101 protein-coding genes and 1 tRNA gene (2 of these 102 cut by a window edge) are annotated in these 115343 nt (G+C 61.7%); 56 read left to right on the forward strand and 46 right to left on the reverse strand.

All coding sequences use genetic code 11. The features are described from left to right. From K1X71_02425 to K1X71_02435, 3 genes are all read left to right on the forward strand, one after another. Nucleotides 1–1151: the 3' portion of a hypothetical protein gene (locus K1X71_02425; GenBank protein MBX7071977.1), read on the forward strand. 310 nt of this gene lie to the left of the window's left edge; 1151 of the gene's 1461 nt are visible here — the last part of the coding sequence; its start codon lies off the left edge, out of view; its stop codon occupies nt 1149–1151. Nucleotides 1152–1619: 468 nt separating this feature from the next. After that, entirely contained in the window at nt 1620–2060 is a 441-nt protein-coding gene (locus K1X71_02430; GenBank protein MBX7071978.1) for a TraR/DksA family transcriptional regulator, read from the forward strand. Between the two features lie 231 nt (nt 2061–2291). Beyond that, on the forward strand, nt 2292–3500 hold the full coding sequence (locus K1X71_02435) for a trypsin-like peptidase domain-containing protein (protein MBX7071979.1): 1209 nt from the start codon (nt 2292–2294) through the stop codon (nt 3498–3500). A 33-nt stretch (nt 3501–3533) separates the two neighbouring features. Here K1X71_02435 and K1X71_02440 read toward each other — a convergent pair whose 3' ends face one another. Then, a complete protein-coding gene (locus tag K1X71_02440) occupies nt 3534–4469 on the reverse strand; it encodes a nucleoside hydrolase (GenBank protein MBX7071980.1) in 936 nt (311 codons plus the stop codon). A 99-nt stretch (nt 4470–4568) separates the two neighbouring features. After that, nucleotides 4569–5474, reverse strand: coding sequence for a metallophosphoesterase (locus K1X71_02445; GenBank protein MBX7071981.1), 906 nt, complete (start codon nt 5472–5474; stop codon nt 4569–4571). Between the two features lie 150 nt (nt 5475–5624). Between K1X71_02445 and K1X71_02450 the strand changes: the two genes are divergently transcribed. Together K1X71_02450 and K1X71_02455 are read left to right on the forward strand one after the other, a co-directional pair. Then, nucleotides 5625–7034, forward strand: coding sequence for a HAMP domain-containing histidine kinase (locus K1X71_02450; protein MBX7071982.1), 1410 nt, complete (start codon nt 5625–5627; stop codon nt 7032–7034). A 5-nt stretch (nt 7035–7039) separates the two neighbouring features. Continuing rightward, nucleotides 7040–8368, forward strand: a complete 1329-nt coding sequence (locus tag K1X71_02455) for a sigma-54 dependent transcriptional regulator (protein MBX7071983.1) — start codon at nt 7040–7042, stop codon at nt 8366–8368. Between the two features lie 4 nt (nt 8369–8372). Here the strand turns inward: K1X71_02455 and K1X71_02460 are convergent, their stop codons facing one another. Further along, nucleotides 8373–9011: an HNH endonuclease gene (locus K1X71_02460; GenBank protein ID MBX7071984.1), complete on the reverse strand. Its 639-nt coding sequence runs from the start codon at nt 9009–9011 to the stop codon at nt 8373–8375. A 404-nt stretch (nt 9012–9415) separates the two neighbouring features. Between K1X71_02460 and K1X71_02465 the strand changes: the two genes are divergently transcribed. The 5 genes from K1X71_02465 to K1X71_02485 all read left to right on the forward strand — a co-directional run bounded on the left by K1X71_02465 (nt 9416) and on the right by K1X71_02485 (nt 14817). Further along, on the forward strand, nt 9416–9712 hold the full coding sequence (locus K1X71_02465; protein ID MBX7071985.1) for a hypothetical protein: 297 nt from the start codon (nt 9416–9418) through the stop codon (nt 9710–9712). Between the two features lie 53 nt (nt 9713–9765). After that, complete coding sequence (locus K1X71_02470; protein ID MBX7071986.1) at nt 9766–10341, forward strand: thermonuclease family protein; 576 nt, start codon at nt 9766–9768, stop codon at nt 10339–10341. Between the two features lie 91 nt (nt 10342–10432). Beyond that, nucleotides 10433–12790, forward strand: a complete 2358-nt coding sequence (locus K1X71_02475) for a DUF1592 domain-containing protein (protein MBX7071987.1) — start codon at nt 10433–10435, stop codon at nt 12788–12790. 2 nt (nt 12791–12792) lie between these two features. Next, complete coding sequence (locus K1X71_02480; protein ID MBX7071988.1) at nt 12793–14139, forward strand: DUF1552 domain-containing protein; 1347 nt, start codon at nt 12793–12795, stop codon at nt 14137–14139. Between the two features lie 480 nt (nt 14140–14619). Further along, on the forward strand, nt 14620–14817 hold the full coding sequence (locus tag K1X71_02485; GenBank protein ID MBX7071989.1) for a carbon storage regulator: 198 nt from the start codon (nt 14620–14622) through the stop codon (nt 14815–14817). A 204-nt stretch (nt 14818–15021) separates the two neighbouring features. On the opposite strand, the gene K1X71_02490 is transcribed toward K1X71_02485, so the two are convergent. Beyond that, nucleotides 15022–15183: a hypothetical protein gene (locus tag K1X71_02490; protein MBX7071990.1), complete on the reverse strand. Its 162-nt coding sequence runs from the start codon at nt 15181–15183 to the stop codon at nt 15022–15024. A 279-nt stretch (nt 15184–15462) separates the two neighbouring features. Between K1X71_02490 and K1X71_02495 the strand changes: the two genes are divergently transcribed. The 4 genes from K1X71_02495 (at nt 15463) to eno (ending at nt 21028) form a co-directional block, all read left to right on the forward strand. After that, nucleotides 15463–17085: a HEAT repeat domain-containing protein gene (locus K1X71_02495; protein ID MBX7071991.1), complete on the forward strand. Its 1623-nt coding sequence runs from the start codon at nt 15463–15465 to the stop codon at nt 17083–17085. Nucleotides 17086–17196: 111 nt separating this feature from the next. Beyond that, nucleotides 17197–18138, forward strand: coding sequence for an aminotransferase class IV (locus K1X71_02500; protein MBX7071992.1), 942 nt, complete (start codon nt 17197–17199; stop codon nt 18136–18138). Nucleotides 18139–18294: 156 nt separating this feature from the next. Continuing rightward, a complete protein-coding gene (locus K1X71_02505; protein MBX7071993.1) occupies nt 18295–19596 on the forward strand; it encodes a toxin-antitoxin system YwqK family antitoxin in 1302 nt (433 codons plus the stop codon). A 142-nt stretch (nt 19597–19738) separates the two neighbouring features. Beyond that, complete coding sequence (gene eno / locus K1X71_02510) at nt 19739–21028, forward strand: phosphopyruvate hydratase (protein ID MBX7071994.1); 1290 nt, start codon at nt 19739–19741, stop codon at nt 21026–21028. A 6-nt stretch (nt 21029–21034) separates the two neighbouring features. Here eno and K1X71_02515 read toward each other — a convergent pair whose 3' ends face one another. After that, nucleotides 21035–22393, reverse strand: coding sequence for a TlpA family protein disulfide reductase (locus K1X71_02515; GenBank protein ID MBX7071995.1), 1359 nt, complete (start codon nt 22391–22393; stop codon nt 21035–21037). A 186-nt stretch (nt 22394–22579) separates the two neighbouring features. Between K1X71_02515 and dprA the strand changes: the two genes are divergently transcribed. After that, nucleotides 22580–23707, forward strand: coding sequence for a DNA-processing protein DprA (gene dprA, locus K1X71_02520; protein MBX7071996.1), 1128 nt, complete (start codon nt 22580–22582; stop codon nt 23705–23707). 2 nt (nt 23708–23709) lie between these two features. Here dprA and K1X71_02525 read toward each other — a convergent pair whose 3' ends face one another. From K1X71_02525 to K1X71_02545, 5 genes are all read right to left on the reverse strand, one after another. Then, on the reverse strand, nt 23710–24975 hold the full coding sequence (locus K1X71_02525; protein ID MBX7071997.1) for a prolipoprotein diacylglyceryl transferase: 1266 nt from the start codon (nt 24973–24975) through the stop codon (nt 23710–23712). A gap of 15 nt (nt 24976–24990) precedes the next feature. Then, a complete protein-coding gene (gene panC / locus K1X71_02530) occupies nt 24991–25884 on the reverse strand; it encodes a pantoate--beta-alanine ligase (GenBank protein ID MBX7071998.1) in 894 nt (297 codons plus the stop codon). 3 nt (nt 25885–25887) lie between these two features. After that, on the reverse strand, nt 25888–26907 hold the full coding sequence (gene folK, locus K1X71_02535) for a 2-amino-4-hydroxy-6-hydroxymethyldihydropteridine diphosphokinase (GenBank protein ID MBX7071999.1): 1020 nt from the start codon (nt 26905–26907) through the stop codon (nt 25888–25890). Nucleotides 26908–27322: 415 nt separating this feature from the next. Next, nucleotides 27323–28132, reverse strand: a complete 810-nt coding sequence (locus K1X71_02540; GenBank protein MBX7072000.1) for a carbon-nitrogen hydrolase family protein — start codon at nt 28130–28132, stop codon at nt 27323–27325. Nucleotides 28133–28154: 22 nt separating this feature from the next. Beyond that, nucleotides 28155–28739 (reverse strand): hypothetical protein, encoded by a 585-nt coding sequence (locus K1X71_02545; protein ID MBX7072001.1) that lies wholly within the window; start codon nt 28737–28739, stop codon nt 28155–28157. Nucleotides 28740–28956: 217 nt separating this feature from the next. Here K1X71_02545 and K1X71_02550 point away from each other — a divergent pair, with 217 nt between their 5' ends. The 5 genes from K1X71_02550 (at nt 28957) to K1X71_02570 (ending at nt 36192) form a co-directional block, all read left to right on the forward strand. Further along, on the forward strand, nt 28957–30123 hold the full coding sequence (locus tag K1X71_02550; protein ID MBX7072002.1) for a hypothetical protein: 1167 nt from the start codon (nt 28957–28959) through the stop codon (nt 30121–30123). Nucleotides 30124–30867: 744 nt separating this feature from the next. After that, nucleotides 30868–31155, forward strand: coding sequence for a hypothetical protein (locus K1X71_02555; protein ID MBX7072003.1), 288 nt, complete (start codon nt 30868–30870; stop codon nt 31153–31155). A gap of 561 nt (nt 31156–31716) precedes the next feature. Next, nucleotides 31717–33936: a PQQ-binding-like beta-propeller repeat protein gene (locus K1X71_02560; protein ID MBX7072004.1), complete on the forward strand. Its 2220-nt coding sequence runs from the start codon at nt 31717–31719 to the stop codon at nt 33934–33936. Nucleotides 33937–33986: 50 nt separating this feature from the next. Next, nucleotides 33987–35711, forward strand: a complete 1725-nt coding sequence (locus K1X71_02565) for a PQQ-binding-like beta-propeller repeat protein (GenBank protein MBX7072005.1) — start codon at nt 33987–33989, stop codon at nt 35709–35711. 94 nt (nt 35712–35805) lie between these two features. Then, nucleotides 35806–36192 (forward strand): response regulator, encoded by a 387-nt coding sequence (locus K1X71_02570; GenBank protein ID MBX7072006.1) that lies wholly within the window; start codon nt 35806–35808, stop codon nt 36190–36192. Nucleotides 36193–36197: 5 nt separating this feature from the next. On the opposite strand, the gene K1X71_02575 is transcribed toward K1X71_02570, so the two are convergent. The 5 genes from K1X71_02575 to lhgO form a co-directional block, all read right to left on the reverse strand. After that, a complete protein-coding gene (locus tag K1X71_02575; GenBank protein MBX7072007.1) occupies nt 36198–36542 on the reverse strand; it encodes a HEAT repeat domain-containing protein in 345 nt (114 codons plus the stop codon). Between the two features lie 20 nt (nt 36543–36562). Beyond that, nucleotides 36563–37825 carry a DUF1559 domain-containing protein gene (locus K1X71_02580; protein MBX7072008.1) on the reverse strand — a complete coding sequence of 421 codons (1263 nt, stop codon included), beginning with the start codon at nt 37823–37825 and terminating at the stop codon, nt 36563–36565. A 225-nt stretch (nt 37826–38050) separates the two neighbouring features. After that, on the reverse strand, nt 38051–38956 hold the full coding sequence (locus tag K1X71_02585) for a PEP-CTERM sorting domain-containing protein (protein MBX7072009.1): 906 nt from the start codon (nt 38954–38956) through the stop codon (nt 38051–38053). 484 nt (nt 38957–39440) lie between these two features. After that, nucleotides 39441–40997 (reverse strand): BBP7 family outer membrane beta-barrel protein, encoded by a 1557-nt coding sequence (locus K1X71_02590; GenBank protein ID MBX7072010.1) that lies wholly within the window; start codon nt 40995–40997, stop codon nt 39441–39443. A 237-nt stretch (nt 40998–41234) separates the two neighbouring features. Next, a complete protein-coding gene (gene lhgO / locus K1X71_02595) occupies nt 41235–42446 on the reverse strand; it encodes an L-2-hydroxyglutarate oxidase (protein MBX7072011.1) in 1212 nt (403 codons plus the stop codon). A 124-nt stretch (nt 42447–42570) separates the two neighbouring features. Here lhgO and K1X71_02600 point away from each other — a divergent pair, with 124 nt between their 5' ends. The 5 genes from K1X71_02600 to K1X71_02620 all read left to right on the forward strand — a co-directional run bounded on the left by K1X71_02600 (nt 42571) and on the right by K1X71_02620 (nt 46709). After that, on the forward strand, nt 42571–43461 hold the full coding sequence (locus K1X71_02600) for an SDR family oxidoreductase (GenBank protein ID MBX7072012.1): 891 nt from the start codon (nt 42571–42573) through the stop codon (nt 43459–43461). 33 nt (nt 43462–43494) lie between these two features. Then, entirely contained in the window at nt 43495–43806 is a 312-nt protein-coding gene (locus tag K1X71_02605) for an antibiotic biosynthesis monooxygenase (GenBank protein MBX7072013.1), read from the forward strand. Between the two features lie 56 nt (nt 43807–43862). Continuing rightward, the gene (gene selA, locus K1X71_02610) at nt 43863–45275 is read left to right on the forward strand and encodes an L-seryl-tRNA(Sec) selenium transferase (GenBank protein MBX7072014.1); all 1413 of its coding nucleotides are present in this window, start codon (nt 43863–43865) and stop codon (nt 45273–45275) included. 10 nt (nt 45276–45285) lie between these two features. Next, a complete protein-coding gene (locus tag K1X71_02615) occupies nt 45286–45531 on the forward strand; it encodes a hypothetical protein (GenBank protein MBX7072015.1) in 246 nt (81 codons plus the stop codon). 77 nt (nt 45532–45608) lie between these two features. Continuing rightward, nucleotides 45609–46709, forward strand: coding sequence for a Gfo/Idh/MocA family oxidoreductase (locus K1X71_02620; GenBank protein MBX7072016.1), 1101 nt, complete (start codon nt 45609–45611; stop codon nt 46707–46709). Nucleotides 46710–46812: 103 nt separating this feature from the next. Here the strand turns inward: K1X71_02620 and K1X71_02625 are convergent, their stop codons facing one another. The 3 genes from K1X71_02625 to K1X71_02635 all read right to left on the reverse strand — a co-directional run bounded on the left by K1X71_02625 (nt 46813) and on the right by K1X71_02635 (nt 48905). After that, nucleotides 46813–47457, reverse strand: a complete 645-nt coding sequence (locus K1X71_02625) for a type VI secretion system tube protein Hcp (GenBank protein ID MBX7072017.1) — start codon at nt 47455–47457, stop codon at nt 46813–46815. Nucleotides 47458–47806: 349 nt separating this feature from the next. Next, nucleotides 47807–48568 (reverse strand): hypothetical protein, encoded by a 762-nt coding sequence (locus tag K1X71_02630; protein MBX7072018.1) that lies wholly within the window; start codon nt 48566–48568, stop codon nt 47807–47809. Next, nucleotides 48546–48905: a PadR family transcriptional regulator gene (locus K1X71_02635; protein ID MBX7072019.1), complete on the reverse strand. Its 360-nt coding sequence runs from the start codon at nt 48903–48905 to the stop codon at nt 48546–48548. The genes K1X71_02630 and K1X71_02635 overlap by 23 nt, the downstream gene beginning before the upstream one ends. Before the next feature lie 945 nt (nt 48906–49850). Between K1X71_02635 and K1X71_02640 the strand changes: the two genes are divergently transcribed. The 3 genes from K1X71_02640 (at nt 49851) to K1X71_02650 (ending at nt 52345) form a co-directional block, all read left to right on the forward strand. Beyond that, nucleotides 49851–50576, forward strand: coding sequence for a DUF1559 domain-containing protein (locus K1X71_02640; GenBank protein ID MBX7072020.1), 726 nt, complete (start codon nt 49851–49853; stop codon nt 50574–50576). A 154-nt stretch (nt 50577–50730) separates the two neighbouring features. Continuing rightward, nucleotides 50731–51441 (forward strand): hypothetical protein, encoded by a 711-nt coding sequence (locus K1X71_02645; protein MBX7072021.1) that lies wholly within the window; start codon nt 50731–50733, stop codon nt 51439–51441. 151 nt (nt 51442–51592) lie between these two features. Continuing rightward, nucleotides 51593–52345 carry a dockerin type I repeat-containing protein gene (locus K1X71_02650; GenBank protein MBX7072022.1) on the forward strand — a complete coding sequence of 251 codons (753 nt, stop codon included), beginning with the start codon at nt 51593–51595 and terminating at the stop codon, nt 52343–52345. Here K1X71_02650 and K1X71_02655 read toward each other — a convergent pair. The 16 genes from K1X71_02655 to K1X71_02730 form a co-directional block, all read right to left on the reverse strand. Further along, complete coding sequence (locus K1X71_02655; protein MBX7072023.1) at nt 52323–53711, reverse strand: amidohydrolase family protein; 1389 nt, start codon at nt 53709–53711, stop codon at nt 52323–52325. The genes K1X71_02650 and K1X71_02655 overlap by 23 nt on opposite strands. Then, complete coding sequence (locus K1X71_02660) at nt 53708–55045, reverse strand: amidohydrolase family protein (GenBank protein ID MBX7072024.1); 1338 nt, start codon at nt 55043–55045, stop codon at nt 53708–53710. Before K1X71_02660 ends, K1X71_02655 begins: the two co-directional genes overlap by 4 nt. Nucleotides 55046–55209: 164 nt before the next feature. After that, a complete protein-coding gene (locus K1X71_02665; GenBank protein MBX7072025.1) occupies nt 55210–56112 on the reverse strand; it encodes a hypothetical protein in 903 nt (300 codons plus the stop codon). 61 nt (nt 56113–56173) lie between these two features. After that, the gene (locus K1X71_02670; GenBank protein MBX7072026.1) at nt 56174–56986 is read right to left on the reverse strand and encodes an SDR family oxidoreductase; all 813 of its coding nucleotides are present in this window, start codon (nt 56984–56986) and stop codon (nt 56174–56176) included. Next, nucleotides 56986–57420, reverse strand: coding sequence for a beta-hydroxyacyl-ACP dehydratase (locus K1X71_02675; GenBank protein MBX7072027.1), 435 nt, complete (start codon nt 57418–57420; stop codon nt 56986–56988). The genes K1X71_02670 and K1X71_02675 overlap by 1 nt, the downstream gene beginning before the upstream one ends. A 4-nt stretch (nt 57421–57424) precedes the next feature. Then, on the reverse strand, nt 57425–58867 hold the full coding sequence (locus K1X71_02680; GenBank protein MBX7072028.1) for an FAD-dependent oxidoreductase: 1443 nt from the start codon (nt 58865–58867) through the stop codon (nt 57425–57427). A 7-nt stretch (nt 58868–58874) separates the two neighbouring features. Further along, the gene (locus K1X71_02685; protein MBX7072029.1) at nt 58875–60248 is read right to left on the reverse strand and encodes an NAD(P)/FAD-dependent oxidoreductase; all 1374 of its coding nucleotides are present in this window, start codon (nt 60246–60248) and stop codon (nt 58875–58877) included. Between the two features lie 91 nt (nt 60249–60339). Further along, a complete protein-coding gene (locus K1X71_02690; protein ID MBX7072030.1) occupies nt 60340–60600 on the reverse strand; it encodes an acyl carrier protein in 261 nt (86 codons plus the stop codon). A gap of 24 nt (nt 60601–60624) precedes the next feature. Then, nucleotides 60625–61866, reverse strand: a complete 1242-nt coding sequence (locus tag K1X71_02695) for a beta-ketoacyl-[acyl-carrier-protein] synthase family protein (protein ID MBX7072031.1) — start codon at nt 61864–61866, stop codon at nt 60625–60627. Between the two features lie 125 nt (nt 61867–61991). Continuing rightward, nucleotides 61992–62306: a metal-sulfur cluster assembly factor gene (locus tag K1X71_02700; GenBank protein MBX7072032.1), complete on the reverse strand. Its 315-nt coding sequence runs from the start codon at nt 62304–62306 to the stop codon at nt 61992–61994. A gap of 72 nt (nt 62307–62378) precedes the next feature. Next, the gene (locus tag K1X71_02705; GenBank protein MBX7072033.1) at nt 62379–62699 is read right to left on the reverse strand and encodes a non-heme iron oxygenase ferredoxin subunit; all 321 of its coding nucleotides are present in this window, start codon (nt 62697–62699) and stop codon (nt 62379–62381) included. Between the two features lie 5 nt (nt 62700–62704). Further along, entirely contained in the window at nt 62705–64012 is a 1308-nt protein-coding gene (gene sufD / locus K1X71_02710; GenBank protein ID MBX7072034.1) for a Fe-S cluster assembly protein SufD, read from the reverse strand. Nucleotides 64013–64125: 113 nt separating this feature from the next. Next, the gene (sufB, locus tag K1X71_02715; protein ID MBX7072035.1) at nt 64126–65541 is read right to left on the reverse strand and encodes a Fe-S cluster assembly protein SufB; all 1416 of its coding nucleotides are present in this window, start codon (nt 65539–65541) and stop codon (nt 64126–64128) included. A gap of 122 nt (nt 65542–65663) precedes the next feature. Further along, the gene (gene sufC, locus K1X71_02720) at nt 65664–66494 is read right to left on the reverse strand and encodes a Fe-S cluster assembly ATPase SufC (GenBank protein ID MBX7072036.1); all 831 of its coding nucleotides are present in this window, start codon (nt 66492–66494) and stop codon (nt 65664–65666) included. A gap of 16 nt (nt 66495–66510) precedes the next feature. Next, the gene (locus tag K1X71_02725; protein MBX7072037.1) at nt 66511–67149 is read right to left on the reverse strand and encodes an NADH-quinone oxidoreductase subunit B; all 639 of its coding nucleotides are present in this window, start codon (nt 67147–67149) and stop codon (nt 66511–66513) included. 60 nt (nt 67150–67209) lie between these two features. Beyond that, the gene (locus K1X71_02730; protein ID MBX7072038.1) at nt 67210–67833 is read right to left on the reverse strand and encodes a winged helix-turn-helix transcriptional regulator; all 624 of its coding nucleotides are present in this window, start codon (nt 67831–67833) and stop codon (nt 67210–67212) included. A gap of 155 nt (nt 67834–67988) precedes the next feature. On the opposite strand from K1X71_02730, the gene K1X71_02735 reads away from it, so the two are divergent. Together K1X71_02735 and K1X71_02740 are read left to right on the forward strand one after the other, a co-directional pair. After that, complete coding sequence (locus K1X71_02735; GenBank protein MBX7072039.1) at nt 67989–69575, forward strand: alanine:cation symporter family protein; 1587 nt, start codon at nt 67989–67991, stop codon at nt 69573–69575. Between the two features lie 80 nt (nt 69576–69655). Then, nucleotides 69656–69985: a hypothetical protein gene (locus K1X71_02740; GenBank protein MBX7072040.1), complete on the forward strand. Its 330-nt coding sequence runs from the start codon at nt 69656–69658 to the stop codon at nt 69983–69985. 19 nt (nt 69986–70004) lie between these two features. On the opposite strand, the gene K1X71_02745 is transcribed toward K1X71_02740, so the two are convergent. Beyond that, entirely contained in the window at nt 70005–70562 is a 558-nt protein-coding gene (locus tag K1X71_02745; GenBank protein MBX7072041.1) for a redoxin domain-containing protein, read from the reverse strand. A gap of 184 nt (nt 70563–70746) precedes the next feature. Between K1X71_02745 and K1X71_02750 the strand changes: the two genes are divergently transcribed. Then, nucleotides 70747–71166 carry a hypothetical protein gene (locus K1X71_02750; GenBank protein MBX7072042.1) on the forward strand — a complete coding sequence of 140 codons (420 nt, stop codon included), beginning with the start codon at nt 70747–70749 and terminating at the stop codon, nt 71164–71166. Between the two features lie 52 nt (nt 71167–71218). Here the strand turns inward: K1X71_02750 and K1X71_02755 are convergent, their stop codons facing one another. Further along, on the reverse strand, nt 71219–71707 hold the full coding sequence (locus K1X71_02755) for a hypothetical protein (GenBank protein MBX7072043.1): 489 nt from the start codon (nt 71705–71707) through the stop codon (nt 71219–71221). 645 nt (nt 71708–72352) lie between these two features. On the opposite strand from K1X71_02755, the gene asnB reads away from it, so the two are divergent. Beyond that, nucleotides 72353–74275 carry an asparagine synthase (glutamine-hydrolyzing) gene (gene asnB, locus K1X71_02760; GenBank protein MBX7072044.1) on the forward strand — a complete coding sequence of 641 codons (1923 nt, stop codon included), beginning with the start codon at nt 72353–72355 and terminating at the stop codon, nt 74273–74275. A gap of 9 nt (nt 74276–74284) precedes the next feature. Here the strand turns inward: asnB and lptB are convergent, their stop codons facing one another. Both lptB and K1X71_02770 read right to left on the reverse strand, forming a co-directional pair. Continuing rightward, on the reverse strand, nt 74285–75040 hold the full coding sequence (lptB, locus tag K1X71_02765; protein ID MBX7072045.1) for an LPS export ABC transporter ATP-binding protein: 756 nt from the start codon (nt 75038–75040) through the stop codon (nt 74285–74287). Between the two features lie 35 nt (nt 75041–75075). Continuing rightward, nucleotides 75076–75909 carry an AAA family ATPase gene (locus K1X71_02770; protein MBX7072046.1) on the reverse strand — a complete coding sequence of 278 codons (834 nt, stop codon included), beginning with the start codon at nt 75907–75909 and terminating at the stop codon, nt 75076–75078. Between the two features lie 199 nt (nt 75910–76108). Here K1X71_02770 and nagB point away from each other — a divergent pair, with 199 nt between their 5' ends. After that, nucleotides 76109–76918, forward strand: a complete 810-nt coding sequence (gene nagB / locus K1X71_02775) for a glucosamine-6-phosphate deaminase (GenBank protein MBX7072047.1) — start codon at nt 76109–76111, stop codon at nt 76916–76918. Nucleotides 76919–76929: 11 nt separating this feature from the next. On the opposite strand, the gene K1X71_02780 is transcribed toward nagB, so the two are convergent. Next, entirely contained in the window at nt 76930–77814 is an 885-nt protein-coding gene (locus K1X71_02780; GenBank protein ID MBX7072048.1) for a hypothetical protein, read from the reverse strand. A gap of 227 nt (nt 77815–78041) precedes the next feature. Between K1X71_02780 and lpxD the strand changes: the two genes are divergently transcribed. The 4 genes from lpxD to K1X71_02800 all read left to right on the forward strand — a co-directional run bounded on the left by lpxD (nt 78042) and on the right by K1X71_02800 (nt 81150). Further along, entirely contained in the window at nt 78042–79115 is a 1074-nt protein-coding gene (gene lpxD / locus K1X71_02785) for a UDP-3-O-(3-hydroxymyristoyl)glucosamine N-acyltransferase (protein ID MBX7072049.1), read from the forward strand. 15 nt (nt 79116–79130) lie between these two features. After that, nucleotides 79131–80054 (forward strand): UDP-2,3-diacylglucosamine diphosphatase LpxI, encoded by a 924-nt coding sequence (gene lpxI, locus K1X71_02790; GenBank protein ID MBX7072050.1) that lies wholly within the window; start codon nt 79131–79133, stop codon nt 80052–80054. A 103-nt stretch (nt 80055–80157) separates the two neighbouring features. After that, on the forward strand, nt 80158–80361 hold the full coding sequence (locus tag K1X71_02795; protein ID MBX7072051.1) for a hypothetical protein: 204 nt from the start codon (nt 80158–80160) through the stop codon (nt 80359–80361). Between the two features lie 6 nt (nt 80362–80367). After that, on the forward strand, nt 80368–81150 hold the full coding sequence (locus tag K1X71_02800) for a class I SAM-dependent methyltransferase (GenBank protein MBX7072052.1): 783 nt from the start codon (nt 80368–80370) through the stop codon (nt 81148–81150). A 26-nt stretch (nt 81151–81176) separates the two neighbouring features. Here the strand turns inward: K1X71_02800 and K1X71_02805 are convergent, their stop codons facing one another. Then, entirely contained in the window at nt 81177–82259 is a 1083-nt protein-coding gene (locus K1X71_02805; protein ID MBX7072053.1) for a flippase-like domain-containing protein, read from the reverse strand. Between the two features lie 508 nt (nt 82260–82767). Here K1X71_02805 and aroE point away from each other — a divergent pair. Together aroE and K1X71_02815 are read left to right on the forward strand one after the other, a co-directional pair. Next, entirely contained in the window at nt 82768–83622 is an 855-nt protein-coding gene (gene aroE / locus K1X71_02810) for a shikimate dehydrogenase (protein ID MBX7072054.1), read from the forward strand. A 63-nt stretch (nt 83623–83685) separates the two neighbouring features. Continuing rightward, complete coding sequence (locus K1X71_02815) at nt 83686–86112, forward strand: DUF1080 domain-containing protein (protein ID MBX7072055.1); 2427 nt, start codon at nt 83686–83688, stop codon at nt 86110–86112. A 27-nt stretch (nt 86113–86139) separates the two neighbouring features. On the opposite strand, the gene larA is transcribed toward K1X71_02815, so the two are convergent. From larA to K1X71_02830, 3 genes are all read right to left on the reverse strand, one after another. Beyond that, nucleotides 86140–87480 (reverse strand): nickel-dependent lactate racemase, encoded by a 1341-nt coding sequence (larA, locus tag K1X71_02820; GenBank protein ID MBX7072056.1) that lies wholly within the window; start codon nt 87478–87480, stop codon nt 86140–86142. Between the two features lie 96 nt (nt 87481–87576). Next, nucleotides 87577–88896, reverse strand: a complete 1320-nt coding sequence (locus tag K1X71_02825; protein ID MBX7072057.1) for a tetratricopeptide repeat protein — start codon at nt 88894–88896, stop codon at nt 87577–87579. Between the two features lie 98 nt (nt 88897–88994). After that, nucleotides 88995–89068, reverse strand: a tRNA-Thr gene (locus tag K1X71_02830). A gap of 171 nt (nt 89069–89239) precedes the next feature. Between K1X71_02830 and K1X71_02835 the strand changes: the two genes are divergently transcribed. The 5 genes from K1X71_02835 to arsM all read left to right on the forward strand — a co-directional run bounded on the left by K1X71_02835 (nt 89240) and on the right by arsM (nt 94813). Continuing rightward, nucleotides 89240–89587: a metalloregulator ArsR/SmtB family transcription factor gene (locus tag K1X71_02835; GenBank protein MBX7072058.1), complete on the forward strand. Its 348-nt coding sequence runs from the start codon at nt 89240–89242 to the stop codon at nt 89585–89587. A 74-nt stretch (nt 89588–89661) separates the two neighbouring features. Further along, nucleotides 89662–89949: a hypothetical protein gene (locus K1X71_02840; protein ID MBX7072059.1), complete on the forward strand. Its 288-nt coding sequence runs from the start codon at nt 89662–89664 to the stop codon at nt 89947–89949. 546 nt (nt 89950–90495) lie between these two features. Then, nucleotides 90496–93339 carry a CHAT domain-containing protein gene (locus K1X71_02845; GenBank protein ID MBX7072060.1) on the forward strand — a complete coding sequence of 948 codons (2844 nt, stop codon included), beginning with the start codon at nt 90496–90498 and terminating at the stop codon, nt 93337–93339. Nucleotides 93340–93548: 209 nt separating this feature from the next. Continuing rightward, nucleotides 93549–93896: a metalloregulator ArsR/SmtB family transcription factor gene (locus tag K1X71_02850; protein ID MBX7072061.1), complete on the forward strand. Its 348-nt coding sequence runs from the start codon at nt 93549–93551 to the stop codon at nt 93894–93896. A gap of 74 nt (nt 93897–93970) precedes the next feature. Then, the gene (gene arsM, locus K1X71_02855) at nt 93971–94813 is read left to right on the forward strand and encodes an arsenite methyltransferase (GenBank protein MBX7072062.1); all 843 of its coding nucleotides are present in this window, start codon (nt 93971–93973) and stop codon (nt 94811–94813) included. Between the two features lie 43 nt (nt 94814–94856). Here the strand turns inward: arsM and K1X71_02860 are convergent, their stop codons facing one another. Beyond that, nucleotides 94857–95426 carry a hypothetical protein gene (locus tag K1X71_02860; GenBank protein MBX7072063.1) on the reverse strand — a complete coding sequence of 190 codons (570 nt, stop codon included), beginning with the start codon at nt 95424–95426 and terminating at the stop codon, nt 94857–94859. Between the two features lie 514 nt (nt 95427–95940). Next, nucleotides 95941–96474, reverse strand: coding sequence for a hypothetical protein (locus K1X71_02865; protein MBX7072064.1), 534 nt, complete (start codon nt 96472–96474; stop codon nt 95941–95943). Between the two features lie 614 nt (nt 96475–97088). On the opposite strand from K1X71_02865, the gene kdsA reads away from it, so the two are divergent. From kdsA to K1X71_02915, 10 genes are all read left to right on the forward strand, one after another. Next, nucleotides 97089–97931, forward strand: a complete 843-nt coding sequence (gene kdsA, locus K1X71_02870; GenBank protein MBX7072065.1) for a 3-deoxy-8-phosphooctulonate synthase — start codon at nt 97089–97091, stop codon at nt 97929–97931. Next, on the forward strand, nt 97924–99633 hold the full coding sequence (locus K1X71_02875) for a transglutaminase-like domain-containing protein (GenBank protein MBX7072066.1): 1710 nt from the start codon (nt 97924–97926) through the stop codon (nt 99631–99633). Before kdsA ends, K1X71_02875 begins: the two co-directional genes overlap by 8 nt. A gap of 191 nt (nt 99634–99824) precedes the next feature. Continuing rightward, entirely contained in the window at nt 99825–100076 is a 252-nt protein-coding gene (rpmE, locus tag K1X71_02880) for a 50S ribosomal protein L31 (protein MBX7072067.1), read from the forward strand. A gap of 102 nt (nt 100077–100178) precedes the next feature. Then, nucleotides 100179–101261, forward strand: coding sequence for a peptide chain release factor 1 (gene prfA, locus K1X71_02885; protein ID MBX7072068.1), 1083 nt, complete (start codon nt 100179–100181; stop codon nt 101259–101261). A gap of 11 nt (nt 101262–101272) precedes the next feature. Continuing rightward, nucleotides 101273–102187, forward strand: coding sequence for a peptide chain release factor N(5)-glutamine methyltransferase (gene prmC / locus K1X71_02890; protein MBX7072069.1), 915 nt, complete (start codon nt 101273–101275; stop codon nt 102185–102187). Beyond that, nucleotides 102184–102846, forward strand: a complete 663-nt coding sequence (locus K1X71_02895) for a hypothetical protein (protein MBX7072070.1) — start codon at nt 102184–102186, stop codon at nt 102844–102846. The genes prmC and K1X71_02895 overlap by 4 nt, the downstream gene beginning before the upstream one ends. 22 nt (nt 102847–102868) lie before the next feature. Next, the gene (locus K1X71_02900) at nt 102869–103717 is read left to right on the forward strand and encodes a sugar phosphate isomerase/epimerase (protein MBX7072071.1); all 849 of its coding nucleotides are present in this window, start codon (nt 102869–102871) and stop codon (nt 103715–103717) included. A 34-nt stretch (nt 103718–103751) separates the two neighbouring features. Beyond that, the gene (locus K1X71_02905; GenBank protein MBX7072072.1) at nt 103752–107114 is read left to right on the forward strand and encodes an FtsX-like permease family protein; all 3363 of its coding nucleotides are present in this window, start codon (nt 103752–103754) and stop codon (nt 107112–107114) included. Nucleotides 107115–107202: 88 nt separating this feature from the next. Further along, on the forward strand, nt 107203–108297 hold the full coding sequence (locus K1X71_02910) for a glycosyltransferase family 4 protein (protein MBX7072073.1): 1095 nt from the start codon (nt 107203–107205) through the stop codon (nt 108295–108297). Next, nucleotides 108236–110398, forward strand: coding sequence for an amylo-alpha-1,6-glucosidase (locus K1X71_02915; protein ID MBX7072074.1), 2163 nt, complete (start codon nt 108236–108238; stop codon nt 110396–110398). The genes K1X71_02910 and K1X71_02915 overlap by 62 nt, the downstream gene beginning before the upstream one ends. A 26-nt stretch (nt 110399–110424) precedes the next feature. Here the strand turns inward: K1X71_02915 and K1X71_02920 are convergent, their stop codons facing one another. Beyond that, a complete protein-coding gene (locus tag K1X71_02920) occupies nt 110425–111480 on the reverse strand; it encodes a 3-isopropylmalate dehydrogenase (protein ID MBX7072075.1) in 1056 nt (351 codons plus the stop codon). 258 nt (nt 111481–111738) lie between these two features. On the opposite strand from K1X71_02920, the gene K1X71_02925 reads away from it, so the two are divergent. Further along, complete coding sequence (locus tag K1X71_02925) at nt 111739–114195, forward strand: phosphoketolase family protein (GenBank protein ID MBX7072076.1); 2457 nt, start codon at nt 111739–111741, stop codon at nt 114193–114195. Nucleotides 114196–114231: 36 nt separating this feature from the next. Then, nucleotides 114232–115343 carry the 5' portion of an acetate/propionate family kinase gene (locus K1X71_02930; protein MBX7072077.1) on the forward strand. The gene runs 100 nt beyond the window's last position, so the window shows 1112 of its 1212 coding nt (coding positions 1–1112); its start codon is at nt 114232–114234; the stop codon falls past the right edge of the window.

The raw sequence follows: 115343 nt of genomic DNA on the forward strand, positions 1-115343 counted from the left end.
CTGAACTGCGAAAGCTCGTGCAGCCCGGAGATTACACGCTGCTTTACGAACTTGGCCGCTGGGCGGGCGATCGTGGCCGCTGGTACCAAGACGCCGCCCTGCTGCAACTGGCTCGCCAAACCTATCGAGAAGCGTTCCTCTGGGAAGCCGATTCGCTGAGCAAGCCGCGGTCCGCCAATGAGCTGTTGGGCTTAATTGAGCGGGGAGCCGAAGCCGGTATCGATCCGGTCGAGCTATTGCGGCTCAAACATCGCGCGTTGTGGCTCAAGGTCGCTGCGACGCCTCCCAACAACTCGTCTGCGCTTCGCGCCTTGGCTGACGAAGTGCGCAAGACATTGCCGCAGCCTGTTGCCGAAAAGACAACTGTACCTACCGAAGAGGCGCTCACCCGCTATCGGCAATCGCCAGAAGAGGTCTATCTCGACACCCCACTGGCCGAGCGCGACCAATGGCACCGTGCGTTCTATGCGCAATTGCTTGCGCAGGCCATTGAATTGGAAGCGGCCCTGCCCCAGGCCGACCTGGTTGGCTTGGCTCGGGAGATCGAGGAACGTATCCCCGAACACCAAGCACAGGCCCGCGCCTTGGAATTGCGCGCCGCCGAGTCGCGTGCCGTGCAGGTGACGAAACTCAGTCGTGGCGAACTCCTTGGGTTGCGCGAAGCGTTTAATCGATTGGGCGAGCCGGCGCGAGCGCGGCGACTCGCCACCGATTGGTTGTCGGCCGCGCGACGCCGGCTCGAGCCGGCCGACGCGGAAGACCATATCGCGCTGGCCCGCGATTATCTGAGCTGGTTGGACGATCGGACGACGGCCATCGAACTCTATAAGGCCGCGTTCGAAATCGCCGATTCGGCCGAAGCGGTCCGCGGGCTGGAGTCGCTCGGACTGGTCCGGCTGGGGGGCGTGTGGCGGCAACGCGACGAAGCAGCGTCCGGCGATGGCGTGGGTGACTCCGCCGTAGTGCGGCCGGGGGACGCCGAACAGCGTGTGATCGAACTACTGCGCGCGCCGGACCACATTTCACGCACCGCCGGCGCTGGCTGGCTTTTTGAACAGTGGCGCTATGCCGGTCCGCCAGAATTGGTGGTTTATCTGCGGCGCAGCACGGCCACCGGCCGGGCGGTGGTGACACGCGTGGTCGCCCCCTGAAGCGGTCCGACGATGCGGCGTTTTGAACCCACGGCTTGAAAGAAAAGGTCGTGGATTTTTTCGCTGCATATCCATAACGGTTTTGACGATTATCCATACCGGCCGAGGGGGCGCAGTTTCTGCCGGTTTCGGGAGCGACTTTCGGCCGAAAAGTGTCCGACGAGTGTTTCTGCGATCGCTCGCCTGGGTTCATTCCACCAGGCGCCGGCACGCGGAAACGCTGTATGAGCAAGCACTTACCAGCCCTGTCGCGGCGTCGCCGGAATCTTGAATAAATCCGGCGCCATCGCGACCCATTTTGGACTGCCTACGTACTATATTTTGGTTACGCCTTTGCGGAACCAATCGGGCTGGATCAGGGAATAACGGAACCAACTAGAGGCGTTCGCAATCGTTCGAATTTGGCTTGTCTGAAGGGGGGAAATCGCCTTCGGCGCGGCCAGCATCGGACAGCGGAGGGGAAGCAACATGGCACGCAAAGATGCGATTCTGCAGATGCGCCAAAATCTCGTGACGCGGCGCGACGCGCTGCGGCGGGCTTTGGCCGGCGACTTGAGCTCGCTCCACAAGCTCGATGCACAAAGCTCGGGCGACATGCTCGACGCCGCGCTGGATCAGGCCCAGGACGAGATCAACTCTCAACTCGCCGAGGTGGAAAGCCGCGAATTGAGCCAGATCGAAAAAGCGCTGGAGCGCATGAAGGCCGGCCAGTACGGCGTCTGCGAGGTCTGCGCCTCCAAGATCAAGCTCGAACGACTCAAGGCCCTGCCGTATGCCACGATGTGCATCGAGTGCCAGCGCGAGTCGGAGCTCAACGGCGGTGGTTACACCAGCGATCGGTTCTCCTTTCCGGAGGTGGACTACAACGATCGCGACACCACCATCAACGACATCGAGATCGACGTCTAACACTCGCGTATCCCGGTAATTCACCTTGCCGAGATACGAATTCACGCCGATTGTTCGCACTACCAGGCACGCTCGGGTCGACTTGACTCGCCTTCGACCCGGGCGTGCTCTATTTTGTAGCCGCTGGATGACCGCGCGCAATCGCGCTCTAAACACCGCCTGCCGCACTGCATACAATGCCGTTTGTCGTTCGGCGGTTGCTTCAATTCTGGCCGCGCTGGGAGCAGCGGGATGGCTTGGCTACGGAAGATTGCCGTAATTCGAATATTCGCCATTTTGGCGGTCGCTGGCGGCTTGCTGGCCGGGCCGATTGCCAAGGCTCAGGACAGCGGCGAAACTGCCCCTGAATCGCGCGAGCAACTTTACGCCGCGCTGCGCCGCGAGGCGGAACAGTTTCAAAAATGGGGCAACATCGTCAAGCTCGTGGTGCGACTAGTTGGTCCCACGGTCGTTCATATCGAAACCGACAAGGTGGAAAGCCGCCGCGCGGGGGGGAGCCGCATGGTGGAGGAGGCCGGCTCTGGCGTCATCCTCGAAATCAATGGCAACTATTACGTTCTGACCAATTGGCATGTGGTCAAAGGCGCCGAATTGGCCAATATCACCATCGAACTGGCCGATGGTCGGCATCTGCATCCCACCTCCGCCCTCAAGGACGAAAAGACCGACATCGCGGTGCTGGCGGTAAGCGCCAAGAATTTGGTGGCCGCCACCGTTGGCGATAGCGCCAGCATTGAAATTGGCGATTTCGTCCTGGCCGTCGGCAGCCCCTTTGGCTTGAGTCACTCGGTCACCTACGGCATCGTCAGCGCCAAGGGGCGGCGCGATCTTGATCTCGGTTCCAAGGAGGTCGAGTTTCAGGACTTCATTCAGACCGACGCAGCCATCAACCCTGGCAACAGCGGCGGCCCACTGATCAATCTGCAAGGGCAAGTCGTTGGCATCAACACCGCCATCGCCAGCAACTCTGGCGGCAACGAGGGAATCGGCTTTAGCATTCCGATCAACATGGTAATGAAGATCGCGCGGCAATTGATTGACAACGGACGCGTTGTTCGCGCCTTCCTCGGGGTGCGGCTCGACTCCAACTATGGCGCCGAGGAAGCGGAGCGATTAGGGCTAATTCGGCCGCACGGCGCGCTCATCAATGGCATTACTCCCAACTCCCCCGCCCAACAGGCCGAGTTGCAAATTGGCGACGTGGTAATCCGGTTCAATGGCGTGGCCATCGAGGACGACATTCATCTGACCAATGTCGTCAGCCTCACCGAAGTCGGACGCGAGGTGCCCGTCGTCGTGCAGCGCGCCGGACAGCAATTCACGGTGCCGGTGCGGGTGGGGAACCGCGAACAACTCGAAGCGCGTGCGCAGACTGCTCCCCGGCAGGGACCGGCCGATCCACAGCAGCACAGCGTGGAACCATCCGGCGCATTGCAATAAGGTCGCGACGACGCGATTTTCCATCGTTTGCGCTTACATCGAAGCGCGCTTCAAGCGGCGAATGATCTCGGACCGCACCGCGTCCGGATCGAAATTCGTCACCACGTCGATATTCCGCCGCCAGACCGGTGGCATCCGCCGGTCGAACACCGTGGCGCCAGTCGTCAACTCGCCGCGGGTCTCCACGTCAACCGCCATCACGTCGGTGCTGAATAGTTGCGGCTCGATTACCGTCATCAGCGCCACGGCATCGTGGACATGAATCCCCTCGAATCCCAACAATTGATGGTGCGTGCGGTAGGCGTGTGGCAGCACACGACGCAAGAACTTGCCCACGCGCGTCACGTCGGGGGGCAACTGGTCGAGCAGATCATAGGTCATCACCACTTGTCCGGTGATGTCGAGCGGAACCAGCGTCTTGGTCAGGGGCGAGCGGAGCACCTCGCGCGCCGAGACCGGATCGCAATAAATATTGAACTCGGCCGCCGGAGTGGCGTTGCCCGGCGCTTCAACGCTCCCTCCCATGATGACGAGTTGATTCACCAAGTCGGGCAGATCGGGAGACCGCTTGAGCGCCCGCGCGATGTTGGTCAAAGGGCCCAAGGCGACAATCGTGACCTCGCCCGGCGACTGCCGCAGCACGTCGGCGATGACCTTTTCCGCCGGATGCACATTGTGCAGTTCGGCCACCTCAAAATGGGTGTTGCCCAGTCCATCGGCGCCATACAGGTGCGTGGTGTCGGTTGGCAACCCATGGTCCGGATCGCTGGCGGCGCCGATGCGTGGCAACCGTGGAGGGTCGAGTTGCTCGATGATCGCCTGCACGTTGCGCGTGGCCCGCACGGCATCGACGTTGCCCGCGACCGCCGTTACGGCCTCGACTTCCAGCGCTTCGTCAAACAGCGCAATCGACAGGGCCAATGCATCGTCGATGCCCGGATCGACGTCGAGGATTACCTTGCGAGCCACACTGCACTCCCTAGCGGGTGGGGTCCGGCGTTAATGAACGCGATTCTAATGCCGCCACCTGGGTTGTGTCATCCGCGAATCGCGCAACTGGGCCCTCATTCAACCGGCGGCCTTGGCCGGGGCCACGCGATAGGCGTCGCGTTCAAGCACGAATGGTTGCACTGGGCTGGTCACCACCTTCACCCGCACCGGGGGCGCCTTGCCTCCCTGGTCGACCTGGACTCGCAGGATATTTCGGGCCGTGCGAAAGGGATGGTCATACACCCAGGTGTGGCCGTCGCCATGGAGATACAACACCGGCTTCTTGAGCGTCACCGCGGCCTGCTCCAACCGGTCGAAAAAAGGGTTGGTCGCGCCATCTTTTCGCCCTGGCCCCGAGTGTCCGAACACCACGAGATGGGTGATTTCCGCGCGATGGGCCTCGACTTGCTGGTCTAGCCAATCGGCGTCTTGTGTCATGCGCTGCCGCCATTCGTCGCGATGGTGCACCAGTCCGCCCACAAGGTTAAGTCCGACGAACAGCGCGCCGCCGTTAAAAAACGCAAAGTTCTCCGGTCGCGCTTCTTGTCGAGCCACCGACAACTGATGGGGTTGGCGATCTTCAAATCGCAAGAAATGCTTGGACCACAAGGCCCATGCTTTCTTCGGGCCAATGCTCCAGCACTCGTTCCATTCGTTGTCGCCGGGAATAATAAAGAGTGGATGCGTGCTGGCGGCGAGCGTTTTGGCCACTTTGGCGTAGGCTTCTTCACGGCAGGGGTCACGGCCACGTTTGATGTCGCCCACATGGATAACGAACAACAGACTCGGGTCGGCATTGGTGGCGGCGATTTGCTCCACCAGCATCCGCTCTTCCTCGCGTGAGTACGGAATGTCTCCCAGGGCCGCGAAGGTCACCGTCACTTGCGGACGTGTGGCCGCGCCGTCCGCCCCTATGGAGGACGGCAAAGGCGTCATTAACACAAGCAGAAACGCCACGAGCACGAAGCGAAAACAATGCGACACGGTGTGATTCTCTCGATACGTAGTTCGACTGGCCAACGTTGTATCCGGCGCCATCGTATCAAATAGCTGCCGCTGGGTGGGCGACTTCGCCAGCGGGCTTGGGTATAAAATCAGAAAGCGATCGACAGCCCCCGAGACCGAACGTTGCGCATGCGCTATCCACTGCGCTATCAAGTGTTTGTACCGATGTCGCTGACCATGCTGGCGACGGTGATCGCCATTTGTGTGCTCACCGGCTGGTTGGCCACGCGCCGCGCCTACCGGCAGGTGCAATACGATCTTGACCGAATTGCCGATACGCTCCAAGCCAGCGCCTTTCCGCTCAACAACGCCACCCTGGAGAAAATGCGCGGACTCTCCGGCGCCGAGTTTGTTTTATTGCGCGCTGGCCGCACCGTCGCCAGCAGCCGCGATTGGCCCCAGCCGGTGGAACAAGTCTTGGGCGCCGCCAACTCGCCGGCGCCCGCCGGTCTGGGACGTTCGGTGATGCTCGGGGGCGAGGCCTATTTCGAGCGGCAAGTCGCCATCACTGCCAGCGCCTCCAATGAGGCCGGCATGAGCCTGTTTGCGCTATATCCGGAAACGGCTTGGCGAGCAGCGCGGCGCGAGGCCATATTCCCCTCCTTCGTGGCAGGCTTGGCCGGCATCCTGGCCACGGCTGTGGTGGCCGTGATGGTGTCGCGGCGAGTGACCCAACCCATTCGCGTGGTCGCCGAGCGCATGGAAAGACTGGCCAGCGGCGTCTTTGAGCAATCGCCGACGCCCGCACGCAACGACGAGGTGCGCGATCTGGTAGTGACAGCCAATTGGCTGGCGCATGAACTATCACAATTGCATCAGGCGATTCGCCGCGGCGAGCGGCTGACGCTGTTGGGGCGATTGAGCGGCGGCTTGGCGCATCAATTGCGCAACGGCGTCACCGGGGCACGGCTCGCAATGCAGTTGCACCGGCGCGCGTGTGATGTCGACGAAGAAAGCCTGCAAACAGCCCTCCGTCAGCTAGATTTGGTCGAGGAGCAGTTGTGCGGCTTCTTGTCGCTTGGCAAGCAACAGTTGTGTCGGACCAGCGATTGCGATCTGCGGCAATTGGCTAAGGACGTGCAAGCATTGATCCAACCGAACTGCGCCCATCGTCAAGTGATTCTGCAACTCGAACTGCCTAACGAGCCGCTCGTGGTGTGCGGCGACCTGGCTCAGATGAGGCAGCTTTTGTTGAATCTGACCATCAACGCCTTGGAAGCGGTCGAGGCCTGCGCGCATCGCATCGTGACAATTCGCCTCGAACGGCTCGCGCAGTCGGCGCGCGTCTTGGTATGCGACACTGGCCCGGGCGTCGCGACAGCAGTCGAAGCCGATCTCTTTGAACCCTTCGCTAGTTCCAAGCCCGAGGGAATAGGGCTTGGGCTTGCCGTCGCCAGTCAAATCGCCAGATCGCATGGCGGCTCGTTGACCTATCGGCGGCAAAACGGTGAAACGTGTTTTGAGTGGCATGTGCCGCTGGCCGCTCCCGCGGCGCGCTCGGCTCAGGAAGCTGAACTTACAGCGGCTGCGAAAGGATAACGTCCATGTCGACCGTCATGATCGTCGACGATGAACAAGCCATTGCCTGGGCGCTGACCAGATTGGCGCGAGAAGAAGGCCACCAGACGCTGGTCGCCGCCTCGGCGGAAGACGCCGTGCGCCAGGCCAAGGGCCAATCCCTCCAACTCGTGTTTCTCGATGTGCGCCTGCCGGGCGCCAGCGGGCTGGACGTCATGCGGCAATTGGCCGCTGGGAACGGCAAGCCGCGCATCGTAGTGATGACCGCCTTTGGCGACTTGGATGTGGCGGTCCGATCCTTTGGACAGGGCGCCTTTGAATATCTTGTCAAACCGTTCGACCTCGATGCGGCGCTCCAGGTGATGCGACGAGCGCTGGCCACATCTCAAAGCTCGACAAATCAGCCGCAGCATGTCTCATCGCCCGACCTGCTGCTGGGACGCTGCCCCGCCATGCAGGAGGTCTTTAAGCGCATCGCCATGGTCGCCCGCAGCGACGCGAATGTGATCGTCAGCGGGGAAAGCGGCGTCGGCAAGGAATTGGTGGCTCGCGCCATCCACGAACATTCCGCGCGCGTCGATGGACCCTGGGCGATGATGCATTTTCCCGCCATGAGTCCGCCGTGGCTTGATGATGCTCTCGAAGGGCCCAATGGGCTATCCGCCGCTGTGGGCGGAACGCTGTTGCTGAGCGATATTGGCGAGGCGTCGCTCGATGTCCAAGCTCAACTGCTCCACGCGCTGGAACAAACCTTCAGCGCCGCGGCATGGGGAGCTGGCGATTCGCCCTCGCGCATTCGCCTGATGGCGACGACCCGTCGCGATCTGAAAGAGGAAATTCGCGCGGGCCGATTTCGTGAGGATCTGTACTATCGCCTGGCCATGTTCGAAATCGACGTGCCCCCTTTGCGGTCTCGCGGAGACGACGTGCGATTGTTGGCCGAACGCTTTCTGGCCGAGGAGTCGGGCGCCGCGCGCGGATTGCGACTTTCGTCCTCCGCGTTGCAATTGCTGCTTGGTTACGATTGGCCCGGTAATGTGCGCGAACTGCGCAACGTGGTGCGCGCCGCGGCGCTGGTCGCGCGCGAGGGGGAGATCCACGCCGAGCATGTGGCCATTGGCGACAGCGATTCCACGCACGATGAACAACTACTAGGCGCGGTGCGCGATTGGACCCAGCGCCGCCTGGCGGAAGCCAACGAGCCGTTGAACCTCTATGAGAAATTCCTGCTCACGGCGGAAAAACCGCTCTTCGATGCGGTACTCGCGCGCACCGGCAACAACCGCGCGCTAGCGGCGGAGATGCTCGGCATGCACCGCGCCACTTTGCGAAAAAAATTGGGTACGACCGACTAGCTGGTTATTTCAAATCGACCGACCAGTAGGCGTTGTCCAAGAACGACTTCCAACTTTCGTACTTGGGATTGCCCAGCTTGATGGTCAACTGCGGGCTGCGTTTGGGTTTGAACGGCGGTCGCACCAGCTTCATGTTTGCCTCCAGCGGCGTGCGACCACCCTTCTTCACGTTGCAACGCACACAGGCGCAAACAATGTTCTCCCAGGTTGTGTCGCCTCCCCGGCTGCGCGGCACAACGTGATCGAGGCTCAACTCAGTCGTTGGAAATCGCTTGCCGCAGTATTGGCAGCGGTTGCTGTCGCGGGCAAAGATGTTCCGTCGATTGAAACGAATCGTCTGTTTCGGCAAGCGCTCATAGAACAGCAGCCGGATTACGCGCGGCACTTGCAACTCAAAGTTGACAGCGCGAATCCAATCGTCGTCCTTTTCCTTGAAGTTCGCGCGCAGTTCACTCACCTCGCGCCAGGAATCGAAGGTGTGGTTGGCGTACTGGCCGTCTTCCACATGGATGACCTCGGCCAGATCGCGAAACAACAATCCGAGCGCACGACGCACGTTCACAACATGAACGGCGAGATATGAGCGATTCAGTACGAGCACGCTTGCGCTCAGCGCCTCGCTGCCGACAGCCAGACTCGACATATGGCATGCCTCCGGGACCAGTGTAGAAAACGTCCGTGCCTTCCTGAGAAGCGCGTCTTCTGCGGAAGGAGTTCGCCTCGAATATTGGTCAGCGGTCGCAACTATTCTATCGGCCGTCCTTGCGCCAGGCCAGCGGACACCGGCCGGCGACCACGGCACAAAGTCATTGCCGGGCAACACCATAACGCCACGGCCTCACGGCGCCTGCAGGCCGGTTGGCACACGGAAATGCGCCACGCAGAAAGGGCGAGTCCGCGATTTTGATCCATCAAAATTCGCGAGAACCCGGGCTTGCCGATCTCTTTCGGATGCTATTAGGATGAAACTACGAGACGGGGATGAGCCCCGCCAACACACCAGCACGCCGGCCCGCCAGGCCGACCTAGCCACAGGACTCGCGCCGCATGATTCACTATTCGTGTGACCTGTGTAAACGAGAGATTGACACCGACAACGACCAGCGGTTCGTCATTCGGGTCGATATCTCGCAAGACATCGATCCGGCCGCGCTGGAAGCAGCGGATGACGACCGCGACTATCTGGATGAAATGCAAGACGCGCTCCAACGACTGGGAGACGACGAATACGCCGCGGATCTGGTGGACAAGCAATTGTGCTTTGATCTTTGCTCCGAGTGCGCCAGAAAATTCGCTAAGAACCCCTTGGGCGCGGGGCGGCAGATTGAGTTCAGCGAAAACTAGCCTTGCTGCGGCGCGACCGCCCCTCTTAATTTCTTCCGCGTGTTGCCTACGACATGGTGTGGCGCCGGCAATTCCGTCATGATCCATGGGCGCTGCTGGCCGTCATCATTTTGTCTGCGATCGTCGCTTGGCTGTCGCGCGACAATCCAGCGCCCTCCCACACTCAGCCCCCGCTCGCGACCAGCGCTTCGACAGTCGCCCGAGTGGTCGATGGCGACACACTGTTGATGGAAGATCACAGCCGGGTACGGCTCATTGGCGTCGACACACCAGAAACCAAGAAAGAAAACACGCCCGTCCAGCCGTGGGGGCCAGAAGCCTCGCGATTTACCCGCAATTTGATCGACGACCAAAATGGCCAAGTGCGACTGGAATTCGATCGCGAGCAGATCGACCAATACGGGCGAAAATTGGCCTATGTTTGGGTGGGCGATCGGCTACTGAACGAAGAATTGCTGCGCGCCGGTTTGGCGCGTGCGCTCTTCAATCATCCCTATTCGCCCGACATGAAAGACCGCTTTCGACGCGCGCAGGACTCCGCCAAGCGGGATCGCACCGGCATTTGGTCTGATGCGTCCTCCGCGCCAAGGCGTCAATCAGGTGGTTTGCAGGCGAATCGGCCCCTATAATTGGGCATAGTCCCACCGGCGCGTGGCCCGGCGCCTTTCTTCCCTGCCTGCCGAGCGGCCCCTGCAGCGATTCCCACCCAGGTACGATCGAATGCGGCTGTCATGCAAGCGAGCGACGTTGTCGCGGTGGTTGCCAACCACAATCGCCTGTTGGGCATTGGGTTGTCTTCAGGCTTTGGCTGGCGAATCGGCCGCGCCGCCGTTTTCGGTCGATCAACTGCAACCGTTTGTCGCCAAATATTGCGCCGATTGTCATAGCGGCGACGAAGCCGAAGCCCAACTGGCATTGGACCGATATGCCGATTTGGACGCGATACTCAAAGATCGCGATCGCTGGGAGAAAGTGCGCGACTATGTGCAGATGGGACTAATGCCGCCGGAAAATGTGCCGCGCCCCAACACGCCGGAAGTGACCGCTTTCTGCGACTGGCTCACCGGCGAGTTGGAAAAAGCCGACGCGGCCGAACCCAACAATCCGGGACGCGTCACCATGCGGCGGCTGAATCGTGCGGAGTACTACAACACGATTCGCGACCTGGTGGGCATCGATTTTGAGCCCACCAAGGACTTTCCCACCGATGAGGTGGGGTATGGCTTCGACAACATTGGCGACGTCTTGGCGCTGCCACCCACTTTGTTGGAAAAGTACCTCGCGGCCGCCGAACAGATCACTGAGCGGGCGATACTGACCGAACCGCCGAAACCGCCCCTCGCGAGTTTTGATCCCGGCGATTGCGAAGCTACAGGAGGCGCCGACAAATCGGGCTCGATCTCCTCGTCCGGAGAGCTTGCCGCGATGTTCCCATCAGCCCAGGAGGGCGAATACGCGATTCGAATCACCGCGTTTGGCGCTCAGGCGGGAGATGAGCCGGTCCGCATGGAAGTTCGTTTGGACGGTAAACCCGTGCGAGTGATCGACGTGTCGGCCGTCGAGGATCAGCCGGAGGTTTACGAGGCCCGCGCTCGGTTGCCCCTCGGAGATCGCCGAATCTCGACGGCGTTCGTCAACGATTACTACCAGCCAGACGATCCCGATCCCGGCAATCGCGACCGCAATCTGACCGTGCTGCGATTCGAAGTGGAAGGGCCGCTCGATCGGCCGCTCGAATTTCCAGAGACACATCGCCGAATCCTCTTCAAAACTCCGGCGCCACTGGCCGATGCGGCGGACTACGACGCCTGCGCCCGCGAGGTGCTCGCTCGCTTTGCCAGTCGCGCCTACCGGAGGCCGGCGACGCCAGAAGAAGTCGAGCGACTGGTCGCGTTGGTGCGGATCGCGCGGGAGTCGGGAGACTCGTTTGAACGTGGTGTGCAGGTGGCAGTGCAGGCGATCTTGGTTTCGCCGCACTTTCTTTATCGGGTTGAACTCAACGACAACGCGGCGCCCGGTCAGCCATACGAGATCAACGACTACGAGCTTGCTTCGCGGATGTCATACTTTCTTTGGAGCAGCCTCCCAGACGAAGAGCTGACGCAGCTTGCCGCCGCGGGCAAACTTCGAAATCCGGCGGTTCGAGAAGCGCAAACTCGCCGCATGTTGGCCGACGCTAAATCGGCGGCACTGGTCGACAATTTCGCGTCGCAATGGTTGCAAATTCGCAACCTCGACACGGTCTCGCCCGATCCCAAGCTGTTTCCAAGCTTCGATCCCAAGATGCGCGCCGCGATGCGCCAAGAAACGTTGCTGTTTTTCGATTCCATCGTGCGCGAGGATCGCAGCGTGCTCGATTTGATCGCCGCCGACTACACGTTTGTCAACGAGCAACTTGCCAAGCATTACGGTATTGAAGGGGTCAAGGGGGAAGAGTTCCGCAAAGTGCAATCTGCCCAGCAGCATCGCGGCGGTGTGCTCACACAGGGGAGCGTGCTGACGGTGACCTCCGACCCCACCCGTACATCGCCAGTAAAGCGCGGCAAATGGGTGCTCGGGCAAATTCTTGGCGCCCCTCCTCCGCCACCGCCACCAGGTGTGGGTGAATTGAAAATCGATCCCAAGGTCGACACATCAGCAAGCTTGCGCGCGCAGTTTGAGCAACATCGCGCCGATGCGAGTTGCGCCGCATGCCATCGACAAATGGACCCCCTCGGATTCGGATTGGAAAATTACAACGCCATTGGGGCCTGGCGCGAAAAAGAGGGCGATACTCCGGTCGATGCTTCCGGCGAAATGCCCGGCGGCGCCACCTTTAGCGGTCCCACCGGTTTGCAGCAGGTGCTGCTCGCCCGGGCCGACCAGTTTCGTCGTACGCTGGCGTCACAATTGCTCACTTACGCCCTCGGCCGCGGCGTGGAACGTTACGATCGCCGCGCCATCGAGCGGATTCGGGCGGCGTTGGTCGCCGATGCAGACAAGTTCTCGCGACTGGTTGTGGAGATTGTCGCGAGCGATCCATTCCGCATGCGTCGCGCGCCAGACGCCGCAAACGAGTCGCACGTCACAGGAGGTTAGAGATGTCGAAACACTGGCGGATTTCGCGCCGCATGTTGCTCAAAGGTCTCGGCGCCGGGTTGGCGCTGCCTTTGTTCGACGCGATGGCGCCGACGCGGCTGCGCGCGAGCGAAGCGCAGCAATCGCCCAATCGGATGGCGATCGTCTTTGTTCCCAACGGAGTGCAGATGCCCGATTGGACGCCCACAGGCGAGGGGCGCGACTATCAGCTTTCGCCGACGCTGCAAACCCTGGCAGCGCAGAAGAATGACTTCTGCGTGCTATCCGGCCTGACGCAAAACTGGGCCCGCGCACATGGCGACGGCGGCGGCGATCACGCCCGCAGCGCCGCCACGTTTCTCACCGGCGCGCATCCTTATAAGACCGATGGCGCCAATCTCCGCGCCGGCATCTCGGCCGATCAAGTCGCCGCGGAGAAGTTGGCCCATCACACGCGCCTCGCATCGCTCGAGTTGGGGTGCGAAAAAGGACTGCAGGCCGGCAACTGCGATTCCGGATATAGCTGCGCCTACTCCGCCAACATCGCTTGGCGCTCGCCAACCACGCCGATGGTCAAAGAGGTCAATCCGCGACTTGTCTTTGAACGCCTTTTTGGCGGCGACGGCGCCAGTGGGTCGGCCGAGGCGCGGGAGCGACGGCAACATTACCGCCAGAGCGTGATCGATTTTGTGCGCGAAGATGCCCAGCGCCTGCGCGGACACTTAGGGCAAACTGACCGCGGCAAGTTGGACGAGTACCTCACCGCGGTGCGCGACATCGAAACGCGGATCGAGCGCGCGGAACAGTTCGCGCTGCGGCAATTGCCAACTGTCGACAAACCGGAAGGCATCCCTAAGGACTACGTCGATCATATTCGCATCATGTGCGATCTGTTGGTGTTGGCCTTGCAAACCGATTCCACGCGTGTTGTCACCTTCATGCTCGGCAATGAGGGAAGCAACCGCCCGTATCGCTTCATCGATGTGCCAGAAGGGCATCACGCGCTCACCCACCACAGTGGCGACCAGGCCAAGCAGGCCAAGGTGGCCAAGATCAATCGCTTTCATCTGGAGCAATTCGCGTACCTGCTGGAGCGCATGAAATCGATCGCCGAGGGGGACGGCAACTTGCTCGATCATTCGATGGTCGTTTACGGATCCGGCATTGGCGACGGCAATCGCCATAACCACGACGACTTGCCGTTGCTCCTGGCCGGTCGTGGCTGTGGCACGCTGGAACCAGGTCGGCATGTGCGATATGCCAACGAAACCCCGCTCAATAATCTATGGCTGGCCCTGCTGGACCGTATGGATGCAGGCGTCGAATCGCTGGGTGATAGCACCGGCAGATTGGGTTCGCTGCTCGCGTGACGGGACGGCGGCGCCGCCACCGCGACGGGCCGTCAGGCGGCGCCATAGTCAAATCAAAAGCGACATACCCACAAACTCGTAAAAAACTGCTATTGACCGCCTCTCTCGCGGCGACATAGGCTACGCCAGTCGAGTGTGCTCATGAAGTGGCATACGGTGATTGCCCCGTAGTCACGCGGATCAGAGACACGGGCATCGCATCGAACCATCGCGTTTCAGGGTGAAGGCGCCCTCTTCGTTAGCGGTGGTGGCCCGACAACTGCCGGGCACAGTTTGCCTCCGAGCTGCCGTGAATGGTTGTGCGGTCTGGTTAGGCCATGCAAAGCACGCCGCAGCGCTGGAGTGCTAGCACGATCGAAGCTAGCCTCTCAAATCGTCATGAAGGCGACGGCCAAACACGCACGCGCTTCCCGCAAGGCGCGTCGCGGCCGATCGATCGAATACATAGCAAGAAGGATAAATCTTAGGAGGGAGTGAGACATGTTGGTGCTCAGCAGAAAGCAAGGAGAGCGGATCGTTGTGGGCGGGAATATCGAGATCATTGTCACCGAGCTGAGTGGCAATCGAGTGCGAATCGGCGTCTCGGCCCCGCTCGAAGTTTCGATTCGCCGCGGCGAACTCAAGGCCGAAACCGATCAAGAAGCCGACGTCGCAGACCCCTGGTCCGCATGCATCTGATTCTCGGAATGGAACGCTGGACACCTGCAAGGCTCGGTGAAACTTTGCATCCAGACCTTCGCAGGGCGGCGTTGCCTGTCGCCCATGTAGCTCGCGAGCGGATCAACAAGCCGTCCCCAAAAAATCAGGTCGATGCCGGAAATTGATTCCGACATCGACCTTTCTCGTTGTGTCATTGGGCTCAGGCGGAGGGCGCCAGCCCAGTTACTTCTTCGTGATCGACCGCTTGGCCGTCTTCTTGGCGCCGACTTTCGCCTTCGGCGACTGCTTGGCGGCCGGCTTGGCGGAAGTGCGCTTGGGGGCCGCCTTGGGCGAGCGCTTGGCGGACTTGGTGGCAGTGGTCTTCCCTGCGGTCTTTGTGGCCATTTCCATGGCTCCGTAGTGATGCAGGCGCCCTGCGTGTGGCCTCTCTTCCCCGGACGCCTCGAAAAAGGGAAGTAGCCGAAAATGATTTTGTGTGTCGCGTCGAATTTCTCGGCGCTGTGGGTTCAGGCGAAATTTATCGGTCGCGGTGAGCCGCGGCTTGAGCGCCGACTTGGTGAACAACGAAAAATGTGCGAAAAAATTGGCCGGCGCGCTTTGTGATGAAGCGCCTTGTCGCGCCGCATCTCCTTGGAACGCCGGGTTTTTAGTGGGTTTGGCAAAATGAGTCAACATGGATCACGTCGCCAAGGGGTTGAACCAGGCGAGATCGCCGCGCTCATTAGCGATTGGAATCGACTCGGCGCCGCGGAGCGGAGCGCGTTGGTCAGCGCGATGGAGTCGCATGCCGCAGCCACCACTGATGAAGTCGATGGCTGGCTCCAGGCCATTGCCAAAATTGATCCACCACTGGCCGAGCCCGACTCCCTGATTGCCGCGATGGCCGGGGCGCTGCGTTTGGCCGGCCCAACCGCACGGACTGGAAATCACAGGCGACTTACTGAGTTTGCTATCGACCAATTGGAGATCATCTATCGGCGGCTGGATTCCGAACGACTTTCTCGCGGCACGATACTACGGTTGCTGGCCACCGACGGCGGCACGGCCGCGTTGGCCCGCTTTGCCGAATTGGTGGCGACGGCGCCGCCAGCCACGGCGCCGGTGGCAGCGATTCCGTTTGCCGCCCTGCTGCAATTGAAGGAGTTCGATCCAAGCGCCTTGTTTCCGCGACTGCTCGAGGCGCTTGCCTATCCGCAAACGGCCGCGCTAGTGCTGGATGTCGCCAATCATTGGACCCGCCAGGGGTTGCTCGCTGCCCATCCAGCGGTCGATCGCGTGGCGACGCTTAGCGAGCTTTTGGGAGACGTCATTCAGCGTTTGACGCGGTTCGAGGAGGGTTCTCCGAAAACCGATCGCACTTTGGCGCACGCGCGGCAAACGGTCGAAGAAAGCGTGTCCTTGTGCGTCTCGCTTTGCGATGCGCTCGGCCTCATTGGCGACCCGCGCGCCGCCGGCAAATTGCATAGCACCCTCGAGATTGGACATCGGCGTTTGCGCGTGGAAGCCGCCGCGGCGCTGGCGCGCCTGGGCGACTCCACAGGAGTTGACGCCTTGGTGGAACTGGCGGCCGATCCGGCGTCGCGGACCCGCGCCCTCGCCTATCTCGAAGAGCTGTCCGCCATCGACCGCGCGGCAACCACCGATCGCGCGCCGGCCGCGCGGGCGGCGGCGCAACTATCGGATTGGCTCGCGGAACCGGCTCAATTTGGCGCGCCGCCGCATAACATTCGAGCGATCGATGCGCGGCGCCTGTATTGGCCCGGCTATGACGAGCCGGTGGATTGTCGCCTGTTTGTTTATGAGTATCGCGCACGCAACAGCGGCCTGAGCGGTGTTGGTATCGTCGGTCCGGTGACTTTCAGCCTGGCGGCCGACCTGGAAGACCTGCCGCCGGACGACATCTATGCCGCTTTCGCCGGTTGGCAGGCGGAGCATCAGGAGATTTTCGAGATCCCCATCAGGGAACTACCCCCCGCTGAACAAGCGATTTACCGAGGCAAAGCGGCGCAGTGCGCTGGCGATGAATATCAAGACCTAGATCTAGTCGCCGTAGGGCACTTCTTCGACGACCGCACCTTGATCGCCACGGCACGTCAGGGCGACCGCCGCGGCGTGCTGATGGTCGAAGCGGGCCAAGCCGAATGGTATCCGGTCGGCCACAGCCGGCGGCCCCTCGGCGCCACCGAGGCGTATTTCATCCACAAGGGGCGCAAGCTGCTCGGTTCGTTCAACCCCAGTGGCTCGTCGCCGCTCGATGAGGCAGACGAGGACCACGACGCTCTATAATCAGCATCGGCATGTCGTTGCGCCATCGCCAGACTATGAATGCTGTTGTCCGCTGGCGCCAAGCGCCTACGATGGTGTGGCGTTTTGACCGCGCCGTAAACAAGGGCCTTCATGAGCGAACGAATCGTCTATCTCAATGGCCAATTTGTGGCCGAGTCGCAGGCGCGCCTCTCCATCTATGACTCGGGCGTCACGATGGGCGACATGGCGTTTGAAGTCACTCGCACTTTCCACCATCGTCCATTTCGGCTCCGGCAGCACCTGGAACGATTGTTTCACAGCTTGGCGACCATTCGCGTCGAAGCCGGCGTCAGCCTCGATAAGATCGAGTCCCTGACGTTGGAGACGCTGGAGCGGAATTTGCCCACCGAGCCCACGGAAGTGGACTGGAACATCATTCACCATGTCTCACGTGGCCCCGCAGCGGCGTTTGCCGAGGCGTTTTCGGCGGCTGACACGCGCCCGACCGTGGCGATCAGTTGCTTTCCGCTCACCCGCAAACTGGCGGCGCTAGCGCCGAGATACGAATCGGGGCTCGATCTGGTGGTCCCGCCCCAGCGCGCGATCGGGCGAGAGTTGCTTGATCCCACCATCAAGACCCGCAGCCGAATTCACTATCACATCGCTAACTTTCAAGCGCAAGATGTTCTGCCCGGCGCCTGGGCGGTATTGGCCACGCCCGACGGCCGCGTGACCGAAGGCACCAGCGGCAACTTCTTCCTGGTCCGCGACGGCCAGTTGGTGACACCCCCTGCCGAAGATGTGCTGTCGGGCATCACGCGCGGCGTGATCTTGGAGTTGGCGAACGAATTGGAAATTGCCACCGCCGAGCGCAATGTGCGCCTGTCCGACGCCGCCGCGGCGGACGAAATGTTTCTGACTTCCACCAGCATTGGCATCCTGCATGGACGGTCATTCAACCAGAATTCTGTAAGCCATGGCCGGATTGGCCCGGTCACTCGCCGACTACGAGAAGCGCTGGGGCGCCATGTCGGCCTCGATTTTGGCGATCAGGCGCGGCAATACGCCCGCATGCTCGGAACTTCCGGCTGAATCGATTACCACCAACGAGCGCGGTTTTCACTCTGGCCGGTCGGCAGCGTATGCTAGTAAGAGGCGACTGGCCGAGTCCGCGGCCGCCGTTTTTGTGACGTATCGACCGCCAAGTTGATGCCTCGCACCTGGAAGCATTCGCGTTGGGCGTGTCTTATGACGAACTACCTGGCAATATGGCTCGTTTCTCTTGTTGGCCTGTCGGCCCTGGCTGCGGAGCCAGCAAGCGACTCACCGCCGACCACCGCATCGGCGCCGACAGACGACGCAGCACCCGCCGAACCAGAGGCCGCTGACACCGCGGCCGAAAGTCCTCCGACGGATTCAGCGAGCGCGCCCGCGCCGGTTGCCGAGCCGCCGCGCACGCCAGGAACAGAGTTGGAGGAAGAGAAGTCCGCCGACGGACACGTGAGCGTACGGCGCGAAGTAATTCTGCAGAATGGCCGCAAGATTCCGCACGGCGTCGAAACTCGCTACTACGCAGATGGCAAGCCGCGTTTGCGCCGCGTTTATCAAAAAGGCGCCAAGCACGGCCCTTGGACCGAATGGTACCCGGATGGCGTCAAGGCCGCCGAAGGCGCCTATGCCAACAGCATGAAAGAGGGACGCGAGACCCGCTGGTTCAAAAGCGGCAAGCTGTCGCGCGAGGTCGATTATCACCACGGAAACAAGTGCGGCGTCTACAACGAATGGTTTACGCCGGAAGTCAAAATGATCGAGGCCAACTACGACAGTAAGTCCCAGCAGCACGGCGTTTTGAAACGTTGGCATAAGAACGGCCATCCCCGACTGGAGCGCAACTTTTCTCACGGCGTCAAAGATGGTGTGGAAAAGCTCTGGTACATCTCCGGCAAGCCGCAGTCGGAGGCAAACTACAAGGATGGCGAGTTTCACGGCGCCGCCAGCGCGTGGTACCCCACGGGGCAGTTGCGCTACAAGCGAGAGTACAAAGCCGGCGAGCCCGCGGGCAAATGGGAAAGCTGGTTCGCCGACGGTCAAAAAGAGGATGAATCCGAATATCTCGACGCCAAGCCGCATGGTCATTGGCGGCGCTGGGTCGCAAAGCCTTACCACCTAGTCAAAGACCTGAATTTCAAGGAGGGAGAATTTTCGGGCGAGCAACGGGAGTGGTGGCCAACCGGGCAGTTGCGAGTTCACTCCTTCTACCGCGATGGCAAGTTGCACGGCAAAATCGAAGAGTGGTTCGAAGACGGCAAGCGCGCCACGCTCGGCGAATTCTTCGATGGCGAACAACATGGCGTGGTGCGCACCTGGCACGCCAGCGGCAAGCCGCGGACGGTCGAACAATTTTGGAAAGGGCGCCGACACGGCATCGCCGTGGAGTGGGACGAGACGGGCAATCAACTGGCCTATAAACACTACCGCAACAATGAGGAAGTGAAGGCGCCAACGGCCCAATCGGCGACAGCGACACCCGCCAGCGATAGCACGCGTTAGCCTTGAGATGTCGGTCTCGCGCGGCGCCCTGAGCGCGCCATCAGGCGGACAAGCGGCCCATAGGCAAATCGGCCGGTTTGCGGCACAATATCCCTCTTCGCGTCACTTGAAAGTTTCCCGCGCAAAGAGGCGTCGCACAGGCATGAGCTCGGTTATTGTCCATCTTCACGGCCGCCAGATTCTTGATAGTCGCGGCAACCCCACCGTGGAAGTCGAAGTGCATTTGGCCGACGGCTCCTCGGGGCGGGCTTCGGTCCCCAGCGGGGCCAGCACAGGAGTCCACGAGGCGTGGGAACTCCGCGACGGCAATAGCGCCGAGTACCTTGGCCTGGGCGTCTCGAAAGCTGTTGAGAACATCAACACCGTGCTCGCCGAAGAACTGCTCGGCATGGACGCGCTCGATCAGGTGGAACTCGACCAACGCATGCTGGAGTTGGACGGCACCCCCAATAAGAAGAAGCTGGGCGCCAACGCCTTGCTGGGCGTTTCTTTGGCCGCCGCGCATGCCGCCGCCGATTTTGCGGGGTTGCCGCTATACCGCTATCTCGGTGGTGTTGGCGCGCGGCTCTTGCCCGCCCCCATGATGAACATCGTCAACGGCGGGCGACATGCCGACAATGCCGTTGACGTGCAGGAATTCATGGTCATGCCGCTGGGCTTTGAAACTTTCCACGACGCGCTGCGCGCCGGCGTGGAGATCTTTCATAGCCTCAAAAAGGTGCTCAAGTCGCAGGGTCTGAACACCGCCGTCGGAGACGAGGGGGGCTTTGCTCCCGATCTCAAGAGCAATGGCGAGGCGCTCGACCTGATTATGCAGGCGATTGAGAAGGCTGGTTACCAACCGGGCACGCAAGTCGCCTTGGCGCTGGATGTCGCCGCGACGGAGTTCTATGACGGAAAAAGCCGCCGTTACACCATCGACAAAAAGCAGCTCGATTCGAGCCAGATGGTGCAGTTTCTCGTCGACTGGGTGAATAAGTACCCGATTGTTTCCATCGAAGACGGCTGCAGCGAGGACGACTGGGACGGTTGGCTGGCGCTCACCAAGGCGCTGGGCGACCGTGTGCAGCTTGTTGGCGACGACCTGTTTGTCACCAACACCAAACGCCTACAGCAAGGCATCGATCGGGGCGTGGGCAACAGCATCTTGATCAAAGTGAATCAAATCGGCACGCTCACCGAGACGATCGAGGCGATCCAGCTTGCTCAGCGCAATGGCTACACCAGCATCGCCAGCCATCGTAGTGGCGAAACAGAAGACGCCACCATCGCCGACCTGGCGGTGGGCCTCAATACCGGACAAATCAAGACCGGTTCGCTTAGCCGCACCGACCGAACCGCGAAATACAACCAGCTACTGCGGATCGAAGAAGATCTGGGTGCGGCGGCCAGCTACGGCGGACCGCTGTTTCGCTACCAGCGTAAAAAGTAGCTTTCGCTACGGTCGAACCTTGAGGGCCGCGCTGACGGCCTCGTCGAGTTGCTTCAGGCCGGCATCACGCTCGACCTCGTAGCAGCCCACAAAGTAGTGCGCTATGCGCCCGTCCGGACCAACGACAACGAACAGCGGCAGTTGCCCCCCGACCAGGCGCGGATCGCCAAGCTGCTCTAGTAACGCGCCATCGTCGAGCGCCACTGGATAGCTCAGGTTCATGAAGTCGATCAGCTTGCTGACGCCACGCTTCACCGCGCCTCGCTGATCGGCATCGCGCAATCGCCCATCGACCGCCACACCGTATATCTGGACCCCATCGCCGCGCCGCTTGTCAGAGAGGAAATCGAGATAGCCGATTTGTCCATACGGCTCGCGCAATGGTTCGGCCCGATAGGTCCAAAAGTGCAACACGGAGACCTTGCCCGCCAGGTCCGCCTTGGTGAGTCGCCGTCCCCCGATGACTTCTAGATCGAACTCGCCCAAGGGCTGTCCCACAAACCGGCGCGACAATTCACTCACCCGGCCAGCACGTGCGGACTGACTATCCAAATCCCGCCGAATCGATTGCACGATCATCGCCAGCGCAGGGCTGGTTACTTGGCGCTCTACTTCGGGTAGCGCTTCGATCAGTCGTGCGCGCTCGCGCTCCGTCAAGGCGGGTTCTTCGTGGCGTCCGACGCGGCCCATTTGATGGCGCAGCGCGACGATGGCGCCAATGTCCCTCATGCGCCGCTGGCGCTGCTCCTCGGTGAGTTGTTGTCGGCCAACCAAACGCAGTTGAAGTTGATGCTCCTCGCCTTGGCCCATGAACACTCGAGCGTCAATCGCCACGGCGAGCGGCGCCGACTTGTCGAGCCAAACCACTCGCTGGCGACCGGAGTTGTTGGTAACGGTCAGTCGCCAAACATCGCGCCCTTCCAGCTTCTGCTCCTCCTCCACGCGGTAGTTCTGTTCGTCAGTCGACCAGTTGGAGTCCTTCGCTAATGCCGCCGGCGGTTTTAGAAGCACGTTAGGCAATGGGATGACGCTGCTGGCATCGTCGCGATCGTAGAGCAAGGCAGGCCCCGTGTCATTGTCGAGTTCGCCATCAAAGGCCGCTTTCCAAGTTCCGCAGCGATCGCTCCAAGACCAGCCACCGCGTCCGGACTCGGTCAGCACCCAACTCAGATCGACACCATTGGCATCTTGCGCGTCGACGAGCAACTCCAGATCGAATGTCTTCTCCGGGTCGCCCGGATCCTTGTCGGCGTTGAGCTTTGCAATGCTGCCGCGATAAGTGAGCTGTTCACCAGTTTCCAGGCCATAACTGGTTGAAATCGCGACGCCAAGACACCAAACCAAGGACCACAATGGTATCCGCATGGATTGACCCTGCGCGAGGGGCAGTTGCCTCAAATTGCCACAGGCACAGCCTATCGACAACGCCCGCGCGTGATAAGTAGCGCAGTGTGGCAGCGGGCCGTGTGATGGGCTATTAGTTGCCAGATCGTCCCCCGCCACCGATACTGTGACGCCGATTGCGATTTGCCACCCCGCCAGGTCGACCACATGAGCCAAGAATCGCCAGTGGCGCCCGACGCCGACCTGCAAGATCGGCTGTGCCTGTCTTTGGTGGCTGGCGTAGGCCCCAAGCTGCAGCGGGCTCTCATAGGCCATTTCGGCGACGCTGGCGCCGTGCTGGCCGCCTCCGCTAGTCAGTTGCGCCGCGTGCCCGGCATTGGCGGAAAACTGAGTGAGACCATCGCCCGTGCGCGCGACGACAATGATGTCGCGGCCGAATTGGCGCTCTGCCGGGCAAACGGCATCCAGGTGCTCACCCCGGAGATGCCGGAGTATCCAAAGCGCCTGCTGGAGATTTATGATCCGCCGGGCATCCTTTATGCTCGAGGGGAACTGCGTGGCGAAGACGCGCTGACGATCGGCATCGTTGGCTCACGGCATGCCACGCACTATGGCGCCACGCAGGCCGAGCGTTTGGCATCGGCCTTGGTGCGCGCGGGATATACAGTCGCCAGCGGCCTGGCCCGCGGTATCGACGCCGCCGCTCATCGCGGCGCGCTGGTAGCGGGTGGCCGCACCGTGGCCGTGCTTGGCAGCGGGTTATTGAATATCTACCCGCCCGAACATGTCGATCTGGCGGACGAGGTTGCCAGTTCCGGGGTGCTGCTCAGCGAGGCGCCGCCGCGTGCCCGCCCGCTGGCTGGCGCCTTTCCTCAACGCAATCGGCTGATTTCGGGCCTGTCGCTCGGCATCATCGTGATCGAGGCGTCGCTACGATCGGGGGCGCTGATTACCGCCCGCCATGCCATGGAACAAGGGCGCGAGGTGTTTGCGGTCCCTGGGCGGATCGACAATCCACTTTCCAAAGGGTGCCACGCGCTGATTCGCGACGGCGCGAAGTTGATTGAATCGGTCGACGATGTGCTGGAGGAGTTGGGCCCGCTCGCGCGGCCCGCGCCGACCGGCGACGGGCGCACGATCCAGCATCCTGTGGAATTGCAATTGAACGAAATCGAACAACAGGTGCTGGCGGCCATTCCGGCCGGCGCCACCACCATCGACGAAGTCGTGCGCGCCAGTCGGCTGGCGACCCCTCAAGTGCTCGCCACCATCAGCGCGCTCGAAATGCGCCGAGTGGTGCGGCGTTTGGGCGGCAACACCATCGCCCGCGCCTGATATCAGGCGGCGACCGCCGCCAGCGTAGTGCCGCGTGGTTGCCGCAGAATGAACGTCCACAAAATGCCGGCCCCCGCCAATAACACCAGGCTGATGACCTGCGCGATGCTGAGCGGCGTTCCCCAAACCCCTGGTTCGTCGACGCGCACCACTTCCAACAAGAACCGCGAGATCGCATGCAGTGTCATGAGCCAAGCGAGCACCTCGCCGTCTCGATGGCGAAACGGAGTGATCGCCACGAGAAACAAGCAGAGCAAGACGCCGTCAACGGCGCTATATAGCTGGGTCGGGTGAATTGGCAGGGCGCGTTCCACCGCAACGGGCAATGTCCACTGGATTGGCGATTTGCCCCGTACGGTCAGCGTGATCGGCTCGCCTGCCTCTACCTTCATTAACAGGTCCAACGTGTGCGCGGCGTTGATCGTTTGCGTTTGGTTCACCACATCGATTTCATCACCAGCGCGCAGGCCGGCCGCCGCGGCGGGCGAGCCAGTCTCGACTTCGGCGACCACTGGCGGTCCGGTTAAGTCGCCGCCGAATTTGATTCCATGCAAAAAGATCTCGCCGCGCTCCACCTGCCTTTGAAAGGGTGGGCTTGGCTGCGGAAACCGCACCGCCCAGGGCAATTCGCAGGCGCCGCCAAAGCAACAGCCGTTCAGAAAGCAACCAAGTCGCCCCAGCCCCAGACCCAGCGCCAGCGAGGGCGCGATGATGTCGCCAATCGCCAGCGCCGGCAGATGGTGCTTGAATACAAAAGCGATCACCGCGAGCGCGCCGCCGATCAACGCGCCGTACACCACCAAACCCCCTTCGGTCAGATTGATCGCCGCAAACACGCGCTGCCCCAACGTTCCGTGGGAAAAATCTTCCCAATACTCGACGAGGTAAAAAATCCGCGCGCCAACAATGCCGCCTAAGAACGCCCAGAAGGCCAGCGATAATATCACCTCGGGATGGATGCCTGCCCGTGCGCCGCGATAGGCGGCCAGCGCGCAGGCCGACACGATCGCCACCACCAGCATGGTGCCATAACCGCGGATCGGCAGGCCGCGTTCGCCAATGATGGCGGGAATGACCCAGGCGATCGCAGCGCCGGCGACCAACAGAATTGGCAAATAGCCGCGCGTCTCGGCGTCGAAACCATGTTGCCGTATCAGCACAACCAGCAGCAGCACGCTGCCGACCGCCCATACGGCCAAGAGCACACCCATACCGAACAGCGGCAGACCAAACAATTCACGCGGAATATTGAACAGGGTTTGATACACGCGCGGGATGCTCCTCTAATCTCCGACTGGCCGAGGCAGCCATTCGCCAATCTGGTCGTTGTCGATCAAGCGAGTGGCGCCAAGCCGAGCCGCCACGGCGGCTACCGTGGGGTGTTCAATGACCTGCACATCGGCCAGCGTGTCGGGATCGGCCAGAACGAGATAATCAAGCTGCACCAGGGGCGCGCTGGCGATCAATGCTCGCATCTGGTCGAGAATCACGCGCGCGTCGCGCTGGCCACCATCGATCAATTCGGCCGCCAATCGCAAGCTGCGGAACAACACCGGCGCTTGCTCGCGCTCATCCGCCCGCAGGTAGCGATTGCGTGAGCTCAACGCCAAGCCGTCGGACTCGCGCACCGTGGGACACACTTCGACACGCACCGGCAGATCGAGATCGCGCGTCATCTGACGAACTACCAGCGTTTGCTGATAATCTTTGCGACCAAAGAACGCCACATCGGGGCGCGCCTGCTCGAACAGCTTGAGCACCACGGTCGCCACACCGCGAAAATGTCCCGGTCTTCGCGCCCCTTCCAGCGGCAGCGCGACGCCACCCGGTTCGACGAGCGTGGCGAACCCAGTGGGATACATCTCGCTGGCAGGCGGCGCGTAAATCAGATCGATATCGCAGGCCGACAGCGCCGCCAGATCGGCTTCGAGCGTGCGCGGATAGCGATCGAAATCCTCATGCGGGCCAAATTGCGTTGGATTGACGAAAATGCTCACCACGTTGAAATCGCACGACTGGCAAGCATGCTGGGCCAAGCTGACATGCCCTTCGTGCAGCGCGCCCATTGTTGGCACAAGGCCAATGCGACGCCCCGACTGTCGCGCGGCGTCAACGCGAGCGGCCAATTCGCGCTTGGTGTGAACCAGAATCGGTTTGCTGCTCATAGTTGATGGCATGGATCAGGTGGCGGCGGCCATCGCGGCCACAAGCTCCGTGATCGCGGCATCTTGCCGTCGCGCGTCGAGTCGCAATACGGGGCCCGTGATTCGCGCTGCGAACTCGGCATAGATTTCAGCCAGCCGCTGAAACTCCTTTTCATTCGCGGCGCGCAGCGCCGGGTTGGTCGCTCGCGCCCTCTTCCAAAGGTCATCGATCGGCGCGTCCAGCACGGCGGTCAACCGCGGCCGAGCTATCCGTCGCATGAGAGGAACCATGTGCCGGATCGCCAGGTCAAGCTCATTCAATCCCAGCAGCAAATTGGAGTAGATTGCCGTTTGCATCCACCAAAAATCGCTGACAAACCAGCTCTTGCCACTGTGCAAGCGATCACGATCTAGCGCAACAGCACGCCGCTCGGCTAATTCTATCTCTCGCTCCAGCGGCGGCCTAGGCGAAACGTCGGCCTCGATCAATGGCAGCGGATCGGCCAACACCACGGCGCCGGTGGCGGCGGCCACGCGATGCGCAATTTCGGTCTTGCCGACGCCGGGCATCCCGGCCAAAGTCAGATACCTTGGCGATCGGTCCAGATGCGCCCGCAGCCTGCCCACAGTCCACCTCGACGTTGGATGGATCATTGCGGCGGCGACCTCCGCCGCGGGTTCGAGCACAAATCGTCGAAAAGCCATCCGAGGATGCGGCAACTGAAAATCGGACTCGTCGATCACCATTTGATCGCAGAGCAGCAGATCAAGATCGATCGCCCGCGCGCCCCAACGTTCGCCGCGCTGGCGGCCAAGTTCGCCTTCGATGGCCATCAACTGCTTAAGCACACCGCGAGGCGGCAGCGAGCTGTGAACCAGCACTGCGCCGTTCAGGTACGGTGGCTGCTCTGCTGGGCCACCGATTGGCGGAGTCTCGCGCCAAGCGCTGCGCCGCGCGACTAGACCGATGCGCAGAGCGATCTGCCTGATGGCAGCGTTCAACTGGTGCGGGCGATCACCGAGATTCGAGCCGAGTGCGATAAGACAAGTGGCCATCAACGACGAGTTTAACGCCGCTTTGCCCTAGGGGCGATGCCGCGGCATCGAACCGCGACGAGCAAAAAACTTGGGGGGGACATCATGACCACGACACTAGGTCGCCGACACCGATCCCTCTTGCCGCCGGCCCCCAAGGAATGACCGCCGTTCAATGAGCGCGCAAAATCTGCGCCAACCTTACATGGAGAAACTGAGCTGACCCGATCTATGATGCGCCCGCATCCATCGAATTAAGGTCGCAACCCATTCGATTGACGCCCGACTAACAGCCCCTGTCGATCAAGCAGTGCGTGACGTTGCAATGCGGAAGGGTAAGTTTGAGCCGAATCCCAAACGACTCGCTAAATGTTGCCGAGCGCGGCTCGATTGTCAAGCAACTTTCCGGCGAAGTTTTTTTCAAAGTGCTGGCGCCTCACAGGCGTCGATGCGCCAGTGCCGGCATTCGCGCGCGCGTCGCGCGCAACTCGGCCAAATCGATCCGCGCCATGGCGACACCGACCCCTTCGGTCAGCGCCGTCAATACGCGTCCCCAGGGATCGACGATCATCGAATGGCCATAGGTCACCAGCGCGCGTGTGTGCGCGCCGCATTGATTCGCCGCCAACACGTACGATTGGTTTTCAATTGCGCGCGCGCGCAGCAAGACCTCCCAATGGTCGCGCCCCGTTGTCGCCGTAAACGCCGCTGGGACCGCGAGGAACTCGGCGTTGCGCTGCGAGGTAGCCCGGTAGAGTTCTGGAAAACGCAGGTCGTAACAAATCGATTGGCCGATGCGACCGCAGGGCGTGTCGATAACGCTCACCGCATCGCCAGGCGCGCTCCATGCCGATTCGCGATGCGAGGTTCCGTCGGCCAGATCGACATCGAACAGGTGCAGTTTGCGATAGTGGCCGAGCACGGCGCCATCGGGGCCGATCGCCACGCTCGTGTTGTAGACTCGTTGCTCGTCATCGATCGTCTCGGGCAGGCTGCCGGCGATCAGCGTGATGGATGCATCGCGAGCCACGTCCGAGAGTTCGCGTACGGTTGGCCCGTTAATTGACTCGCCTGCGGCCACCATGGCCACAGCGCTGCCCAGACAAAGGAACATCTCTGGCAAGACGACCAGTCTAGCGCCTTGAGCGGCGGCTTCGCGGATCAGTTCGACGGCGGTCGCCAGGTTCGCGCTTTTGTCCTCGCCGGAGTTCATTTGCACCACGGCGGCGAGGAAGGCTTCGTTCACGATCCAACTCGACTTGCCTGAACTAGCGGCGAGAAAGCGGCGCGGCCTGGCGCGCTGGCAGGCCACCCAACCGACCAGCCGCTGTTATCTTAGTCGACCGCGCGGCCGTCGTCTTTCGGCCACGGTTGCGCGTTGTGCCCTGGCGTGGCGCAGCGGCACGAGTCCCGGGCGCGCCGGTCGCCGAGCTGTCGAGTTCGTCCGGCGGCGGGGGGAGCGGTACGGCCTCGGCCGGATCGCTCGGCGCCGAGTCGGGCGTCTCCGCGCCAGGCGGCAGGTCGACGTCGCTCACCAGCGTGTCGTCGTCGCCGGGTTCGGTGTTGTATGCAAACAGCGAAGTTGGCTCGTGCATTTCCGCGTGCCACGGATACTCGAACAAGTGGCGATAGTTGTAAGGCCGGCGATAGTAATATCCATGAAACGCCGGGTAGCGGTGCATGTGTCGCTCGTTGCCAGGATAACACCCATAACGCGGCGCATAGCAGGTCTGCGGCATCGGCCCGCAAAACACCGAATCGCGAATCAGCCCCTCTTGGTTGCGCCAGAGATCCTCGACCTGGCCGGCGCTGCCGCCAACCAACAGCAACAAGCTAACTGCCAACGTCGACATGCGAGGCTCTCCGCGTGCGGCGGCTGCCTGTGGCGGCAGCCGCGAGAAGTAGGGGTCGCTACCTGTTGCATCGACCGGCACGATCGGACTATCGAGTTTCACCCCGTCGTTCGCGCGCCTTTGCGCAGTGTCGCCAGATTGAGCAGCCGATTTGAGCAACGTAGTCGGCATTGTGTACGATGGCGCGCTTCCACAGGCTGATCGGTGCTAGCGTCGTATGTCCTATTCCAACTCCTTTGACGGCTTCGTCGCCACGCTCCGATCATCAGGCGCCGATCGTGCGTTGGAAGGTTTGGCCAAACAACTACTTAGCGAGCGGCGCTTTCACCAACTGTTCGATTTGCGGCTGTTGCAGGCGCGCCGGCGGCTAGAACTACCGATTGCGCCCGCTCAGCCGATCGACGAATTGCCACGAGAGCAGCGAGCCAGCCTGGAGGCCGCCTATCTCGAAAGCTGCCAAGAGGTTGGCTCCCTGTTTCTGGCGGAGGAGCAACTGCGCGAGGCGTGGATGTATCTGCGCCCCACCGGTGAGACAGAATCGCTGGCTGCGGCGCTTGCCGCCTGCGACCCCAGGGACGAACAAGTCGAGTCACTCGTCGAAATCGCGTTACACGAAGGAGTGGCCCCGGCTTGGGGGTATCAACTGGCGCTCGATCGTTACGGCGCCTGTAGCGCCATCACCCTGTTCGATCAAGTGGCGCACGGCCGCACCAAGTCGCAGCGGCAAGCGATGGCCGCCGTCTTGGTGCGGCACATTCATCGGGAGTTGCTTTCGAACGTCCGCGCCGACATCGAACAGCGTGAAAGTGTGAGCCTGCCGGACCACGCGACCTTGGCCGAAATAGTCGCCACCCGGCCAGAGTTGTTTGAAAACCTCAACTATCATCTCGACTCGTCGCATCTGGCAGCAACTGTGCGGATTGCGCGTTTGCTGGAAGATGCGGAAACTTTGCGGCTGGCGGCTGATCTTTGCGAATATGGCCGTCGGCTCGATTCCGGCTATCAATATCCCGGCGAAGAACCGTTCCGCCAGCTCTATCCCGCTAGCCGGCTCTTTTTTGGCGCTCAGCTCGGCGAGCGCGTCGAAGAAGCGCTTGCGCACTTTGGCCAGCGGGCGAGAAATTTGCCGGTAAACGAACAAGGCACGGTCGCCGCGGAAATCTACATCGCGCTATTGGCCCGTGTGGGCCGACCTCAGGAAGCGATGGAAGCCGCTGCGGCCCTGCTGCCGCCTGGCAGCGTGCTCGCCCTGGCGCCATCGCTCTTGGAGCTGGTGGCGCTGGGAGCCGATTTGCCAGGCGCGCTCGACCTGTTGCGAAAACAGGGTGATCTGGTGAACTTTGCGGCCGTATCGCTGCTGGCCGCGCCATCCACCAGCCCATAACGCAAAAAGGGCGGCGACCTCGGTGAGAAGTCGCCGCCCGTAGGCGTAGCTATCTGGAGAGAAAGACCATTCCGAGTCCGGATAGTCGATCGCGTCTGTCAATCTACGCTATCACGATCCGCAGGAATCGACCCGTCCGACCGACAGTTCCTGGCTGGGTTTTCGACCCATTGCGTCCGCAGTTAACCGTCGAAACTAGAGCCCTAAAAAAACCGGGGTCTGTCCGGTTGGTCCCGGACAGACCCGCGGAGAACAGCAGCCCTCAGCCCTTACCGATAGTTGCGGCGAACCACGCTGCCCGTCGCGGCGGCCTTCACGACCTGACGGCCGCGTTGGATCGAAGCCGACGGGTCAGCCATGGGAGCCGGAGGCATGGGAGCGGCTTCTTCACCGCCCGCGGCCGGAGCCGGAGCGTCGCCACCCTCGCCACCGCAGCAGCCGCCGTTGCCGCAAGCGTTGCCGCAACCGTTGTCGCAGCAGGTGTTGCAAGCGCTATGGCAGCAAGACTTTTTGCAGCGGAAGATGCCAGCCAACAGTCCGCAATGACGCTTCTTGCAGCAGCTATTGCCACAGGTGTTGCAAGGATCGCAGCAAGCAGCGGCCTCGCAGCACGCCGGCTCGCAGGCCTGCTCGCAGCAAGCCGGTTCGCAGCAAGCGGGCTCGCAGCAGCTCGACTTGCAGCAACGGTTGCAATCAAACAGACCCTTCAACCCCTTGAACAGACCGCAGTGACGATGGCCACACGTGTTGCAAGAATCGCAGCACGAGGCCGCTTCGCAGCAGCTTGGCTCGCAGCAGGCGGCCGCTTCGCAGCAGCTCGGCTCGCAGCAGGCGGCCGCTTCGCAGCAGGTCGGCTCGCAGCACGCAGCCGCTTCGCAGCAGCTCGGCTCGCAGCAGCTCGGGGCGCAGCAATTGCCGCAGCCGCCGTGCCCGCCGCCCAACATCCGATCGAGCAGCTCAAAGCCGAAGCTCTGGCTACACATGCCGGCGCTGACGACGAGCGCTCCAATAAAGAGTTTCCATTTCATCTGAGCAACGTCTCCTTCGTTAGAACTGCGGTGCGCGCATCCCCAGCGTTCGCTCGGTATTGCGGAGCCACCGCACAGTTCGCGGCGCTCCATCCCTTGGTGGGGGTTCTCGCGGGAGAACCAGTCGAGTGGTTGCTGTCGGTCGGTGGGGAAGGTGGGTCGAGTCCCGCAGTTCAGCCCTGGTATCGCGCTAGGTCCGTCGAGCCATTCCATCGGCCCGATTCAACAATCCGGTTGCCTGGCGCTACTAAACGTGTCGTTCGACACGCGATCCTCAGGTGAGGACACTAAGCGTATCGGCGCTCTCTCACCGACCCCTTGAGAGCGCCCAAGTATTTTTCTCTTAATGGTTTAAGGCTCTTGTCGCGCAAACCTTGACGCGTCCGCAAAGTGGTCAAGCTTTGACGGTTCTAGCAGGCCGTTGCTGGCCACGATCTATTGCAAATCCGTCATCTGAGCCCCGAGACGTGCGACTTGCTCCCCCCTATCCCCCGCCGTATCCTACCAACAGGCAGCCTGCCTCCGGCCTACCTTTGCCCTTCCCACCTCCTTAGGCGAACTCATCATGCGCAGCGTGCTTGGCTTGGCTTGTTGTCTCCTCCTGTTCGCAAACACCAGCTCACTGGCCGCTGAGACGACCACGCCCGCCACCGAGTGGACCAACTGGCGGGGGCCGCTGCAAAATCGGGTCGCCTACGAGACGGGTCTAGTCGATTCGCTCGATGTCGCTGACGACCAGATTATTGCCTGGAAGAACCCTCAGGCTGCCGGTATCTCCAGCCCCATTCTGATGAATGGCAAGCTCTACACCATCGTCCGCGCCGAACCCTTTACACAGAACGAACAAGAAGAAGTCATTTGCCTCGACGCCGTGACCGGCAAGAAGCTGTGGGGCCGGCGCTCCAACGTGTTTCTCTCCGACGTCCCCGCGGAGCGCGTCGGTTGGTCGTGCTGCGTTGGAGACCCGGCGACTGGCCGTGTCTATGCCATGGGCGTCAACGGCTACTTCCAATGCCTCGATGGCGAGACGGGCAAGCCCATCTGGTCGCATTCGCTAAACGAGGAGTTCGGACTGCTCAGCACGTACGGTGGCCGGACCAATGTGCCTGTGGTGTTCGAAGACCTGGTGATTACCAGCGCAGTCATTATCGGCTGGGGCGAAATGGCGCAGCCGGCGCATCGCTTTGTGGCGTTCAATAAGTCCACGGGCGAAGTGGTTTGGTTTAACGGCACCCGCCTGCGTCCGGAAGACACCACCTATAGCACGCCTCAGATCGCAGTGATCGATGGGCAAGCGCTGCTCGTTTTCGGCTCCGGCGACGGCGCCGTATATGCCTTTCAACCGCGCACCGGCAAATCGGTCTGGAAATGCCAGCTCTCGCGCCGCGGCATCAACACACCGCCTTTGGTCGCGGGCGAGCGCGTGTACATCGGGCAAAGCGAAGAGAACTTCAACGACACCGCCATGGGCGCCATTGCCTGCATCAATGGCAAGCTAACGGGCGACATCTCCCAGACGGGACTCCTGTGGATCAACAAAGAAGTGATGGTTGGCCGCAGTTTGCCGCTGTTGGTCGACAACCGTATTTACGCGGCCGACGACTCCGGCGCGCTCTACGTGTTCAACGCCGATAGCGGCAAGCCGATCGGCCGCAAGCAAAAGTTCGGCACGATCATGATGGCCAGCATGCTCGCCGCGGACGGCAAGATTTATCTGCCCACCCGCACCACTTGGGCGGTGCTCCAGCCCAACGAGAAGGGTTTTAAGAAGATCGCGCAAGGTCGCTTCGCGCCGGAAGAAGAATGCCAAGGCTCCCCGCTCGCCTGGAAGGGACGACTCTATCTGCCCACCACCGCCAACCTGTATTGCTTTGTCGACAAGAACAAGCAACACCAGTCGACGCCACTCCCTGAGATCCCCAAAGAATCGCCAGTCGAGGCGGATCAAAAGCCGGCGCAATTGCAGATCAGCCCTTGCGAGCTCTTATTGCGGCCCGGCGACAACCAAAAATTCACCGCCCGCCTGTTCAATGAGCGCGGCCAGTTTCTCAAGGATGCCGACGCCCAGTTCGAAGTCAAAGGGGGCGGGCAAATCGACGCCGATGGCACGCTGCACACCAGCGGCGTCGCCGGCCACACGGCCCTGATCGTTACCGCCAAGTCGGGAGAGCTTTCGGCCACCGCACGCGTGCGCGTTGTGCCGCCGCTGCCCTGGAAGTTCGATTTCGCCGGCGGCGAGGTGCCCGTCACCTGGGTGGGAGCCCGCTATCGGCATGTGGTGCGGGAGGTCGACGGCAACCCCGTGATGGTCAAGGTCACCACCATCCCCAAAGGCACGCGCAGCCAGGCGTTGATGGGCCAGACCGACCTGTCTGACTACACCATTCAGGCCGATGTCTTGGGCAATGACAACGAAGGCAAGGTGCCCGACATCGGCCTCATTGCCCAGCGCTACACACTGGACATGATGGGCGCCAATCAAAAGTTGCAGATCCGCAGTTGGACATCGACCCTCACGCGCTCGAAAGACGCGCCGTTTTCTTGGAAGCCCGGCGTCTGGTACACGATGAAGTTCAGCGTCGCCAATCAGGATGGCAAGGCCTTGCTCCGCGGCAAGGTCTGGGAGCGCGGCAAACCGGAACCGCAGGAGTGGACCATCGAACACACCGATGACCTGCCAAACGTCGCCGGCAGTCCCGGCCTGTTTGGCAACGCCACCAACGCCGAAATCTTTATCGACAACATCAGCGTGACGCCCAACGACATCGCGCTTTCCAAGCGCTAGCCGCCCGGCGCGCCGTTTTCTCCAAACTCTCATCGCAAAGAAGTTTATCCATGATGGCTCGCAATATCGTCTGTGCTGTGCTATTCGCCTCGTTGGCCGTTTGGTCGCTGGCCGCCGCGCCCGCCAAGAAGTCAACCGCGAAAATCAATCTGGTCGCAGCCAGCGCCTCGGCATACAAACCCAATCCCTTGGCCGACGCGCAAGTTGGGCCAAACGATTGGAACCAGTGGGCCGGTTCACCCGTCCGCAACAACGTCGCCACTGCCAAGAACATCCCCGCCGAGTGGGAAGTCGGCGACTTCGACGACGATGACAAGTGGGTCGCCGGGTCGGGCAAGAACATCAAGTGGGCCGCGCGGCTTGGTTCGCAAAGCTACGGCAACCCGGTCGTCGCCAATGGCAAGATCTACGTCGGCACCAACAATGGCGCCGGCTACCTCAAGCGCTATCCGGCCGAGGTCGATCTGGGCTGCCTGCTCTGCTTCAACGAGGCGGACGGCAAGTTCCTCTGGCAACACTCCAGCGAAAAGCTGCCCACCGGACGCGTCCACGATTGGCCGCTGCAAGGCATTTGCTGCGCCCCGCTGGTCGAAGGGGACCGGCTGTGGTTTGTCACTAGCCGCGGCGAGGTGGCCTGCTGCGACACCGAAGGCTTCCACGACGAAGAGAACGACGGCCCCTTCAAGGAGGAGAAATCGACCGACAAGGACGAGGCCGACGTGCTGTGGTACTTCAACATGATGGAGAAGCTCGGCACCTCGCAGCACAACATGTGCAGTTGCTCCGTCACCGCCGTCGGCGACATCCTCTTTGTCAACACATCCAACGGCATGGACGAATCGCACATCAATCTGCCCTCGCCCGACGCGCCCAGCTTTTTCGCCATGGACAAGAACACCGGCGAGGTGCTGTGGACCGACGATTCCCCCGGCCGCAATATCTTGCACGGCCAGTGGTCGTCGCCCGCCTGGGCCGTGATTGGCGGCGTGCCGCAAGTCCTTTTTGGCGGCGGCGACGGTTGGCTGTATAGCTTCCTCGGCGACCGCACCGCAGACGGCAAGCCGCAATTGCTCTGGAAGTTTGACTGCAACCCCAAGGAATCGAAGTGGGCCCTCGGCGGCCGCGCCACCCGCAACAACATCATCGCCACTCCGGTAATCTACAACGACCTGGTCTATGTCGCCGTGGGCGAGGATCCCGAACATGGCGAGGGCATCGGCCACTTGTGGTGCATCGATCCCACCAAACGCGGCGACGTCAGCAGCGAGCTTGCGTTTAACGTCAAGGACTTGAAGACCCCAATCCCGCATCGACGCGAGCAGGCCGTCATCAAGGAGCAAGGCGAAGTCGCTCGCCCCAACCCCAACTCGGCCGCCGTCTGGCATTACAGCGAGACCGACGCCAACGGCGACGGCAAAGTCGCCTTCGAGGAGTCGATGCATCGGACTATCGGCACCGTCGCCATTGCCGACGATCTGGTCTACGTCGCCGATTTTTGCGGACTGGTCCACTGCCTCGACGCCAAGACCGGCAAGCCGCACTGGACGCACGACATGCTGGCGGCCTCCTGGGGTTCGCCGTTGATCGTCGATGGCAAGGTGTATATTGGCGACGAAGATGGCGATGTCACCATCTTCAAGCTGTCGCCCGAACTGGAAGTGATCGCCGAGATCAACATGCAGAACTCGGTCTACAGCACGCCGATCGTGGCCAACGGAGTGCTGTATATCTCCAACAAGGGTCACCTGTTCGCGATCCAGGCAGACGGAAAGTGATCCATTAACGCCTTTGAACTGACTCTGACTGTTGGCGCCGGCCAATCGCTCGCCGGTTCGTCGTCTCACTACTTCCAACCCCCACCAGGCTCTTATGCCGAAGCGCGTGCTCGACATCGGTAATTGTGTCCCCGACCACACGGCGCTGCGCGCCTTGATCGAGGGGCAATTCGGCGCCGTGCTCGATCGGGCGCATCAGTGGCAAGACGCGGAGGCGCAGCTTCGCAGCGCGACCTACGACCTGGTGTTGGTCAATCGCAAGCTCGACGTCGACTACACCGATGGCCTCGACATCATCCACAAGCTCCAGGCCGATGCGGCGCTACGGCAAGTGCCGGTCATGATGATCACCAACTACGCCGATCATCAGGCCACGGCCGTGGCGGCCGGCGCACTGGTGGGCTTTGGCAAGCTGGAACTTGGCGCCCCCGCCACGCGCGAGAAATTGTCTGCCGTGCTGGGGCAACCAGTCGGCAAGTAAACAGTTCAACTCGCCGGCGACTTGATCTTGGCCACCGCGTCGGACGCCGCTTTGCGAACCTTGGGGTCCTTGTCCTTGGCCGCTATCTTCTCCAGTTCCGCCAGCGCCGACTGAGATTCGGCGCCCATGCGGCCCAGGCGGATGCAGCCCAGAATGCGCATCCGCGCGTCCTTGGATCGCGCCAACTCCAGGTTCTTGTTGAGGTCGTGCGCGTCAAGATAAACCTGCGGATCAACCGGCGCCTCATCGCGGCCGCAGCCGACAACCGCGCCCAAGCCGATCAGGCAAGTCAACGCATAGAGCAAACCGGTCATCCAACGTGAGCGGGTCGATTCACTGCCAAGCTGCATCGTAGTCGGTTCCGTCGGTCCTACTGAGGAATGCTGGCGGTCTCGTTGCCAGCGACCACTGGCGAGGGCTCCGATCCCCCCTGAATGCTGGAGAGGCCGCGATAGATGTCCATCTGGATCGTCTCCGCGATGAAATGCACGGAGCCGTCGGCCATCATGAAATTGCCGCCTCCCTTGTGGTCGCTGCGGAAACTGCTGGTGCGATGGTTCCAAGGGATGCTCGACTGTGTTCCATTGCCAGCCCAGTCGATGCTGGGGCGGCAGAACATCATGCCCACCGGCTCATCCACCACCGTTTCCTTGATCGGATTTTGGTTGAGCGGCTCCAAGGTGCAGGCAAATATTCCGGTCAGCTTCAAATTTTGCTTAGACAGTCGATAGAGATTCGCGGGCATGGTCCAAAATTGGTATGCAGGCAGCTTCCGTCCCGGAGTGGTCGGATCATCTGTCGCGTCGACCGGCGCGCAAGTGCCGTAGAGACGGGTGGGATCGCTGGTCTTGCTGCACACTTGCCAGTTGGGGCCTTCGGCGCCCTCGCCCATGCAGAAGGTGTTCGAGAGTCCATCTCCCACCATGTTCTCGGTGCAGGTGAACTCGGCGCCGCCGAAGCCGGTCTCCACGGGGAGCGACGCGTCGAACATTCCGCGTTCTTGATACGTCAAGCCAGAGCCCAACGGCGCCTGCGGCTGACCGACGATGTCTGCCCAACTCAGTATTCGGCCCGCGGTCACGCACCAGGCATCGCCGACACCTTTGCAGAGCACGTAGTCGGTCACTCCAAACGAACTGCCAGTGGCGGCGCCCAGCGAAGCGACGATATCCGCCATGTACTGTTCAGTCGCGGGATTCTGCTTGTTGCCGTTCGCGGGGCAGATCAGCATCGGAATCGTGGCCGACATGATCGCCGGGGACTGGTCTTCCCAACTGGCGCGTGGATTGTAAAGCGAAGTCACCGTGGCCTGTTCAAAATAAGGACACAGTGAGAGGAACGCGTTGGTGTAGAAGCCGCCGCCGCCGGTATCGAGCTTGCCGTTGACAAAGCCGGGCGGATCACTGCCGCGGCCAAAAGTGAAGCCCGGCGGAAACGACCCAAGCGCCGTATGGTAGTTGTGCATGGAGATGCCAAGCTGACGCATGTTGTTGGTGCATTGCGCCCGCCACGCCGCCTGCCGCGCCGCCTGCACCGCGGGCAATAGCAGGGCGATCAAAATCCCGATGATCGCAATCACCACCAACAGCTCCACCAACGTGAAGCCACGATTACGCAAATGGGCGCGACTCATGGGCCACCTCTCAATTCGCGGTAGGACAGGCGAGATTTCGCCAAGTTCAGTCATCTAACGACGGTTGAATGCGAGCAGCGAACCATCGCGGATGATTCGCTTCGTTGATCGATTGCATGCTAACAGATGCAACCTGACTGGGTGAACATTATTCGTCAGAAAATCTGGCTGCCATCCCCACCTCGGCGGGGATGGCAGCCAGCAGCGTGCAGTCGGATCGCCTTACTACGAGCGACGGCGCAGCCCGAGGGCCAGGCCGATCATCCCCAAGGCGGCCAGCACCAACGATGCCGGCTCGGGGACCGGAACCGCCGCGCTGCCAGGGGTGAAGTTGTCGGCCCAAATGGTGTAGTCGGCGCCGTCGACCTTGCCGTCGCCGTTGAAGTCGCCTTGGGCGAATCCGCCAGCCTTCTGGAAGTTGTCGGCCCAGATGGTGTAGTCGGCGCCGTTCACAAAGCCATCGCCGTTGGCGTCGCCGGGCAGTTGCACCGAGCGCGTGGCGGTGATCCAGCCGCTCATGTCGATGCTGCCGATCACCACATCGTTCTGCTCAACGGGATTGGGGCTGAAAATATGGAACGTCAGCGTCTCGACGCCCCCGCTGGTGGTCAAACTGGCCAACTCGACGGTTTGATTGTTCGCATCGCCGGTGAGGTCGCCATCGCCCAGCGTCGAGCGAAATCCGCCTACGCCATCGCCGTTAATGTCTTCCACCCAACCCAGATTGAGTGTGTTGGGCGCCACGCCATCCTCAATGGTGCCTCCGAGAATCGCAATCTGAATGTTGTAGAACGCGGCTTCAACAAACGATGCGGTGCCGCCATAGACATCGTTGGCGCCCCCCTCATCGGTTGGATTGAAGGGGCTGTCGGGGCTGAACGCGCCGGCCATGATGCTGGTGCCCGATCCAAAGGTCAAAACGCCGCCAGACAAATCTGCCGTAATTGTGCCGCTGTACTGAGCGCTCAGCGACCCCGCCTTTTGTTCCAGGAAGGGGAAGCCAAACAAGTTGCCCGAGAGCGACAAAACGCTTTGTGATGGAACCAGGGTGTAGGTGACAGGGGCCGCCATGCTTTGCGTTGTGGCGCCAAGAACCGCGAGGCCAACCAAGACCGTGATAGCTCGATGCATGTGTTAATTTCCTCTTGCTGCGGGAATTTGATGGAGGTTGTCGACCATGCGCTGAAGCGCGTCAGCGCAAACTGCAAGCGGTGGAAATGGGGCGCAGCCGAGGCAACTACTACAAGTCGGGGCATCGAAGCCAGCAAACCGCTGGTAAGCGGCGTGTGGTTAATGGAATGCCGGCGAGCTGATCGCTGTCGAAACCGCGCCGCTCAAGCCAATCGCATTAGCGTTTTCCAGAGAAGGGACTTACGTGGCAGACCATCTGCCCACTGCCTGACCCAACACTTTCGTAGGCTAAGCAAATGGCCGCCGCGAGTCAAGAAAAATCACACCAATTGTCGCGAAAATCCAGTTAGATGACGCGATCACCGATGTCGGCCGACCGGATGGCGGTTTACCGGGCCACTGTCTCAGCCAACGCAAGAGAGGCCCGCCGCTCCCCAGTGAGAGCGACGAGCCTCTTTTTCTGCGCTCGCGGCGAGCCTGGTCGTCACCAGTTGAATTCGAGGCCAAGGTTCATGCCTTGCGCCCAAAAGTCGCTGTTCTTGAAATGGAACGCCGGCCGCGCGGCCCCCACCAACGAAGCGCCCCCGATTTGCGTTGGGTTTACCCCGGTGTCGATCTGCCGGCCGGCCTGCGCCACGCGACTCATGTACAGAAACGTGTAACCAAATCGGGCGCGGATGTTTTGACTGAGGCAGTACGTGAGGTTGAACTGCAGTTCGGGCACCACGGTGAACCGATCACGCGAGTAGCGGCCAATGTTGCTCGGCAGCGCGAGCAGACTGCCTTGCTGCGTGTCGTTGCCAATGCCGGGCACCATCACCTTCGTCACGCCCGAGATGATCGCGGTCTCGTGAATGTTGCCCAGCGCGATCTTGCCCATCGCGTCCCAACCCCAGCGCCCCTGCTGGTTCTGGTACCACAAACCCAGTTCGCCGCCGTGGAAGGCGTTGCGCGTCAAGAACGACTCGCTGCCATAAACGGTCGTGCCAACCGGCACAAAACTGAAGGGATCGATGGAGATGGTGCGATCGCTGATCGACACCGATTCGTCGACCCGCAGGAAGCGATAACCATAGAGCAGGTCGAGCCGGCGCCGGTTCGACTTGAACAGCGCCTCGCGCACATAGGCCTCGGCGCCGATGAGGTCGTTCGACGTGCGAGCGCTCACCACCCCCTCGAGCACTCCCGGGAACGACACCACTTCCGAGTCGGGCGAGCCGGTCGATACGTTAAAAAACGGACGCGCGATGATCTGTTCGCCGGGCGAAAAGACGCCAAAGTGCGTGGCCGATCGGCCCAGCCCTAAGAAGCTGCCGCCGATGCCGATTTCCCGTGATTTGTCGAGCCAGATGCCGGCGTTGAGCCGACCGCCCGAGCGCATCCGCCCGTCTACCTTTTCATCGCCGAACAGCACCGATGTGGATGGCTGGCCGAGGATGCCGGCATTGTTGATCGCTGTTCCGGGCGTGCTGGTAGTGACGAGGGCCGGCAGATTGGCGCCCTTGCCCCACCACATCAAGTAATCAAACTGTCCCCAACCGTGTGGAATGATGAACGTCTCGCAGGCGCAGCAGCCGCAGCCAATGGGGTGCCCACTGTCGTAGCCCAGGTAGTCGGGACCGTAGTAATCGGGCCAGAGCGGTTCGCCTTCGTGGATGATCTGGCCGCCTTCGGCGATGGGCGCGGCCGGCGCGGCGACCGCTTCGCGCTGCGGAGCAGCGCCCGCGGCTGGCGCGGCGGGTTCGTTGGCCGGCAGCGTCTCTGGCTCGGAGGGCGCATTACCCGGCGGCTCGGCGCCCGGATCGTCCATGGCCGGCGCGTCTGGCGGGGCGGCCTCATCGGCGGCGGGCAAACCCGCTTCCGCTGCTGGCGCCTCCGCGTCGGGGATTTCGCTGGCTGGCAACTCCGGAATGGCTTCTTGCGCGTCGGTGCCTAGCGGCGCTTCCGTTTCTGACGTGGCGGGCGGCTGGGGCGCTTGGGCGAAGACCAAACCGGTCATCGTCACGAGCGTCAGCAACAAACCAGCGATACGAGCCTTCATGCCGAATCCCCCCAACACGTGCTCACCTGGCCGCTTGTCGCGCGGCCGACTGCATTGCGATTGCCCGACCACAACCGCGCGGTGATGGCCGTTAGCGATCGTATCGGCTAGTCCGGTCGGATCGAATGACGAGAATTTGCCGATTCTGCGGGGCGAACCGGCGGCAATTGCCCCTAAATCGGCGGCAAAGTCGCCGTGGTTCCACTAGCTTCTCGTTGAGGATCGCCAATTTGCTAGCTAGCTGGCGGCGAGACCGAACCGCCGTATCGCCATGTCGGCGATTTCTCGTCCGATGCTGATCGAAGCGGTCGCGGCTGGCGATGGGGCATTGAGCACGTGGATCATGCGATCGGCTGCGACGATGTGGAAATCGTCGACCAGCGAGCCATCGCGCGTCACCGCCTGAGCCCGAACTCCGCAGCCGCCCGCCGCCAGGTCGCCAGCTTGCAATTCGGGAACCAACTTCTGCAGCGCGCGGACAAACGCCCGCTTGCTCCAGGAACGATGCAATTCCTCACAGCCGGTCCGCCAATAGCGGCTAGCCATGCGCCAAAATCCCTGGAATCGGGCCAGCGCCAGCGCGTCGCGCGCGGAGAAGCTCAAGCGTCCGTAGCCCTCTCGGCGTAGCGCCAGTACGGCGTTCGGTCCGGCCTCGATGCCGCCGCCGATGCGGCGAGTGAAATGGACCCCCAAAAACGGAAACCGCGCGTCGGCGACCGGATAGATGAGATGCCGCACCAGATCGCGCCGCTCCGGCGCCAGGTCGTAGTATTCACCGCGAAATGGAATGATGCGCACGCCAGGATCCGCGCCGCACAAATGCGCGATGCGATCAGCCTGTAGGCCAGCGCAATTCACCAGATGCCTGGCTTGCACAACATCGTCGCCGGCCTCGATCGCCAACTCGCCGCCTAATTGCGCCACCTTGCGAACCTTCGCGCGTGCGCGAATCTCGCCTCCTTGTCGAGCAACGATCTCGGCAAACTGGTTCGCCACTCGCTTGAAATCGACGATGCCGGTTTCGGCCACCAGTAGCGCGGCGACGCCTGTCGCGTGCGGCTCGCGCTCCTTTAACTCCGCGGGGGTGATCCTGCGCATGCCGGTTAGGCCATTCGCGCGGCCGCGGCGCTCGAGTTCGGCCAGCGCCGGCAGCTCGGAGTTGCCGGTGGCCACGACCACTTTGCCACATCGATCAAAGGGCAGGCCGTGCTCCGCGCAAAACCGATACATCAGCTCGCGGCCGGCGATGCAGTTCCGCGCCTTGTGCGAGCCGGGCTTGTAGTACAGGCCCGAGTGAATCACGCCACTGTTATGGCCGGTTTGGTGTATGGCCAGTTCGGCCTCGGCTTCCAGCACCACCACCTTGGCCCGCGTCGACTCGCACAGCGACATTGCCGTCGCTAGCCCAACGATGCCTCCGCCAACAATCGCGACATCGAATTGCGGCATGGGAATTCCTATCCGAGTTCATAATCGACGGACAAGTGGCCGCCAGAACTGTACGCCATCGACTCGCGAAACGGCAGCCCCTCTGCTCCAATGAGTCGAAACGTGCCGGCTCGGCGAACTTGTCATGGCGAAGCTGATCTTTGGTTGCGGATATTTGGGCGCCCGAGTCGCGCGACTGTGGCAGCAGCGCGGCGAGCAAGTGCATGCCGTGACTCGATCCGCCGAGACCGCCAGTCGATGGCGGTTCGCTGGTCTTTCGCCGATTGTGGCCGATGTCACCCAGCCCGCTTCGCTCCGCGACTTGCCACTCGCCGACACCGTGCTTTACGCCGTTGGGCACGATCGCGCGGCTGCCCCGACCATGCACGAGGTGTACGTTGCAGGTTTGACCAATGCGCTGGCGGCGCTTGCCAGTGGCATTGGGCGGTTTATTTACATCAGTTCCACGAGCGTGTACGGGCAGACCGACGGCAGTTGGGTCAACGAAGATTCCCCCTGCGAACCGCGCCGCGAGAATGGCCGCCTATGCCTGCAAGCCGAAACGTTGCTCGCTCAGCATCCGCTGGGGCGCCGCTCGGTGCGATTGCGACTGGCGGGCCTCTATGGTCCAGGGCGAATTCCGCGCGCCTCGGCGATCTTGGCGGGCGAGCCGATTGCCGCGCCCCAGCGCGGGCATTTGAATCTCATTCATGTCGACGACGCCGCGCGCGTAGTGCTGGCGGCGGAAGAATTAGCAGTCCCACCGGCGCGGCTCTACACTGTGTGCGACGACCTACCGGTCGTTCGCGCGTGCTATTACGAAGAGATGGCCCGTTTGCTTGGCGCCCCGGCGCCGACATTCGCGCCGCCGCCGCCCGACTCGCCCGCGCGCAGGCGTGCCGAGACCGATAAGCAAGTGAGCAACTCGCGACTGCGTCAGGACATTGACATTCAATTGAAATTTCCCACGTATCGCGAGGGCCTGGCCGCCATCGTGCGGGAGGCCGGCGCCAATGCGACCGGCGAAAATCGATAACGAGTCCATTACGTCACAATCCAAGGAGCGCACATGATTCATGTACTGGCGACCATTCGCTTACACCCCGGCCGTCGCGCGGCGTTTCTGCAGGAATTCGCGAAACTCGTGCCGCTGGTGCATGCGGAAGCAGGCTGCATTGAGTACGGCGCGGCGATTGACACAATCACCAAAATCCCGGCGCAAATCAACCTTGGCGCCGATGCGGTCATGGTGGTGGAGAAATGGGAGAACGTCGCGGCGCTGGCGGCCCACTTAGCAGCGCCTCACATGAACGAGTATCGCGCGCGAGTCAACGATTTCGTCGATCGGGTCGACTTGCAGATACTCGAGCCCGCCAAGTAGTGGTCGATGCGGCCACGCCGCCTGAATCACGACATTACTGAAGCAGTGGACCCAACATGAGAACGCCGCTCTTTCGCCACGTGCCCGCCATGTCCGAACTGCTCGAACATCCCACGCTTAAGCAGTTGGTGAATCAGATCAGCCAGCACGGTTTGGTCGCCAAGACGCGCGTCGTGCTCGACGAGGTGGGCGCCGAGTTGCAGTCCGCGGCGCAAGGCGCTCAGTTCCCGTCGGTCGCGGAGCTGGCCGATCGCATCGCGCGACGCATCCGCCAAGACCAGTCAACACGATTGCGGCCGGTCATCAACGCCACCGGCGCTCTGCTCAACTCGGCGATTGGAGGCTTGCCGTTGGCCGATTCCGCCATCGAGGCCATGGTCTTGGTGGCGCAAGGCGGGTCTCGCCTCGATTCCGCCCACGGCGAGGCAACGCCGCGCGCCGAAGCGGCGCCGGCGCTGTTGTGCGAGCTGACCGGCGCTGAAGCGGCGCTGGTGGTGAACAACCAGGCGGGCGCGCTGCTGCTCGCTCTGTCGGCATTGGCTCATGGTCGCGAAGTCCTTGTCGCGCGTGGCGAACTGCCAGAAGTCGCGCCCAATCTTCCCATGGCCGAATTGGTGCGAGCCAGCGGCGCGCGGCTCCGCGAGGTTGGCGCAACGAATCGGGTGAGTATCGACGACTATCGCAGCGCCATCGGCGAGGCGACCGCGATGCTGTTGACGGCGCATACTAGCGCTTTCCAGATGATCGGCGATGTGGGACAACCGCGACTCGCCGACCTGGTCGCGCTGGCCAAAGAGCGCCGATTGCCAGTTGTTCATGAGTTGGGCGCCGGCTCGCTCATGGATTTGGCGCCGCTGGGGTTGGCTGCTGTTCCAGTCGCGGCCGACAGCGTTCGCCACGGCGCCGAGTTGGCGATCCTGGGCGGAAGGGCCTGGGTCGGAGGTCCGTGTTGCGGAATTCTGGTTGGCCGTCAAACGACGATCGAGACGCTGGCGAACCATCCATTTGCCAACGCGCTTCGCCCGGACCCGGTGAAGTTGGCCGCGCTCTGCGCAACGCTTGCGTTTTACCAACGCCCAGAGCTGGCGCGGCGCGAAATCCCGTTGTTGCGGCTGCTCGACACGCCGCTCGACAATCTCCGGCTGCGAGCCAGTCGGCTGGCTGAACAAATCGACGCTTGTCCAGACATCGCCCGCGCCTACGCCTTCGAAGGCGCCGCCGACGTCGGCGGCCACGGCTTGCCCGACCAACAATTACCGGCCTGGTGCATTGGCGTGGAGCCGCATCATTTGTCGATGGAGCAATTCGTCAACGCGCTGCGCCATGGTATGCCGGCGGTGGTTGGCCGACTTGACGAAGGGCGATTGCTTCTTAATCTGCGCAGCGTGGCGCCCGGCCAGGATCAGGAACTCGTGCAGGCAGTGATCCATGCGGCGCGCCCAGCCGCCGAGCGAGGGCGCCGCCAATAGGCTTTCAGCCATGCAGCCATTTCAAATCAGGCTCAAAGATCTGTTGCTGGCCTGCGTGTGGTTCTCGCTTTCCTTTTTGTCGCTGGCCACCAGCGCCGCAACGCGGAACGGCCCTCGATTGCTCTTGCTTTCGCTGTCCTGCTTGTTCGCGGCGATTGGCGTAGGCACACTGCTGCGCAATTGGAGCGTCGCGTTCTGGCTGATGGTCTTGTTGTGGTTTGCTGTGTTCTACCTGGTGCTGCCACGACTCGACTGATTGCTTGCGGGCACGCCGGTTCGGCAGTAACATTCTCACGATTCACACCGTTTGGCGTCTGGCTGGGAGCGATGGCAATGGCCAAGAAAGTTCGCGTGGCGATCATTGGTTTAGGTTTTGGCGCGGAGTTTATTCCGATCTACCAAAATCATCCACACGCCGAGATGTACGCCATTTGCCAGCGGTCGCCCGACAAACTCAAGCAGGTGGGGGACGCGTTTGGCGTCTCGGCGCGCTACACCAATTTGGATGACGTGCTGGCCGATCCCCAGGTCGATGCGGTGCATATCAACACGCCCATTCCCGATCATGCGCCGCAAAGTCTCAAGGCGCTCAAGGCGGGCAAGCATGTCGCCTGCACGGTGCCGATGGGCACAACGGCCGAGGAGTGTTGCCGGCTTGTCGAGGCCCAGCGCGCCAGCGGCAAGAACTACATGATGATGGAGACGGTCGTCTACAGCCGCGAGTTTCTCTTTGTCAAACAATTGTACGAGAGCGGCAAGATGGGGCGCTTGCAGTTTCTCCGCGGTTCGCATCAGCAGGAAATGGCGGGCTGGCCCGGATATTGGGAAGGTCTGCCGCCCATGTGGTACGCCACCCACTGCGTGAGTCCTTGTTTATGTCTGCCCAACAAGCGCGCCGAATCGGTCGTTTGCCATGGCTCGGGACGCATCAGTGAGCAACTGATTTCGAAGTACGGCTCCCCTTTTGCCGTGGAGACTGCCACGATCAAACTGGCCGATTCTGATCTGGCCGCGGAGGTGACTCGCAGCTTGTTCAATACGGCCCGCCAATATATCGAGAGCTTCGACGCTTATGGCGAGTTGGCGACCTTCGAATGGACGCGGATTGAACATGAGCCCGCTGTGCTGCACTATGGCGAAAAGCCGCAGCGCGTCGAGATCCCCGACTTCGCGAACTTGCTGCCCGCCGGGATTCAAAAATTCACCACGAAGGGGGTCTACGACGCCGACGAAGCACAGCACCTGTCTTTCATTCAAGGGTCAGGGCATGGCGGCTCTCACCCGCACTTGGCGCACGAGTTCGTCATGTCGATCGTCGAAAATCGGGCCCCCCGTCCCGACGCGGAAACCAGCGCCAACTGGACCATGACCGGTATCTGCGCGCACGAGTCGGCGATGAAGGGCGGCGATCGAGTGGTGATCCCCACACCGTAATTTTCTTGGCGGCGGCACGAAAGCCCGCCTGAGCGCGGCAAAAAAAAATCGCGGAGGCCACCCGGTGCGGCCTCCGCGATGGAACGATATTGCCGGACACGGTCTAAAGTTCGGCGGCGACTCGGCGATGTCGCCTCGCCACTATCAGCGCGACGCCAAGCACGCCCACAGACAGCAGCGCGATGCCGGATGGCTCGGGCACGGCGATAGCGCCGCCTGCTTTGTTGTTCTCGAAGTCATATCGAATCTTGATGGGATCGCCCAGCGAGCCGTCTGCCTTTTGCGGCCAATAGCTCAACTCAATGGCGGACGGCAAGAAGCTGAAGACCTCCTGCGGTACGCCGATGGCCCAGCCGCGCGTGGCATAACTGGAGATCTGGAGATCTTCGAATTTCCACTCCAGGTAGCGCTGGTTCTCTTCATTGTTGCGCGTCACGCTGAGCGTGGCTTCCCGGATGTTCTTGCCGCTCAATGACGCCAACAACAGCTTGGGAGACGCTTGGCTGATGATCGAACGGAATTGCGGCGCCAGCACCCAATCGGGACTGCCGCCTTGGCCTCCTCCGCCACCGGTTTCAGGGTCGAGTTGGACTTTGAGCGCGAACTCCTTGATCTCAATCGCGTTTTCATAACCTTCTGCAGTCGATCCGCCCTGGATGCCATCGACCTGCAGGAACAATCCGGCACGCGCCAACGCAGTGCAGCCCAACAGCGCGCACCAAAAGAATAAGCAACGCTTGAACATCATTGTCGTTCCTTCCAAGATATTGATCGGTCATGCGAATGGTCGGCGACATTGCCGACCAACGGACGCCGAGTCGGAGCGTAGCGCGTGAAACGGGCAAACAGCCGCGATAAGAGATTGCGGCGGCCCTGGCGCCTGCCTGACAGTTGATCCAGGGCGATCAGAAAGCGAACGACTCTACTCGGCGGTCGAACAACCAACAACCGTCAGTAGCAGTCTCCAGGGCCAGATCGGGGCCAGTGTTCGCTGAAGCGCACGTTGTTGTAGCCCGACGCCGATGGATGTCAAGTACTCTCCTCGGCGCCGCGCGCTGAAGCTCCGTAGTCAGGCATCAGGTCCAGTAAAGCACAGACTATGCCGCGCGCAGCAATTCGCTTGCCGCGCCGGGTGATGGCGAATTCGAATCGCGACGAACTCGCAGCGCTGCCCACGCCGCGATCAGCATCGGCAACAAGAATTGCGGCAATTGTGAAAGCAGTGTGGCGGCGCCAACTCCAAATCCAATCGCGAGCCGGCCCTTGCCAGGCCCGGTGGGCGGGATCAAATCGGCATGAAACAAGCCCGCCAACACGGCCACGAGCGCGCCTGCGACCACCAACCAGCTCCAATGAATTCTCGCACGCCGACCCAGCCCCGCAAACAACAGCACCGCGACGGCCGGAGGCACAACACCGCTCGCAAACAATAAACTCCACGCGGTGTACATCAGCGCGGCAGGCCATTCGGTAGCCGACCGGCCATTGAAGCGGTAGTTGTCGCCAAGCGCTATCGGCAACATCGCGGCGATGGCAAACGCGACAAGAAAGAAGGCGATCCAGGCCACCATCAGGATGGGAATGGGCGCGACGACAAACGTGAGAATGGGGTGCCGCCCGAAGAAGCTGCGCCGACGGAATTCGCCAGCCGCCGCCGTTGCCAGTTCGTCGCACGAACCAATCTGCCCTAACACGATGCGTTGATTGTGAGCGTCCTTGCTCATCGGAGTGTTCCTGTTTCGGATGAGATCCTCGATATGATCGGCCAGCTCATCCGTGAGCCGGTCAATATAGGCTGGCGGCAATCCGCGCCGCTGCAAGTCTTTGGTCAACTCGTCAAGCAATTGCTGGCTGTCCATCCTGCTCTCCTAGCAAGACCTGCCCAATGGCCGCAGCGACCCTGCGCCAGCTCGCCGTCGATTCCGCAAGTCGCTTGCGCCCCGCCGGCGTCACTCGGTACACCACCCGATTTCGCCCGCCGACGACCTCGCGACGGCTCGCCAACGCCCCCTCGGCTTCGAGGCGATGCAACACGGGATACACGCAGCCTTCCCCAAATTCCAGGGCCTGTGCGGTCCCGCATTCAATGGCGCGCACCAGTTCGTATCCATACATGGAACGGCGTGCCAAAAGCTGCAAAATCAGCAACTCGGGCACACCGTTCAAAAAATCGGTGTTCGTGCGTGTTCGTTTCAACTTGCTTGCCCAACGAAGATCAGTTTCAGTGCGAGTTCGGCTTATACCTCGCAGTTCGATGTATGCCAATACTAATCGGACGAAGAGCTTGCAAAACTTGATCAAGTTGCTTGTCCCGTACGACTGCCGCAACGTCAATTGGTAAGTGGCGTGCGCTGCCCGTGCAACTTGACCGTGCGCCCACCGCTGACTACAAACGCAATTCCAGCCTTTGCTCTGCCCGCCTCATGTGGTCGCGCGTCAATGCAGCGATTCCTTCGACGCCAGTTTCCAAGACTTCGCCAAGGCACATTGTTGGCGTGCGCCGCGGCCTATTTGGCCACGACGCTTGGCGTCCCGGCGCCGGTCGTGACCAGGCTGGCAACTGACAACAAGCCGTTTCCATGCCAAGGTCACCACTGCGGGTGTCGCTCGGCAGAACAGTGCGCCCAGCGATGTTGTTGCTTTACCCGCGCGCAGCAGAGGGCCTGGTACGCGGCGAATGGGCGCACAGCGCCGTCATCGGTCGCGGCGGCTTCGGATACAAAGCGCGAAAAACAACCCGGCAGTTGCTGCCAGGTTCGTCAGCGCCTGGCCGGTCGGCAGACCAGCGTTCTGGCAAGTCGCTGGGTGCTGTCAGTCGGCGCTAGCAAGTGTCAAGGGTTGGTTAGTTTTTGGCTGACCGCCGGCGCAGTATTGCCGCCGCCAGCGCCTGTCGATCATGACATTATTCAACTTGCGTGCGCTTGGCTCTCGTCGCACAACGATGTGAGCATGTCCCCGATTGCCGATCCTCCCGTCCCGCCACCGCGACTTGAGCGCGCCTAGCTCGTCGTCGTCCGTCTGCCTGCAATGGCTCGTGGCGCTATGCTGCGCCATCGCTTTTGGTGGTAGCGGTCTCTACTTCCAATTGCTTCACATCGATGCGCTTGCGCGCCTCCGGCGCGCTTGCTGGGAGGATCGGCCATGCCTCGCCGAGGTTTCACGCTCGTCGAGCTGCTGGTGGTTGTCGCCATCATTGGGCTGTTGATCGGTTTGATGCTGCCAGCGGTGCAATCCGCGCGTCAAGCGGCCGATGCGACACGCTGCGCCAACAATCTGCATCAAATTGGCATTGGTCTGACGCTGTTTGCCGGCGCGCGCGGCGGCTACTTTCCGCAAACGCATCATGCCACGCTCGACCCCAATCAGGTGAAGTCGTGGGTCCATACTCTGGCGCCGTTCATCGAAAGCGTAAATGAGATCCGAGTGTGTCCACGCGATCGCGAGGCCGATGAGTGGCCACAGCAAGCCGAGACGACTAGCTACGTGATTAACGAGTACATCGCGATTCCGGGACCAGATGCCCAGCGCAATCTGCACAAGATGAAGGACACCTCGCACACCATTACGGTGTTCGAGGGGTCCGACGACCGCTATCGACTAGCCAAATCAAGCGAGCAGAGCCTGCTCAACTACGAGCATGCCCACCCTTCGCTCTGGTTCTCGAAGCGAAACATCCAGCGCAAGCTCGTCTGGTACAGCTTGATTTCCGAAGTTCAGCCTGATCGACATTGGTCGAGCTATGTCGAGGACAAGTCGCAAGGCGTGGCGCACTATCTGTACGCCGACGGTCATGTTGAAACCATGGCCGGCGACGCCGTCAAAGGCTTCGCCGATCGGGGCGAGAACTTCGCCAAACTCAATCCCTAATCCGCAATAGCTTCCGAGAAACGCTAATGAGCTGAATCGACGTCGTCGTTCGCGTATCGAGCGACGATGGACCGCTCATTGATGAAATCCACCTGGCGCTGAGCCAACCCTTTCGTTCGCCGCGCCGGATATGCGTTCACCTGGAGACATTGCGATGAATTATCGATCCTTTCGCTTGACTTGTTTGACCCTTCTCCTCACCGCTGTTTGCGGTCGCCAACTTGCGGCACACGGGATCCATGTGCAGTACCACGCCACTGGCAACACGCTTGCCCCGAATCAACAGACTTATTGGGGAGAAGAAGCTCATTTTGAGCCCGTGGTTCTCTCGGGCGTCAACAAACTCCGCTTTCAGGCTGGTTTTGGCATCCATAGCCCTGCCGATGGCATTGCCGACGGCACGACCACCAGCTTCGATGTGACGGGCGCCGCGCATTCCAGCTCCGGTTATGCCGGACAGGCGCTGATCTACTGGAACGGCGCCAACGTGGCGTCATCGCCAGTCGCCGTCGAATTGCGGCGTTCGACCTTCAGCATGCTGGTCGATCCCAGCGACACCTTTGCCCCGGGACTGGTGATTGGCGACTACAACGCCGCACAGGCTGATTGGCACGGAACCGTCAATTTCTATCTACCTGAAGACGCGCCCGCTGGTCTCTATGCGGTCGGGTTCCGAGTCAAGTCGCCAAGCTACGCGACGTCCGACATTTTCTGGGTGATCGGCAACAACGGCCTGACAGATGACCAATACGCCGCCGGCGCCGCCGCTATTCTTGCCGCGGTCCCAGAGCCTGCGGGGCTGTCCACGCTTGGGTGTGGCCTATTGTTGCTGGGCGCCGCACTCTGGCAGCGCACACGTGCCTGATTTCGAAATTCCGTGCCACGCGCGGCCAACAGGCCGCATGTCAAACAATCAAGACCCGAGATGAGACTTTGCCATGCTGCGATCAACGTGTTTAGCTCTCGTATACGTCCTTAGCGCGACCGTCTTGGCGGCGGCGCATGGACTGCCCGTCATGATTACCGCAGACAGTGGCCAGCTAGCCACAGACAAGAACATTTACACCGCCACAATGGAGTCGTTGGGGGGACTGCTTTACCAAAGCGAGCTACCCGGCTTTGGAGTGCAATCGGCCGCCAGCGGAGTGCCGTCGGGCAAGTCGATCTCCTTCAATGTGGTGGACAACTTGTTCTATTGGTCAGCCGGAGCGCTCAGCGAAGCGCCTCTCCCCTTGACCATCGAGAACGAAGCAGCGGATGCGGTCGACATCGACCACGACACACTTTTCCAGTCGGGCCTGATGATCGGCGCTTACAACGGCGCCACCGGCTGGCATCAGCACCTGTACTACACCTTGCCGTCCAATGCCCCCGTCGGCGTGTACGCCGTGGTGCTGCAACTCACCGCGCCGGGACTCGATACGTCATCTCCGTTTGTGCTGGCGTTCAACCGTGGGGAAACGGCTGGCAATTTCAGCGCGGCCGTCGCCGCGATTGGACAAACACAATTTGGAACGCCGGGCGATGCGAATCTCGATGGCCAGGTCGATGGCGCCGACTACACGATTTGGGCCGATCACTTTCAAAGCGTCGGCTCGCTTTCCGAGGGAGATTTCAATCGAGATGGCCAGGTCGACGGCGCTGACTACACGATTTGGGCAGACCACTTTATGCCGGCGTCCGCCGGCGTTCTGCCGATTCCAGAGCCATCGACATGGTTGCTGTCTCTGGCCGCCTTGATTTGCGTCACTCTCTTTCGCGTTCGCTGACAAGCTGGCCGTTGATAATTGTGCCCACGCAATGGGTGGCGTATTCAAACGGATCGCCATCGTAGAGCGCCAGATCGCCGTCTTTGCCGACGACGATCGAGCCGACTCGGTCGTCGATTCCAAGCAGTCGGGCCGCGCTGGTGGTGATGGTGGCCAGCGCCTGCTCGAAAGAAAGCCCATTGGCCGCGGCTTGCGCGGCTTCGAATAGCACCACGCGCGTCTTGGGAACGTACGCTTCGTATCCGCTTTGCAACGCGACGGGGATGCCAGCCGCGACGAGCTTGGCAGCCGTCTCCATGCTCATGTTCTCGCGATCATGCATGGCGCGGGCCATCGTCGGATGAATGATGACCGGCACGCCGGCCTGTTTGATTTCATCAATCAACAGGTAAGACTCAGCGGCGCTGTCGAGCCAGAGCTTGATGTCGAACTCATCGGCCAAGCGCAGCGCGCTGGCGATGTCTTGAGCACGGTTGGCGGTGATCAACAGCGGCAACTCGCCGGCGAGCACGCGCGCCAACGTCTCCAGCTTCAGATCGCGCGCCGGAGGACTGTCGGGAGCCTTGGGTTTGTCGCCTTCCTTCTCGTCCCCCTCTTTCGTGTCATCGGCTGGCTTCTCGCCGGCTGGCTTCTCGCCGGCCGGCCTTTCGTTGGCGGCCTTGGCCTGCGCCTCTGCATGACGCTGATGACGGGCGGCGTATTCCTTGGCCTTGAGCAGTTCGGCCCGCAGCATCGACATCATCTTGCCGCGGGTGCCCGGCGACTTGGCGCCTTCCTTCATGGCGGAGTCGGCCAAGGTGGCGGCCACGGCCCGCGCATCGATCAGCAATTGGTCGGCGACGGTTGAACCATTGGTTTTCACAACCAGGGTCTGGCCGGAGATCAACTCGCCAGGCGCGTGGCCGGTGTGAATGGTGGTTACGCCAAAGCTGCGTACCCAGGCGATCAACTCGTCGCGGGCGTTGTAGGCGTCAATGGCGCGCAGTTCTGGCTGTATCGCGGACGAATGTTCGAGTTGATCCTGATCCTGCGGCTGATTCAGCATGCCCGACAGGCCGAGCGCGCTGTGCGCGTCGATCAAACCGGGAGTGACGACCTGCGCTGCGAGCACTCGATAACCGTCGGGGATATCGACCTTGGCCGCCGGACCCACGGCGGCAATCTTGCCATCGGTCACGACCACCACGCCGTTCTTGATTGGCGGTCCGGCCATGGTATGGATCGTCTTGCCGCGAACCGCGATTTGCGCATGGATCTGCGTGGGAACAACCCCAAACGCTGCCAGCAACGTCAAGATCACCGCCGTTGCCGAGACACGTCGGTCGCAAAGATTGAAGTCTTGTTGGCACAAATTGAGCAGGCTCATTCTTGGTCTCCCTGCTGCACGTCGTCATAGCAGCAAAGGTAGGGGGATTGATCGTGTCCCGCGCCGTACCCCCCCACCGCATAAAGGCGATCGGCAGGGTTGTTGCGATCGAACGCCCGGCGCCCTTCGACCCAGGTCTCCAAGACTTTGGCATAGACGCTCAAAGGGTCGCCACTGAGGATGACGAAGTCGGCGTCCTTTCCTGGAGCGAGCGAGCCAATTCGCTCTTGCAGGCCGAGCATCTCCGCGCCAGCGAGCGTCACCGCCTCCAGCGCGGCCTGACGCGGAAGCCCTGCCCTCGCGCCCATCGCCGCCGATCTGAGGAAGATGCGCGAATCGGTGATCCAGTCGTCGGTGTGATAAGCGACGCGCACGCCGGCATCGACCAGCACCTTGCCCGTGCGAAACGATATGTCGCGCGCTTCCAACTTCCCGCCGGGAGAATCGAGCAGGATGATGGAACAAGGGACTTTGGCGGCGGCGATCTCCGCCGGAATCTTCCAGCCATCGCTGACATGGTGCAGCACCACCGGAAAGCCAAACTCCTGCGACAGCCGAATCACGGTCATGATGTCGTCGTGGCGGTGTGTGTGATGATGCACGACCCGTTTGCCTTGCATCGCCTCGACGAGCGCTTCCAAATGCAAATCGCGATCGGGCATCTTTTCTGGGTCGCCCGCGGCGCGATTGATCTTGGCCTGATACTCGCGGGCTTTGATGTATTGTTCACGCACCAGGAAGGCCGATTTGCCGCGCGTGCCCGGAAACGGCGCGTCGCGCATCGAGTTGGTGCCGTTGGCCATCTTGAGGCCGCCCAGCGGTTGCTTGTTCTCACCAAGGATGAACAGATCGTCGATCTTGGCCGGACCGGGCGCGGCGAATCGCAACTTGGCATAGAGTGTTTGCCCGCTGATCAGATGCCCCGAACCGGGCATGATGTTGAGGGTGGTCAGGCCGCCGGCCAAGGCGCGCTTGAAGCCCGAATCGCGCACGTTGAGCGAATCGAAGATGCGGACCCCCGGTTGGATGGGTCCGCTGCCGTCGGCGCCCCCGATGCCGCCCACATGACTATGCGTGCAGATCAGTCCAGGCATGATGACGCGTCCGGCGACCTCAATACGTTCGGCGTCGGCGGGAATAGCCACCTCCGCAACGGGGCCAACGGCGACGATCTTGCCTCCCTCGATCAACAGCGAGCCCTTTTCGATCTCTGGCCCGGAGATTGTGATGATTCGCGCCCCCACGAACGCTTTGGGCGCCTCCGCGCTGGCGCGCGATGCGACGAGAAGCGGCAGCAAGATCAAAAGGCGGATGTTGTGTTTGGAATGGAGCATTCTATTCCTGCCGGGTGAGCGAATGAGCGCGCGAACAATTGCCACAGCAACTTACTTCGAGATGGCGTCCGATGCAAAAATTACACGGCCAGGTCACTGGGTCACGCGGGCAATGCTGCTTGATCGCATCGCGCGTTGTGCGCAGTAATCTCAGACAACGGCACTCAATGGGGCGCGGACGCGCGCTTTTGCCAATAGTCACGCGCCACATCGTAGGCGTCGGTGGCGATCATGTGCACGCCGGCGGCGACGCAAGCGTCCCAGTAGGCGGTGTTCCATCCATCGCCGCCAGTCCGCCGCCCCGGATTGACCGTGTAGATGCGCAGTCGATAACCACCGGCATCGGCGGCGGCGATCGCTTGGCGCATTCGTTCGACAGAGATGTGGTCGTCGCCGCGCGAACGTGGCGCGTCCATGAAATTCTGCTTCTCCAGGCTGATGAAGCGAACAAACCCGACTGGCTGCTGAGGGACGTAGGAAGCGGGATCCTCCTGCCATGAGCCGGGGCGCCCCGTGTCGTCTGAGAAGGCGATTAGCTCACCATCCGCCGGCACGCTGTCCCAATAGACTCGATGCGCGGCGCCAGTCCCCGAGAGACATACCGTGATCTTGCCGGGCTGGAAGTTCCCGGGATTGGACTTGGGGGCGCTGGAGAGCAGTTTGCGCTGAGCAGCGAGAACCGTGGCGACAGCGCTCACCAGATCGGGACTGGCCGACTTGAAATCGATGATCAAGGTATGGCCATCGTCAGGCGCTGCGCCCCATTTCTTCCAGAGAGGTGTGAGCAACTCGCCCAGTTCGGTCTCTTTTCCGGTGGGTTCGGCGTCGTGCGTGGCGATTGCCGCCCTGCGCGTCGGATCGTAGGTCACATCGACTTCGAGATGCTTGAGTCCCGAGTTGAGCGCGCGGTCGAAGCGGTCCTTGGGATAGAGTCGCCACGGATAGGCGTTGTGCGCGGCAAAGGGATTGTCGGCCGCGCTCGGTGCCGCGGCAAGACAGATCGCGCTGCGGAACAGGCTTGCGACAAGCACCAGGACGGACAACGTACGGCGCGGCGTTCCGATCATGCGTGTTGCTTCTTGATTGGGGTGTGCGGGGCAGGTAACCACAGGCGCCGCGAACCGGCTATTATGGCCGCAAGGCCTTGGCGACGATCTCGCGATCAAAGTAATTCACCGACATGCCCGCGTCCAACACAAGTTGGCTGGCGTTGATGCCGCTGGAACGGTGGCTGAGGAGAAACGCGACCGCATTGGCCACTTCTTCGGTCTCCAGCGCGCGCTTGCGGAGCGTGGCCTGTTCGGCATAGAGATAGGCGTCGACATAGCCCGGAATGCCGGCGGAGGCGGATGTCTTGAGCAGGCCCGGACAAACCGCATTGAAGCGCACGCGCGAGAATTGACTGAACGCCTTCGCCAAAAAGACAATCGCCGAATCGAGCGCCGCCTTGATTGGGGCCATGTAGCCGTAGTTTTCACTGGCCATCCGAGTGGTGGAAATCGAGATAGCGACGACCGAGGCGTCGGCGTCGAGCAGGTGTTCAAACGCCTGTGCGATGGCGATTAACGAGTAGCACGAGATATCGACTGAGCGCAGGAAATCTCGTTTGGATGTCTGGTGAAATGGTTTGAGACCATCTTCATAGCCGGCAAAGGCGATCGAATGCACGATGCCGTCCAAACGCTGGTGGCGCTGTGCAATTTGGTCGCGCAGCGCAGCAATCTGTTCCGGGAACTCGATGTCGCAAACGTGAATCTCGGCGTCGGGATCGGAGGCCGCAAGCAACTTGCGCAGCCCGGCTTGCCGCTCGGCGCTGCGGACCGAATAAATGACCCGCGCGCCAGCTTCGTGCAGCAAGCGACCAACATGAAAGGCGACGCTCTTTCGATTGGCGACGCCAAACACCAGGATGGTCTTGCCCGCCAACCCGAGAAAGTCCATCACGCCTGCTCCACATGGGCCAGTGTGCAAGCGAATTCAAATCGAACCGCGACCTTGCCTTCGCAGGTGACTTTGGCGTCAAGGAAAAAAGCCTCCGCCAATCGCTCTCTTAAGACGGCTTCGATCTCGATGGTGTCGCCGGGACGCACCACGCGTTTGAAACGCACATCGTTCATGCGCGTGGCGACGGGGACTTTGCCAGCGGCGGCCTCCGCGTGTCGCGACAACAGCACCGCGCCGGCCTGCATCGCCGCTTCGCACAGCAGAACGCCCGGTGTGATGGGCTGGCCAGGATAATGACCGGCGTAGAAATACTCCTCGCCAGTGAATCGCTTGCGGCACACAATCCGCGCGTCGTCGCATTCCACGATTTCGTCGATCAGGAGAAACGGCGGCCGATGCGGTATCGCCGCGAGAATCTGTTGCAGCGTCATGCCGTCACACCGTGGCTTCCATCGATGCGGCGGATTGCCTGGCCAAATAGGCGTCCACGTCGTTGGCGACAATGACGCCATAATTCACCGCCCCCAACCAGCCCGACATGATGATGCCCACGCTGCCGGCGTGATAGAGCCCGGCGACTTGCTCGGGCAGCGCGCGGCTGACGGCGAGCCCTTCGAATTTAGTGCCGAAGCTGGCGCCCGCCAGATGCCAGGTGTAGCGCTCAAAGGTGCGCGGCGTGGACGCTTCCGCCCAATCAAGTCGCTCGCGAATGCCGGGCACATATTCGGATACGGCTTCGATGGTCGTCTCCACGAGATCGGCCTTGCTGGCCTGATATTCTTCCTCGGAGAGATTGGCCCAATCGTCGTAATTGGCGTTGGTGCTGGAAACGATCAACGACCGATTGCTGCCCGGGCGCGTGCGGGGATAGTAGAACGAGTACGTGCGGCTGGTGACCTGGCGACTGAGCAACGACTCCGTGCGAAACAGCGGCGCTTTGGAGCTGAACAGCAGGTCGCCGCACGCTTCATCCAGCTCGTCGCCCGGTTTCAAAGCCATATAGACCTGACAACTTGAGTTGTTGAGCCGTACGGCGCGGGCTTCGTCGATGAATTTGCGATCGAGATGCTCCTCGCCTACGAGCCGGAAAATGGTGCTCTTGAGATTGGCGTTGGAGACGACCGAGCGAGCGCGGATGGTTCGTCCGTTGACGACCACGCCAGCGACCTTGCCATGGCGGACCAAGACGCGCTCGACAGCCGCGCGAATACGGACATCAACTCCGTTGCGGGCCAGGTCGTCGCGCATCAGGCCAATCAAGCGATCGGTGCCGCCTTGAAAGGTGTAAACCCCCTTGGACATGAAGTTCGAGAACACGATGCCGTAGGCTACCGCGGGGTCTTCCAGCGTCGAGCCGTTGGCATAGGTGATCGGCTCCATCAATAGGCGAATCACGTCTTCGCGGCCTGGAAAGAATTTCTCAAACAACTGCCCGACGTTCATGGATTGATCGTCGTAAAAATTGAGGCCGCGGGCATAGTCGAAGAACGCCTGCACCTGCTCGGCGGGCACGCCAAAATGCTCGATCATCAACCGCGTGAAGTCTTCGCGTGTAAAACTGGTGGTGAGCGAGAACATCGGATTGTCGTAACGAATGTTCTTGAGCTGCACGATGGAATCGGCGATTTCGCTGGTCCAGTAACGCTTGCAGCTTTTGATCATGCCGACAGGGAAACCGTGCAGCGAGATGTCGAAGATGTGGCCGCCGCGGCGCTTGAACCAGGTGGCCATGCCGCCCAGTTGATAATGATGCTCAAGCAACAGGACTGAATTGCCTGCTTTGGCCAAGGTATTGGCGGCGGTGAGACCAGCCAAACCCGAGCCGATGACGACGACGTCGTACTCGTCGCGGACGCCCTTGAGAAAGTCTTTCGGCATGGTGGGCCTACTTGAGAAGGTAGCGGTTGGCGATGGAGATGCCGGAGATCAGTGTACCAACGATGCCGACAAATCCTTGATCCGTGCCGCAAATAAAGAGATTGTCGAGATGCGTGCGGCCGTCGTAGTGCTTTTCCGGCGAGCCGTAGATCGCGCCGTTGTCGTGCCCTGTGTAGCGGCGCACGGTGGTCGGCGTGAACATGTCGGTGTCGATGGCGGCAAAGCGGAAGTCCGGAACAAAGCGGACGGCCGATTCGATCATGCGATCGTAGACAGCGAGCTTCTGCAGCCGATACTCGCTCTCGGGGAGCGCGTTCCACTGGTCGAAGTTGGCCAGATTGGTGACGCGAATCATTCCTTCCGCCAGCGGTTCGTCGTAGACAAAGTTGTTCGGCATGCAGATCACGCCGCTGCGATGATCGGCCAGCGTGGCGGGCTTTTGCCAGTCGAACTTTTCCGAGTCGTTGAAGAATACGATGGTGTCATTAATGTCCAGGGCGCTTGGCTGACGATCGAGAACGGAGATCGACTCGATAAATGAGAGTTGTCCTGCTGGCTGGCTCTGCTCGGCGCTGACATCGTCGCAGAGTCGCATGGTCTCCAGCCAACCGGCCGACGAGAGAATGTTCCGGCCCTCGATGCGCGTGCCGTCGTCGAGCAGCACAGCGCCGGCGCGACAATCTGCGACGTGAATGCGATTGACGCCGGAGCGCAACCGCAACTCGCCCCCCAGCCCTTTGAACTTGCGGACCAGATTCTTGAGTATCAAGCGGACGCCGGCCAGCGGCCGCGCGAATCCTTCCAGAAAGATACTGCGAAACATAATGGAAAATTGCCCCCACTCCATGTCGTTCTCGCGGGCACTGCCGTAGTACATGAGCGGACAAAAGAGCATCTCGACCAGCAGCGGATCGCGGATAATCTGATTCACGCGAGCGCGGGCCGACTGCTCGGCGCCCGCCAGATCGAGATCGTCGTAGTCGATGATTTCTTGCGAGAGTTTGCGGAAGTTGTCCTTTTCTCGCGGGAATGCCCGGGCGACTTCTTCCGCCAAATGCTCAAAGTCGTTGTCAAAGCGCAGGCGCACGCCAGGGAATGCGATCGACGACCCGCGCTGCGGCGCCAGCGCGAAATCGTCCCACGAAAACCGGAGCTGGCGCAGCATCTTGGCCAAAGGCCCCTTTTTGGCGCCTTTAGGCAGGTAGTTGGTGATGGCGTGCAGGCCGACGTCGTAGTTGCGCGAACCAATGCGATAAAACGAATTCAGCCCACCGATCGTGGTGTGGCGTTCCAAAATGCAAACGCGCTGGTCGTAGTACGCCAGGCGAATCCCCGCCGCGAGGCCCGACATGCCGGCGCCGATGATGATCGTGTCGTACATGAGCCGGCGGAATCCGTGGACCAGGGAAACGGAGCAAGCCCACGAGCGGCGCGCGTGGGCTTGCGAGTAGCTGTGGATGGTGGAGGGCGAATCAGACTTTTTGCAGTTCGCGCATCAGGGGTTCGAGGTAGGTGACCGTGGTGTCCATGCTGCGCAGCTCGACATAATCGTCTTCGGGCACCTGCACGCGGTACTTTTTGCGCAGCTCCATCACGATGTCCAAAAAATCCATGCTGTCGAGCTCAAGCTGCTCGCGAAACGGCACGTCGTCCTTGAGTTCGCTCAGATCTTCATCTGGGGCGATGTCGGTGAGGATGTCGAGAACCGCATCGCGGATTTCGTCGCGAGTCATGCTAGGGCTCCAGCCTTTCTCTATTCAGACGCGTTTGACGATGAGCACCGAATTGATGCCCAACATGCCGAAGGAGTTGTTGAGAATATAATCGACGCGATGCAGCTCGCGCGGTTCGCCTGTCACCAGCCCACGCACCTCGCACTCGGGATCAAGCCGATCGACGTTGATGGTGGCATGACACACACGGTCGTTGAACGACGGCAAATTGCCCGCCAGTTCCAATGCGCCGGAGGCGCCCATGGTGTGGCCGATGAAGCTCTTGGAGTTGTTGATCGCGGCGCGCTGCTCGCCAAACACGCGGCGCAGCGCCTGGCATTCCTGCGCGTCGCCGGCGCCAGTGCCGGTGGCGTGCGTGCTGACAATGTCGATCTCGTCCGCTGCAATGCCGGCGCGCCGCAGGGCCAGTTCCATGCACTCGGCTTGGCGCTCGGAGTTGGGCAACACAAAATCGGTGGCGTCGCTGTTGATGGCATAACCAGCGATTTCGCCAATGATTTTGGCGCCACGCAGTTTGGCGTCTGTCAGCCGTTCCAGCACGTAGAGGCACCCTCCTTCGGAGACCACGATGCCATTGCGATCAACATCAAAGGGGCGCGAGGCCTTGGCCGGGTCTTCGTGTTTGGCGAGCGCGCCTTGGCTGGCGAAGCTGGCGAAGATGCCAAACGTGCGCACGCTTTCGGAAACGCCGCCTGCAAGCGCCAGATCGCATTCGCCCAGCCGCAGCATTTGCGCGCCCTGGATGATGCCCGCGTTGCCCGCCGCGCACGCCGCGCCAATCGTGTAATGCGGGCCCGTGATGCCGAGGTTGAGCGAAATCTCGCCGGCCGGATTGTTGGCCACCGTGCGCGGATTGTGGTGGTGCGACCAGAACTTGGTGTCGTAGTCGTACCCTTTGATTTCATAAATCTCGTTCTCGGTTTCGACGTTGCCATGCTCGGTGACGCCGACATAGATGCCGACTCGAGCGCGGTCGACGTTGGGCCAGTCAATGCCCGAGTCGAGAATCGCCTCGTGGGCACAGTAGATTCCCACCCCCCCCGCTCGGGTGCCGCGCCGCACCTCCTTCTTCTTTTGATAGCGCAACTCGTCGAAGTCGCAGATGCCCGCTAGCGTGGTCCCCACATAGCGAATGTCGTACTCCACGACGCCGCTTTGGCCCGCCAAAAGCGCAGTGCGAAACTCGTCGAGCGAGTTGCCGTTTGGGGCAGTCAGGCCGACGCCGGTGATGACGATCCGTTGTGAATCGGGCAGCGCGGAAGGCATGAGGCGGAGGGGAAAGGGAACAATCCGTGTCGATAGGCGGTGAAGCCTATCGAACCTACCGATTTAGTCCCCGTTTCGCAAGCGGCGCGAGTCGCGCAGCCCCCCACCGATGGAGGCAGTGCCAGCTAAAAGATGCCCAATTGGTCGCGGGCGTCTTCGGTCATGCGATCGGGAGTCCAGGGAGGGCTCATCACCAGTTTGACATCGACGGCGCCGGCGCCTTCCATTGCGCCCACCACTTGCTTGGCCTGGGCCACCAGTTGCGGACCGGCGGGGCAGGCGGGGCTGGTGAGCGTCATGTCGATTTCGATGTTCGTCTTGTCGTCGACTTCGGAAGTGCGCACTTCATAGACCAGGCCCAGGTCGACCACGTTGACAAACAACTCGGGATCGACGACCTGTTTGAGCGTCTCGCGAATGTTTTCTTCCACTACCGGCATGTCAATCACCGCTTTCTTCGCGTCCCAGGGAATTGCGGCGCTCGGCCGCGCCAGCTTGCTGCAAAAATTCTCTCATTTCGTGAGCCGTACGAAAACCTCGTCCCCTTCAATCTTCACTTCATGCGCCACCGTGGGACGTGTGGCCGGCAACGCGAGCACGCGGCCATCGCGCACGTCGAACCGCGCGCCGTGCCGAGGACAGATGATGGCGTAGCCGTCAAGCTCTCCATCCGCCAAGGGGCCGCCATCATGCGTGCAAATGTCGTCAATGGCGTAGTAATGTCCGGCGGTATGGATCAATGCCACCATCCGGTCTTCGACCTCCACGACTTCCTTGCCAGGATCGGGGACATCGGTCACCTTGGCGACGCGATGGAACTGATGTTGAGTCATGGAAGTCAATTGTAGTGCCGGATGCGGCGACCAATTGCCTGGCCGAGCGCTTCGCGCACGCTCTCGATGGTGATGCGGTCAAAGACCTGCTGAAAGAAACCAGCGACGATCGCGCGAATCGCCTCGTTGCGAGTGAGTCCGCGCGCGCGGAGATAAAATATCTGGTCGTCGTCCACTCGGCCCGCTGTGGCGCCGTGCGTGCAGCGCACATCGTCGGCTTGGATTTCGAGGCCGGGTATCGAGTCGGCGCGCGATTCCTCGGAGAGCATCAGATTGTCGTTGCGCTGATATGCGTCGGTCTTTTGCGCGTTGGGGTCGACCTTGATCATCCCTCGCCAAACCACGCGTGAGGCGTCTTGCAGCCCGCCCTTGTAAAGCAAATCACTGTGGCAACCTGGCGCTTCGTGGTGCTGCAAGGTGTGATAGGAGAGATGCTGCTTGCCCTCGGTGAACATGACGCCGTTCACCTGGGCGCTGGCGCCTTCACCGGCCAATGCCACGTGCTGGTTGACCTTGGCCAACCGGCTGCCAAGTGCGCCAATGGTCCATTGCATGCTGGCGTCGCGCGCGAGGATCGCCTTTTGATGAGCGAAGTGCCAGACGCCGGGTCCCCAATTCTGCAGATTGACATAGCGCAGTCGCGCGCCAGACCCCACGAAGATTTCGATCGCCCCGCAGTGCAAGCCAGATTCGGCGCCCCCCGCCTGTTCGGCGAGCAAGGTCACTTCGGAGTCGTCTTCGAGGATGACCAATGTGTGGCCGAAGTCGACGCCGGCATCGACCAGGGCCGAAAAAATATGCAGCGGTTGTTCAATGACCACGCCGCGCGGGACATACAGCAATGTGCCGCCCGACCAGGCGGCGCCGTGCAACGCGGCGAATTTGTCGGCGCCCGGATTCACCGCGCGGGTGAGCAAATGACGCCGGATCAGGTCGCCGTGCGTATGCGCTGCCGCTTCGAGGCTGCCAAAATAAACGCCACGACTGGAATCGGCCGCGTTCAGTTCCTGCCGCACGATCGCGCTGCCGTGCGCTACGGTGCGTCCGCCCAGTTCGACGCCTTGCGATAACAGCGGCTCGGCGCTGGGTTCCGACGCGGCGGAGTCCAACGGAAAGGCAAAGCGATCGAGCCGCAACATGCGGACATCGGTGCGCCGCCACTCTTCCTCGTTGCGCGACGGCACGGGCAACTCTTCGAATTTTCTCCACGACTGGCGGCGCAGGTCGACAAGCCATTCGGGCTCGCGGCGCGCGGCCAAAAACGCTTCAAACGCCTCGGTCGTAAAGCCGGCGCGGGCCAAAGTTTCCGGCATGGAGTTCTCTTGGACAACGAAAAGGTAGGAGTGAACTGAGGACAACCCAGCGGCGACGTGTCGGCGCTATCAGTGTGGCGCCAGATCCGCGCCGGCTCGCGCTGACGCGTTGACTAACCGACCGAACCTTCCATTTGCAGTTCGATGAGTCGATTCATCTCGATGGCATATTCCATGGGCAGCTCTTTGACGAGCGGCTCGATGAAACCATTGACGATCATCGTGCTCGCTTCGGGCTCGCTCAGCCCGCGACTTTGCAGATAGAAGAGTTGCTCTTCGCCGATGCGCGAAACGCTGGCCTCGTGGCCGAGCATCACGTCTTGCTCGTCGACTTCGATATAAGGATAGGTGTCGCTGCGGCTGTGGGGATCCAAGATGAGCGCGTCGCAAACGACATTCGACTTCGACTTCTTGGCGCCTTTGTCGATCCTCACCAGACCGCGATAGCTGGCGCGGCCGCCGTTCTTGGAGATCGACTTGGAGATGATGCGGCTCGACGTGTGGGGCGCCGAATGCACCACCTTGGCGCCGGCGTCCTGATGCTGACCGGCCGAGGCAAAGGCGATGGAAAGAATCTCCCCGCGCGCTCCCGGTTCGAGCATGTAGACCGCGGGATACTTCATGGTCAGGCGGCTGCCCAGGTTGCCGTCGACCCATTCCATGACCGCGTTCTCATACGCCACGGCGCGCTTGGTGACCAGGTTGTAGATGTTGTTGGCCCAGTTCTGGATGGTGGTGTAGCGGCAACGCGCGTGCTTTTTGACGATGATCTCGACCACCGCCGAGTGCAGGCTCTCGCTGGAGTACATCGGGGCGGTGCAGCCCTCGACATAGTGAATTTGGGCTCCCTCGTCGACGATGATCAACGTGCGCTCGAACTGTCCCATGCTCTCGGCGTTGATGCGGAAATACGCCTGCAGCGGAAACTCGATCTTCACCCCCTTGGGGACATAGATGAACGAACCGCCAGACCAGACCGCCGAGTTGAGCGCCGCGAATTTGTTGTCGGTCGGTGGAATGATCGTGGAGAAGTATTGCTTCACCAGATCGGGATACTCGCGGATGGCGGTGTCGGTATCGGTGAAGATGACTCCCTTCTCGGCGAGGTCTTCACGCAGCGAACCGTAGACGACTTCGCTCTCGTACTGCGCCTTGACGCCCGACAAAAACTTGCGTTCGGCCTCGGGGATGCCGAGCCGATCGAAGGTCTTCTTGATGTCGTCCGGAACTTCATCCCAGGTGCGCCCCTGGCCTTCCGACGGCTTGATGTAGTAATAGATGTCGTTGAAGTCGATTCCGCTGAGCGAACCGCCCCAGAGCGGCATCGGCTTGGAATTGAAGATTTCCAGGCTCTTCAAGCGAAAATCTCGCATCCACGCCGGCTCTTGCTTCATTTCCGAGATCTGATTGACGATCTCGGCGTCGAGCCCTTTGCGGCTCTTGAAGACATAATGCTCGGGATTGCGAAAGTCGTACTTGTTGATCTCGCCGAGCCCGACTTCGAATTGATCTTTCAGATCGGACGCCATGATCGTAGCTCGTGGGTTAACGCCTTCGGCATCTGTCGCCATCGGCAACTTTGTTCGTTCGTTTTGTAGGGGGGGGGACGGCAGCAATCGTGGCCGCGCTCCGTAGCTACGCAGACCCGCAGCTAAGCGACCGCTTCTACCTTTTGCATCGACTGGTTGTCGGTCGCCGCATCGGGATATTGCGCTCGAATGCGATCGTAGCCTTGCTGGTGCAACTCCTCCGCCAGTTCGGCGCCCCCGGTCTCGACAATGCGGCCGCCCAGCATCACGTGGGTGAAGTCGGGGCGGTTGTATTCCAATAGTTTGTCGTGGTGAGTGATGATCAGGATGCCCATGTCCTTGCCGCCGATCTCCGCGATGCTTTGGCTGGCCAATCGCACGGCGTCGACATCGAGCCCGCTGTCGGTCTCGTCGAGAATGGCGAACTTGGGCCGCAGCATGGCCATTTGCAGAATCTCGGCCCGCTTCATCTCGCCCCCCGAGAAACCATCGTTGACGTAGCGTTTGGCAAACTCCGCGTCGATCCGCAACTGCTCCATCTTCGAACGCAACTCCTTGCGAAAGTCGCGCATCGGAATCAAATCTTCACCTTCCTTGCGATCCGGATTGCGCACGTTGGTGGCCGCGTGGCGGAGAAAATCGGCCATCTTGACGCCGGGGATCGACATGGGGCGCTGAAACGCGAGAAACACTCCAGCTCGGGCGCGCTGATCGGGTTCCATCGCCAGCACGTCCAGCGTTTGACCGTCGGCGGTAGTCAGTTCCACTGTGCCGCTGGTCACCTCGTAGCCCGGATGCCCCATGATGGCATAGCCGAGCGTGCTTTTGCCCGACCCGTTGGGCCCCATCAAGGCATGCACCTCGCCGCGCTGAATTTCTAGATTCACGCCGCGGAGGATCGGCTTGCCATCGACCGAGACATGCAAATCTTTGATGCGGAGAGTTTCTTTCATCGTTCAATTACTTTGATTAGCCGGTGATTTTCTGGTGATCGGTGACGGGCTCCACTTCGAGCGTGGAGACAAAGCCGCTGTGGTGCGGAATCGGCAAGTCGTCTTCCAGTTGCTCGCCAAGCTGGCCCGCGGTCCCCAGCCAACCCAGGGAGGTCACACTGGCGCGCTTCTTCGAGATCCGATGCCCTTTGATCTTGTCTTGAATGCGCATCAACCCTTCGAGCAGGGCTTCGGGTCGGGGAGGACAGCCGGGCACGTACACATCGACCGGAACCACCAAGTCGACACCCTTGACCACGTGATAGCCGTATTTGAAATACGGTCCGCCACCGACCGTGCAAGCCCCCATGGCGATCACGTACTTGGGATCGGGCATGAGGTTGTACAAGCGGCGAACGCGGCTCGCCATTTTGTAGGTGACCGTGCCGGCCACAATCATCAGATCGGCCTGGCGCGGGGTGGCGCGAAAGGCGCCGGCGCCAAAGCGATCCATATCGAAGCGGCTGGCGCCCGCCGCCATCATTTCAATGGCGCAACAGGCCAAACCAAACGTCATCGGCCAAATGCTCGACTGGCGGGCCCAGTTGATGGCCTGTTCGACCGTCGTCGTGATGACGTTCTCTTCAAAACGCCCTTCAATCCATGGCTTGGTCATAGCGAATTTACCTGGCGGGGGACCGTAACTTACGATTGAGTCCCCTGTTATATCGAAATCTCAATTGGTCTGAAACTGGCAACACGCATGGCCATCGAGCCGACACTGCGACAGCCGGACAGGCTCGGACAGCAAATCGGCAAACAACATCCGCTCCACCGCGCAAATGCCTCGATCCTGCTCCGCCAACTGCGGATAAGGGCAATCGTGAGCGCTGAGCACCGGCAGGCCGCCGGAGTCATCCACCGAAAACGGCACCCCGCGATCGGTGAATAGCTGCTTGACCGACTCCATTCGCTCAGTCAGGTTCGCGCCATGCACCTGCGAACGATAATTGGCCGCCAACGATTGAGTCACTCGCGACAATAGTCCCTTCCGCACTTCAGGGTCTTTGACGGCGCGAATCTCCTGCCACAACGCGACCGCCAAATCCGCGAAATTGGAGCCAGCCTGTCGGCGAGCCTTCTCGGTCAGCGAATACCGATGACTAGGCCGGCCGCGCTGCGAGGGAGTCACGTTTCGCTCGATCAGGCCTTCCGCCATGAGTCGATTCAAACGCTGCCGAATCGCAGTTGGCGTGACCGAATTGGCTTCGGCCAGCGAAGACACGGTTTGTGCCCCGGTTACCCGCAAAACGTCGAGTAACTTGCTATCGGTCTCGGTCGTGTTGCGGTATGTGCTCATGTCTCACTGCAATGATACCAGTTTGCTCATTTTTGACAATTATATATGCGAAAAATAGGGCCCGGCACGTAACACGTTGCTTAGCAAGGCCTTGTATGGTGGAATCGGTGCCCGTAACGATCGCAGTGGGGGCGCTTTCGATGGGACCATCGCACGTGAGTGATTGCCGCTGGCTTTCGTCAAATCTCGCCCTATTCCGGCGTTTTCGCCACGTCGCGATTTCACTCTTCGGTTGCCACTGGCTACTGCCAGGCGAACAGGCCCGGGCCGCGGAGGGTGGCGGCGGCTGGGAACAAGCGGTCGATCATGCCTTTGGCCAATGGCTGGTCACACCGATCAAGTCGGTGCTGTTCTTCGATCTGGGGCGTATTTACACCTGGGCCACCGGCGAGCAACTCTCCACCGAGATCCCGCTGGTGCTCTTTTGGTTGATGGCGGGGGCGATCTATTTCACTCTGCAACTTCGACTGATTAACCTGCGCGGGTTCTGGCATGCCGTGCGACTGACCAAGGGAGACTACGACGATCCCGCTGACGCCGGAGAAGTGTCGCACTTCCAGGCGCTCAGTTCGGCGTTATCTGGGACGCTGGGACTCGGCAACATCAGCGGAGTGGCCATTGCCATCGCCGCCGGGGGCCCGGGGGCGATTGTGTGGCTCAATCTGGCGGGGCTAGTGGGCATGAGCAGCAAGTTCGCCGAATGCACGCTCGGACAAATGTATCGGCGTATCGACCGATCGGGGGTCGTGGCGGGCGGTCCCATGTACTATTTACGCGAGGGTCTTGCCGCACGTGGCTGGCCACGCGCGGGAATGGCGCTTGCCGCTTTGTTCGCGGTCATGTGCATGGGAGGATCGGTGGGGGGTGGCTGCGCGTTTCAGGTGAATCAATCGCTGGCCGTGGTTCGCCAGCAGATATCGTTCTTCGATCGGTTTCCCGCGGCTTACGGCGCGATTTGCGCGTTATTGGTGGGACTGGTCATCGTGGGAGGCATTCGGCGCATCGCATTGGCGGCGGAACGAATCGTGCCATTCATGTGCGGCCTGTACATCATGGCGGCCGCGGTGATCATCGCCATGCACGCCTCGCGGATCGGGCCGGCAATTCAGGAGATCGTCTCTGGGGCGCTGCGACCCGCAGCGATCTATGGCGGCTTTTTGGGCGTGATGGTGCAAGGAATCCGCCGAGCCGCCTTCTCGAACGAGGCGGGCATCGGTTCGGCGTCGATCGCCCATTCGGCCGCGCGGACCAACGAACCGGTGCGAGAGGGTTTCGTGGCGCTGTTGGAGCCCTTTATCGACACCGTGGTGGTATGCAGTGTGACTGCTCTGCTCATCGTGATTACCGGCGTCTACAAGCAGCCAGGACAGGCCCAAGGCATGCTGCTCACCAGTGAGGCATTTGGGACGGTCGCCGATTGGTTTCCAGCCATGCTGGCGGTAATCATGGTGCTGTTCGCCTATGCGACCATGATTACCTGGGCCTATTACGGCGAACGCTGCTGGGCGTTTCTATTTGGCCAACGCAGCGCGATTGTGTTTCAATTAATCTTTCTGGCGTTCGTCGTGCTGGGGTCGATAGTCACCGCGGAGCATGTGCTCGATTTCGGCGACATGATGATCTTTTCGATGGCGATCCCCAACTTGATTGGCGTGGTGGCGCTAGGCGGCGAGGTGCGCCGCGCCCTCGACGATTATTGGCGGCGTTACCAAGCTGGCGAGTTTGAGCCTGGCCAAGGGTGATTGTTTTTGTGAGCCAAGAGCAAGCCAACTCAGCGACTCGAAGGGACAACACCGCCGCGCGGCCCAGCGGAAGCTATTCGTTGGCAGAGCTGTTGCTGGCGCTCACGGCGTTCGCGGCCGCCTTTGGCGTTTTACAATCGGCGCGGTTTGATGTGGACCAAAGCAACGATTCGATCGTGACGTTGGCGATTATCTTGGGAGCGTTCACCGGGGCCGCATTAGGTGGCGGCGCTGCCTGGGCCGTGGGCCGGACCCGACGAGCAACACTGCTGGCAATTGCACTGGGAATGGCGGTCGGCGGAATGGGGGGCGCGATCGTCGGAATGCGGATCTCCATGATTCGTGTGGTGGTAGCCGCCGCGCTGGTGTGCGGCGCCGCCATTGTCTTGAGAATCACGTCGCGCCCGTGATCGTGGCTCGCTCCCACCGTTATTCCGCCACGGGCGCAACTTCCTTTAACAACGCCTCAATTTTGTCGCTCATGATGCGCGGCCCCTGCTGCTTGTTCCAGGTCAGTTCGCCTTCCCAAGCGTAGCGCACGTTGCCTGCCCGATCGATCAAGTACATGCTTGGCCACCAACGATTGCGCCATGCCGCCCAAATCTTGGATTCGTTGTCGATGGCGATGGCATGCCGGAAGCCAACCTCCTGGACCTTGGCCCGCACATTGGCCAGGTCGCGCTCGGCCTGCGTTTCCGGAGTGTGAACGCCAACCATCACGAAGTCTTGGCGATCCTTGAAACGGTCGTGCCATTTCAGGTACTTGTCGTGGTCATGGATGCAATTAGAACAGCCAAAGGCCCAAAAATGGACCAGCACAACCTTGCCTCGCAAGTCGGAGAGCTTGAGCGGCTTGGAATTCAGCCACTCGGTAACCCCTTCAAACTCCGGCGCCGGAAGCTTGCCCTCTTGCGGATTCTGCGCCACTGCCGTGCTGGCCAAGGCGAGTGCAACGGCCGCAATTGCGAGCACTGCGAAACTACGCATGAATACATGCCTTATGTCGCCGCTTCGAAGTCCGACGCAACCATTGGGTCAATTCTCGGCCAGACGATTCTTGGCGCACGGCTTCGCCTGGTTGTTCCCCACCGTCGCGCCACTGGTTAAAAACTAACACGCTTGGCGCAAGCCACCTAGCGATGATGCGAACTATTCAGCCCGGCGCAATTCCATGGACCCAACGACGGCACGCTGGTTAGTCGCCGGATCGGCCGCCACCTTCGTGTTGAGCTTGGCTGTGCTGCCGGCAGTCGTCGTGTGGATTCCGGCCGATTACTTTGTGCGCGATCCTCGCCGGCCCGTCAGCCCGCTTGCTCGCCATCCTATGCTGCGCGTGTCGTTTCTCGTGGTGAAAAACGTCGCCGGAGGATTGCTGTTTCTGGCTGGCGTTTTGATGCTGTTCACGCCCGGCCAAGGCATCCTGGGCATGCTCGCCGGACTTTGGCTGATGGACTTTCCCGGCAAACGCAAACTGGAACGGCGGCTGGTCGGCCGCCCAGCGGTGCTGCGCTCGCTGAACGCGCTGCGAGCGCGGTTTGGCCGGCCGCCTTTGGAGAGCCCACGAGACGACGTGGATTTGCAGCCTGGGTAGTGAGAGTCGGGTGCCCTGGAATCGCGGCGTCGCCTCGCTCGCGGCGACCCTATTAATCGAAGGCCTCGGCGACCACCTGCCAGCGCTGTTGGCTGTCTTGTTCCAGCACGAAATACAATGGTTCGGGCTGCGTTTCGACCTGCACCAGCATCTGACTGGGATGACACTGGAAGAGTGCGAAATAGCGATTGTTGTCGGCGGCGGAAATGAAGCTCAGTTCCACCTGTCGCAACTTCTGGGAACTATCGTTCCAATGGGCCTTGCCGACTCGCTCGAACATCGTCTGATAGGCGCGAATCACCGCGCGACGATCGGTGACCAGGTCCTTGTTGCGTTCGCCGGTGGGCGACAGCGCATAGTCTCGTTTCAGCAGTTCCGACCCTGCCTTGATCGTCACGCGGGGGGCGTAGTGCTGTCCCATTTCCTCGGCATTGGCGCTGAGAAACGCGTTCCAAAACGCATGCGCGACTTGGGTGCTCGTGGATTGCTCAGCGCCGCGCGTGGCCGTGGACCATGCCAGCACAACGACGCATACACTCAAGCCACGACAGCAAAGAGCAAAGCGGCTCATCATCTTGCCAGGCCCGTTCGAATGGCCATGATCGCCGCGGCGTAATGGCACAACAACCAGCCAAATTCGCCGCGGCCCCTTGTCTGAAAATGGATGGATAAGGGACTGCCTGTGTTTACCGACCGGAACGCGGCGGTTGCCGGCAGCCTTGAGACAATAAATCGGCCAAGCGGACCCAGTTCCCAAATATTTTTGGGTGGCGATCGGACGTGGGTCCAATGAAAAATCGCTCATCGAGCGCGGCCAAATTGCGGGCGGAGCGCTGGCTATTGGCCTATTATCTGTCAGGCACGACGACTTGCGCCCAGGGAGAACGAGGCGCTGCTCTGCAAGCGACGGTTGCTCCACGCTCACGACGTTCAAGTTCAGCCTGGAGACTACTTATCCTTGCCAGCACCCGCCGGGCGAGGCGCCGCAGCGACCGTACAACCGCCGAACTGGCATCGACTGTGCTATTTTGGCCGGTCGTTGTCGAGGCAAGTTGGGCGCTGTGCTTACGTCGAAGCAACGGTCGCTTGACGACGCGCGCGCTGTCGATTCAACTCCTAGGCGGCTTTGACTTCGCCGGCCGCTCGCCACGTTTGCCAAGCACCGCGTGACGCCAGGATTGCTCCTATGTGCGGAATTGTCGCTGTTCTGTCGCCGCGCGAACCAGTCAACCCCGCGGCCTTGTCGCGGGCAACGGCCGCGCTGCACCATCGCGGCCCAGACGGCCAGCGGCAGTGGCTTTCGGCGGACGGATCCATCGGGCTGGGGCACGCGCGATTGTCGATCATCGACCTGACAACTGGCGACCAGCCGATCGCCAATGAGAATGAGCGGCTCCACATTGTGGTGAACGGCGAATTCTACGGCTACGAGCCGATTCGCCAGGAGTTGATCGAGCGCGGCCATCAACTGCGCACGCAAAGCGACAGCGAAATCGCCTTGCATCTCTACGAAGAACTAGGCACAAGCTGTCTCAAACGGCTGCGCGGGGAGTTCGCCCTGGCGCTGTGGGACCAGGAAAACGGCCTGCTCTTCGCGGCCCGCGATCGTTTTGGCGTCAAGCCGCTCTATTGGGCCAAAGTGGGAGACACGGTCTATCTTGCTTCGGAGGCCAAGGCGCTATTCGCGGCGGGCGTGCCGGCGCGCTGGGATCACGAGTCGTATTTTCAGGCGATGCACGTCTATTTCGATCAGGATCGCAGCCTGTTCGAGGGGGTCCGTCAGGTGCCGCCTGGCTGCTATCTGCTGGCGACGCGCCAGCATGTGCAAATCGTGCGGTACTGGGACTTCGATTATCCGTTGGCCAGCGAATTGGCGAACCCGGCGCCAGATCAGGAATATGTCGAGCGGATGCGCGATGCGCTCGACGAGTCGATCCGCATTCGTCTCCGGGCCGACGTGCCGGTGGGATGCTATCTCAGCGGCGGCATCGACTCCTGCGCCATTCTCGGCATCGCGTCGCAGCATCACCCGCAGCCAATCGAGGCCTTCACGCTCTGCTTCGACACCGCTGCGTTCAACGAGGAGGTGGTGGCCGAAGAAATGGCGCGGCACGCGGGCGCCAACTTTCATCCACTGTTCGTCAACCAGACCAAGCTGGCCGATCACTTCGCCGATGCCGTCTGGCACAGCGAAACCATCACCGCCAATCCCCACGGTGTGGCCAAGTTTTTGCTGAGCGAGTTGGTGCGCGACTACGGCTACAAAGTGGTGCTGACAGGCGAAGGGTCTGACGAAATCTTGGGCGGCTACGCGCATTTTCGCCGTGACTTGTTGCTCTACAACAGCCAAGGCCAAGACCCGGCTGTGGTGCAGGCGCTCTTGGCCAAATTGCACGACGAGAACGAAGTGTCGCGCGGCATTCTGTTGCCCAGCGGATCGCCTCTTTCCATGGAGAGCGTTTCGCGGCGTTTGGGTTTCGCCCCTTCCTGGCTCGAAACTCGATCGGCCAACGCCGTACGTTATCGCAAGTTGTTCCGAGCGCCGTTCATGGCGGAGTTCGCCGAGCGCGACGCTTTTCAGGTGTTCCTCGACCGGTTCGATGTCGACGGTCAGCTTGCCGGTCGTGATCCGGTGAACCAATCGCTCTATCTCTGGACCAAGTCCATGCTCCCCAACTACCTGCTCAACATGCTGGGCGATCGCATGGAGATGGCGCATTCGATCGAGGGACGGGTGCCGTTTCTCGATCATCATGTGGTCGAACTGGTCAAGTCGCTCCCGGTATCGCTCAAGATTCGCGACATGACCGAGAAGTTCATCTTGCGCGAGGCGGCCCGGCCAGTGCTCACCGATACCGTGTACCGCCGCCAGAAGCACCCGTTTTTGGCGCCGCCGTCGGGCCTTGATCCCGGCGGCCGACTAAACCAGTTGATGAACGACGTGCTGCGCGGACCGGCGCTCGATCAGCAGCCATTCTTCGATCCCGCGGGCGTGCGCGTGCTGCTCGACAAGATGCCGACGCTGGAGCCGTCCAAGCGCAGTGGCGCCAGTTACTTGTTGACGCTGGTGCTCAGCACCTGCGTGCTGGGCGAGCGATACCGGCTGTAGCACAGGCAGCTAAGCGGCGTCGCTGCGGCGCCGCATTTCTCCTAGCTCAATGCCTTCGCCGAAGTAGTATTTGCGCGCTTCTGGGTTTTCCAGGACTTCTTGCGGAGAGCCGTGGCACAGCACGCGGCCGTCGCGAATCACATAGCTGCGGTCGGTGATCTGCAGCGTCTCGCGCACCTGATGGTCGGTGATCAAGATCGAGATGCCGCGCTCACGCAGATTGCGAATAATCTCCTGAATGCTGGCGATGGTCACCGGATCGATGCCGGTGAACGGCTCGTCGAGCAAGATGATGCGCGGCGTCGACACCAGGCAGCGAGCGATTTCCAACCGCCGCCGCTCGCCCCCCGAGAGCGACATCGCCAGGCTCTTGCGCAGCTTGGTGATTTTGAACTGATCGAGCAACTCATCGCAGCGGGCGATGCGGTCGGCGCGTTCCATGCCGAGCATTTCCATGACGCCGAGCAAGTTGTTTTCGACCGTCAGCTTGCGGAAGACGCTCGATTCCTGCGCCAGGTAGCCCATACCGCCGTCGCGCGCCCGGCGATACATGGGCCAGTTCGTCACGTCGTGCTCGCCCAGCGTTACCCGCCCCGCGTTGGGCTGGATCATGCCGCAGGTCATGCGAAAGCTGGTCGTCTTGCCGGCGCCGTTGGGCCCCAACAGCCCGACAATCTCGCCCTCGTCGACATCAAAATCCACGCCGTTGACCACCGTCCGCCGGCCATAAACCTTGACCAGTCCTTCCGCCTTCAACAACGTCATGCCGCAAACTCCCAGGGGCGGTTCGGTGGTACGCGTTACGCCATTTGACCGCTGGCGGCAGCGGCGATCTCGCCGGCTGGCAACCGCTGCCCCAAGACCTCGACCGCCAATGCGCGATAGTCTTCGGCGCCGTGCGAGTCGGGGGCGTAATCGAAGATGGTGCGGCCAAAGCTCGGCGCCTCGGCCAAGCGAATGTTGCGCCGCACACGGGTATGAAACGGCCGCGCGTCCATCCACGGCGTGCGCCGATCGCGCGACGCGGCGAAGAACTCCTCAATGTCGCGACTTACTTCTTGCGCCAGCCGCGTCGAGGCCTCGTACATGCAGAGCACGATTCCGGTCACGCGCAGTCGTGGATTGAGTCGTTTGCCCACCAAAGTGATCGTTTCCAATAGCTTGCTCAAGCCATGCAACGCCAGAAAATGCGGTTGCAGCGGGATAAACACTTCTTCGACCGCGGCCAACGCGTTGATGGTCAGCACGCCAAGCGACGGGGGGCAATCGATCACCAGATAGTCGAACTGCTGGTGATCCTCTTCCAACTTGTCGCGCAAGATCATCTCGCGGCCCACCACGCCCGCCAGTTCCACTTCGGCAGCGGCCAGGTCGATGTGCGACGGGACGGTCCACAGGTTGTCCCGTGAGAGGGCGCGCACCTCGGCCAGCGGGGTGTCGCCCGTAAGCACATGATAGATCGAAGGCGTGTCAACGTCTGGCATGAGCCCCACATGCAGGCTGGCATGCGCCTGCGGGTCGAGATCGACCAGCGCCACGCGTTGATCGGCGGCGGCGAGCGCGGCGCTGAGGTTGACGGCGGTCGTCGTTTTGCCGACGCCCCCCTTTTGATTGATGATGGCGATCCTTCGCATGCTGGCCCTTGCCTGGCGGAGAGCGGGGGAGTGAGACACATCCGTGTGCTGGCGGCCATTATAGGGGTCTTTGGCGCGCTGGACCTAGACCATTGCGCCACGAGCGGCGGCGCGCCCCCCGTTGGAACATTCTTGCGATTGGGATAAAAAAGGGTCGCTAGCATGTGGGGCGCCAGTAGGCTGGGTCGGGAGTTGCCGAATGCGGGTGATTGTGGAGCGCGACCGTGGGCAGGTGGCCCGGCGGGCAGCCAGTTTCGTGGCCGAGTTGATACGGCGTAAGCCGACCTGCGTGCTGGGGCTGGCGACGGGCGGCACGGTGCTCGACATGTACGCCGAACTGACTCGCATGCACCGCGACGAAGGACTCGACTTTTCCCGCGTCGTGAGCTTCAACCTCGACGAGTATGTTGGACTGAGTCCCACGCATTCGCAGAGTTACCGCTACTTCATGCAGCGGAATTTCTTCGATCAGGTCAATATCGACGTGCGGAACACTCATGTGCCGGACGGTCGCGCGCTCGACTTCGAGGCGCATTGCGAGCAGTACGAAAAGCTCATCAAGGAGGAAGGGGGCATCGACTTGCAGGTCTTGGGCATCGGCACCGACGGTCACATCGCGTTCAACGAGCCCGGTTCGTCGCTGGGCAGCCGAACCCGACTCAAGACTCTGGCGCCGGAGACAATCGCCGACAATGCGCGGTTTTTCACGGGCGCCGAAGAGGTGCCGCGGTTGGCGATCACCATGGGGGTCGGCACCATTCTGGAGTCGAGGCGCTGCCTGTTGTTGGCCACGGGACCGGCCAAGGCCAAGGCGATTCGCGACACGATCGAAGGACCGGTGACCGCGCAGGTCACCGCGTCGGCGCTGCAACTGCATCGCGAGGTGGTGGCCGTGGTCGACGACGAGGCGGCCCGCCTGCTCGAACGGCGCGACTATTACCTGCAAGTCGAACAGGCCCAATCGCTATTGCGCAGCGGCCAGATTGCCGGCATGCTGCGAGCCACCTGACGCCGCCCAGTTCAGCTCGCCTCCCCCAGCATTTGATCGAGCGCGACCAGCGCCGTGGACCAGGGTGGACGCGATTCGAGATAAGTGCGCCACCAGGCCCAAAGTGGGGCGGCATGCGCTTCGCGCGCCGGGCCACTCCAGGCGCGAAGCGCTTCGCCGGTAAGGCCCTCGCTGGCCACGCACAATTCCACTTCGGCGCCGGCGGACAGTACCAGTGGAATCAGCGCCAGGCCGCCGATCTGAGAGGCGCGTGCCGACGGCAGCGGTTCGCTGAAACGCGGCAGATCGAGGTTGAGTTGCGTCAGCAGCCAGACCATCCTCAAGACTTCCGGCAGCCGAGGGTTGCCATCGGCGAGCACTGCTTCTAGCGAAATGGCGTTGTACGCCGCATGCGCCAATCCGCCGCCGCCGACGACTGGCAGCACCAGCACCGCCAGCGCCGACTCGGCGATGAAGCCGGGGTCGGTCCAGCGCTCGACCACATTCATCATGCCGGGGCCGCGCGCCTCCCACTGCATGCGCAGCGGCGATACGCGCAGCGGCAGTTCGTCTTCGAGACGAGGCGCTACCGACGCCATTGCCCGTTCAACATCGTCGAGCATGCGAACCAACGGGCGTTCCATTGGTTCCATCGCCGCTCGACCATGCGTCTTGGCCAGGATCGATCGAGCCAGTTCCAAGTTGCCTGCAACCTGCGCGGAGAGTGGTAGCAAGTGGCTGGCAAAGCGATCTGGGTCGCAACCGGTGGTCTGCGCCCAGCCGAACAGCGCCACGGCCGAGTCGCGGATCGCCGCTTCGACCGCCGAGTCGGCAAACGGCAGTCGCTGATAGGCACGCCATGCGGCGCAAAAGCCACTGGCCGACGCGCTAACTTGCCAGGTAATTGATGTGCTCATGGGCTGTGCTCGTGATGGGGTGACTCAGCGGCGCGCCAGCATCGCTAGCAAGCCGCCTCGCCAGGTTGCCAGGCGCGTGAAGCTGCGGACGTTTGCCATAAGAGTAGCGACCCGGCAAAGACAATTTGAGCGGTCTTGTTGCTGGGACGATGAATCAATAGCATCCGCATCCTCCTTATCTTCACTATCTCGGGCGAACTCGCCGCGATCGGAAAGGATTCCTCGAAATGGCGCTCCACCTGTCGGAACTGGCCGCGCTGGTTGGCGGCTCCGTGTTGGGTGAAGCCGATCCCATCATTGCCGGCGCGCGTGTGCTGTGCGAGGCCCAGCCGGGCGACATCACCCTGATCGATCACATCGACAAAACGCCAAGATTGGCGGAGTGTCGAGCGGCCGCTGCGATCGTCCCCGCCAATGTCACTAGCGCCGCGCTGCCGGCGATCGCCGTGGCTGACGTGCATGCCGCTTTTGGAACCTTGGTCAGCGCGTTTCGCCCGTCCCGCACGGCGGGCCGTCATGGCGTGCATCCCTTGGCGCATGTCAGTCCTTGGGCGCGCGTCGCCGACGGCGCAGAGATTGGCCCAGGGGCGACCATCGACGACGATGTGGAGATTGGAGCGGGCACGATCATCCATCCCGGCGTGCGCGTTTTGGCCGGCTGCCGCATCGGCTCGCACACGGTGATCTACCCGAATGTCGTGCTCTACGAAGACACTCACGTTGGCGATCGCGTCATCATTCACGCGGGGGTGGTAATTGGCGCGTTTGGCTTTGGCTATCGGCAGGCCGCTGGGCGACACCAACTCACCGCGCAACTGGGACATGTGCGTATTGAGAACGAGGTGGAAATCGGCGCCAACTCCACCATCGATCGTGGCAGCTATGGCGCCACCGTGATCGGCGAAGGGACCAAGATCGACAACCAGGTGCAAGTTGGCCACAACTGCCAGATCGGCAAACACAACCTGCTCTGCGCGCAGGTCGGCATCGCCGGCAGCACTTCGACCGGCGACTATGTGGTCATGGCTGGGCAGGTCGGCGTGCGCGATCACGTGCATATCGGCGCCGGTGCGGTACTGGGCGCGATGGCCGGCGTGATTAACGATGTGCAAGCCGGCACGCGGATGATCGGCATTCCGGCGACGCCAGAGCGCGAGCAAAAGTTGAAGCTCGCGGCGCTGGCCAAGTTGCCCGAGATGCGCAAAGACTTGAAGGCGCTGACCGCGAAAGTGGCCCAGTTGGAAGCCAGCGCCGCCAGCGCGCCGCGCGACGAACCACGCGTGCGCGGCGAGGCGGCCTAGCTCGAAAAGTTCTTGATGGCGACGCTACAATCCACAATTCGCCCCGCCCGCTTGTCGACTGCTCAACAGGCGAGCGCGCCCGCGCAGAATCTGCGAGTGGGCGTGTTGGCCGGCTGGGGACGCTATCCCTTGATTGTGGCCGAAAAGCTGCGCGCCGCCGGATTCCGCGTTTATGGGCAAGGAATCAAGGACCACGCCGACCCGGAACTGGCCAAGCTGTGCGACGAGTTTCATTGGGTCGGGCTGGGCAAATTCGGCAGCGCGGCGCGCTGGTTTTGTGAACACGACGTGCGCCAGGCCACCATGGCCGGCAAGGTCCATAAGGTGGTGTTGTTCCAGCCGGCGGTTTGGCTGCGGCATCTGCCCGACTGGCGCACGATCCGCTGCTTTTGGCCGCATTTTGTTTCCGCTCGCAAAGACAAAAAGGACGACACGCTGTTGTCGGCAGTCATCGAGGCGTTTGCCATGGATGGAATACATTTCGCGCCGGCGACCGATTTTGCGCCGGAGCTGTTGGTGCGTCGCGGCTTGTTGACTACCGGTCGGCCCACGGCCGCGCAATTGAAAGACATTGCGTTCGGCTGGCAGATGGCCAAGGAGATGGGGCGGCTGGACGTGGGCCAAAGCGTGGTGGTCAAAGGGCAGGCGGTGTTGGCTGTCGAGGCGATTGAAGGAACCGACGAGTGCATCTGCCGAGCGGGAAAACTGTGTCGCGCCCGGGAGTTCACCGTGGTCAAGGTGGCCAAGCCGCAACAAGACATGCGATTCGACGTGCCGACCATCGGCGTCGGCACGCTGCGCACCATGGCCGAAGCGGGCGCGCGCGTGCTGGCCATCGAGGCCGGCAAAACAATTGTGCTCGACGAGCCCGAAGTGGTTAAATTCGCCAATCGCCACGGCTTGATCGTGGTGGCCTGCGACGAAAGCGGGCATTTCTAAAAGCACGGCCGCGGTCGGTTGGTCTTGGTTGTTTCCGCTGGGTGGCGATAAAATAAAAGCCGGGGATGGAGCTAGCCCGGCGGTTTAGGGGGACCGAAACATCATGGCGATCGACACGTACACGACGGACGGCGTCGAATTGCATTTCAGCCGAGACGAGGCGGGCCTGGTGGCCGAAGGGCTGCGGGCGCTGCTCAATTGTCGGCGATTCGGAATCAAGGAGCCGTATGAGGACATGCGGCAGACGCACGCACAGCTTTTCGAACTCGTGGATCGAGTCGAAAGCCAATTGAAGCTGATCCGGTAGGCTCGCATGTCGAGACGCGCTGCCGCGCTGGTTGGGATCTTGCTGTGCTGTTGCGCGTGCCTGTGGCCATGCGGCAGCGTCGCTGCGGAACCTGACTCGCCGCATGAAGCGGACGAGACGACGTCGGCCCAGCGGCTTCCCAAGCCGCTCAAGCGGTACAAGGGGCGCGTGATCGCGCCGACCATGACCTTTCATGGCGCGCCGTGGCTGACGCGCGCGGAGCGGGCCCAGGAAGAAGACACGCCCAAGCTGCTCGAAGCGCTTGCGGTGCGGCCCGGCCAGACCGTTTGCGACATGGGCTGCGGCAACGGCTATTACACGATCGAGTTGGCGCGCCGCGTCGGGCCGCAAGGGCGCGTGCTGGCGGTTGATATCCAACCCGAGATGCTGCACCTGTTGTCAGAGCGGGCCAAGGCCGAAGGCCTCAAGAACATCGAGCTGATCGAGAACACGCCGATCGATCCCAAGCTGCCGGCCAACAGTTGCGATCTAATCCTGCTGGTCGACGTGTATCACGAGTTCGCCTATCCGGTCCACATGCTCGAGGCCATGCGCCAAGCGCTCAAGCCGGACGGACGCATCGCCTTGGTGGAGTTTCGGGCCGAGGACCCCACGGTGCCGATCAAGCCGCTGCACAAGATGAGCAAGCGGCAAATACTGAAAGAATATCCGCCCAACGGCTTCCGACTGGCCGGCGAGTTCGATGAATTGCCGTGGCAACACCTGATGTTCTTTGGTCGCGACGAAACAGACGAAGAGAAGTCGCAGCCACCGACCGACAACGAATAACCGCCTTCCTGTCAGCGCCGAGCCACCTATGCGCTGGCGCGGGCAGCCTCGGCGTCGACCTCGGCGGCGGCATCCTCCGCGTTTTCGATCGGTCCCGCGTCGAGATCGGCATGGCTGATGATGTCTGCCACTTCGCGTCGGCTGAACAGATAGACGATAAAGCCGATCAACGCGTTAAAGAGCTGAATCAACCGATAGGCCACCGCGATCTTGAGCACCTCTGTCGTGGTGGGATGCACCATGGCTGGCACATGCTTGTATAGGACGTCGAGCGCGGTCTCGAACGCGCCGAGTCCCATCATCGGCAATGGCGCGGCGCTGGCCACCATCGCCAGCGGCACCACCACAAACTGCTCGGCCAATGTCGGCACCGTACTGCACAGCCCCTTGGCAATGCAATAAATGCCAATCGTGGCCAGCGAGTGTACTAGCACCGTCAACACGCTCACCCAGGCCAACACCCCCAGCCGTGTGCGATAGATGCGCACCGCCTGGATCAGCTTGCCCATGATGGGGCCAATCCGCGGCAGGCCGGCGAGCAACTTGGAAAGCTTGCCATCGGTGAAGCCCGGCACCAGCAACATGATGATGCCAACGCCGCCAATAATCGACGAGAGCCAACTGAGCCACGAGATCGCCTGGACCTCGGGCACCTGAGAGTCCATCAGGCCGTTCGCCCAGATGGCGATGGCCGACATGACAAACAGGATATAGAGGCCAATCACTCGATCGATGAACACGGTGGCCACCGCCTCGGCCCGATGGTGCTTGGCCTCGCGAGCGATGAACACCGCGCGGAAGAAGTCTCCCCCCACGCTGCCCAGCGAGACGAAATTGAGCAGATAACCAAGAAAGCCCAGGCGAAAGGCGTCGCGCAAGCGGAATGGAATATCGAGGGCGCGAACCAAGTAGTACCAGCGAACGATAGTGATGACCAGGCAGCCAAAGGTGGCGAGCCAGCCTGCGGCGAGCCAGTCCCAATGGCGCGGCCCTTGGTTCCAGTCCAACCCTTTGCTGGCGGCATCCGCCATCGCCTTGTCGATAAGCCACCAGATCAAGGCGCCACTGGCGGCAAACTTGGCGAGGGTGAGCAGGATCTTTTTGGCCAAGGGGCAGGCTCCGTCGTTGCCGTCATCAGTTCGATGCGTTGCGGCAGGGACTATCGCAGCGCGTTTCGCGAGCGCGGCAACACTCCGCAGGCGGGGACCGCGGCGACCGTCGCAGCGCCATGGCCATCGCAGCGGCGGGCGGCTCGATTTCTGATAACCACGACTGTACGCAAGTCTTTGCGCCGCTTCAAGGTCAGCGCCGCGAACCGAATGCGTCCACCGAATATCGCTCGGCATGTTCCTGGCAATTCGCGGCTCGAAAAACTCGATCGCCCGCTGCCCGTGGCGGCTGGCCGGGGAGCGGTGAGCGGGTTTTCGGAGCTTTCGGAGTTTTCGGAGTTTTCGGAATCGAGAAACGAGTTCGTGGCCAGTGGAATGTGGTTATGGGTTGGGGAAGAAAAAAACGCGGGCCGCTGTGATTCGCCTCTCTTTGTAAGCGCTTTGCCTTCGCCGGGTGGTTGGTCCAAGATAAGGCGCCAATCGACCCACAACCGCCTGGGCCAGCGCCATGCCCGTCCCCCGCTCGTTTCAGCAAGAAATTGTCTCCGTCTTTGGCCAACCGGTGGCCGAGAACCCCACCGCCTACATGATGGAGAAGGCGTTTGCGCACCACGGCCTCGACTGGCGCTATCTGACGCTGGAGGTTTCGCCCGCGGGGTTGGCCGACGCGGTGCGTGGCCTGCGGGCGATGGGCTTTCGTGGCGGCAACCTCACCATTCCGCACAAGGTGGCGGTGATCGAGCATCTGGATCGGCTGAGCGACTCGGCCCGGTTGATTGGCGCGGTCAACTGCATCGTGCGCGACGGCAACGAACTGGTGGGTGAGAACACCGACGGCAAAGGTTTCCTGCAATCGCTCGGCGAGGTCATCGACCCGCGCGGCAAGTCCATCGCGGTGCTGGGGGCCGGCGGCGCGGCGCGGGCCATCGCCGTGGAACTGGCGCTGGCCGGCGCGGCCAAGATCATTGTTGTCAATCGTCATGCGGATCGCGGCCGGGCGCTCGTCGAGCATTTGCAGAAAGCTACGCCGGTCGCGGCGGAGTTCGTCGCGTGGCAGGATGAATATGCTGTGGGGCGCGAGACTGACATTTTGGTGAACGCCACGAGCGTGGGGCTGTTTCCCAAGGTGGATGAGCGACTACCGATCGATGTGGCCACGCTACAGCCCGGCCTGGTGGTGGCCGATGTGATTCCCAACCCACCCGAGACGCGGTTGCTCAAAGACGCCCAGGCCAAGGGTTGCACAACGCTCGATGGCCTGGGCATGCTGGTGAATCAGGGGGTGATCGGATTCCGGCTGTGGACCGGGATCGATCCCGATCCGCGGGTAATGCACGCCGCGCTGCGCGAGGTGTTTTGTTAATCAGCGCTGGATCTTTTTTGCGCATGCTCAACATACTTGGCGTCGCAGCGCCACGATAAACCCATGAAAAAGACAACCATGCACAACGATCATTGGCGGCCGAGACTCGGCGCCTTGGCCTGGGGGCTGTTGCTGCTGGCCTCGAGCGCGGCCGCTGGCGAACGCGGCATTAGCCTATTGGCCCGCGATTCTTTGATTGGCTGGGACGCGGCCTCTGCAGCGCCAACCGGCTGGACCATCGCCAATGGCGTCTTGAGCGGCGACGTCAACGCGGAACGACTCACCGCCGGCTGGACGCTGGGAGACTTTGAGTTGCATGTTCGCTGGAGCGTGGCCGATGGCGGGCAGATCAAATTCACGCTGCCGGCAACGCCGCCGATTGTGGGGCGCATCGCCGATCGATATATCGAACCGCGACTGTACCTGCTCTTGTGCGAGGGGAATGAGTGCGGACAGCTTTACGACGGCGAGCGATTGCTGGCCATGGTCGAACGAGCGGTGGCGCACAGCGAAGAGCATACGGCGGTCATCGCGCGGCGCGGCGATCAGCTTTCGCTAGCGATCGACGGCCAGCCGGCGTATACCGTCGCGGTCACGCCGGCGCGGTTGGGGCTGATGCTGTCGACGCCGGTCGGCAAGGCCGCGCTGCGCGAACTGCGATTGATCGAACCGGCCGGCGCGCCGCTGTTCAACGGCGAGAATCTGGACGGCTGGGAAACCAGCGATCCGGCCGGCGCCTGGATTGTCGAAGACGAACAGATTGTTTGCACCGGCAAAGGAGGCGATTACCTTCGCACTAAGCGCGAGTTCGGCAACTTCACACTCTCGCTAGAGTACAACCTCAGCCGGCGGGGCAATTCGGGCATTGGCATTCGCACACCGCCGGGGGGCTGGCCCTCGGGGGACGGCATGGAGTTGCAGCTTTATGACGAACGGCCAGAGACGCCGCTGAATCGACATTCGACGATGGCGCTCTACGGCAATCTGGAGCCGCTTGCCCGCGCCGAGAAGCCCGGCGAATGGAACCAGGCCGTGGTGCGCGCCGAGGGCTACATGATCTCGGCGTGGATCAATGGAGAGCTGGTGCAACATGCCAACACCTGGCGACTGCCAGAGCTAAAGCACCGCCACTTGAGCGGCTGGATTGGCTTGCAGAATCATCATTCGCCGATTCGCTTTCGCAATGTGCGATTGTTGGAGTCGCCAGCCGGATTAGGCCCCCCGGCATGGCGCGCTCCACGGCCCGAAAGCGCGGCGCAGATCGTGCTCGATCGACTCATGAACAGCGAGCGCCTGGCCCGACGCGACGGCATCGCCGCCGGCACAGTCGCCTCGCAATTGAAACAAGCGGGAAAACAGGTCGTCGCCGACCTTAAAGGGCCGGGCGCCGTGGTCGAAGTTGCGGCGATTTTTGATCAATCCAGCGCCGACGCGAGTGAAGCGGCGTTTTATTTTGATGGCGAAGCCGAGCCGCGACTCCGTTGCCGCCTGAACGAACTGGAACATCACGCCCCCCCGGTGAGCGAAGGCGGCCTGCCAACACAGACTTTCTTGACTTATCGCGACAGCTTGAAGGTGGTGGTCGACGCCAAAAGCGCGGGACGCTGCCGCGTGGATTATGTTTCGCTGCCCGGCGAATTGGTGATCGATTCGTTCCGCACGCCGACGAGCGGCATCGACCGCGGACTGCTGCCCGCCATCTCGTATCGACACGACCAAATGGATGGCGGCCGACACCGCGAGCGCGACCCTTATGCGTTGCTGACCGCCAAACCAGTGACGGTCATGCCTGGCCAGCGAGTGGAGTTGCTGTCGATCGACGGCGCGGGGTTGGTCGATTGGTGGAAGCTGATTGTTCCGCCAGCGGCGCTGGCCAACGACGATCTGACGCTCGCAGTGGTCGTCGATGGACAATCGGAGCCCGCCATCGCGGTGCCGGCGAGGTTGTTGTTTCCAGGGTTGGTGCAGGGGCGCGACTGGCACAATTTTGTATTGGTCAACAGCGAGGGGGCCACCCTGCGGCTGGCCATGCCGTTCGCCGAGGGGCTGAAGATTGTCGCGCATAATGTGGGGAGCGCTCCGATCGCGGGCGTGGGCGCCGCGGCCTCGGTGATCGGGTTGGAACAGCTTCGCCAGCCGATCACCGAATATGGCCGGCTGCGCGGCGTGTATACCAGTCACTTCAAGTCCGCGCTTGCGATCCCCGGGGCGGGTCGTCTGGCGGGCTTGATCTGCGCCGCGCCTTCGGGTCGAGACGCGAGCATCGAGTGGAAGCTGGACGGCGCGAGCCAACCGGTCATGCCGCTGGATATTTATCTTGGCGTGCGACTGGCGCGCGAAGCGCGTAGCTCGCTGGCCGGCACGGCGGGCGGAGTGGCGTGGCGTTATCCGCTACTGGCCCCGCCACAATGGAATAGCGCGGCGGAGATGCGGCTCAGTGGCGACGCGGCGCCCAAGCAGGCGCTGCTCTTGTACTACACGCAGCCGTGACGCAAATGCCTGCGCGCCGATGAAAGCTCAGGAGGCGGGAACCAGACTCGCCTGGGCGCCACGCGTGTAGGTGACGCCCCCCTTGGGAAAAACCGCGACGGCCGCCGATTCGCCGACGCGCGCCGACGCGTCGGCCAGCAGACGCCGCAGGTCTTGAAATTGGCGAATCAGCCCGAGCTTGCGACCGGTGTCGGGCTCCAACGCCTCGCTGTAGAGATAGATGTGGTTGCGGTGGAGCATTTGCAGGCCAAAGTGCGTCAAGAATTTTTGCTCGATCGGATCGAAGCGCTTCACCACGTTCACAAAACCCATAATGCGCTGCGGGCCGATCAGGTGCATCAGCCCGCGCATGGCGCCGTATGGAAGGGTGACGGGAGGCGTCGGCATGTCGCCGCGTCCCTCGTCGCAACGCGCGGCGGCGATGATCACACCGCCGGGCCGCGCGGCGAAGAAGGTGTTGCCGACGCACTTCATGCCTTGCCGTAGGTCGGCGTCGAACGGCGCCGAATTGGTGATCACCACATCGGCGGGTTCGGGCGTCTCGACCTCGGTATGCTCGCGCACGAAGTCGGCGCCGGCGCGCTGCGCCGCCAGGGGATCGCCGCAAAAGAAACGCACCGGCTGCACGTCGTGATTGAGCGCCGCGTTGATGATAAAGACTTCGCGTCCGCAGCGCGCCGCGGCTTCTTCCAGATCGAGCCGCATCGGCGAATCGTCGGGGCGAATGCCGACATAGTTGTAAGCGCGATGCGAGGCGCCTTGTGTGTGATTGTGGCCAATGGTGACGGCGCCGGCGCAGCCGGGCACCAGCATCTTGTAGCCGCCAGAAAAGCCAAGCAGCAGATGCGGTTCGATTGCGCCGAGCGCGACGATCAAATCGAACTCGGTAAGCAGCCGATTGAGCCAGACCGGAGTGCCGCGACTGGTGACGCCCCGTTCGACCAATGCCTGACGATCGAAGGCGTTGTGATTATGCCAGCGATGGCCAGACAAATTCTCGGGACCGATCTTGTGCTGGGCCTCTGCCTCGGTCATCGGCCGATGCACGCCGAGCGCGAAGAGTATCTCGATGTCGTCGCGCCGCGCGCCGGCGGCCAACAAAGCGTCGCGCACCGGTCGAAAGAATTGGGCCACTGGGGTGGGGCGACTCACGTCGTCGGCCACGATCAACACCCGCTTGCCGGCCAAGTCGCGATCGGCCAGCGGCGCCGCCGCAATCGGGCGGGCGAGCGACGCGCGGCAGAGAGTTTCGGCGTCGGTGGCCGGCGCCAGATCGGGAGGCGTGAATTCCCCGAGCACGCGCCAACGTGGCGGCAGATCAAGACTCAGGCGCCCGGCGCCCCAAGGCAGTTCGATGCGGTTTGCCATCTTCAGCCCGCTGTAATGCATGGATGCCAAAAGAAAGGCCCCGGGCACGTATGCCCGAGGCCAGTAGTTTACCGCGAAGCGCCAGGCGAGTGGTGATCAGTCGCCACGCAGCTTGAGGGCATGCGCGGTGAGCTTTTCGCGGACCTCGGTGAGGCTGGTCACGCCAAAGTTCTTGCACTCGAGCAGTTCGTCGCCGGTGTGGCGCACCAATTCGCCAACGGTGCTGATGCCGAGGCGAATCATGCACTTGCGGGCGCGAACCGACAGGTTGAGATCGGAGATCGGTCGCGTGAGCAGGGCCTGCTCGTCGGGGGTCATCGATTCGGGCTCGACGACCTCGGGGCGTTTGTCGGTGGCCAACAGGCCGAGCCGCAATCCCTTGGAGGCCATCATGTCCTTGATTTCGACCAGCGACGTCTCACCAAAATTCTTGCTGGCCAGCAACTCGGCCTCGGTGGCGCGGGCCAGGTCGCCCAGGGTATTGATGCCCATCTTTTGCAGGCAATTGCGGCTGCGCACCGAAAGTTCAAAATCGGTGACCGGCACGCTGAGCATCTGGCTTTGGCGATCGATGCGGCGCATCACGTCGTCGTCGATCGGGCCACCGCCGGCGGCGTCGACGTCTTTGAGATACAGCCGCGCACGGGGATGATCGGGGAACACATCGAGCACGCGCTGGAAGCAGGAGTACGCGCGGTCGAGATGATTATGGTCTTCGTACAGCAGACCGAGGTTGATGAGCGAACCGAGATGGGGCGGAAAGCGGTTCGTCGAGCGCTCGTAAAGCTCGAAGGCGACATCGTCGTTGCCGCGGCGATCGTTTTCCATGGCCAGCCCGAACAAGGCGCCGGCGTGATTGGGTTCTGCCTGGACGGCGCGCTCGTAGAGCGCCACCACCTCGCTGGGGTTGCCTCCCAGCGCCGCGACCGAAGCGCCACGCTGATATAGATACTCGGCCGACTGCTCAACCGGACCCGATAGCCCATCGAGCAGCGCCAGGGCGGCGGAGACGTCTCCCTTGGAGCGCAGGGCCTCGGCGCGGCCCAAGGCACAGAGATTGGCGTCGTACCCGGCCTTGGCGGCCTGCTCATAAGCCTTGCCGGCCTCATCGTGTTGCCCGGCGGCGGCGAGCGCCTTGGCTTTGTAGAAGTGCGCCAGCGGGCCGCCATCGGCCTCGCTCAGCACTTCGGCCGCGCGGCGATAGCGTCCGAGCAAAAACAGGCCCACGCCGAGCCGCACCTTGCTGGCCGGCGTCTGCTCTTGCTGGGCTTCCAACTCCTGGACCGCGTCGCGCAAGTTGCGGTAGTTGCCAAAGTTGTGCGCGATGGCCTCGGTCATCTGCACGATGGTTTGCGGCCCGAATGGGGCATTCGACAAAATCGCCTGCCGGACATCAACTTCCAAGCCTTGCGACACGGTTTTCTACTCCTCTGTGATGAGCGAAACGGAGGACGCGCCTCTCTCGGCCGCCGGCGAACCCCTCCTCACATGGCGCGGGGGCGCGGCGGTCAAAGAGCCAGCGGTGGGAGTCGAACCCACAACCCCCGCATTACGAATGCGGTGCTCTGCCAATTGAAGCTACGCTGGCCTGGGGCGGGCAGGCGCCGCCGGCAAATGACAAACCATAAAGGTATGGCTCAACTTGCGCCGAGTCAACGCCGCGCGGAATACGCTACCGGAGCGCGTGGATCCATCGATGCGCCGGACGGCAGGCCCTTGCCGGGCAGCCAGAACGATCCTAATATTCGCTTAAGCAGATATGACACCCAAAGCCGCAATTTCTGTCGATCAGACGTTTCGCGCCTTCGCCGACCCCACGCGGCTGCGCATCTTGCATCTGTTGCGCGGCGGCGAACTATGTGTTTGCGACCTGGTCGACGTGTTGGAACTGCCCCAGCCGAAGGTTTCGCGGCACCTGGCTTACCTGCGTCGCGCGGGGTTGGTCACCGCGCGCAAGGACCGTTACTGGAGCTATTACGAATTGGCCGCGCCGCGCGGAGAACTTCATCGGCGGCTCTTGGAGTGCCTGTCGTGCTGCTTTCAGGATGTTTCTGAACTAGCCAAGGATTCCAAGCGTCTCGCCGTGCTCTCGCGCTGCTGCCGATAGAGTTTTTTTGCCCAACTGTATTCGGATGCGCGAATACAGTTTTCCTTACCTGCGACACGAAAGGAACTCCTCCCATGTCCATGGAAAAGCTCGTACAAGCGAAGTATGCCGAGGTGGCGCAGAGCGGACTGTCGACGGCCCATGATGGGGTGCGCGCCGTGGCCGAGGCGTTTGGCTACTGCGCAGAGCAACTGGCCGCGATCCCGGCCGAGGCCAATATGGGGCTTTCGTGCGGCAACCCAACGGCGTTCGCAAGTCTGCGCCCTGGTGAAACCGTGGTCGATCTGGGCTGCGGTGGTGGGCTATCCGACAACCTGCTGAGCACATGCACTTATCCAGTTGTTGAGGCGCTGTTTCGATAAGGAATCGGGCGTTGAACTGGGGTCATATGTCGGAACCATCGCAGCCGCTTCAATTCCGCACCGATTCCGCTGCTATGTCCCGCCGACGAACTGACATCTATCGAGAATCGAGTCGCGTCAATTCCGCGCTGTTCAGTCAGACCTCGCAGATACACCAAGGCTGGTGCTAGCGCCGACACCGAACTGGTTGCTCAGCCCAAATAACATTCGTTCCGAGAAATGGAACGAATGTGGCACCGCTGTCGAGTCCCAAGAATTCAACTGGATATGTTGAAAAAAAGCACTTGCGCCCTTAGCTAGCTAGTTCCCATCGACTATTCGGTCACGATTTGCCCAATTGGGCTTTTTCAACAGCCTCGCGTGATTGATGGGACGGGCTGAGCGCGCCGGAAAGCGATTTGTCCTGGTAAAACCAACGAGAACATGTCACGAGGGCTTCGACGGGGCGTATCATGAGGTAGCTCCGATCCGTCGCTGTTTCTGAGCGGCGTGTGGATGGTTCCCGAATCCACGCCTTGGATGGGATGAAGTATGTTGATAAGACGCTTGGCGATCCTGTCGCTCGTCGCACTGGGCATACACCTGGTTCCGAGCTCACCGCAGGCGCTGGCCCAACAAGACCGCATCGCCACAGCGAAGCGCGAAACCCAGCAGTTCACCGACCTTCGCACCGCGGGCAAGCTGGATGAGGCCGAAAAATACATCAAAGGCCTGATCGAAAGATACCGCCGGGCCGGCGATTCCCAGCTCCAGTGGTTTCTTACCTACCACCTCGCCGACTTGTACTTACAACAGGACCGTAGCCCCGAGGCATTGCCGCTGGCCGAGGCGGCGGCACCGGGCTGTATTGAGCATTGGGGTCCCAAGCATCCTATTGCCGGCAGCGCGCTCACCCTACTGGGGCGAGTCTACAGCGACCAACTGCGGTTGAATGAAGCGCTCGCGCTCTACCAGCGGGCCCGAGAGATTGCTGTCGCCACAAATGGCCCGAATAGCAAGCAAGTGATTCACATCGACGGTTTTATTTCGAGCGACTTGGCGCATTTGGGACGGTATCAAGAAGCGGAACGCCTCCGCTTACGAACACTCGCGTGGGAAAGGCAACAAAGCAAAGGCCGAGCCACCGTGGGGATAGGCGTCGAGCTCCACAACCTGGCAAACCTTTATTACAAGCAGGCCCGGCACAAGGATGCCGAAGCATTGCTCTTGGAAGCATGCAAGGTTTACGAGCAAGCCGGTTTGGCGAAAAGCTTGTATAGCGCCAAGGCACTCAACCTGTTGGGTGACGTCAATCAGGCGATGAATCGCTACGCCGAGGCGGTAGGCTATTTCCAGCAATCCCACGAATTGTTTGTTCAATTGCTGGGTCCTGAACACCCGCAGGCTGCGATCCAAGGTGCGCTGGCCGACTGCTACAGCTTCCTGGGCAAGCACGCCGAGGCCGCCGCAATCTTCGAGCAGTCTTTGAAATCTGCCGAAGCTTATTATGGCGCCGACAGCACGCAGGTCTACGACATCAAGCACTCGATGTTGACGCTGTACTTTTTGCAAGAAAAGTATGACATGGCCGAACAGCTCTCCAGTGAGCTGGTGAACTATGCCGATCGCCCGCAGGTTCCCCGCCAAGTTCTGGTGCGTGCGCTTGCCATCCGAGCGCTTGCCGCCCGCCGTCTGAACAAGCTCGACGACGCTTGCCGCTTCGACGCCCGAGCCGTGGAACTATCGGAGGAGGAGATCGCCACCTTGTCCGGTGGCGAGCAACAGTGGGCTGAGTCGATGTCGGCCGGCTACTACCGTTACAGTTGCGCCGCCATTGATCATTTGAGAATCAAAAAAATTGCCGAGGGCTTTGCCTTTAGCGAGCGCGGCCGTGGTCGCACGTTGATCGACCAGATGGCGCTGGGGCACGTCGACCTGTATGCCGGGATGCCGGCCGAGCAAGCCCGACGACTTCGCGCGGGCTACGACAAGTTGCAAAACCAAACCACGGACCTCGAACGCCGCGTTAGGGCCGTGGCTGATCAAAGTGATCTTTCCGCCGACGAGAAACGTGGACAACTAGGGCTGCTTGGCGCGCAACTGCAAGCGTCGCGCAAGGAACAAGCCGTGGCGTACTCGTACATCCGCAACGAAAGTCCGGCGCTGCGCCGTATTACAGGCCAGAACTTCACCGGCGTATCGCTCGCCGACATGCAATCCTATCTCAAACGCGAGGAGGCCCTTCTGCTGTATTACGTGGTGGCTCCGGACGAGATTGCGCTCATGGTCTGCGATGGCGAAGAACAGGTCGGTCTGTTTCGGCTCACACCACCGGACTTGGACGAAAGCAACGCGTTTGGCACGAAAGCTGTCGCAGAGCTGTTGGTCAACGCTGATCAGACGGGGGCGGTACAGTTGCTGGCCGATCCCACGTCGGAGCAAGCCTTCATTCCCAAGCTGAGTGCCCTGGCAAAGCTTCTCATCCCCGACGAGGTTCAGGCCGCCCTTCGTGAGAAACAATATCGTCGGCTACTGATCGTGCCCGACGGCCCGCTGTCGATGCTGCCGTTCGAGGCGCTGGTGCTGGAAGAAGCACCACGGACTGAATATCTGCTGGATATTGCACCGCCGATCAGTTACACGCTGTCGGCGACCATCTTGATGAACCTGCAAGAGCGGCCCGCCGTTGAAATCCCTGCCGATCGCGATCCGGTTTTAGCGATTGGGGACCCGGCCTATGGCGAGAGTCATGGTGCGCAAAGCGAACGAGTTGCCGCGCTCGATGACACCTTCCGTCGTCGCGGTGGTCGATTATTGCGATTACCTTATTCTGGGCTGGAAGCGACCTGGGTGGCCGAAACCTTTAAGAAGCATGGCATGAAGGCCAGTGTGCTCCGTGATCGCTCGGCCACCGAAGCCGCGGTCCGCGCGCATGCGCCCAACCGACGGATTGTGCACATGGCCTGTCACGGCTTGGCCGACGACGAAACGGGCAATTTCTTCGGCGCGCTGGCGCTGGCCCCAGGCCGCGCAGCAAGATCTAATCCCCGCGATGACGGCTTCCTCACATTGACCGAGTTGTACGAACTTGACCTGCGGGCCTGCGAGCTGGCGATTCTAAGCGCCTGCCAGACCAACTACGGCCCTCAGCATGGCGGGGAAGGTATCTGGGCCTTGTCGCGCAGCTTTTTGGTTGCGGGCTCGCGGCGGGTCGTTGCCAGCAACTGGCTGGTCGATGACAAGGCGGGCGCTAGTCTTATCAGTTACTTTTGTGGCGCGCTCGTCAAACAGCCGAAAAATGAGACCGACTATGCCCAAGCCCTCATGGAAGCCAAGCGTTGGACGCGTGGACAAACCCAATGGGGACATCCCTATTTTTGGGCGACATTCGTGCTGATCGGGCCACGTTGACTGGGATTGCGACACCTCGATCATATCCTGCACTTTTCCAAGACCTCGCTCGGGCACTTTGATTTACGAGAATCCCATCTAACCACCGTTTTATGGTTTCTGAGACGCATCTCCGCGCGCTGCTACGGGAGCGCATGGTGCCGTTGGCCCGCCGGACGGCAGGCCCTTGCCGGGCAGCCAGAACGATCCTAATATTCGCTTAAGCAGATATGACACCCAAAGCCGCAATTTCTGTCGATCAGACGTTTCGCGCCTTCGCCGACCCCACGCGGCTGCGCATCTTGCATCTGTTGCGCGGCGGCGAACTATGTGTTTGCGACCTGGTCGACGTGTTGGAACTGCCCCAGCCGAAGGTTTCGCGGCACCTGGCTTACCTGCGTCGCGCGGGGTTGGTCACCGCGCGCAAGGACCGTTACTGGAGCTATTACGAATTGGCCGCGCCGCGCGGAGAACTTCATCGGCGGCTCTTGGAGTGCCTGTCGTGCTGCTTTCAGGATGTTTCTGAACTAGCCAAGGATTCCAAGCGTCTCGCCGTGCTCTCGCGCTGCTGCCGATAGAGTTTTTTTGCCCAACTGTATTCGGATGCGCGAATACAGTTTTCCTTACCTGCGACACGAAAGGAACTCCTCCCATGTCCATGGAAAAGCTCGTACAAGCGAAGTATGCCGAGGTGGCGCAGAGCGGACTGTCGACGGCCCATGATGGGGTGCGCGCCGTGGCCGAGGCGTTTGGCTACTGCGCAGAGCAACTGGCCGCGATCCCGGCCGAGGCCAACATGGGGCTTTCGTGCGGCAACCCGACGGCGTTCGCAAGTCTGCGCCCTGGTGAAACCGTGGTCGATCTGGGCTGCGGTGGTGGGCTCGACGTGCTGTTGGCCGCGCGCAAGGTAGGGCCGCAAGGCAAGGTGATCGGCATTGACATGACGCCGGAAATGCTGGCTTTGGCCCAGAAGAACGCCGCGCGGCAAGGAACTGCAAATGTCGAGTTTCACTTGACCACCATCGATCGCTTGCCGCTCGCCGATGCGTCGGTCGATTGCGTAATCAGCAACTGCGTCATCAACCTGGCGAGCGACAAGCGCGCGGTGTTTCGCGAGATGGCCCGCGTGCTCAAGCCCGGTGGACGGTTGGCCGTGAGCGACATCGCGCTCAAGCAACCGCTGCCTGCGGAGGTGGGAGAGAACTTGCTGGCCTATGTTGGCTGCATTGCCGGCGCGATCGCCATGGAGGAATACCAGGCGGGTCTGACCGACGCGGGATTCAAAGAGGTCGCCATCATCGATTCAGGCAGCGATCTCAATGCGTACGCGCAGGTCGAGTCGCAAGCCGCGTGCTGTTCGCCGGCGATGAATTCCCAGTTGCCTGTCGTTGAACGTGGCACGACAAGACTGCATACCGAGATGCGCGAACTATTGAGTCGGTACAACGCGAACGACTACGCCGCCAGCGTGAGGGTGTACGCCATCAAGCCGTAGAGCGACGACTCGGCCGACGACCTGCAGAAGCAGGTCGAGTACCTCAAGGCGGAGAACGAAATGCTGCGGAAGCGCGTTCCCAAAAAAGCATATCTTCCTGAAGGCGGACGAACGGGCGATCCTGCTTAAGCTGGGCCAGGGACTCGGCCCGGCGATTCGGCGCCTCATCACGATCGTCGACTACTCGACGTACCGCTGCTGGGTCCGCAAAGCAGAGCCGCGGAACGTGAAGCCCGTCGATCCTCGGGCGCCGAACTTGAACGCCTTCATCGAGCGATGGATCCAAAGTCTGAAGCACGAAGCGCTCAACGCGTTCGTTGTCTTCGGTCTGGCACATTTCGACCGCATCGTCCGTGAGTTCGTCGACTGCTAAAACGACTGCCGCCCGCATCAAGGGATCGGCAACCGGCTGATTGGTTCCGATGACTCCGAACTGCTTCCAGTGATTGACGACGTCCAGCAACTCGCGTGCGAGTCGCGCCTCGGCGGACTGCTGAAGACCAATCGTCGCGCCGCCTGACGCCGACCAATACAATCCGACCGCACGTTGGCGGTGCGCACCGATCTCGCGGATTGGCAATTCTGAACCGGAATTTCGGCCGGCCGCCGCCATGCCGCCAACGCCAAGCGATCGAGAATCACGGCACAACTCAGCGCGACAAGGGTCAAACACGCTATGGTATTCTCTTTGTACAGGACGGCCCACCGCGACCTTCACTTTGTACAGGACGACAACGAAGCCACTCCGGTCGATAAACCCGCCAACACTAGCGCTACACCTACACTTCTAAACCAGAAATGGGACCAAAAAAAACTGGGCATACGGTCAACGTTGATAAAACGTTGCATCACGACTGTGCTTATAGAAATCGCGGCATCTGTAAAAATGACATTCATCACCCCTGCTATCGCTGTCAGAAGTGAAATGCCAATAAATACACATAACTCGCTTGTGCTCATGTCCATGTGTGACAACCCTCTAAATTTATTGCACCGCCAACGCCGGGCCCCACTCCACCGCCCCCCGAAACACCACCAAGGCATACCCGTAACTCCACCCCAAGCCTGGATCTAATTTACTGAAAAACGGTTGCACTATCGCTCCGAGCGGAACTAGTACTACAGCGCTAAGTTGGTGTTGGTGGAGGCGGCGTGATCGGCGAGACTGGTGTTCGGTTGGAGTACGAACTTCTTGACCCCACCCAGGAAAACCCGGCATGGACGCCGCCTCGATACGTCGTTTGAAACCGAAATTGTTCAAGTACCTCGGGGAGTACGGCGATTGCTCTGGTCGTTCGGACACGCGTGGGCACTTGACGACCTACGTCGAGGGTCAATTGTCGAAACTCGATCGCAAGAGCGTCGAACCGATCACGCTGGTCCCAATTGTACCTCTCGACGACCACCCCCGTGGCGGTGACCCGCTTCTCGGTCAACCTTCCCTGGTTGTCGTAGGCGTAGGTGTGCGTGCCATCCGAGTCGAGACGATTCTGCGCGCCGGGCACGTAGCTCGCCGAACCGTTGCCGGCGGCCGGCGTGTTGACCATGCCGGTCAGCCGATGCGCCGTATCGTAGGAATAGGCGCTTTCAACGACCAGGTTGGCCGAGCCGCCTGCCAGCGCCTTGTAGCGCGCGAGTTGGTCGAGGTTGAGGACTGGCAAGCGCTCGGCGACGAGCGCAAAAAAACGGGGGCCTCTGACGTGCCACTTCCGCATTGGCTTCGGACGGATGGCCAGGGGCAGTTAACCATCGCGCCAGTTGTCGTCAGAGGCCCCACGGGCCAGTCAGGTTGTCACTCCCGCGATTAGCAAGTGTGTGCGTTGATAAAGCATCCGGCGTGCCCAAGTGGAGTCTCAATTTGAAAACCGTGCTTTGACTCGCTCCCAAGTCGCTGACTGTCAACGATTTTCGTAAAATCGCCAAATCTCCAGATTCGCAAGCTGCTAGCAGAGCCCCCCTCGCAGGTGCGTGGCGCTTTGCAACAACTGAACTGTTCTTAAGCGCGCTATCTTTGAACGCCCGCTCAAAAGTGGCACGTCGGGTCCGCCAAGCTCTCAAAGTGAGACGCGAATGCAGTGATTACTGTCGGTTGCGTGAATTTGGGGGTTTGGATAGTAGTTTGAATTGAGGAAAGCCGCTCTGCCTTGCTTTCCCCTCGCCGCCAGCGCGGCTAGGCTGCTGCGGCACGCAAAATCACTACCCAGGATGCGATTCCAGAATATTGCAATTGGGCAATCTTTGCGTTGTAAGTATCGAACAGGCCTCAAGATCAGGGATGAAAACAGTGCCAAACGCCGTTGCTCAAGTCGGTTCGTATCGATGCGGCGGCGGCCAGCCGCTGTTGCTGATCGCCGGTCCTTGCGTGCTGGAAAGCAAGGACTTGTCGCTCACGATTGCCGAGCGATTGAAGACGTTGACCGCTCGGTTGCCGCTGCAATTGGTCTTCAAGGCCTCGTTCGACAAGGCAAACCGCACTAGCAAGGCGTCGTATCGCGGGCTCGGACTGGACGAAGGACTGCGGATTTTGGCCGAGGTTCGGGACGCGACCGGGCTGCCGGTCACCACCGACATCCACGAGTCGCAACAGGCGGCGCCGGCGGCCGAGGTGTGCGATTTGTTGCAGATTCCGGCGTTTTTATGTCGTCAAACCGACCTGTTGGTGGCAGCGGCGCGAACCGGTAAAGCGGTCAACGTGAAAAAGGCGCAGTTTTTGGCCCCCTGGGATATGAAGCACGTCGTGGCCAAACTGGAACAAGCCGGCTGTAAGAATGTCTTGCTCTGCGAACGGGGGACGTTCTTTGGCTATGGCCGACTGGTGAACGACATGCGGGCGATCCCGCAGATGCAAAGTCTGGGCGTGCCCGTGATCTTCGACGCCACTCACAGCGTACAAGAACCAGGGGGGCTTGGTGGTTCGACGGGGGGCAATCGCGCGATGGTTGAGCCATTGGCCCGCGCGGCGACCGTAATTGGCGCCGACGGACTGTTTTTTGAGACGCATCCTGATCCCGACCGTTCGCCGAGCGACGGTCCCAACATGGTTCCGCTCGACGCCTTCGGCCCGCTGCTGGAGCGGATCGTCGCGCTGCGTCGCGCGGTGGAGAGTTTTGGTGCTTGATTTGGCGCGAAGTTGGCGACGAAAACCTCTGGGTCTGATGGGGCTGGCGCTGTTGCTGGGAACAATCGGGTGCGGCGATAGCTCGCCTCCCACCGCGCCGGCGGCTGGATCGGTCAATCCGCTGGCGAGCGATTCGACCTGGAAGCAAGAGATCTTCGAGAACGCCGTCGACAACTTGCATCAGCTCGACGAGTTCCAGCCGCAACAAATGCTGGAACGCGTGATCGAGCAACTCAATCAATCGGTCGATTGGAAGCGCGCGGTCGATTGGCGGCCCGATCCGATGCTGGCGGCGCTACCGGAGACGGTGCGTCAGATGCAACTGATGACCTTGCTGGAAGACGCGCGGCTGACCCGGCTTGACGCGTTTCATCTGCAAGAGACGGTGGCGCTGCAGGACGTGTCGCGCCTGGCCATTCACGGAGTGACCGACGACTTGGAGCGTGCCACGCTCTTGTTCGATTGGACGATCCGCAACGTGCCGCTCGCCACGGCGGGCGAACTGGGGAGCGACGCCGCTGGCCAGGCCGTGCGATCGAACCATCTGCCGTACGAAACGCTGTTCTTCGGCCGCGGCGACATTATGGATCGCGCGTGGCTGTTTGTGCTGCTGTGTCGGCAGCAAGGGCTCGACGCCGCGGTGCTGGCGATCCCGGGGGTGGAGGGACAGCCGGCGCGTCCTTGGGCGGTGGGGGTGGCGATCGACAAAAAGCTCTACTTGTTCGATCCTGGCCTGGGCCTGCCGATTGACAAGGCCGATGGAACTGTGGCGACATTGGAGGAGGTGGCGGCCGACGATTCGATCTTGCGGCGGTTCGATCTGGACGCTGAGCATCCCTATCCGGTCACCGCAGCCGACGTGTCAACCTTGATCGCGCTGGTCGACGCCTCGCCCGGTTACTTGTCGCGGCGGATGAAGGTGCTGGAGACAAAGCTGACGGGCGATCGAAAGGTGGTGCTGACCACGCGCCCCAGCGAAGTGGCCGAGCGGATTCAATCTTGCGGGCATATTGGCGATGCGCGGCTATGGGGCGTGCCGTTCGAACGCTTGGTTCAGCGCGGCAGCCCCGAAGCGGCCGAGGCGTTCGCCCGCGAGTTCTTGCCGTACCGCATCGATGTGCTGCCGCCGGCCCTACGGCCGGTGGCGGCGTCTCTGCAGCGAGGCCGAGTGCTGCATCTCAAAGGTCGACTGGCGGCGGAAGAAGAGGAAGACAGCGCCAACAAGTTTTATCAACAAGCGCGACTAGCCGACTCCGAGATCATTGCCGCCGGCCTGAACGACGCGCAGCGATTGGTGTTGCAGCGCGCCAAGGAAGACGCCAGTTTTTGGCTCGGGCTGGTGGCGTACGAGCGCGGTCGCTTCGAGACCGCGGCCGACCACTTTCAAAAACGGACGCTCGACGAGCAACCGCGTGGCGGCCGCTGGAGCGCAGGGGCGCGCTACAATCTGGGCCGGTCGTTGGAGGCATTGGAAAAACCCGCCGAGGCGGCTGCCGCCTTCGAGGCCGCCGGCGACGACGCGCAGCAAATGGGCAATCTGCTACGCGCCGATCGGCTGAGAGGCGGGGCCGCAAAGGCGGAAGCGACGGACGAAAAGCCCGCGGAACCGACCGCGGCGCCCGAGTCGCCAGAAGGGGCAGAAGATACCGCGACTGAGGGGCCACCGGTGGATGATGCAATCCCTGCCGCTGCTCCGGAATAATTCGCCGCAATGCCCTCTTAAGACGGGCCTTGTTGGGGTTTGCGGCCATTCCTATAATCCTTAATCCCCAAAATCACCACACATTGCGTCGCAAGACGCCGACCGTTGGCCAAAGCGGTCGCGGCGCCACCAGCAGCCGAGAGTAGCCCCCAACCAGCCCCAGCGTAGCCACCAACCAGCAGAGACGAGTCATGAAGGAAGGCATTCACCCCAAATACATGGACACCAAGGTGCGCTGCGGCTGCGGCAACACCTTCATCACCCGCAGCACGGTGCCGGAGCTGGCGGTCGATATTTGCAATGCCTGCCACCCGTTCTTCACCGGCAAGTTGAAGTTTGTCGACGCCGCCGGACGTATCGAGAAGTTTCAGAACAAGTTCGCGGGCAAGGAATACGCCAGCGTGGCGCGGGCCAAGAAGAAGTCCGCCAAGGCCGAATCGTAGCCGCGGCATCCCCCCGCTGTTTTGCCGCGCGGCAACGGATGCCGCGCTCCCTATTCGGCCTCTTGTCGCCTTTCGATCGGCCTGCCCGACCGGAGCGGGTGAATGTCCTCGCTTAGAGAAGATCTCGAAACCAAGCTCGCGCGCTTCGAGCTATTGGAAAAGCAACTCGTCGATCCGGCGGTCTTGGCCGATGGCTCCAAGCTGGCGGGCATCGCGCGCGAACATGGCTCGCTAGCCAAGCTGGCCACCAAGTACCGCCGCTTCAAATCGCTCAATCAGCAGATCGCCGAAGCGAACGAGATGATCGCCGAAGGCGACGCCGAGACGCGCGAGCTGGCCGAGATGGAATTGCCAGAGCTGCGCGAAGAGCGCGAGACGCTCTGGAACGAGCTGCTCGACATGACCATTGGCGGCGAGGACGCCAACCGCACGCGCTGCGTGGTGGAGATCCGCGCCGGCACGGGGGGCGACGAGGCGGCGCTGTTCGCGCGCGATCTGTACGACATGTACAAGCACTACGCCGAGGCCAAGGGCTGGAAGGTGGAGGTGCTCGACCTCAATCCCACCGAACTGGGCGGCTTCAAGGAAATCATCCTCGGCATGGAGGGCGAAGGAGTCTTTCGCGAGTTGCAGTACGAAAGCGGCGGCCACCGCGTGCAGCGCGTGCCGGAGACGGAGGCCAAGGGACGCATTCACACGTCGGCGGCCACCGTGGCGGTGCTGCCCGAGCCAGAAGACGTGGAGGTCGACCTCAAGCGAGAGGACTATCGCGAGGATGTGTTTTGCGCGAGCGGGCCGGGGGGCCAGCACGTCAACAAAACAGCCTCGGCGATTCGCCTGTTGCACCTCGAAACGGGCATCGTGGTGCAATGCCAGGATGAAAAGAGCCAGCACAAGAACCGGGCCAAGGCGCTGCGCGTGCTCAAGTCACGGCTGTACGAGCACATGCGCCAGAAAGAAGCGCAAAAGCGCGCCGACCAGCGCAAGAGCATGATCGGCTCGGGCGATCGCAGCCAGCGAATCCGCACGTACAACTTTCCTGAAAATCGCGTCACCGACCATCGCATCAATCTCACGCTGTATAAACTCGACAACGTGATCGCGGGCAACCCACAGCCACTGGTCGACGCGCTATTGGACTACGATCGGCAGCAACTCCGTGGCGACATGGGGGCGATCGACTGATCGGAGAGGCCATGCCACAGACCGAAGAATGGACGATCGGTCGGCTGCTTGCGTGGACCACCAAGTATCTCAAGGAGCGCGGGGCCGATTCGCCTCGACTCGACGCCGAGTTGCTGTTGGCCGAGGCGTGCGGTCGCAAGCGGATCGAGCTGTACACCTCGTTTGAAGAGACGCCGCCCGACGCGGTGCGAACCGCGTTTCGCGAGTTGGTGCGGCGGCGGGCCGAGGGGGCGCCTGTCGCCTATCTGCTGGGGCGCCGCGAGTTTTATTCACTGTCGTTTCGCGTGACCGGCGACGTGCTGATTCCACGCCCGGAGACAGAGTTTTTGTTGATTCGCCTGCTCGATTTGGCGCGCAAGCGCGAAGTTGAGGCGCCGGTGGAGATTGTCGATGTCGGCGCTGGCAGCGGCATTTTGGCCATCTGCGCCGCAAAAGAGTTGCCGCGCGCGCGCGTGACGGCGGTCGATATCAGCCCCGCCGCGCTGGCGGTGGCCCGCGCCAACGCCACCGACCATGGTATGACCGAGCGAATCGCGTTTATTGAAGGCGACTTACTCGGCGGTTTGCCGGACGAACAACGGTTCGACTTTGTGGTCAGCAATCCGCCTTACATTACCACCGCCGAGATGGCCACGCTCGCCGTTGATGTGGCGAAGCATGAGCCTCGACTAGCGCTGGAGGCGGGCCCGCGCGGAACCGAGATCATGGAGCGGCTGATTCCCGAGGCCGCCGCCCGACTGCGGCCGGGGGGCTGGCTCTTGATGGAGATCAGCCCGCAACTGGCCACGACGGTGACGGATCTGATCGCCAGCGACGGACGTTTTGAGCCAGCGACCATCAGCAAGGATCTGGCCGGGCTGGCGCGCGTGGCACAGGCTCGACGTCGATCGAACACGGACGAACCAAGCGCGGTGGCGGCCGATTGAACTACTTTGCGCATGGCGTTGGCTTTGTTGACCAGCCCTACATGCTGGCGGGGACAGCGGTGCCCGACTGGTTGAACGTGGTCGATCGGCGAGTTCGCGCGCGGCGCAAGCGCGCGCTGCCATTGTTGGAACACACAGACACCCGCATCGCTGCCGTGGCGCGGGGCATTGTGCGGCATCATGACGACGACACTTGGTTCCATGAGACCGAGGCGTTTCACCAGTTGCAGTGGCGATTGACGGCGTTGGTGCGCGATGTGTTGAGCCCGGCCGACGACTTCCGCCCCAGTTTTTTGGGACATATTCTGATCGAGATTTTGCTCGACGCCGTGTTGATCGCCGAGGAACCGGCGGCGCTATCGCGCTATTACGAAGCGGCGGGCGCGATCGATCCGATGGTGGTGCAAGACGTGGTGAACGCCATTTCGGCCCGGCCGACTGATCGGCTGGCTGAGCTGATTCCGCTGTTTTGCCGGGAGCGGTTCTTGTCCGACTATCTGGACGATGCCAAACTGTGCGTGCGGCTCAATCAAGTGATGCGGCGCGTGGGGCTGCCGCAACTACCGATCGAGTTTCGCCAAGCGCTGCCCACCGCGCGCGACTGGGTGACACAATCGCGCGACGAACTGCTGTTGTGCCCCGGCGGCCGAAACGAGTGACCACACCAAGGAACGTCTGACCATGAAATACGGCATGAACCTGCTCTTGTGGACCGACCAACTAGCCGACGAGCATTTGCCGGTGCTGGAGCGACTGAAGGCGATGGGCTATGACGGTGTGGAGTTGCCGCTGTTCAACTTGGATGTCGACCTGTATTCCCGATGGGGCAAGCGCCTCGACGACCTGGGGTTGGAGCGAACCGCCGTCACGGTGCGCACCGTCGACGACAATCCGGCCAGCGCCGACAGTAATGTGCGCGCGCTCGGCGTGGCCAACAACAAGCAAGCAGTCGATTGTTGTCAGGCGGCTGGCATTCGGCTGATCTGCGGCCCCTATCACTCGGCGCTGGGCCATTTCAGCGGCGCCGGGCCGACTCCAACCGAGTGGTCGCACGCGGTCGACAGCATGCGGCAGGTGGCCGAGCACGCCGCCAAGTGCCATGTGACTTTGGCCGTGGAGTACCTGAACCGGTTTGAATGCTACTTGCTCAACTCGGCGAAAGACACAATTCGCTTTGTCACCGAGGTGAACCACCCTGCTTGCCGCATGATGTATGACACGTTCCACGCGCACATCGAGGAGAAAGACCCGGCGCGGGCGATCGCCGACGCGGCCCCGTTGACCGCGCACGTGCATATTTCGGAGAACGATCGCAGCACGCCCGGCAGCGGACAGGTGGATTGGAAAACTACGTTCGACGCGCTCAAGAAGAGCGGCTACGACGGTTGGTTGATGATCGAGGCGTTTGGCCTAGCGCTGCCGGCGCTCTCGGCGGCGACCAAGATTTGGCGTCGCATGTACGAGAGCGAAGACCAACTGGCCAAGGACGGTTTGGCTTTTATGAAGCGCGAGTGGTCCGCGCGCGGCTAATCTCTCGTCACGTCTCTCGCGGATCGCCGCCGCTATGTCGTTTTGGAAGCTGGTCGCCGATAGTTTGCGGCATCACTGGCGCGCGAGCGCGGCGGTGGCGCTGGGGGTGATGGTAGCGACGGCCGTGCTGACGGGCGCCTTGCTGGTGGGCGATTCGGTCCGCGGCAGCCTACGGCATCTGGTCGTCGATCGGCTGGGCCGCATTGACGACGTGCTGGTGGCCAATCACTTCTTTCGCACGGAACTGGTCGCCAAATTGGCGGCAAAGACCGAGTTTCAGCGCCACTTCAAAACGGCGCTGCCCGCCGTGCTGCTGGAAGCGACACTCGAGACGCCGGGCGACGTGCGCCGGGCAACTGGGGTGAATGTGGTCGGCGCCAACGCGGGTTTCTGGAAGCTGGGAGACGAGCCGGCGATCGAGTGGCCCAGCGGCGACGCGATCGTGCTCAACGCGCCATTGGCCGCGGCGCTATCGGCGAAGGTGGAAGACGAGGTGCTGCTGCGGCTGCCGCTGGCGGCCAACATCCCCGCCGACAGCCCGCTGGGACGCAAGAGCGAGACCATTCGCACGCGGCGCTTGAGGGTGGCGGCGATCATTCCCGCGCGCGGTTTGGGACGATTTGGACTGCGGGTCAGCCAGTCGACGCCGCTCACCGCGTTCATCCCGCTGGCGACCATTCAGCGCGCGCTCGAGCAACCCAATCGGGTGAACGCGATCTTGGTCGCCGGCGATTCGATCAACGACGCGCCCCCCGCCGAGGCCGATGCGCTGCTTGATCGTTTGATCGCGCCACGGCTCGCCGACTATGGACTGCGCCTTGAAAAGACGACGCGTGGATACTTCAATCTGACCTCGGAACAGATGTTGCTCGACCGGGCGGCGGTGGCAGCGGCGCGGCGAGCCTATCCTGCCGCACAACCAGCGCTGACCTATCTGGCGAATACGATTGCGCTCGCGGAGCGAGCCATTCCGTACTCGACAGTGACGGCGCTCGATCCGTCAACGACTCCGCCACTTGGCCCGCTAGTGACAACAGGCGGCGAGGCGCTCCAGCAAATTGGCACAGGCGAGATTGTGCTCAACACCTGGGCGGCCGAGGAACTCAAAGCGAAGCCGGGAGATATGATTCGGCTCGATTACTTTCGGCCCGAGAGCACGCACGGGCGCACTGAGGAGACAAGCGAGTCCTTGCGACTGGCGGCTGTCGTGAAGCTGGTAGGGGCGGCGGACGATCCCGATTTCACGCCAACGGTCAAGGGAATCACCGACGAGGCTTCGATCGCCGATTGGGATCCCCCCTTCCCGTTCGAGGCAAGCCGCGTGCGCAAACAAGACGAGGACTACTGGGATCAGCACCGCGGGGCGCCCAAGGCGTTTGTGGCGCTCGCCACCGGGCAGCGTTTGTGGGGGAGCCGGTTTGGAGAGGTAACCTCGGTGCGAATTCCTCCGCCAAGCGCCGCTGCGACGGTCGAGGACGTGGCCGGGCTGATTGCGATTGATCCCGCCGCAATGGGGTTCGCGTTTCGCCCGGTCAAGCGATTGGGGATCGAGGCGGCGACCGGAACGACATCGTTTCAATACTTGTTCTTAGGCTTCAGCTTTTTTCTGATACTCGCCGCGCTGGCGCTAGTGGTGTTGTTGTTTCGACTGACAATCGAATCGCGGTTGTCAGAAATGGGACTGCTGGCCGCAGTGGGGCTCACGGCCGCGCAGGTGCGGCGGTTGTGGAGCGCGGAGGGACTGCTGATTGCGGCCGTCGGCGCCGTGGCGGGCCTGGCGCTGGGAGTAGCCTACGCCGCGCTGATGCTCTGGGGGCTGAACACCTGGTGGGTTACGGCGGTGAGCACGCCGTTTGTGCGGCTCTACATCACGCCCACGAGCCTGGCCATAGGTCTGGCCAGCAGCGTGATTGCTTGCGGGCTGGCGATCCTCTGGTCGCTGCGCCAGTTTTTGCGATTGCCTCCCAGGCAGCTTCTGGCGGGCGACGCGCAGGCGCCGGTGACACGTCGCGCGGCATCGCCTGTGGCAATGATTTGCGCGGCGGCCGCGCTGGCGGGCGCCATCGCGCTATCGATTTTCTCCACCAGACTCACTGCCGAAGCGCAGGCGGGCGGATTTGTCGGTGCGGGGGCGCTGGTCATGGCGGCGCTATTGATCATTGCGTCGCAGCGGTTGCGTGCGCCGCGCGCGCACGGCGTGCTGTCGGCCGGGATGACCGGCGTGGCCCAACTTGCGGCGCGCAACAGCGCTCGATTCCCGAGCCGCAGCCTGCTCACGATGGGGCTGGTGGCGGCGGCCAGCTTTTTGATCGTTGCCATCAGCGCGTTTCGGCTGGCGGCGCCGGCAGACCCCACACAACGCGACAGCGGCACGGGGGGCTATGTGCTGGCGGCACAGAGCGATCGGCCGATCTTTGAAAACCTGAACGACGACGAACGCTTCAGCGGCCTAAAACCGCTCGATATCGTCGCGCTGCGCGTGCAAGATGGCGACGACGCGAGTTGCTTGAATCTGTATCAGGCCGAGCAGCCAAGGGTGTTGGGGTTGCCGGCGCGATTCATCGAGCGCGGCGGTTTCGATTGGGCGGCCAGCGCCGCGACCAGCGAGGCGGAGCGCGCCAATCCATGGCTGCTCTTGCAGAAGGACTACGGCCAAAGCGGCGACGGCGGCGAGGCCATCCTGCCGGTAGTGATCGACGCCGCCACCGCGCAGTACAGTCTGCATCTATCTGGCATTGGGGCGCGCTTCGCGTTGCCGCAAACGGGTGGCCTACCGATCGAGTGCAAGGTGGTGGGCCTACTTAAGAACAGCATGTTGCAAGGTGATTTACTGACGAGCGAGCGACACTTCCTGCGGGCGTTTCCCGAAACGAGCGGCTACCGGTTCTTCTTGATCGACATCACGCAGGTTAACGCCGTGCGGGCGATGGCGGCGCTGGAGCGCGTGCTGGGCGACTTTGGAATGGATGTCGAACGCAGCCAGGATCGGCTGGCCAATTTCATCGCGGTGCAGAACACGTATCTCTCCACGTTTCAAAGCCTGGGCGGACTGGGTCTGTTGCTGGGCACGCTCGGCCTGGCGGTGGTCGAACTGCGCAGCGTGATTGAACGGCGGCGCGAGTTGGCCCTGCTGCGGGCAATCGGCTTGCGGCGCCGGCGGATCGGCTGGCTGGTCGTGCTGGAACTGATGGCGCTGTTGTGCGCGGGCCTAGGGATTGGCCTGATTGCGGCCAGCGTGGCCGTTGGACCGCATGTGGCCGCCGATCGCGCGGCGCTTCCTTGGCGGTGGCTCGCCGTGATGTTGGCGCTCATTCTGCTTTCGGCGCTTGCCAGCAGCGTGCTGGCGATCCGGGCGGCGCTGGCCGTGCCGCTAGCGCCGGCGCTGCGCGGCGAGTAGCGGCACGATTGTTGCAGTTGCTATCGACGCTCCCACAGGCGCGGCGGCCCGCGCATGTCTACCGGATGGTCACACGGAGGCGATCTTCATGCGCATCGCGCAAGTCAGCCCGCTCTATGAGAGCGTGCCGCCCCGACTTTATGGCGGCACCGAACGCGTGGTGAGTTGGCTCACCGAAGAACTAGTTCGCTTGGGGCACGACGTCACATTGTTCGCCAGCGGCGACTCGGTCACCTCGGCGCGATTGATCGCGTGCAGCGATCAAGGGTTGCGACTCGACCGATGCTGCGTCGACCCGCTGGTGCATCACATGTTGATGATGGAAAAGGTGTTCGATCGCATCGACGACTTCGACATCGTCCATTTTCATTGTGACTATTTGCACTTTCCGTGGACACGGCGCAGCGGCGAAGCCAATTTGACCACCTTGCACGGTCGATTGGATTTGGCCGATCTGCCGCCGCTCTATGAAGAATTCGACGACATGCCGGTGGTGTCGATCTCCGACGCGCAGCGCGCGCCGTTGCCGTGGCTCAACTGGCAGGGAACGGTGCATCACGGCATGCCGGTCGACGCCTATCCCTACCGCGCGTCGGCCGGGGAACACTTCGCCTTTTTGGGGCGCGTGTCGCCTGAAAAAGGACTCGACCGCGCGATCGACATCGCCGGAAGGCTGGGGCGAAAACTGCGGGTGGCGGCGAAGATCGAGCGGACCGACCGCGAATACTTCGAGGCGGTCATCAAGCCGCTGTTTCGGTTGCCGCACGTCGAGTTCATCGGTGAGATTGGCGAGCGCGACAAGGGGGAGTTTTTGGGCAGCGCGCGGGCGCTGTTGTTCCCGATCGACTGGCCCGAGCCGTTTGGATTGGTGATGATGGAATCGATGGCCTGTGGCACGCCGGTCGTCGCGCTGCGGCGCGGATCGGTGAGCGAGGTGATCGAAGACGGCCGATCGGGCTTCATTTGCGACGATCTGGACGATCTGGTCGCCGCCGCCGAGCGCATCGACGAGTTGGATCGAGCGATATGCCGCAAGGCGTTCGAGCGGCGTTTTAGCGTCGCGCGGATGGCCGCGGATTACCTCACCCTCTACCACAGGCAGTTGGAGGCGCGCGTCCACGATGGAAGACGTGATCGAAGTCGACAAACAGTATTACATCCTGGCTTCGGCGCCGCGGAGTGATGGCGGTTCGCGCGTTCTGAAGCACGCCGACACCTTCGCGGTCTTCGATCAATTCGGCAATATTCAGCCCGTGGGGATGGGCGAGGAGGGCCTGTTCTACGAGGGGACGCGCTTTCTGAGTCGCTTGTCGCTGTTGGTGAACGGCCGGCGGCCGTTGCTCTTAAGCTCCACGGTGCGCGAAGACAACGTGCTGCTCACGGTCGATCTGACCAACCCCGATATCGAATCTGAGGGAGAGGTGGCGCTGCCGCGCGACACCATCCACATCTTTCGCTCGACGTTCCTGACGGGCGGGGTGTGCCATACCCGGTTTCGCGTGCGCAACTACTCGGTGCGCACGGTCACGCTGGCCTTGGCGCTGTCGTTCGAGGCCGATTACGCCGACATCTTCGAGGTGCGCGGCGCGCGGCGCGAACGACGTGGCGAGCGGCTGACGTCGCAAGCCAACCACGACACCGTGGTGATGAGCTACCGAGGTCTTGACGACGTGACGCGCCGCACCACGCTCGCCTTCGACCCCGCGCCGCGCGAGCTGGCGCCCAACCGCGCGCTCTATGTTGAGGAATTGGCCCCTGCCGCTGAGCAAACGTATTGCTTGTGCGTGGTGTGTGACCTGGGATGCAAGCCGCACTGCGACCCATTCGCCGCGGCGCTGTCCCACGTCACGGCGCGCAACAACCAGGACCGCGCGGCTGACGCTTGGGTGGTGACTGGCAACGAGCTATTCAACGATTGGCTCAATCGCTCCGCCTCCGACCTGCACATGATGGCCACCGACACGCCATACGGCTCCTACCCTTATGCTGGCGTGCCGTGGTTCAGCACCGTGTTCGGCCGCGACGGCATCATCACGGCCATGGAATATCTGTGGATTAATCCCTGTTTCGCGCATGGCGTGCTGGGGTATCTGGCGGCGAACCAAGCCACCGAAGTGGCGCTCGAGCGCGACGCCGAGCCGGGCAAGATCTTGCACGAGACGCGTGGTGGCGAGATGGCCGCGCTGGGCGAAATACCATTTGGACGCTACTACGGCAGCGTCGACTCCACGCCGTTGTTCGTCATGCTGGCCGGCGCTTACTATCGCCGCACCGCCGACCTGGACTTTATTCAATCGATCTGGCCCAACATCGGCCGCGCGCTCGACTGGATCGATGACTGGGCCGACTCCGACGGCGACGGACTCTTTGACTACGCCCGCCGCAGCGACACGGGCCTGGTGACGCAGGGTTGGAAGGATTCGGTCGATTCGGTGTTTCACGCCGATGGGCAATTGGCGAACCCGCCGGTGGCGCTTTGCGAAATGCAAGGCTATGTCTACGCCGCATGGCAGGCGGCCGCCGACTTGAGCGAACTGCTGGGCGAGACGGCGCGCGGCGACGACTTGCGGCAGCGCGCCGTGACGCTGCGCGAGCGCTTCGACGAACGGTACTGGCTCGACGATCTCGGCGTTTACGCCTTGGCCATCGATGGCAACAAGCAGGTTTGCCGTGTCAAAACTTCCAACGCCGGGCACGCGCTGTTCACGGGCATCGCCTTTCCGCACCGCGCCGCGCGGCTGGCGCAGTCGCTGCTCGACGAGTCGATGTTCTCTGGCTGGGGCGTGCGCACCGTGGCGGTGGGGCAGTCGCGCTACAACCCCATGGCGTACCACAACGGATCGGTCTGGCCGCACGACAACGCGCTGATCGCGCATGGCCTGTCGCTCTATGGCCAGCAGGAGGCGGCGCTCAAAATTCTCTCCGGCTTGTTCGACGTCAGTTCCTACGTCGATTTGCGACGCATGCCAGAGCTATTCTGCGGCTTTCCCAAGCGGCCGGGCGAGGGACCCACGCTCTACCCCGTGGCCTGCGCGCCGCAGGCCTGGGCCGCCGGCGCGGTGTTTCTCATCTTGCAGGCTTGTCTGGGCATTTCGATCGACGCGCCGCGGCGGCAACTGCGCATTCAGCGGCCGCGACTTCCCGAGTCGATCCCGGTGCTCACCATCCGCAATCTCACGATCGGCGACGTGCAACTCGATTTGTTGTTCGAACGGCACCCGCACGATGTGGGGCTAAGCCTGTTGCGGCGCACCGGCGAAGTCGAAGTCGTGGTGATCAAGTAGCGCGAGTCCGGTTGAGCGCGCTGGCCCTACAGATTCGCGACAACAAGATCGCCCACCTCGGTGGTGCTGTGCCCCATCTTGCCAGCGGCCTGGCTTTTCATCTTGGAGCCGGTAACCACGTTCACCGCCTTGTAAACGCGCTCAGCCGCCTTCGGTTGGCCGGTGTGCTCCAGCAGCATGGCCATGGCGTTGATTGCGGCGATGGGGTTGATGACGTTCTTGCCGGTGTACTTGGGCGCCGAGCCCCCCATCGGCTCGTACATGCTGGTGCCGCCCTGCTCGGGATTGATGTTGCCGCCGGCGGCGACCCCCATGCCTCCCTGCAGGATGCCCGCCAGGTCGGTGATGATGTCGCCAAACATGTTGGTGGTGACGATCACGTCGAAGTATTCAGGGTTCTTGACCATCCACATGCAGCAGGCGTCGACATGGTTGTAGTCGGGCTTGACGTCGGGATAGTCCTTGGCGACTTCTTGAAACGCACGCCACCACAGGTCGTGACCAAAGGTGAGCACGTTGGTCTTGGCGACCAGAGTGAGCATCTTTTTGGGATTGTTGCGCTTGCGGGTGTATTCAAAGGCCCAGCGCAGGCAGCGTTCGACTCCCTTGCGGGTGTAGATGGCGGTTTGCGTGGCCACTTCGTCGGGAGTGTGCTTCTTGAGGAAGCCGCCGACGCCGCAGTACAGGTCTTCGGTGTTCTCGCGGACCACGACAAAGTCGATGTCGTCCGGTCCCTTGTCCTTGAGCGGCGTGTCGACGCCGGGCAGCAGTTTGACCGGGCGCAGGTTGATGTATTGATCGAGCTGAAAGCGCAGTTCGAGCAGCAGGCCCTTTTCCAGGATGCCGGGGGCAACGTCGGGATGGCCAATGGCGCCAAGATAAATGGCGTCGTACTGGCGCAACTCGTCAACAGCGCCGGCCGGTAAGATTTCGCCCGTGCGCAGGTAGCGATCGCCGCCGAAATCAAAATCCTTCAGCTCGTACTGAAAGCCCTCTTTAGCGGCCACCGCTTTGAGGACTTTGACCCCTTCGCGGGCAACCTCGGGACCGGTGCCATCGCCACCAATCACGGCGATCTTCATGGTTTGCTTTGCGGCCAAGACGACGACTCCGGCTAAGTGCTGCGGGGAGTAAGAAAGACCGCGATTTTAGCCGCGCCCGGGTGGGTGAACAAGGATGGCTCTAACGGCAAACAAGTCGCCAAGGGCTTGCGCGCTTGACTGTTGGCAGACGCCAAGGGTGCTATCATGCGTCGCGCTGCGGCGGCGCCAAGCGAAGCGAGAGATTGATCCCATGATCCTGGCACGTCGCTCGCCGGCGTACTTTGAAAGGAATTGCGAATGTCACCCTCAAGCATCGAAGCTAAACACGATGTCATCGCCAGCCCAGGGCCAAGAGATTCCCTTTCCGCCGAGGAGCTGAAGAAGATGGACGCTTATTGGCGAGCGTCCAATTATCTGTCAGTCGGCCAGATTTACCTTCTGGACAATCCGCTTCTCCGCGAGCCGCTCAAGCATGCGCACATCAAGCCGCGGCTGTTGGGCCACTGGGGTACGACGCCTGGGCTGAACATGCTCTACGTGCATCTCAATCGGATCATCAATCGTCACGATTTGAACATGATCTATATCATCGGCCCAGGCCACGGCGGGCCGTCGCTGGTGGCGCAGGCATATCTGGAAGGCGTCTACAGTGAGGTCTATCCCAACATTTCTCAGGACGCCGAGGGCATGCGGAGACTGTTCAAACAATTCAGCTTTCCCGGTGGAATTCCGAGTCACGTGGCGCCGGAAACCCCCGGCAGCATCCATGAGGGCGGCGAGCTCGGATACGCGTTGAGCCACGCTTTCGGCGCCGTATTCGACAACCCGGACCTGATCGTGGCTTGCATCGTCGGCGACGGAGAGGCGGAGACCGGCGCCCTGGCCACCGGCTGGCACGGCAACAAGTTTCTCAACCCGGCTCGCGACGGCTGCGTGCTGCCGATCTTGCACCTCAACGGCTACAAGATCGCCAACCCGTGCTTTCTGGCGCGCATCCCGCAGGGCGAATTGCAGAAGTATTTTGAAGGCATGGGCTACAAGCCATACTTCGTCGAAGGGGACGATCCCCACCACGTTCATCAGCAACTTGCCGGCGCGCTAGACCAAGCGGTTGCCGAGATCAAAGGTATCCAGAAGATCGCCCGCGCCGCGCGCGTCGTCAATCGTCCCATCTGGCCGATGATCGTCTTTCGCACGCCCAAAGGCTGGACGTGTCCGCGAGAGATCGACGGCAAGCAGTGCGAAGGCCACTGGCGGAGTCACCAGGTGCCGATGGGCGACATGGACAAGCCGGAGCATGTCCGCATTCTTGAGCAGTGGATGAAAAGCTATAAGCCCGAAGAGCTATTCGATGATCGCGGGCGGTTCCGGGACGAATTGGCCGCTTTGGCGCCCGTGGGCCACCGTCGGATGAGCAACAATCCGCATGCCAATGGCGGCCTGCTCTTACGCGATCTGAAGTTGCCCGACTTCCGCGATTATGCGGTTGCAGCGCCGAGTCCGGGCGCGACGACGGCCGAGTCGGCACGGGTCATGGGCGCGTATCTGCGCGATGTCATGAAGCTAAACATGGATACTCGGAACTTCCGCTTGTTCAGCCCTGATGAAAACAACTCCAACCGCTGGCAGGATGTGCTGGAAGTTACAAGCCGCTGCTACATGGCAGAAATCTATCCGGACGACGACAAACTCAGTCCGGATGGCCGAGTGATGGAAGTGCTGAGCGAACATCAGTGCCAAGGTTGGTTAGAAGGCTATCTGCTGACGGGGCGGCACGGATTCTTTTCCTGCTATGAGGCGTTTGTGCATATCGTCGACTCCATGTTCAACCAGCACGCCAAGTGGCTTAAGGTGTGCAACGACATACCCTGGCGGCGCCCAATCGCGTCGTTCAATTACTTTCTTAGTTCACACGTCTGGCGGCAGGACCACAATGGCTTCTCGCACCAGGACCCAGGTTTTATCGACCATGTCGTCAACAAGAAAGCCGAGGTCATTCGCGTGTATCTGCCGCCGGATGGCAACTGCCTGCTATCGGTGACTGATCATTGCTTGCGCAGCCGTGATTACGTCAATGTGATCGTGGCGGGAAAACAGCCGGCGCCGCAGTGGTTGACGATGAATCAGGCGGTGAAGCACTGCTCGGAGGGACTAAGCATTTGGGAGTGGGCCTCCAACGACAAGGGAAGCGAGCCGGACGTGGTGATGGCTTGTTGCGGTGACGTGCCGACTCTGGAAACACTGGCAGCGGTCGAGTTGATTCGAGAGCACCTGCCGCGGCTGAAGGTGCGAGTAATCAACATCGTCGATCTCATGAAGCTACAGCCGTCCAGCCAGCATCCGCACGGACTGTCGGACTACAACTTCGATGCCTTGTTCACCAAGGACAAGCCCGTCATCTTCGCCTTTCACGGATATCCTTGGCTGATCCATCGACTTACCTATCGACGCGCCAACCACAACAACTTTCACGTGCGTGGCTACCAGGAAGAGGGGACAACAACGACTCCGTTTGACATGACGGTGCTGAACCACTTGGATCGATTCCATTTGGCTGAGGACGTGATCGACCGGTTGCCGCAACTCGGTTCGAGCGCCGCCTATCTCAAGCAAGCCATTCACGAGAAGCTGCTTGAACACAAGGAATATATCTGTCGTTATGGCGACGACCTGCCGGAAGTGCGTGACTGGAAGTGGGGAGCCCGCGCTTCTTTGGCGTCACGCCGCGCGTCGACCAAAGAACAGAACGCCTAGCAATCGCGCAGAGCGGTTACGATGAATTAAGAACCGATGAAGATTTTGTTGCTCAATGCGGGCTCGAGTAGCCTCAAGGCCACACTCGCCGAATCGACGGATGGCAGGACCATCGCCCACTGCATCGCCGATTGGGCAGGTCCTGTTACCCGATACCGTTACGTCGGGCCAGGGGGAAAATCGGATTCGGCAGAGCTTGCAGCGAGCGGACACGCCGAAGCATTGACGCGATTCCTGGTCGACTTGACTAGTCGTGAGCCGATTGCCTTACCAACTCGCGCGGCATTATGGGCGGTTGGACATCGCGTGGTGCACGGTGGCCCCTTTACAGCGTCCGTTCGAATCACGCCTGAGGTTCGCGAACGGATCAGGGCCTTGAATGACGTGGCGCCGCTGCACAATCCGCCGAGTCTCGATACGCTAACAGCCGCCGAAGGTCAGCTACCAGATGTGCCGCATATCGCCGTTTTCGACACGGCGTTCCACGCAACCATGCCGCCCGAGGCCTACACTTATCCGGTGCCTCAGCGCTGGACCCGCGAATGGGGCATCCGTCGCTATGGTTTCCACGGACTCAGCCATGCGTACTGTAGTCGGCGCGCTGCCGAGATGCTTCGCCGGCCACTCGCTGAATTGCGACTCGTGATTTGCCACCTCGGTCACGGTTGCTCGGCCTCGGCAGTGCATCACGGTAGGTGCATCGATACCACGATGGGTTTCACGCCGCTGGAGGGCCTGATGATGGCTACCCGCTGCGGCTCAATCGATCCGAGCATCGCGCTCTATGTCCAGAAGCATCAGCGATTAAATACAGCGGAAGTGGAATTCGCCCTGAATCGAGCGTCGGGACTTCTCGGCGTTTCGGGCGTCTCAGGCGATATGCGCCAGGTGCTTGCGGCAGCGCGACAGGGGAACGAGGGAGCTCGACTGGCCTTGGCGATCTACTCGCGACGCGTTCGACAGGCGATTGGCGCGCTGACCGTCACGATGGGGGGGATCGATGCGCTGGTGTTCACTGCCGGCGTGGGCGAGCATGGAGCCGAGGTCAGGGAGTCCATCTGCGAAGGCTTGCAATGTTTGGGATTACATCTCGCTGCAAGCAATGCGAACGCATCGCCAGATGTCGATGTCGCTCGACCTGAGGCGGC

The organism is Pirellulales bacterium (assembly GCA_019694455.1).
Lineage (GTDB): Bacteria > Planctomycetota > Planctomycetia > Pirellulales > JAEUIK01 > JAIBBY01.

What these genes read in the sequence shown, in the direction of transcription:
- K1X71_02430 (MBX7071978.1), top strand. Translation starts at nt 1,620, where the DNA reads ATGGCACGCAAAGATGCGATTCTGCAGATGCGCCAAAATCTCGTGACG.
- K1X71_02435 (MBX7071979.1), top strand. Translation starts at nt 2,292, where the DNA reads ATGGCTTGGCTACGGAAGATTGCCGTAATTCGAATATTCGCCATTTTG.
- K1X71_02450 (MBX7071982.1), top strand. Translation starts at nt 5,625, where the DNA reads ATGCGCTATCCACTGCGCTATCAAGTGTTTGTACCGATGTCGCTGACC.
- K1X71_02455 (MBX7071983.1), top strand. Translation starts at nt 7,040, where the DNA reads ATGTCGACCGTCATGATCGTCGACGATGAACAAGCCATTGCCTGGGCG.
- K1X71_02460 (MBX7071984.1), bottom strand. Translation starts at nt 9,011, where the DNA reads ATGTCGAGTCTGGCTGTCGGCAGCGAGGCGCTGAGCGCAAGCGTGCTC.
- K1X71_02465 (MBX7071985.1), top strand. Translation starts at nt 9,416, where the DNA reads ATGATTCACTATTCGTGTGACCTGTGTAAACGAGAGATTGACACCGAC.
- K1X71_02470 (MBX7071986.1), top strand. Translation starts at nt 9,766, where the DNA reads ATGGTGTGGCGCCGGCAATTCCGTCATGATCCATGGGCGCTGCTGGCC.
- K1X71_02475 (MBX7071987.1), top strand. Translation starts at nt 10,433, where the DNA reads ATGCGGCTGTCATGCAAGCGAGCGACGTTGTCGCGGTGGTTGCCAACC.
- K1X71_02480 (MBX7071988.1), top strand. Translation starts at nt 12,793, where the DNA reads ATGTCGAAACACTGGCGGATTTCGCGCCGCATGTTGCTCAAAGGTCTC.
- K1X71_02485 (MBX7071989.1), top strand. Translation starts at nt 14,620, where the DNA reads ATGTTGGTGCTCAGCAGAAAGCAAGGAGAGCGGATCGTTGTGGGCGGG.
- K1X71_02490 (MBX7071990.1), bottom strand. Translation starts at nt 15,183, where the DNA reads ATGGCCACAAAGACCGCAGGGAAGACCACTGCCACCAAGTCCGCCAAG.
- K1X71_02495 (MBX7071991.1), top strand. Translation starts at nt 15,463, where the DNA reads ATGAGTCAACATGGATCACGTCGCCAAGGGGTTGAACCAGGCGAGATC.
- K1X71_02500 (MBX7071992.1), top strand. Translation starts at nt 17,197, where the DNA reads ATGAGCGAACGAATCGTCTATCTCAATGGCCAATTTGTGGCCGAGTCG.
- K1X71_02505 (MBX7071993.1), top strand. Translation starts at nt 18,295, where the DNA reads ATGACGAACTACCTGGCAATATGGCTCGTTTCTCTTGTTGGCCTGTCG.
- eno (MBX7071994.1), top strand. Translation starts at nt 19,739, where the DNA reads ATGAGCTCGGTTATTGTCCATCTTCACGGCCGCCAGATTCTTGATAGT.
- K1X71_02515 (MBX7071995.1), bottom strand. Translation starts at nt 22,393, where the DNA reads ATGCGGATACCATTGTGGTCCTTGGTTTGGTGTCTTGGCGTCGCGATT.
- dprA (MBX7071996.1), top strand. Translation starts at nt 22,580, where the DNA reads ATGAGCCAAGAATCGCCAGTGGCGCCCGACGCCGACCTGCAAGATCGG.
- panC (MBX7071998.1), bottom strand. Translation starts at nt 25,884, where the DNA reads ATGCCATCAACTATGAGCAGCAAACCGATTCTGGTTCACACCAAGCGC.
- folK (MBX7071999.1), bottom strand. Translation starts at nt 26,907, where the DNA reads ATGGCCACTTGTCTTATCGCACTCGGCTCGAATCTCGGTGATCGCCCG.
- K1X71_02545 (MBX7072001.1), bottom strand. Translation starts at nt 28,739, where the DNA reads ATGTCGACGTTGGCAGTTAGCTTGTTGCTGTTGGTTGGCGGCAGCGCC.
- K1X71_02550 (MBX7072002.1), top strand. Translation starts at nt 28,957, where the DNA reads ATGTCCTATTCCAACTCCTTTGACGGCTTCGTCGCCACGCTCCGATCA.
- K1X71_02560 (MBX7072004.1), top strand. Translation starts at nt 31,717, where the DNA reads ATGCGCAGCGTGCTTGGCTTGGCTTGTTGTCTCCTCCTGTTCGCAAAC.
- K1X71_02565 (MBX7072005.1), top strand. Translation starts at nt 33,987, where the DNA reads ATGATGGCTCGCAATATCGTCTGTGCTGTGCTATTCGCCTCGTTGGCC.
- K1X71_02570 (MBX7072006.1), top strand. Translation starts at nt 35,806, where the DNA reads ATGCCGAAGCGCGTGCTCGACATCGGTAATTGTGTCCCCGACCACACG.
- K1X71_02575 (MBX7072007.1), bottom strand. Translation starts at nt 36,542, where the DNA reads ATGCAGCTTGGCAGTGAATCGACCCGCTCACGTTGGATGACCGGTTTG.
- K1X71_02580 (MBX7072008.1), bottom strand. Translation starts at nt 37,825, where the DNA reads ATGAGTCGCGCCCATTTGCGTAATCGTGGCTTCACGTTGGTGGAGCTG.
- K1X71_02585 (MBX7072009.1), bottom strand. Translation starts at nt 38,956, where the DNA reads ATGCATCGAGCTATCACGGTCTTGGTTGGCCTCGCGGTTCTTGGCGCC.
- K1X71_02590 (MBX7072010.1), bottom strand. Translation starts at nt 40,997, where the DNA reads ATGAAGGCTCGTATCGCTGGTTTGTTGCTGACGCTCGTGACGATGACC.
- lhgO (MBX7072011.1), bottom strand. Translation starts at nt 42,446, where the DNA reads ATGCCGCAATTCGATGTCGCGATTGTTGGCGGAGGCATCGTTGGGCTA.
- K1X71_02600 (MBX7072012.1), top strand. Translation starts at nt 42,571, where the DNA reads ATGGCGAAGCTGATCTTTGGTTGCGGATATTTGGGCGCCCGAGTCGCG.
- K1X71_02605 (MBX7072013.1), top strand. Translation starts at nt 43,495, where the DNA reads ATGATTCATGTACTGGCGACCATTCGCTTACACCCCGGCCGTCGCGCG.
- selA (MBX7072014.1), top strand. Translation starts at nt 43,863, where the DNA reads ATGAGAACGCCGCTCTTTCGCCACGTGCCCGCCATGTCCGAACTGCTC.
- K1X71_02615 (MBX7072015.1), top strand. Translation starts at nt 45,286, where the DNA reads ATGCAGCCATTTCAAATCAGGCTCAAAGATCTGTTGCTGGCCTGCGTG.
- K1X71_02620 (MBX7072016.1), top strand. Translation starts at nt 45,609, where the DNA reads ATGGCCAAGAAAGTTCGCGTGGCGATCATTGGTTTAGGTTTTGGCGCG.
- K1X71_02625 (MBX7072017.1), bottom strand. Translation starts at nt 47,457, where the DNA reads ATGATGTTCAAGCGTTGCTTATTCTTTTGGTGCGCGCTGTTGGGCTGC.
- K1X71_02630 (MBX7072018.1), bottom strand. Translation starts at nt 48,568, where the DNA reads ATGGACAGCCAGCAATTGCTTGACGAGTTGACCAAAGACTTGCAGCGG.
- K1X71_02640 (MBX7072020.1), top strand. Translation starts at nt 49,851, where the DNA reads ATGCCTCGCCGAGGTTTCACGCTCGTCGAGCTGCTGGTGGTTGTCGCC.
- K1X71_02645 (MBX7072021.1), top strand. Translation starts at nt 50,731, where the DNA reads ATGAATTATCGATCCTTTCGCTTGACTTGTTTGACCCTTCTCCTCACC.
- K1X71_02650 (MBX7072022.1), top strand. Translation starts at nt 51,593, where the DNA reads ATGATTACCGCAGACAGTGGCCAGCTAGCCACAGACAAGAACATTTAC.
- K1X71_02655 (MBX7072023.1), bottom strand. Translation starts at nt 53,711, where the DNA reads ATGAGCCTGCTCAATTTGTGCCAACAAGACTTCAATCTTTGCGACCGA.
- K1X71_02660 (MBX7072024.1), bottom strand. Translation starts at nt 55,045, where the DNA reads ATGCTCCATTCCAAACACAACATCCGCCTTTTGATCTTGCTGCCGCTT.
- K1X71_02665 (MBX7072025.1), bottom strand. Translation starts at nt 56,112, where the DNA reads ATGATCGGAACGCCGCGCCGTACGTTGTCCGTCCTGGTGCTTGTCGCA.
- K1X71_02670 (MBX7072026.1), bottom strand. Translation starts at nt 56,986, where the DNA reads ATGGACTTTCTCGGGTTGGCGGGCAAGACCATCCTGGTGTTTGGCGTC.
- K1X71_02675 (MBX7072027.1), bottom strand. Translation starts at nt 57,420, where the DNA reads ATGACGCTGCAACAGATTCTCGCGGCGATACCGCATCGGCCGCCGTTT.
- K1X71_02680 (MBX7072028.1), bottom strand. Translation starts at nt 58,867, where the DNA reads ATGCCGAAAGACTTTCTCAAGGGCGTCCGCGACGAGTACGACGTCGTC.
- K1X71_02685 (MBX7072029.1), bottom strand. Translation starts at nt 60,248, where the DNA reads ATGTACGACACGATCATCATCGGCGCCGGCATGTCGGGCCTCGCGGCG.
- K1X71_02690 (MBX7072030.1), bottom strand. Translation starts at nt 60,600, where the DNA reads ATGACTCGCGACGAAATCCGCGATGCGGTTCTCGACATCCTCACCGAC.
- K1X71_02695 (MBX7072031.1), bottom strand. Translation starts at nt 61,866, where the DNA reads ATGCCTTCCGCGCTGCCCGATTCACAACGGATCGTCATCACCGGCGTC.
- K1X71_02700 (MBX7072032.1), bottom strand. Translation starts at nt 62,306, where the DNA reads ATGCCGGTAGTGGAAGAAAACATTCGCGAGACGCTCAAACAGGTCGTC.
- K1X71_02705 (MBX7072033.1), bottom strand. Translation starts at nt 62,699, where the DNA reads ATGACTCAACATCAGTTCCATCGCGTCGCCAAGGTGACCGATGTCCCC.
- sufD (MBX7072034.1), bottom strand. Translation starts at nt 64,012, where the DNA reads ATGCCGGAAACTTTGGCCCGCGCCGGCTTTACGACCGAGGCGTTTGAA.
- sufB (MBX7072035.1), bottom strand. Translation starts at nt 65,541, where the DNA reads ATGGCGTCCGATCTGAAAGATCAATTCGAAGTCGGGCTCGGCGAGATC.
- sufC (MBX7072036.1), bottom strand. Translation starts at nt 66,494, where the DNA reads ATGAAAGAAACTCTCCGCATCAAAGATTTGCATGTCTCGGTCGATGGC.
- K1X71_02725 (MBX7072037.1), bottom strand. Translation starts at nt 67,149, where the DNA reads ATGACCAAGCCATGGATTGAAGGGCGTTTTGAAGAGAACGTCATCACG.
- K1X71_02730 (MBX7072038.1), bottom strand. Translation starts at nt 67,833, where the DNA reads ATGAGCACATACCGCAACACGACCGAGACCGATAGCAAGTTACTCGAC.
- K1X71_02745 (MBX7072041.1), bottom strand. Translation starts at nt 70,562, where the DNA reads ATGCGTAGTTTCGCAGTGCTCGCAATTGCGGCCGTTGCACTCGCCTTG.
- K1X71_02750 (MBX7072042.1), top strand. Translation starts at nt 70,747, where the DNA reads ATGGACCCAACGACGGCACGCTGGTTAGTCGCCGGATCGGCCGCCACC.
- asnB (MBX7072044.1), top strand. Translation starts at nt 72,353, where the DNA reads ATGTGCGGAATTGTCGCTGTTCTGTCGCCGCGCGAACCAGTCAACCCC.
- lptB (MBX7072045.1), bottom strand. Translation starts at nt 75,040, where the DNA reads ATGACGTTGTTGAAGGCGGAAGGACTGGTCAAGGTTTATGGCCGGCGG.
- K1X71_02770 (MBX7072046.1), bottom strand. Translation starts at nt 75,909, where the DNA reads ATGCGAAGGATCGCCATCATCAATCAAAAGGGGGGCGTCGGCAAAACG.
- nagB (MBX7072047.1), top strand. Translation starts at nt 76,109, where the DNA reads ATGCGGGTGATTGTGGAGCGCGACCGTGGGCAGGTGGCCCGGCGGGCA.
- K1X71_02780 (MBX7072048.1), bottom strand. Translation starts at nt 77,814, where the DNA reads ATGAGCACATCAATTACCTGGCAAGTTAGCGCGTCGGCCAGTGGCTTT.
- lpxD (MBX7072049.1), top strand. Translation starts at nt 78,042, where the DNA reads ATGGCGCTCCACCTGTCGGAACTGGCCGCGCTGGTTGGCGGCTCCGTG.
- lpxI (MBX7072050.1), top strand. Translation starts at nt 79,131, where the DNA reads ATGGCGACGCTACAATCCACAATTCGCCCCGCCCGCTTGTCGACTGCT.
- K1X71_02795 (MBX7072051.1), top strand. Translation starts at nt 80,158, where the DNA reads ATGGCGATCGACACGTACACGACGGACGGCGTCGAATTGCATTTCAGC.
- K1X71_02800 (MBX7072052.1), top strand. Translation starts at nt 80,368, where the DNA reads ATGTCGAGACGCGCTGCCGCGCTGGTTGGGATCTTGCTGTGCTGTTGC.
- aroE (MBX7072054.1), top strand. Translation starts at nt 82,768, where the DNA reads ATGCCCGTCCCCCGCTCGTTTCAGCAAGAAATTGTCTCCGTCTTTGGC.
- K1X71_02815 (MBX7072055.1), top strand. Translation starts at nt 83,686, where the DNA reads ATGAAAAAGACAACCATGCACAACGATCATTGGCGGCCGAGACTCGGC.
- larA (MBX7072056.1), bottom strand. Translation starts at nt 87,480, where the DNA reads ATGGCAAACCGCATCGAACTGCCTTGGGGCGCCGGGCGCCTGAGTCTT.
- K1X71_02835 (MBX7072058.1), top strand. Translation starts at nt 89,240, where the DNA reads ATGACACCCAAAGCCGCAATTTCTGTCGATCAGACGTTTCGCGCCTTC.
- K1X71_02840 (MBX7072059.1), top strand. Translation starts at nt 89,662, where the DNA reads ATGTCCATGGAAAAGCTCGTACAAGCGAAGTATGCCGAGGTGGCGCAG.
- K1X71_02850 (MBX7072061.1), top strand. Translation starts at nt 93,549, where the DNA reads ATGACACCCAAAGCCGCAATTTCTGTCGATCAGACGTTTCGCGCCTTC.
- arsM (MBX7072062.1), top strand. Translation starts at nt 93,971, where the DNA reads ATGTCCATGGAAAAGCTCGTACAAGCGAAGTATGCCGAGGTGGCGCAG.
- K1X71_02860 (MBX7072063.1), bottom strand. Translation starts at nt 95,426, where the DNA reads ATGGCGGCGGCCGGCCGAAATTCCGGTTCAGAATTGCCAATCCGCGAG.
- kdsA (MBX7072065.1), top strand. Translation starts at nt 97,089, where the DNA reads ATGAAAACAGTGCCAAACGCCGTTGCTCAAGTCGGTTCGTATCGATGC.
- rpmE (MBX7072067.1), top strand. Translation starts at nt 99,825, where the DNA reads ATGAAGGAAGGCATTCACCCCAAATACATGGACACCAAGGTGCGCTGC.
- prfA (MBX7072068.1), top strand. Translation starts at nt 100,179, where the DNA reads ATGTCCTCGCTTAGAGAAGATCTCGAAACCAAGCTCGCGCGCTTCGAG.
- prmC (MBX7072069.1), top strand. Translation starts at nt 101,273, where the DNA reads ATGCCACAGACCGAAGAATGGACGATCGGTCGGCTGCTTGCGTGGACC.
- K1X71_02900 (MBX7072071.1), top strand. Translation starts at nt 102,869, where the DNA reads ATGAAATACGGCATGAACCTGCTCTTGTGGACCGACCAACTAGCCGAC.
- K1X71_02905 (MBX7072072.1), top strand. Translation starts at nt 103,752, where the DNA reads ATGTCGTTTTGGAAGCTGGTCGCCGATAGTTTGCGGCATCACTGGCGC.
- K1X71_02910 (MBX7072073.1), top strand. Translation starts at nt 107,203, where the DNA reads ATGCGCATCGCGCAAGTCAGCCCGCTCTATGAGAGCGTGCCGCCCCGA.
- K1X71_02915 (MBX7072074.1), top strand. Translation starts at nt 108,236, where the DNA reads ATGGAAGACGTGATCGAAGTCGACAAACAGTATTACATCCTGGCTTCG.
- K1X71_02920 (MBX7072075.1), bottom strand. Translation starts at nt 111,480, where the DNA reads ATGAAGATCGCCGTGATTGGTGGCGATGGCACCGGTCCCGAGGTTGCC.
- K1X71_02925 (MBX7072076.1), top strand. Translation starts at nt 111,739, where the DNA reads ATGTCACCCTCAAGCATCGAAGCTAAACACGATGTCATCGCCAGCCCA.